This window comes from Azospira sp. I13 (assembly GCF_003112695.1).
Lineage (GTDB): Bacteria > Pseudomonadota > Gammaproteobacteria > Burkholderiales > Rhodocyclaceae > Azospira.
On record NZ_BFBP01000003.1, the window covers coordinates 1 to 115,343 of the forward strand.

The 115,343-nt window shown below is 62.2% G+C and carries 98 protein-coding genes and 3 tRNA genes (1 of these 101 running past the window's edge); 69 read left to right on the plus strand and 32 right to left on the minus strand.

All coding sequences use genetic code 11. The features are described from left to right. On the plus strand, window positions 1–129 hold a 129-nt coding region (locus AZSI13_RS02535; protein ID WP_201262280.1), incomplete at its 5' end, for an FKBP-type peptidyl-prolyl cis-trans isomerase. 142 nt (window positions 130–271) lie between these two features. On the opposite strand, the gene AZSI13_RS02540 is transcribed toward AZSI13_RS02535, so the two are convergent. From AZSI13_RS02540 to grpE, 5 genes are all read right to left on the minus strand, one after another. Then, complete coding sequence (locus tag AZSI13_RS02540) at window positions 272–1,417, minus strand: ABC transporter substrate-binding protein (RefSeq protein WP_109039629.1); 1,146 nt, start codon at window positions 1,415–1,417, stop codon at window positions 272–274. A gap of 148 nt (window positions 1,418–1,565) precedes the next feature. Next, window positions 1,566–2,702 carry a molecular chaperone DnaJ gene (gene dnaJ / locus AZSI13_RS02545; protein WP_109039630.1) on the minus strand — a complete coding sequence of 379 codons (1,137 nt, stop codon included), beginning with the start codon at window positions 2,700–2,702 and terminating at the stop codon, window positions 1,566–1,568. Between the two features lie 29 nt (window positions 2,703–2,731). Then, window positions 2,732–3,874, minus strand: coding sequence for a hypothetical protein (locus AZSI13_RS02550; RefSeq protein WP_109039631.1), 1,143 nt, complete (start codon window positions 3,872–3,874; stop codon window positions 2,732–2,734). Between the two features lie 71 nt (window positions 3,875–3,945). Further along, window positions 3,946–5,874: a molecular chaperone DnaK gene (dnaK, locus tag AZSI13_RS02555; protein ID WP_109039632.1), complete on the minus strand. Its 1,929-nt coding sequence runs from the start codon at window positions 5,872–5,874 to the stop codon at window positions 3,946–3,948. Between the two features lie 141 nt (window positions 5,875–6,015). After that, window positions 6,016–6,570: a nucleotide exchange factor GrpE gene (gene grpE / locus AZSI13_RS02560; RefSeq protein WP_109039633.1), complete on the minus strand. Its 555-nt coding sequence runs from the start codon at window positions 6,568–6,570 to the stop codon at window positions 6,016–6,018. 176 nt (window positions 6,571–6,746) lie between these two features. Here grpE and AZSI13_RS02565 point away from each other — a divergent pair, with 176 nt between their 5' ends. After that, complete coding sequence (locus AZSI13_RS02565) at window positions 6,747–8,150, plus strand: protein kinase (RefSeq protein ID WP_109039634.1); 1,404 nt, start codon at window positions 6,747–6,749, stop codon at window positions 8,148–8,150. A gap of 131 nt (window positions 8,151–8,281) precedes the next feature. On the opposite strand, the gene AZSI13_RS02570 is transcribed toward AZSI13_RS02565, so the two are convergent. From AZSI13_RS02570 to hrcA, 5 genes are all read right to left on the minus strand, one after another. Beyond that, window positions 8,282–9,901: a methyl-accepting chemotaxis protein gene (locus AZSI13_RS02570; RefSeq protein ID WP_109039635.1), complete on the minus strand. Its 1,620-nt coding sequence runs from the start codon at window positions 9,899–9,901 to the stop codon at window positions 8,282–8,284. 41 nt (window positions 9,902–9,942) lie between these two features. Further along, window positions 9,943–11,043 carry a VCBS repeat-containing protein gene (locus AZSI13_RS02575; protein ID WP_109039636.1) on the minus strand — a complete coding sequence of 367 codons (1,101 nt, stop codon included), beginning with the start codon at window positions 11,041–11,043 and terminating at the stop codon, window positions 9,943–9,945. A gap of 55 nt (window positions 11,044–11,098) precedes the next feature. Next, on the minus strand, window positions 11,099–11,551 hold the full coding sequence (gene trxC, locus AZSI13_RS02580) for a thioredoxin TrxC (protein WP_109039637.1): 453 nt from the start codon (window positions 11,549–11,551) through the stop codon (window positions 11,099–11,101). Between the two features lie 75 nt (window positions 11,552–11,626). Further along, on the minus strand, window positions 11,627–12,730 hold the full coding sequence (gene hemH / locus AZSI13_RS02585) for a ferrochelatase (RefSeq protein WP_109039638.1): 1,104 nt from the start codon (window positions 12,728–12,730) through the stop codon (window positions 11,627–11,629). Beyond that, complete coding sequence (gene hrcA / locus AZSI13_RS02590) at window positions 12,730–13,758, minus strand: heat-inducible transcriptional repressor HrcA (protein WP_109039639.1); 1,029 nt, start codon at window positions 13,756–13,758, stop codon at window positions 12,730–12,732. The genes hemH and hrcA overlap by 1 nt, the downstream gene beginning before the upstream one ends. 161 nt (window positions 13,759–13,919) lie before the next feature. On the opposite strand from hrcA, the gene AZSI13_RS02595 reads away from it, so the two are divergent. The 3 genes from AZSI13_RS02595 to AZSI13_RS02605 all read left to right on the plus strand — a co-directional run bounded on the left by AZSI13_RS02595 (window position 13,920) and on the right by AZSI13_RS02605 (window position 17,334). Then, window positions 13,920–14,798 carry an NAD kinase gene (locus AZSI13_RS02595; RefSeq protein ID WP_109039640.1) on the plus strand — a complete coding sequence of 293 codons (879 nt, stop codon included), beginning with the start codon at window positions 13,920–13,922 and terminating at the stop codon, window positions 14,796–14,798. Window positions 14,799–14,801: 3 nt separating this feature from the next. Continuing rightward, complete coding sequence (recN, locus tag AZSI13_RS02600) at window positions 14,802–16,457, plus strand: DNA repair protein RecN (protein WP_109039641.1); 1,656 nt, start codon at window positions 14,802–14,804, stop codon at window positions 16,455–16,457. A gap of 163 nt (window positions 16,458–16,620) precedes the next feature. Further along, window positions 16,621–17,334, plus strand: coding sequence for a putative metalloprotease CJM1_0395 family protein (locus AZSI13_RS02605; RefSeq protein ID WP_235609622.1), 714 nt, complete (start codon window positions 16,621–16,623; stop codon window positions 17,332–17,334). On the opposite strand, the gene AZSI13_RS02610 is transcribed toward AZSI13_RS02605, so the two are convergent. From AZSI13_RS02610 to fur, 3 genes are all read right to left on the minus strand, one after another. Then, the gene (locus AZSI13_RS02610; protein WP_109039643.1) at window positions 17,256–18,119 is read right to left on the minus strand and encodes an ABC transporter substrate-binding protein; all 864 of its coding nucleotides are present in this window, start codon (window positions 18,117–18,119) and stop codon (window positions 17,256–17,258) included. The two genes, AZSI13_RS02605 and AZSI13_RS02610, sit on opposite strands and share 79 nt — an antisense overlap. A gap of 62 nt (window positions 18,120–18,181) precedes the next feature. Next, complete coding sequence (locus tag AZSI13_RS02615; protein ID WP_109039644.1) at window positions 18,182–18,745, minus strand: TMEM165/GDT1 family protein; 564 nt, start codon at window positions 18,743–18,745, stop codon at window positions 18,182–18,184. Window positions 18,746–18,829: 84 nt separating this feature from the next. Beyond that, complete coding sequence (gene fur / locus AZSI13_RS02620) at window positions 18,830–19,294, minus strand: ferric iron uptake transcriptional regulator (RefSeq protein ID WP_109039645.1); 465 nt, start codon at window positions 19,292–19,294, stop codon at window positions 18,830–18,832. Window positions 19,295–19,389: 95 nt separating this feature from the next. On the opposite strand from fur, the gene AZSI13_RS02625 reads away from it, so the two are divergent. From AZSI13_RS02625 to AZSI13_RS02650, 6 genes are all read left to right on the plus strand, one after another. Continuing rightward, a complete protein-coding gene (locus AZSI13_RS02625; protein ID WP_109039646.1) occupies window positions 19,390–19,923 on the plus strand; it encodes an outer membrane protein assembly factor BamE in 534 nt (177 codons plus the stop codon). Between the two features lie 3 nt (window positions 19,924–19,926). Next, window positions 19,927–20,733: a 4-hydroxy-tetrahydrodipicolinate reductase gene (dapB, locus tag AZSI13_RS02630; protein ID WP_109039647.1), complete on the plus strand. Its 807-nt coding sequence runs from the start codon at window positions 19,927–19,929 to the stop codon at window positions 20,731–20,733. Between the two features lie 242 nt (window positions 20,734–20,975). Further along, entirely contained in the window at window positions 20,976–22,124 is a 1,149-nt protein-coding gene (gene carA / locus AZSI13_RS02635) for a glutamine-hydrolyzing carbamoyl-phosphate synthase small subunit (protein WP_201262285.1), read from the plus strand. 3 nt (window positions 22,125–22,127) lie between these two features. After that, the gene (gene carB / locus AZSI13_RS02640; RefSeq protein WP_109039648.1) at window positions 22,128–25,334 is read left to right on the plus strand and encodes a carbamoyl-phosphate synthase large subunit; all 3,207 of its coding nucleotides are present in this window, start codon (window positions 22,128–22,130) and stop codon (window positions 25,332–25,334) included. A gap of 72 nt (window positions 25,335–25,406) precedes the next feature. Beyond that, window positions 25,407–25,883: a transcription elongation factor GreA gene (greA, locus tag AZSI13_RS02645; protein ID WP_109039649.1), complete on the plus strand. Its 477-nt coding sequence runs from the start codon at window positions 25,407–25,409 to the stop codon at window positions 25,881–25,883. A gap of 199 nt (window positions 25,884–26,082) precedes the next feature. After that, on the plus strand, window positions 26,083–26,526 hold the full coding sequence (locus AZSI13_RS02650; protein ID WP_268807503.1) for a DUF4149 domain-containing protein: 444 nt from the start codon (window positions 26,083–26,085) through the stop codon (window positions 26,524–26,526). A 21-nt stretch (window positions 26,527–26,547) separates the two neighbouring features. Here the strand turns inward: AZSI13_RS02650 and yhbY are convergent, their stop codons facing one another. After that, window positions 26,548–26,907 carry a ribosome assembly RNA-binding protein YhbY gene (gene yhbY / locus AZSI13_RS02655; RefSeq protein WP_109039651.1) on the minus strand — a complete coding sequence of 120 codons (360 nt, stop codon included), beginning with the start codon at window positions 26,905–26,907 and terminating at the stop codon, window positions 26,548–26,550. A gap of 35 nt (window positions 26,908–26,942) precedes the next feature. On the opposite strand from yhbY, the gene rlmE reads away from it, so the two are divergent. The 26 genes from rlmE to AZSI13_RS02785 all read left to right on the plus strand — a co-directional run bounded on the left by rlmE (window position 26,943) and on the right by AZSI13_RS02785 (window position 52,456). Further along, on the plus strand, window positions 26,943–27,560 hold the full coding sequence (gene rlmE, locus AZSI13_RS02660) for a 23S rRNA (uridine(2552)-2'-O)-methyltransferase RlmE (RefSeq protein WP_109039652.1): 618 nt from the start codon (window positions 26,943–26,945) through the stop codon (window positions 27,558–27,560). A gap of 116 nt (window positions 27,561–27,676) precedes the next feature. Then, window positions 27,677–29,560, plus strand: coding sequence for an ATP-dependent zinc metalloprotease FtsH (gene ftsH, locus AZSI13_RS02665; RefSeq protein WP_109039653.1), 1,884 nt, complete (start codon window positions 27,677–27,679; stop codon window positions 29,558–29,560). A gap of 67 nt (window positions 29,561–29,627) precedes the next feature. After that, a complete protein-coding gene (gene folP / locus AZSI13_RS02670) occupies window positions 29,628–30,461 on the plus strand; it encodes a dihydropteroate synthase (RefSeq protein WP_109039654.1) in 834 nt (277 codons plus the stop codon). A gap of 46 nt (window positions 30,462–30,507) precedes the next feature. Beyond that, a complete protein-coding gene (glmM, locus tag AZSI13_RS02675) occupies window positions 30,508–31,863 on the plus strand; it encodes a phosphoglucosamine mutase (protein ID WP_109039655.1) in 1,356 nt (451 codons plus the stop codon). Window positions 31,864–32,006: 143 nt separating this feature from the next. Continuing rightward, entirely contained in the window at window positions 32,007–32,999 is a 993-nt protein-coding gene (locus AZSI13_RS02680) for a PstS family phosphate ABC transporter substrate-binding protein (RefSeq protein WP_109039656.1), read from the plus strand. 89 nt (window positions 33,000–33,088) lie between these two features. Continuing rightward, window positions 33,089–34,042 carry a phosphate ABC transporter permease subunit PstC gene (gene pstC, locus AZSI13_RS02685; protein WP_201262286.1) on the plus strand — a complete coding sequence of 318 codons (954 nt, stop codon included), beginning with the start codon at window positions 33,089–33,091 and terminating at the stop codon, window positions 34,040–34,042. Between the two features lies 1 nt (window position 34,043). Next, a complete protein-coding gene (gene pstA, locus AZSI13_RS02690; protein ID WP_109039658.1) occupies window positions 34,044–34,982 on the plus strand; it encodes a phosphate ABC transporter permease PstA in 939 nt (312 codons plus the stop codon). Window positions 34,983–35,043: 61 nt separating this feature from the next. Beyond that, window positions 35,044–35,820: a phosphate ABC transporter ATP-binding protein PstB gene (pstB, locus tag AZSI13_RS02695; protein WP_109039659.1), complete on the plus strand. Its 777-nt coding sequence runs from the start codon at window positions 35,044–35,046 to the stop codon at window positions 35,818–35,820. Between the two features lie 194 nt (window positions 35,821–36,014). Further along, a complete protein-coding gene (tpiA, locus tag AZSI13_RS02700; RefSeq protein ID WP_109039660.1) occupies window positions 36,015–36,770 on the plus strand; it encodes a triose-phosphate isomerase in 756 nt (251 codons plus the stop codon). Between the two features lie 12 nt (window positions 36,771–36,782). Then, entirely contained in the window at window positions 36,783–37,172 is a 390-nt protein-coding gene (secG, locus tag AZSI13_RS02705) for a preprotein translocase subunit SecG (protein WP_109039661.1), read from the plus strand. A gap of 64 nt (window positions 37,173–37,236) precedes the next feature. After that, window positions 37,237–37,321: transfer RNA gene (locus tag AZSI13_RS02710), tRNA-Leu, on the plus strand. 68 nt (window positions 37,322–37,389) lie between these two features. Beyond that, the gene (locus AZSI13_RS02715; RefSeq protein ID WP_109039662.1) at window positions 37,390–37,764 is read left to right on the plus strand and encodes an NADH-quinone oxidoreductase subunit A; all 375 of its coding nucleotides are present in this window, start codon (window positions 37,390–37,392) and stop codon (window positions 37,762–37,764) included. Window positions 37,765–37,767: 3 nt separating this feature from the next. After that, complete coding sequence (locus AZSI13_RS02720) at window positions 37,768–38,244, plus strand: NADH-quinone oxidoreductase subunit B family protein (protein ID WP_014238064.1); 477 nt, start codon at window positions 37,768–37,770, stop codon at window positions 38,242–38,244. Window positions 38,245–38,259: 15 nt separating this feature from the next. Continuing rightward, window positions 38,260–38,853 (plus strand): NADH-quinone oxidoreductase subunit C, encoded by a 594-nt coding sequence (locus AZSI13_RS02725; protein WP_109039663.1) that lies wholly within the window; start codon window positions 38,260–38,262, stop codon window positions 38,851–38,853. Between the two features lies 1 nt (window position 38,854). After that, window positions 38,855–40,108 (plus strand): NADH-quinone oxidoreductase subunit D, encoded by a 1,254-nt coding sequence (locus AZSI13_RS02730; protein WP_109039664.1) that lies wholly within the window; start codon window positions 38,855–38,857, stop codon window positions 40,106–40,108. Next, the gene (gene nuoE, locus AZSI13_RS02735) at window positions 40,108–40,581 is read left to right on the plus strand and encodes an NADH-quinone oxidoreductase subunit NuoE (RefSeq protein WP_109039665.1); all 474 of its coding nucleotides are present in this window, start codon (window positions 40,108–40,110) and stop codon (window positions 40,579–40,581) included. Before AZSI13_RS02730 ends, nuoE begins: the two co-directional genes overlap by 1 nt. Further along, window positions 40,581–41,909 (plus strand): NADH-quinone oxidoreductase subunit NuoF, encoded by a 1,329-nt coding sequence (gene nuoF / locus AZSI13_RS02740; protein ID WP_014238060.1) that lies wholly within the window; start codon window positions 40,581–40,583, stop codon window positions 41,907–41,909. Before nuoE ends, nuoF begins: the two co-directional genes overlap by 1 nt. 12 nt (window positions 41,910–41,921) lie before the next feature. Next, complete coding sequence (nuoG, locus tag AZSI13_RS02745; RefSeq protein WP_109039666.1) at window positions 41,922–44,252, plus strand: NADH-quinone oxidoreductase subunit NuoG; 2,331 nt, start codon at window positions 41,922–41,924, stop codon at window positions 44,250–44,252. Next, complete coding sequence (gene nuoH, locus AZSI13_RS02750) at window positions 44,252–45,301, plus strand: NADH-quinone oxidoreductase subunit NuoH (RefSeq protein WP_109040009.1); 1,050 nt, start codon at window positions 44,252–44,254, stop codon at window positions 45,299–45,301. Before nuoG ends, nuoH begins: the two co-directional genes overlap by 1 nt. 10 nt (window positions 45,302–45,311) lie before the next feature. Next, entirely contained in the window at window positions 45,312–45,800 is a 489-nt protein-coding gene (nuoI, locus tag AZSI13_RS02755) for an NADH-quinone oxidoreductase subunit NuoI (RefSeq protein ID WP_109039667.1), read from the plus strand. Between the two features lie 11 nt (window positions 45,801–45,811). Beyond that, window positions 45,812–46,414 carry an NADH-quinone oxidoreductase subunit J gene (locus AZSI13_RS02760; protein WP_109039668.1) on the plus strand — a complete coding sequence of 201 codons (603 nt, stop codon included), beginning with the start codon at window positions 45,812–45,814 and terminating at the stop codon, window positions 46,412–46,414. Window positions 46,415–46,471: 57 nt separating this feature from the next. Continuing rightward, window positions 46,472–46,777 (plus strand): NADH-quinone oxidoreductase subunit NuoK, encoded by a 306-nt coding sequence (gene nuoK / locus AZSI13_RS02765; protein ID WP_109039669.1) that lies wholly within the window; start codon window positions 46,472–46,474, stop codon window positions 46,775–46,777. Window positions 46,778–46,783: 6 nt separating this feature from the next. After that, entirely contained in the window at window positions 46,784–48,817 is a 2,034-nt protein-coding gene (gene nuoL / locus AZSI13_RS02770) for an NADH-quinone oxidoreductase subunit L (RefSeq protein ID WP_109039670.1), read from the plus strand. Window positions 48,818–48,837: 20 nt separating this feature from the next. Beyond that, complete coding sequence (locus tag AZSI13_RS02775; RefSeq protein ID WP_109039671.1) at window positions 48,838–50,319, plus strand: NADH-quinone oxidoreductase subunit M; 1,482 nt, start codon at window positions 48,838–48,840, stop codon at window positions 50,317–50,319. An 11-nt stretch (window positions 50,320–50,330) separates the two neighbouring features. Continuing rightward, window positions 50,331–51,809: an NADH-quinone oxidoreductase subunit NuoN gene (gene nuoN / locus AZSI13_RS02780; protein ID WP_109040010.1), complete on the plus strand. Its 1,479-nt coding sequence runs from the start codon at window positions 50,331–50,333 to the stop codon at window positions 51,807–51,809. Between the two features lie 80 nt (window positions 51,810–51,889). Beyond that, the gene (locus AZSI13_RS02785; protein WP_201262287.1) at window positions 51,890–52,456 is read left to right on the plus strand and encodes an NUDIX domain-containing protein; all 567 of its coding nucleotides are present in this window, start codon (window positions 51,890–51,892) and stop codon (window positions 52,454–52,456) included. A gap of 76 nt (window positions 52,457–52,532) precedes the next feature. On the opposite strand, the gene AZSI13_RS02790 is transcribed toward AZSI13_RS02785, so the two are convergent. Continuing rightward, window positions 52,533–53,693: a diguanylate cyclase gene (locus AZSI13_RS02790; protein ID WP_109039672.1), complete on the minus strand. Its 1,161-nt coding sequence runs from the start codon at window positions 53,691–53,693 to the stop codon at window positions 52,533–52,535. A gap of 287 nt (window positions 53,694–53,980) precedes the next feature. On the opposite strand from AZSI13_RS02790, the gene AZSI13_RS02795 reads away from it, so the two are divergent. Both AZSI13_RS02795 and AZSI13_RS02800 read left to right on the plus strand, forming a co-directional pair. Next, entirely contained in the window at window positions 53,981–54,349 is a 369-nt protein-coding gene (locus AZSI13_RS02795; protein WP_109039673.1) for a sirohydrochlorin chelatase, read from the plus strand. Between the two features lie 161 nt (window positions 54,350–54,510). After that, window positions 54,511–54,906 carry a hemerythrin domain-containing protein gene (locus tag AZSI13_RS02800; protein ID WP_109039674.1) on the plus strand — a complete coding sequence of 132 codons (396 nt, stop codon included), beginning with the start codon at window positions 54,511–54,513 and terminating at the stop codon, window positions 54,904–54,906. A 10-nt stretch (window positions 54,907–54,916) separates the two neighbouring features. Here AZSI13_RS02800 and AZSI13_RS02805 read toward each other — a convergent pair whose 3' ends face one another. The 3 genes from AZSI13_RS02805 to AZSI13_RS02815 all read right to left on the minus strand — a co-directional run bounded on the left by AZSI13_RS02805 (window position 54,917) and on the right by AZSI13_RS02815 (window position 57,529). After that, complete coding sequence (locus tag AZSI13_RS02805) at window positions 54,917–55,513, minus strand: YIP1 family protein (protein WP_165833276.1); 597 nt, start codon at window positions 55,511–55,513, stop codon at window positions 54,917–54,919. Between the two features lie 411 nt (window positions 55,514–55,924). After that, the gene (locus AZSI13_RS02810; protein WP_109039676.1) at window positions 55,925–56,194 is read right to left on the minus strand and encodes a hypothetical protein; all 270 of its coding nucleotides are present in this window, start codon (window positions 56,192–56,194) and stop codon (window positions 55,925–55,927) included. A gap of 138 nt (window positions 56,195–56,332) precedes the next feature. After that, window positions 56,333–57,529, minus strand: coding sequence for a glycosyltransferase (locus tag AZSI13_RS02815; RefSeq protein WP_109039677.1), 1,197 nt, complete (start codon window positions 57,527–57,529; stop codon window positions 56,333–56,335). A 156-nt stretch (window positions 57,530–57,685) separates the two neighbouring features. On the opposite strand from AZSI13_RS02815, the gene AZSI13_RS02820 reads away from it, so the two are divergent. From AZSI13_RS02820 to AZSI13_RS02860, 9 genes are all read left to right on the plus strand, one after another. Further along, window positions 57,686–58,879 (plus strand): HD domain-containing phosphohydrolase, encoded by a 1,194-nt coding sequence (locus AZSI13_RS02820; protein WP_109039678.1) that lies wholly within the window; start codon window positions 57,686–57,688, stop codon window positions 58,877–58,879. A 205-nt stretch (window positions 58,880–59,084) separates the two neighbouring features. After that, window positions 59,085–60,389 (plus strand): trigger factor, encoded by a 1,305-nt coding sequence (gene tig, locus AZSI13_RS02825; protein ID WP_109039679.1) that lies wholly within the window; start codon window positions 59,085–59,087, stop codon window positions 60,387–60,389. Window positions 60,390–60,504: 115 nt separating this feature from the next. Beyond that, window positions 60,505–61,146, plus strand: a complete 642-nt coding sequence (gene clpP, locus AZSI13_RS02830; protein WP_109039680.1) for an ATP-dependent Clp endopeptidase proteolytic subunit ClpP — start codon at window positions 60,505–60,507, stop codon at window positions 61,144–61,146. A 14-nt stretch (window positions 61,147–61,160) separates the two neighbouring features. After that, a complete protein-coding gene (gene clpX / locus AZSI13_RS02835) occupies window positions 61,161–62,435 on the plus strand; it encodes an ATP-dependent Clp protease ATP-binding subunit ClpX (RefSeq protein ID WP_109039681.1) in 1,275 nt (424 codons plus the stop codon). Window positions 62,436–62,550: 115 nt separating this feature from the next. Continuing rightward, window positions 62,551–64,968: an endopeptidase La gene (gene lon / locus AZSI13_RS02840; protein ID WP_109039682.1), complete on the plus strand. Its 2,418-nt coding sequence runs from the start codon at window positions 62,551–62,553 to the stop codon at window positions 64,966–64,968. Between the two features lie 161 nt (window positions 64,969–65,129). After that, entirely contained in the window at window positions 65,130–65,402 is a 273-nt protein-coding gene (locus AZSI13_RS02845) for an HU family DNA-binding protein (protein ID WP_109039683.1), read from the plus strand. A 29-nt stretch (window positions 65,403–65,431) separates the two neighbouring features. Next, window positions 65,432–65,507: transfer RNA gene (locus AZSI13_RS02850), tRNA-Val, on the plus strand. 21 nt (window positions 65,508–65,528) lie between these two features. Then, window positions 65,529–65,605 (plus strand) — tRNA-Asp (locus tag AZSI13_RS02855). A 67-nt stretch (window positions 65,606–65,672) separates the two neighbouring features. Further along, entirely contained in the window at window positions 65,673–67,568 is a 1,896-nt protein-coding gene (locus AZSI13_RS02860; protein WP_109039684.1) for a SurA N-terminal domain-containing protein, read from the plus strand. 180 nt (window positions 67,569–67,748) lie between these two features. On the opposite strand, the gene fabI is transcribed toward AZSI13_RS02860, so the two are convergent. After that, window positions 67,749–68,546 (minus strand): enoyl-ACP reductase FabI, encoded by a 798-nt coding sequence (fabI, locus tag AZSI13_RS02865; RefSeq protein ID WP_109039685.1) that lies wholly within the window; start codon window positions 68,544–68,546, stop codon window positions 67,749–67,751. A 149-nt stretch (window positions 68,547–68,695) separates the two neighbouring features. On the opposite strand from fabI, the gene AZSI13_RS02870 reads away from it, so the two are divergent. The 4 genes from AZSI13_RS02870 (at window position 68,696) to AZSI13_RS02885 (ending at window position 76,585) form a co-directional block, all read left to right on the plus strand. Continuing rightward, window positions 68,696–70,846: an ABC transporter substrate-binding protein gene (locus AZSI13_RS02870; RefSeq protein ID WP_235609624.1), complete on the plus strand. Its 2,151-nt coding sequence runs from the start codon at window positions 68,696–68,698 to the stop codon at window positions 70,844–70,846. A gap of 202 nt (window positions 70,847–71,048) precedes the next feature. After that, window positions 71,049–73,646, plus strand: a complete 2,598-nt coding sequence (gene acnB / locus AZSI13_RS02875) for a bifunctional aconitate hydratase 2/2-methylisocitrate dehydratase (protein WP_109039687.1) — start codon at window positions 71,049–71,051, stop codon at window positions 73,644–73,646. Window positions 73,647–73,868: 222 nt separating this feature from the next. Further along, window positions 73,869–74,897, plus strand: a complete 1,029-nt coding sequence (locus AZSI13_RS02880) for an amino acid ABC transporter substrate-binding protein (protein ID WP_109039688.1) — start codon at window positions 73,869–73,871, stop codon at window positions 74,895–74,897. Window positions 74,898–74,902: 5 nt separating this feature from the next. Continuing rightward, the gene (locus tag AZSI13_RS02885) at window positions 74,903–76,585 is read left to right on the plus strand and encodes a diguanylate cyclase (protein WP_109039689.1); all 1,683 of its coding nucleotides are present in this window, start codon (window positions 74,903–74,905) and stop codon (window positions 76,583–76,585) included. Between the two features lie 118 nt (window positions 76,586–76,703). On the opposite strand, the gene AZSI13_RS02890 is transcribed toward AZSI13_RS02885, so the two are convergent. Further along, window positions 76,704–77,864 carry an NnrS family protein gene (locus AZSI13_RS02890; RefSeq protein WP_109039690.1) on the minus strand — a complete coding sequence of 387 codons (1,161 nt, stop codon included), beginning with the start codon at window positions 77,862–77,864 and terminating at the stop codon, window positions 76,704–76,706. Between the two features lie 234 nt (window positions 77,865–78,098). On the opposite strand from AZSI13_RS02890, the gene AZSI13_RS18135 reads away from it, so the two are divergent. Beyond that, window positions 78,099–79,013, plus strand: a complete 915-nt coding sequence (locus tag AZSI13_RS18135) for a CZB domain-containing protein (RefSeq protein WP_109039691.1) — start codon at window positions 78,099–78,101, stop codon at window positions 79,011–79,013. Between the two features lie 17 nt (window positions 79,014–79,030). On the opposite strand, the gene moaA is transcribed toward AZSI13_RS18135, so the two are convergent. Continuing rightward, window positions 79,031–80,083, minus strand: a complete 1,053-nt coding sequence (gene moaA, locus AZSI13_RS02900) for a GTP 3',8-cyclase MoaA (RefSeq protein WP_109039692.1) — start codon at window positions 80,081–80,083, stop codon at window positions 79,031–79,033. 203 nt (window positions 80,084–80,286) lie between these two features. Between moaA and AZSI13_RS02905 the strand changes: the two genes are divergently transcribed. Beyond that, window positions 80,287–80,760 (plus strand): cyclic nucleotide-binding domain-containing protein, encoded by a 474-nt coding sequence (locus AZSI13_RS02905; RefSeq protein WP_109039693.1) that lies wholly within the window; start codon window positions 80,287–80,289, stop codon window positions 80,758–80,760. Then, window positions 80,757–81,908: an AI-2E family transporter gene (locus AZSI13_RS02910; RefSeq protein WP_235609626.1), complete on the plus strand. Its 1,152-nt coding sequence runs from the start codon at window positions 80,757–80,759 to the stop codon at window positions 81,906–81,908. The genes AZSI13_RS02905 and AZSI13_RS02910 overlap by 4 nt, the downstream gene beginning before the upstream one ends. A gap of 176 nt (window positions 81,909–82,084) precedes the next feature. Here the strand turns inward: AZSI13_RS02910 and AZSI13_RS17865 are convergent, their stop codons facing one another. From AZSI13_RS17865 to AZSI13_RS02935, 5 genes are all read right to left on the minus strand, one after another. Next, a complete protein-coding gene (locus AZSI13_RS17865; protein WP_165833274.1) occupies window positions 82,085–83,953 on the minus strand; it encodes a pseudouridine synthase in 1,869 nt (622 codons plus the stop codon). Between the two features lie 106 nt (window positions 83,954–84,059). After that, window positions 84,060–86,177 carry a PAS domain-containing methyl-accepting chemotaxis protein gene (locus tag AZSI13_RS02920; protein WP_109039695.1) on the minus strand — a complete coding sequence of 706 codons (2,118 nt, stop codon included), beginning with the start codon at window positions 86,175–86,177 and terminating at the stop codon, window positions 84,060–84,062. A gap of 258 nt (window positions 86,178–86,435) precedes the next feature. Continuing rightward, window positions 86,436–87,458 carry a class I SAM-dependent rRNA methyltransferase gene (locus tag AZSI13_RS02925; protein WP_109039696.1) on the minus strand — a complete coding sequence of 341 codons (1,023 nt, stop codon included), beginning with the start codon at window positions 87,456–87,458 and terminating at the stop codon, window positions 86,436–86,438. 272 nt (window positions 87,459–87,730) lie between these two features. After that, window positions 87,731–88,528: a transferase gene (locus AZSI13_RS02930; protein ID WP_109039697.1), complete on the minus strand. Its 798-nt coding sequence runs from the start codon at window positions 88,526–88,528 to the stop codon at window positions 87,731–87,733. Continuing rightward, entirely contained in the window at window positions 88,529–89,131 is a 603-nt protein-coding gene (locus AZSI13_RS02935; RefSeq protein ID WP_235609628.1) for a YitT family protein, read from the minus strand. It lies immediately after the preceding gene. A 152-nt stretch (window positions 89,132–89,283) separates the two neighbouring features. Here AZSI13_RS02935 and AZSI13_RS02940 point away from each other — a divergent pair, with 152 nt between their 5' ends. Further along, complete coding sequence (locus AZSI13_RS02940; protein ID WP_109039698.1) at window positions 89,284–89,484, plus strand: SlyX family protein; 201 nt, start codon at window positions 89,284–89,286, stop codon at window positions 89,482–89,484. Between the two features lie 108 nt (window positions 89,485–89,592). Here AZSI13_RS02940 and AZSI13_RS02945 read toward each other — a convergent pair whose 3' ends face one another. The 3 genes from AZSI13_RS02945 to AZSI13_RS02955 all read right to left on the minus strand — a co-directional run bounded on the left by AZSI13_RS02945 (window position 89,593) and on the right by AZSI13_RS02955 (window position 94,676). After that, window positions 89,593–91,488: a U32 family peptidase gene (locus tag AZSI13_RS02945; RefSeq protein WP_109039699.1), complete on the minus strand. Its 1,896-nt coding sequence runs from the start codon at window positions 91,486–91,488 to the stop codon at window positions 89,593–89,595. Window positions 91,489–91,770: 282 nt separating this feature from the next. Beyond that, window positions 91,771–92,241, minus strand: coding sequence for a DUF1854 domain-containing protein (locus AZSI13_RS02950; RefSeq protein ID WP_109039700.1), 471 nt, complete (start codon window positions 92,239–92,241; stop codon window positions 91,771–91,773). Window positions 92,242–92,246: 5 nt separating this feature from the next. Then, the gene (locus AZSI13_RS02955) at window positions 92,247–94,676 is read right to left on the minus strand and encodes an ABC transporter ATP-binding protein (protein ID WP_235609630.1); all 2,430 of its coding nucleotides are present in this window, start codon (window positions 94,674–94,676) and stop codon (window positions 92,247–92,249) included. A gap of 77 nt (window positions 94,677–94,753) precedes the next feature. On the opposite strand from AZSI13_RS02955, the gene cphA (AZSI13_RS02960) reads away from it, so the two are divergent. From cphA (AZSI13_RS02960) to AZSI13_RS02975, 4 genes are all read left to right on the plus strand, one after another. Next, the gene (gene cphA, locus AZSI13_RS02960) at window positions 94,754–96,922 is read left to right on the plus strand and encodes a cyanophycin synthetase (protein ID WP_109039701.1); all 2,169 of its coding nucleotides are present in this window, start codon (window positions 94,754–94,756) and stop codon (window positions 96,920–96,922) included. Window positions 96,923–97,004: 82 nt separating this feature from the next. Next, on the plus strand, window positions 97,005–99,596 hold the full coding sequence (gene cphA / locus AZSI13_RS02965; protein ID WP_109039702.1) for a cyanophycin synthetase: 2,592 nt from the start codon (window positions 97,005–97,007) through the stop codon (window positions 99,594–99,596). Between the two features lie 219 nt (window positions 99,597–99,815). After that, window positions 99,816–100,946 carry an acyltransferase gene (locus AZSI13_RS02970; RefSeq protein WP_109039703.1) on the plus strand — a complete coding sequence of 377 codons (1,131 nt, stop codon included), beginning with the start codon at window positions 99,816–99,818 and terminating at the stop codon, window positions 100,944–100,946. 132 nt (window positions 100,947–101,078) lie between these two features. Further along, a complete protein-coding gene (locus AZSI13_RS02975; protein WP_109039704.1) occupies window positions 101,079–101,363 on the plus strand; it encodes a hypothetical protein in 285 nt (94 codons plus the stop codon). Between the two features lie 114 nt (window positions 101,364–101,477). Here the strand turns inward: AZSI13_RS02975 and AZSI13_RS02980 are convergent, their stop codons facing one another. Continuing rightward, window positions 101,478–102,335, minus strand: a complete 858-nt coding sequence (locus tag AZSI13_RS02980) for a DUF817 domain-containing protein (protein ID WP_201262288.1) — start codon at window positions 102,333–102,335, stop codon at window positions 101,478–101,480. Window positions 102,336–102,435: 100 nt separating this feature from the next. After that, window positions 102,436–104,100, minus strand: coding sequence for an energy-dependent translational throttle protein EttA (gene ettA, locus AZSI13_RS02985; protein WP_109040016.1), 1,665 nt, complete (start codon window positions 104,098–104,100; stop codon window positions 102,436–102,438). Between the two features lie 200 nt (window positions 104,101–104,300). Between ettA and AZSI13_RS02990 the strand changes: the two genes are divergently transcribed. After that, window positions 104,301–105,929 (plus strand): methyl-accepting chemotaxis protein, encoded by a 1,629-nt coding sequence (locus AZSI13_RS02990; RefSeq protein WP_109039705.1) that lies wholly within the window; start codon window positions 104,301–104,303, stop codon window positions 105,927–105,929. A gap of 12 nt (window positions 105,930–105,941) precedes the next feature. On the opposite strand, the gene AZSI13_RS02995 is transcribed toward AZSI13_RS02990, so the two are convergent. Further along, entirely contained in the window at window positions 105,942–106,712 is a 771-nt protein-coding gene (locus tag AZSI13_RS02995; protein WP_109039706.1) for a sulfite exporter TauE/SafE family protein, read from the minus strand. 168 nt (window positions 106,713–106,880) lie between these two features. Here AZSI13_RS02995 and AZSI13_RS03000 point away from each other — a divergent pair, with 168 nt between their 5' ends. The 8 genes from AZSI13_RS03000 to AZSI13_RS03035 form a co-directional block, all read left to right on the plus strand. Next, window positions 106,881–107,879 (plus strand): TRAP transporter substrate-binding protein, encoded by a 999-nt coding sequence (locus tag AZSI13_RS03000; RefSeq protein ID WP_109039707.1) that lies wholly within the window; start codon window positions 106,881–106,883, stop codon window positions 107,877–107,879. A 72-nt stretch (window positions 107,880–107,951) separates the two neighbouring features. Further along, window positions 107,952–108,695 (plus strand): TRAP transporter small permease, encoded by a 744-nt coding sequence (locus tag AZSI13_RS03005; RefSeq protein ID WP_109039708.1) that lies wholly within the window; start codon window positions 107,952–107,954, stop codon window positions 108,693–108,695. Window position 108,696: 1 nt separating this feature from the next. Further along, the gene (locus tag AZSI13_RS03010) at window positions 108,697–109,980 is read left to right on the plus strand and encodes a TRAP transporter large permease (protein ID WP_109039709.1); all 1,284 of its coding nucleotides are present in this window, start codon (window positions 108,697–108,699) and stop codon (window positions 109,978–109,980) included. Window positions 109,981–110,076: 96 nt separating this feature from the next. Next, on the plus strand, window positions 110,077–111,564 hold the full coding sequence (locus AZSI13_RS03015) for a DUF4118 domain-containing protein (RefSeq protein ID WP_109039710.1): 1,488 nt from the start codon (window positions 110,077–110,079) through the stop codon (window positions 111,562–111,564). Continuing rightward, window positions 111,561–112,250, plus strand: coding sequence for a response regulator (locus AZSI13_RS03020; RefSeq protein WP_109039711.1), 690 nt, complete (start codon window positions 111,561–111,563; stop codon window positions 112,248–112,250). The genes AZSI13_RS03015 and AZSI13_RS03020 overlap by 4 nt, the downstream gene beginning before the upstream one ends. A 25-nt stretch (window positions 112,251–112,275) precedes the next feature. Further along, window positions 112,276–113,142 carry an electron transfer flavoprotein subunit beta/FixA family protein gene (locus AZSI13_RS03025; protein ID WP_109039712.1) on the plus strand — a complete coding sequence of 289 codons (867 nt, stop codon included), beginning with the start codon at window positions 112,276–112,278 and terminating at the stop codon, window positions 113,140–113,142. Continuing rightward, a complete protein-coding gene (locus tag AZSI13_RS03030) occupies window positions 113,135–114,217 on the plus strand; it encodes an electron transfer flavoprotein subunit alpha/FixB family protein (protein WP_109039713.1) in 1,083 nt (360 codons plus the stop codon). The genes AZSI13_RS03025 and AZSI13_RS03030 overlap by 8 nt, the downstream gene beginning before the upstream one ends. Before the next feature lie 9 nt (window positions 114,218–114,226). Then, window positions 114,227–115,343, plus strand: partial view of an FAD-dependent oxidoreductase gene (locus AZSI13_RS03035; protein ID WP_109039714.1) — the 5' portion only. Its footprint extends 194 nt past the window's final position; 1,117 of the gene's 1,311 nt are visible here — the first part of the coding sequence; it begins with the start codon at window positions 114,227–114,229; its stop codon lies beyond the right edge, outside the window.

Here is a 115,343-nt window from a genome sequence, read left to right on the forward strand (position 1 = left end):
ATGCAGATCGGCGAAGTCCGTAAACTCACCATCCCGCCTCAACTCGGCTATGGTGCCCGAGGCGCCGGTGGGGTGATTCCGCCTAATGCAACGTTGGTCTTCGAGGTTGAACTTCTCGCTAAGCGATAAGCACCTTCTCCTGCAAAACAAAGGGGCCAAGTCCTGATGGACCGGCCCCTTTGTCGTTCCTGCCTACGACTCCGATACGCGGATAACCCTACCAAGCCGCTGCAGCTTATCTCCTAAGCTACAACCTCTCAGTATACCCAGCTTAGCGCAGTACTCGGCCTCCACTACCAATGACTGTCAGATCAACAAAGCGCGACCCGTTGTGGTCGTTGGGGGTAAAGCTGACCCGGTAGCCCCCGAGATCGTAGCTGTTCATGTTGTCGAGGGCCGTAGTCAGCTTTTCGCGGGTCAGGTCTTTTCCTGCCCGCTTGATACCTTCCACCATGACTTTTGCCATAGCGTAGCCTTCCACGCCGTAATACGGGGATTGGCTTTGTTTGCCCATGGCACTCATCATCTTGCGGTACTCACGTACCAAGGGATTCGAGTCATTCCAGGGATAGGGCATGACTTGGGAGATGCCGATCCCACGTGCGTCGTTACCCAATTCCTTGACCAGCAGGTCCGCACCAACCGGCGAAAGGGTCATGAACTGCGGATTCTGGCCATTCTTGCGCATCTGGCGGACAAACTCGGCCGTGGGCTTGTACAAGGTGACCATTACCACTGCCTGAGGGGTTACCTTGGAGATCGCTTCCACTGCCTTGGCCACATCCAGGGAGTTGCGCTCAACCGTGCCAACTGCCGACGGGGCAAGATTATGCTTCTTCAGGGCTGCACTGACTCCGTCAAGGCCGGATTTGCCGAAGCCGTCGTTCTGATAGAAGACGGCAATGTTCTTCAGGCCAAGGGAAACGAGCTGGCTGACGATGGCTTCGGTTTCATTGGCATAGCTGGCCCGCACGTTGAACATGTAGCGGTTAACCGGTGTACGCAGGGAGTCTGCACCGGAGATGGTCCCCACCAAGGGGACTTTGGCGCCGGAGAAAACCTCCATGGCGGCAGTGGTCGGTGAGGAACCATAGAACGCAAGCAAGGCGAAGGCCTTGTCTTCATTGATCAACTTCTTGGTGTTGGCAACCGCCTTCTCGGTTTCGTAGCCATCGTCCAGGGAGACGAGCTCGAGTTTGCGGCCGTTGATGCCGCCGGTCTTGTTGATCTGTTCGAAATAGGCGGTGATGCTCTCCCGCATTTCCGTACCGTAAATGCCGTTGGGGCCGGAAAATGGGGCAGACATGCCAAGGGTTATGCTGCTATCCGTTACGCCGGTTTCGGCGTAGGCGCCGGCCACCAGTACGGTGCAGGAGGCGAACAGCAGGGACGTCAGGCGACAGCGGAAAGACTTCATTTTCCCTCCTTGAGTGGTATTTTTTGGAGTGTTGTGGGGGAGGACTATGGCATTGCTGGGCTGGGAATGCAATATGATGGCTGCCTGCTCCGGGCAATAAAAAACGGCGACTGTGAAGTCGCCGTTTTTTATGCAGGACAGGGGAGGATTACTGTCCAAAAAACTCCCGTACCTTGTCCATCCAGCTTTGGGCTTTGGGATTGTGGTGGGCGGAATTGCCCTTGTTGATTTCCTCAAGCTCCCGCAGTAGCTCCTTCTGCCGTTCCGTCAGGTTGACCGGCGTTTCCACCACTACGTGGCATAGCAGATCACCATGAACGTGACTGCGAACCCCCTTGATGCCTTTGCCTCGCAGGCGGAATACCTTGCCGGATTGGGTCTCGGCCGGAATCTTGATCTTGGCGGCACCATCAAGGGTGGGAATCTCAATTTCGCCACCCAGGGCGGCCGTGGTAAAGCTGATGGGCATTTCGCAATGCAGATCGTTGTGGTCCCGCTGGAACACGGTGTGGGCCTTGAGATGAATCTGCACATAGAGATCCCCCGGAGGTCCACCATTAACGCCGTGTTCACCCTCACCGGCGAGCCGAATGCGATCTCCCTCGTCCACCCCCGCTGGAATCTTCACCGACAGGGTCTTGTGCTGCTTGACCCGACCAGCACCGTGGCAGCTACCGCAAGGGTCGGGGATGATGCGGCCGGTGCCGTGGCACTTCGGGCAGGTCTGCTGGATGGAGAAGAAGCCCTGTTGCAGTCGTACCTGGCCGCTACCCTGGCAGGTGGGGCAGGTCTTGGGTTGGGTACCACTCTTGGCGCCGGAGCCGCTGCAGGTTTCGCAGACTTCCATGGTCGGGATGCGGATCTTGGTTTCCGTTCCCTTGGCCGCCTGTTCCAGGGTGATTTCCAGGTTGTAGCGCAGGTCGGCACCACGATAAATGTTGGAACGGCCACCGCCACCACCGCTCCGGCCACCAAAGATGTCGCCGAAAATATCAGCAAAGGCATCACCGAAGCCGCCGCCACCGCCAAAACCACCACCACCAAAGCCGCCAGCCTGGGGATCGACGCCAGCATGGCCGTATTGATCGTAGGCCGCCCGCTTCTGGGCATCGGAAAGGATTTCGTAGGCCTCCTTGGCCTCCTTGAACTGTTCCTCGGCCTTGGGGTTATCCGGATTGCGGTCCGGATGGAATTTCATGGCCAGCTTACGGTAGGCCTTCTTGATTTCGTCATCGCTGGCATCCCGATTGACGCCCAGGATTTCGTAAAAATCTTTTTTGCTCATAGTTAATCCCTTGGAGGTGCTGTGTTCCCTTAGCGCGCGGGAGTATAAGGCTGGCCCCAGGAAATCTGCCTGTCGTTCCTGGACCAGAAAAACCATTCAGAACAGGTGGGACGCTCACAGGTTCGACTATCCACATGCCGCACCACGACATACTGCCCATCGGTGCGGCCTTTGTTGCTGGCCGGGGTGACGACTTCCCGCTGCCCAACCCTGGCCGCCAGGAGAACCGCCCTGTTGCTACCGGGGAAATCCGGAGAAATGCCTTTCAGCCAGAGGGGTTCGGCCCACTCCTTGAGTCCACTATCCACCAGTGCGCTATCCCGGGTCAGCATCTGATCCAGGCGGACCACCAGCCCCACCGTCTTTCCTTCCCAGCGGAACGGATTTTCGTTGAGATGTTGCAGGGTCAGCCAGGCGGCGATGGCATTTTTCTCGCTGAAGTCGTTGAACTGCTGCAGCGCTTTTTCCTGGCTCTGGGCATACTCGGCCTTCTGCCGTTCCTGTTGCAGCTTGCTGGTTATTTCGTTGCGGTAGCCGGATAGGGTGCCTGAATCCAGTGCATAGCGGGCCTGGGCCGGGAGCGGCGGCAGGGTGCCGTTGGGGCGCGGTGTCAATGGGGCCGGTGCCAGGGCCACATCCGCATCCCGTCCCTGCGGGCATAGTTCGCGGTAGCGTTGTCCTGCCTTGAGGATGGCATCCTTGCTGCGCGACTCCTCCTGCGCATCGGTGGCATTGTTTAACTCAAGTACCACCATTTCCACCTGGCACAGGCGCAGGGGAGCCGTCTGGGGGCTTCGGCTGATAAAACGGAGCTTTCCGGCACCAATAGTGCCCATGTCCACCAGATAGCGATCACCTGGCAAGGGCTCTACATGCCCCTTGATGGCTTGTCCATCGAGGAAAACGCCATTACGGAACTCACCTTCCCAAGCAGTTTTTACCCGCATATCCGCGTAGCGATAGAGCCATTCGGCTTTGCCCCGGCCTTCGGCCCGCCCGTTCCTGCAAGCGCCGGTGTAACGGACGGGATAATCCCGCCCCCCCAGCATGGAAGGCGCCCAGACCTGGCAGTGGCCCTCCAGGTCGGTGGTGTAGCCGCCCGGGTTTTCCGAGGCGTAAGCCATCGGAGCCAAGAGGCAGCCACCAGCCACGAGGAACAGAGAAAGGCGCATGGTTGATTATCAGTCCCGTGAATGGCCAACGGGGATGGTCGCCCATCCCCGTCCTGCGGCCATGAGGTGGATTACTTCTTGTCTTTCACCTCGGTGAATTCGGCATCCACCACGTCGCCTTCCACGGTCTTTTCACTTTGCTGGGCACCGGCTTCGGCACCGGGGGCGCCGCCGGCAGCCTGCTGCTGGGCGTACATCTTCTCGCCCAGCTTCTGGGCGGCGGTGGCCAGGGCCTGGGTCTTGGCTTCGATCTCGCCCTTGTCGGTGCCGCGCACGGCATCTTCCACTTCCTTGATCGCGGCTTCGATGGCGGCCTTTTCCTCGTCGGACAGTTCCTTGCCGTACTCGGCCAGGGACTTCTTGGTCATGTGCACCATGCCGTCGGCCTGGTTGCGGGCGTCGGCCAGTTCATGGACCTTCTTGTCCTCTTCAGCGTGCAGCTCGGCGTCGCGCACCATGCGTTGCACTTCTTCCTCGGAGAGACCGGAGGAGGCCTGGATCTTGATCTTGTTTTCCTTGCCGGTGGCCTTGTCCTTGGCGGAGACGTGCAGGATGCCGTTGGCGTCGATGTCGAAGGTGACCTCGATCTGGGGCATGCCGCGGGGAGCCGGCGGGATGTCGGAGAGGTTGAATTGGCCCAGGCTCTTGTTGCCGGAAGCCACTTCCCGCTCACCCTGCAGCACGTGGATGGTCACGGCGTTCTGGTTATCGTCGGCGGTGGAGAAGACCTGGCTGGCCTTGGTCGGGATGGTGGTGTTCTTCTGGATCAGCTTGGTCATGATGCCGCCCAGGGTTTCGATACCCAGGGACAGGGGGGTCACGTCCAGCAGCAGCACGTCCTTTACTTCGCCCTGCAGCACGCCGCCCTGGATGGCAGCGCCGACGGCCACTGCTTCGTCCGGGTTCACGTCCTTGCGTGGGTCCTTGCCGAAGAATTCCTTCACCTTGTCCTGCACCTTGGGCATGCGGGACTGGCCACCCACCAGGATCACGTCGTCGATGTCGCCGATCTTGACGCCGGCGTCCTTGAGGGCGGTGGCGCAGGGGGCGATGGTGCGTTCCACCAGATCGTCCACCAGGGATTCGAACTTGGCCCGGGTGATCTTCTGGGTCAGGTGCTTGGGACCGGAAGCGTCGGCAGTGATGTAGGGCAGGTTGATTTCGGTCTGCTGGGAGGAGGACAGCTCAATCTTGGCCTTTTCGGCGGCTTCCTTCAGGCGCTGCAGGGCCAGCACGTCCTTGGACAGGTCGGCGCCCTGTTCCTTCTTGAATTCGGTGACGATGTAGTCGATCAGGCGCTGGTCGAAGTCTTCGCCGCCGAGGAAGGTGTCGCCGTTGGTGGACAGCACTTCGAACTGGTGCTCACCGTCGATTTCGGCGATTTCGATGATGGAGATGTCGAAAGTGCCACCACCCAGGTCATACACGGCGATTTTCTTGTCGCCCTGCTTCTTGTCCATGCCGAAGGCCAGGGCCGCGGCAGTGGGCTCGTTGATGATGCGCTTCACTTCCAGACCGGCGATGCGGCCGGCGTCCTTGGTGGCCTGACGCTGGCTGTCGTTGAAGTAGGCGGGCACGGTGATGACTGCTTCGGTCACTTCCTCGCCCAGGTAGTCCTCGGCGGTCTTCTTCATCTTGCGCAGCACTTCGGCGGAAACCTGGGGCGGGGCGATCTTCTTGTCGCGCACATCCACCCAGGCATCACCGTTGTCGGCCTTGACGATCTTGTAGGGCATCAGGGCGATGTCCTTCTGCACTTCCTTCTCTTCGAAGCGGCGACCGATCAGGCGCTTCACCGCGAACAGGGTGTTGCGCGGGTTGGTCACGGCCTGGCGCTTGGCGGGGGCGCCGCACAGCACTTCACCGTCTTCGGCATAGGCGACGATGGAGGGGGTGGTGCGGGTGCCTTCAGAGTTTTCGATGACCTTGGGCTGGCCGCCTTCCATGATGGCGACGCAGGAGTTGGTGGTGCCCAGGTCGATACCGATGATCTTGCCCATGTTTCGTGTCCTTTCAGTGTGGCGGCGGTGGGGGCCTTCGGCCCGGCGCACCCGCCGGAATCTATACGAATTGCTTTCTGATCCCTAAATGGGGATGGGGGCAGCTATTTCAAGCCCGTTTCCAGGCCTTATTTGCCGCCATCAGGCGTCTTTGCCCTTGGCCACCATGACCATGGCCGGACGCAGCACCCGGTCGGCGATCAGGTAGCCCTTTTGCAGCACATTGACTACCGTGTTGGGCTCCTGCTCGGCTTCCACCATGCCGATGGCCTGGTGTTTGTTGGGGTCGAACTTCTGGCCCACGGGGTTTTCTTCCCGCACGCCGGATTTCTCGAAGGCGGAGAGCAGGTTCTTCAGGGTCATGTCCACGCCAGTGCGCAGGGTGTCCGGGTTGGTGTCGGCCAGGGCCATTTCCAGGGTGTCTTTCACCGGAAGCAGGCTCTCGGCGAATTTCTCGATGGCAAACTTGGAGGCCTTGGCAATGTCGTCCTGGGCCCGACGGCGCATGTTCTCGGTTTCCGCCTTGGCACGCAGCCAGGCATCGTGGTGCTCTTCAGCCTTGAGTTCGGCCTGGCGCAGCAGTTCTTCGATGCTGGGGGTGGTATCCGGCGCTGCCGTGGCTGCAGCAACGATCTCGGGAGCATTGGCATCGCCGCTCAGTTCCAGGGGCTCCTGGGGCTTGTTCTGGTCTTGCATGGGGATTCTCCGAAAAAACTGATGCTGCATATGGGGGTGTTGGCCGTCATTTCAAGTCCCCCGCGACACAATTCTTGTCATTCCCTTGTGATGAATTCCCGGGAAGAGCGGTAGGTCAATTTGCTAGGATGCGCTCATGGGGCCCGCCGGGCCCTGGATGACACCCCGGGGATTCCATGCTCGAACGCATCGGCCGCTACGAAATTGTCCGTGAATTGGGGCGAGGGGCCACTTCCACCGTCTATCTTGGGCGGGACCCGGAAGCCGCGGATGAATCCCGCCGCCTGGTGGCTATCAAGCTGATGCGCCCCGGTGGCGACAACGCAGCCCTTTCCCGCCGCCTGCTCAAGCTCTTCCAGACCGAAGGCAATGTGGCTCGCCGCCTCGATCACGCCCATATCACCCGGGTGTTCGATGCTGTCGTGGAGGAAATGCCCGGAGGAGTGCGCACCTACATGGTCATGGAATACGTGGATGGCACGCCCCTTGACCGTTTTTGTGCCATCGACCGGCTGCTGCCCATGCACCGGGTGGTGGGCATTATTTTCAAGTGCTGCCTGGCCCTGGATTATGCCTTCCGCCAGGGCGTGGTGCACCGGGACATCAAGCCGGCCAACATCCTGATTGACCGGGACGACAACCCCAAGATCACGGATTTCGGCCTGGCCCTGAATCTGCAGAAGGACGTGGGCAAGGAGTCTACCTTTGTCATGGGGGTCGGCTCCCCGGCCTACATGTCGCCAGAGCAGGTCAAGGACTATCCCCTCAACCACAAGACCGACCTGTATTCCCTGGGCGTCGTGCTGTTCCAGCTGCTGACCGGTCGCACGCCCTTTCGCGCTCCCTCGCCGGCCGCCCTGGTGTACAAGATCGTCAATATGGATCCCCCCTCAGCCTGCGCCCTCAATCCGGCCATCCCTGAGGCCATGGACGCCATTCTCAAGCGGGCCCTGGAGAAGGACCTCTATAGCCGCTATCGCAATGGTGCCGATTTCGCCAAGGATCTCTCCACGGTCCGCTACCAGATCCAGGAAGAGGACGGCACCGCGCGGGATATGTCCCGGTTCGAACGTCTACGGCAACTGCCGTTCTTTGACGGTTTTGAAGACGTGGAATTGTGGGAGGTGCTACGCATCAGCGTCTGGCGCGATATCGCGGCCAAGGTGGCGCTGATGCAGGAAGGGGAGAGCGATAGCCGTTTCGGTATCCTGGTCAGTGGCTATGTGGAGGTTTCCCGGGAGGGACGGGCCATTTGCCGGCTTGGCGCCGGAGAAGTGCTGGGTGAAATGGCCTACCTCCATCCGGCCAGCCCGGAGCGCAGCGCCAGCGTGGTTACCCTGGAACCGACCATTTTCCTGGAGGTCAGCAGCCCGGCCCTGGCCCTGGCTTCTGAGGAACTGGTGGAGCGCATGCGTAGCACCCTCATGGCCCGCGTGGTGGAGCGCTTGCGGGAGGCTGATCGCATCCTGGCCCGCTTCGGCGAAAAAGCAGTGGAGCAGGGAGGGGGCCAAGGGCGCGGCTCGGGTGTGGACTATCAGCAGCTGGACTGCGACCTGGAACTGCTGCCACCCATTGCCTGAATCCACTGAATATTCAGCACCCCCACTCCGTTTTTCCAACCTGTAGGCGCCTCAATGGGCGGGGGCAAAGAAAAACGCCCGGAGGCATGAGCCATCCGGGCGTTTTGTTTTCGGCCAGGCGGTGGTCGGGATCAGACCTTGAAGCGACCCACGGTGTTCTGCAGAGAATCCGCTAGGGATTCGAGGGACTGGGCCGCCGCTGCCGTCTGTTCAACGGCATCGTTGTTGTCCCGGGCCATGGCGGCGATGGCTTCGATATTATCCGCCACTTCACCGCTGACCCGACGCTGCTCGTCGGTGGCGGCGGCGATGGCATCCAGGCCGTGGCCCACTTCGCTGACCGAACCGTTGGCAGCTTGCAGGATGTCGGCTACGTTGCTGACCGAGGCCTGGCTGGAAGTGAGATGGCCGAGCCCTTCCTCGATAGCCTTGCGGACATTGACGGACTGGGCCGATAGGGTCTCGGTAATGGCGTCAATCTCACTGGCGGAGCGGGAGGACTTCTCGGCCAGCTTGCGCACCTCGTCGGCGACCACGGCGAAGCCCCGGCCCTGTTCACCGGCCCGGGCGGCCTCGATGGCGGCATTGAGGGCCAGCAGGTTGGTTTGCTCGGCGATGTCCTTCACTTCCTGGGTCATCTTGTTGATGGCGTCGGTATTGCGCACAAACTCGTTCACCGATTCCGCCATCACCTTGACGGTCTGCTCCACGTTGTTCATTTCATCCAGCAGATGGGAGAGGCTCTTGTTGCCTTCCTCGGAGCGCTTCAGGCTCTCCTGGGACTGCTGCTGGACATGCTCGGCGCTCTGGGAAATGGCAGCGATGGACGACACCATCTGTTCCACGGCAGAGGCTGCCGTGAGAGATTTCTCGTTCTGCTGGTGGGAACCATCAGCGACCTGAGAGGCACTCTGGGCCAGCGAGTGGGCCTTCGACGAGACTTCCGTAGCGGACTGGCTGACCTGGCGCACCAGGCTGGAGAAATTCTCCATCACCTGGTTGAACACGGTAGCCGCCTGGCCCACTTCATCCTGGCCCTTGATATCGAGGCGGCGGGTGAGATCGCCCTCGCCGGTGGCGATATCGCGCAGACCGTTAGTCAGATGCTCGATCGGGATGGTGACGAAGTGGCGGATGAAGACGTAGATCACCGCCAGCAAGAGCAGACTGGCGCTGAAGGCGGCTGCGGCGATCTTCAGGCGGAAGGCCTTGACCTCCGCGTCCACCTTGTCGAGAGATACCTTCATGCTGACCAAACCGAGAACCGAGCCTTCGGGTACCTGATGGCACATGATGCAGTTCTTGCCCAGGTAGCTGGTGGAGGCCAGCGTCGGTGTCACCACCCGCAGGTAGGTAGTGCCATTTTCTTCATGGACTGCGGTGTAGGCCTTGCCGGACGACATGGCCTGTTGCTCGATGCCATCCATGGGTCGTTGGTCCTTGGTATCCGGGCCGAACACCTTGCTCACGGCCTCACCACGCACTACATGCAGATCCTTGATGACCGACAGCTGTTTGATTTGGTCGAGGAAGACTTCCCGCTGGCCCACGGTGCCAGTGATCATCATGCCGGTCAGGCCGGCCATGGTCATTTCATGGATGGAGCCGGCGAAATCCTTGGCCTGGCTGATGGCTGTCTCGCGATTCACCTCGGATTCCCAAACGATCATGCCCGTCCAGACGGCAATGAGCATGAACCAGATGGCAGCGGTAAGGCGTACCCAGATTTTCAGATCGGCGATGCGAGCCATAGTCTCCCTTGGTCCCTCGGCTTTGTTTGTCGGTCCTGCCGTTATACGGTGAGGTCAAGTTGCTGGATTGAGCCAGCGCCCCCATTCTCCTGCAAAAACACGCCGGAAGCCAGTACCGAAGCCTGTAGTTGATTGCGACTGTTCTTCACCTCGAAAGGGGTTTGCAAATGCGCCAGGCCGAGGGCGCCGACACCCAGTTCGGCTAGGGGCGAAAAGGTGTCTTCGCCGGCGCCATTCTTGGTCCACAGGCGCAGCTTGCTGAAGACGGTATCGTTCTCGTCGATCCAGCCATTTTTGTCGTCATCGTAAGCCGCCAGGTCGGCAAAACCGTTGCCGCTCCGGGTGCCGAATAGTTCGCTGCCATCGGTGGCCTTGCCGTCGCCGTTCTTATCGAAGAAGAGGAAGCCGCTGCCGCCGGTGACGAAATTGATCATGTCGTTCTTGCCGTCCGCGTCGATGTCGAAAGCGAAGCGTTGGTCGGTGAGCTGGGCTGCCGTGCCGCTGAAATTGAGGACCAGGGGGTCCTTCTTCACGGCGTCACCGGCCCGGATGCTGATGCTGCTTTCCTCGTGGTAGAGGCGGCTCATGGAAAGATCGAGGTTGAAGCTGATCTCCTTGCCGTCCGCAGTCCGCACCATGCCCGTGGCGGAGAAGGTGGTCTGCTCCATCTCGGTGTAGGACTCGTGGTAATCGTATTCGACGCCGTAGCCGGCCCGCTCGGGCGGGCGACCGCCCTGGGCCGTACCGTCGGCGCCAGCGGCCGCCGGTACTGCAGCGCTGGCTTGGCCACCTTGCAGGTCCTCCATGCTGATCAAGTCGATACGCCGGCCCATCATGTATTCGATGACCGTCTTGAGCAGGGAAAGCTTGGGGTCCAGGGCTGTATCCCCTTCTGCTCCGGGGGCCGCCGGCGCTTGGGCCGCGGCGGCCAGGCCGCTGTCCGAAAGGCTGACGCTACTGGCCGGTGTCGGCAGCGGGCCCGAGGCGGTGGCTCCATTGGCGGGAGTGGTCGCGGGTTTGCCGCGGCCCTCGAAATCGGGGCGCTGGTCGCCCACCCACATCTTCAGGTTTTCCCTGATGTCCCGATGTTGCAGGCCAGCGTGGCTGGCGGTGAGCTGGAGGTCGGACGTGGCAATTTTCATGGGAGGCTCCGGGAAACAGGGTGCTACCTGGTCTACGGCCTCCAGGCGAAAAGGTTTAGCCGGCCGCCGGGGAAACGCTGCCTAGCCAGCGGAGGAGGGTCGGCGTATCCATGGCGCCGGATTGGCGGGCGATCTCCCTGCCGCCGTGGAAAAGAATGAGGGTCGGAATGCTGCGGATGGCAAAGCGATGGGCGGCCGCCGGCTGGGCTTCGGTATCCAGCTTGAGCAGGCGGTAGCCAGGCTCCAGCTGCTGCGCGGCCTGGGCAAAGGCCGGCGCCATGCTGCGGCAGGGGCCGCACCAAGGGGCCCAGAAATCCACCAGTAGAGGCAGGTCGGAGCGAGCGATGTGGGTGGCCAGGGCATCCCCATCCACCGCGGTGGGTTCTCCGTTGAACAGGGGAGCCTTGCAGCGTCCGCAGACGGGGTGCTCGACCAGACGCGGGGTGGGCAGCCGGTTCACTGCCTGGCAGTGGGGGCAGACCAGATGGAGGGATTCAGGGGTGGCCATGGCGCGGTTCCAGGGGGAGATGCCGCTGGATATGAAGGCGCCGCGCCGGTTTTCAAGAGGGATCTGGCGGGCGGCTCAGTCTTTGGAGCCCCGCTCGCCGGCACGACGGGCGCTAAGCTCCAGGGCGGCCGTATCCTCATCGGCCCGGGTCGGCCAGCCCGCCAGATGGTGGCTGACAATGTCGGCCAGGGCGGCGATCCAGTCCGGGCGTTCGTTGAGACAGGGGATGTAGTGGTAGGTTTTGCCGCCGGCCGAGAGAAAGTCCGCCTTGCCTTCCATGGCGATCTCTTCGAGGGTTTCCAGGCAGTCCGAGGTGAATCCCGGGCACATCACGTCCACCCGCTCCACTCCTTGCTTGGCCAGCTGGTGCAGGGTCGGCGCGGTGTAGGGCTGGAGCCATTCAGCCTTGCCGAAGCGGGACTGGAAACAGATTTTCACCTGCTCCGGTGCCAGGCCCAGGGCCTCGGTGACCAGACGGCCGGTCTTCAGGCATTCACAGTGGTAGGGGTCCCCCAGTTCCAGGGTACGTTTGGGGACACCGTGGAAACTCAGCATCAGGCGGTAGGATGCGCCGGGCAGCCCATGGGCTGCCCAATGCTGGCGGACGCTGGCGGCCAGGGCGGCGATATAGCCGGGGTGGTCGTGAAAGTTGCGAACCGAGCGGATTTCCGGCTGATTGCGGCTCTTCTGCAGCCAGGCATAGGCGGCATCCAGGGCGGTGGCCGAGGTGCTTCCAGCGTATTGGGGGTAAAGGGGCAACAGCAGGATTCGGGTGCAGTTTTGCTGTTTCAGTCGTGCCAGGGCATCGGCCACGGAGGGCTGGCCGTAGCGCATGGCGTAGTCCACCTCGACCCGGTGGCCGGCTTCGCCGAGGGCGCCCTTGAGCAGCTTGGTCTGGCGCTCGGTGTGCACCCGTAGGGGAGACCCTTCCGGCAGCCACACCGAGGCGTACTTGGCGGCAGATTTCTTGGGCCGGGTATTGAGAATGATGCCATTGAGAATGGGCCACCACAGCAGCCGGGGAATCTCCACTACCCGGGAGTCAGAAAGGAATTCCTTGAGGTAGCGGCGCAGGGCCGGGGCCGTGGGGGCGTCGGGGGTGCCCAGGTTGATCAGCAGTACGCCGGTCCGCGGTGCGGTGCCGTGCTGGAATTCGGGTTCCGGGAGGAAAAAGGGCATCAGCTGTTGGCTTGGTAAGTAAGGGCGGAGGAGAGCAGCTTGGCGGTGATGTCCACGATGGGAATGACCCGCTCGTAGGCCATGCGGGTGGGGCCGATAACGCCGACGGAGCCGACCACCTGGCCATTTACCTCGTAGGGCGCGGTCACGACGCTGCATTCATCCAGAGGCGCCAGGCCCGATTCGCCGCCAATGAATATCTGTACGCCGTCGGCGTTGTTGGAGATGTCCAGCAGGCGCACCAGGCCGGTCTTCTGCTCGAAGAGATCGAACAGCTCTCGCAGGCGCCTCATGTTGGAGGATAGTTCTTCCACCTCCAGCAGATTCTTTTCGCCGGAGATGACGTACTGGTTGGCGCTGTCGTTGAGGGCCTGGTTGCCGGCTTCCAGGGCCGAGGCCATGAGAATCTTCAGATCGTCCTGTAACTGCTGGATCTCACCGGTCAGGCGCAGGCGAATCTGGTCGAAATCGAGTCCGGCGTAGTTGTGGTTGAGGTAATTGGCTGCCGTGGTCAGTTCCGAGGCCGAATAGGGGCGCTCGGTAAGCAGGATGCGGTTCTGCACGTCACCATCGGTGGTGACGATGATGAGCAGGATGCGCTTTTCCGACAGGCCGAGAAATTCGATCTGGCGAATGGTGGGCGTCTTGCGCCGGGGAGCGACGACGATGCCAGCAAACTGGGTCAGCTCCGACAGCAACTGGGAGGCATTGCCGATCAGCTGCTGGGGCTGGGTCTGCAGCAGGTGGCCTTCCATCTGATGGATCTGGGTCTGGCCCAGGGGTTGCACGGCCAGCAGGCTGTCGACGAACAGACGGTAACCCCGGGGTGTGGGAATGCGGCCGGCGGAGGTGTGGGGGCTGGCGATGAAGCCTTGTTCCTCCAGGTCCGCCATGACGTTGCGGATGGTGGCCGGCGACAGGTCCAGGCCGGAATACTTGGACAGGGCGCGGGAACCCACGGGCTGGCCTTCGGTGATGTACCGTTCCACCAGGGTCTTGAGCAGGATGCGAGCGCGGTTGTCGAGCATGGGCCGATTTTACCCAAAAACCTTGATAGCGCCAGAATCGGCCTGTGCCGCCACGGTCTGGCACGGCTCCTTCCCGAGCCCCGGCCCCCGGGCGTCGGCGCGGGATTTTGTGGTTTAATGCGGCCCATGAATGCCGCTAGCGCCCACTCTTCCTTTTGCCCATGCCCCCGCCCCGCACCATTGCCCTGATCGGCAAATATCACAGCCTGGAAATTGCCGAATCCCTGCGTTCCCTGGCCCAGTACCTGGGAGAGCGGGGCGTGGCGGTGCTGGTGGAGGCCGAGACGGCCAGGAATATTGGTGAGAACCGATGGATGACCGGGGATTTCCAGTCCATCGGCGCCCATGCCGATCTGGCCATCGTTATCGGCGGTGACGGCACCATGCTCAACGCAGCCCGCCATCTGGCCCGCTACAAGGTGCCCCTGGTGGGAGTGAACCAAGGGCGTCTGGGCTTCATGACCGACATTGCCCGCAGCGATATGCTCTCCTGCATGGAAGATTTGCTGGATGGCCGTTTCCAGCCCGAGGAGCGACTGATCCTGGATGCCGAAGTGATCCGGGACGGCAAGGAAGTCTGTGCCAACCAGGCCCTCAACGACGTGGTGATGGACAAGGGCGCTATCGGCCGCATGATCGAATTCGAACTCTTCATCGACGGTGAATTCATCTACAACCTGCGGGCCGACGGCCTCATCATTTCCACGCCCACCGGCTCTACGGCTTACGCCCTGTCGGCCAACGGCCCGATCCTGCATCCGACCCTGGGCGGCATCGCCCTGGTCCCCCTGTGTCCCCACGCCCTGACCAATCGGCCGATCACCGTGTCCGATCGCTGTGACATCGAGTTGCGGGTCATCCAGTCGGCGGACGCCCGGGTTCACTTCGACGGCCAGGTGGCCTTCGATATCCGGCCCAATGACTGCGTGCGCATGCGCCGCTCCGACTACAACGTCTGTTTCCTGCATCCGCCGGGCTACAGCTACTTCGCCATGCTGCGCCAGAAGCTCCATTGGAGCGCGCGCCCCCGGGGAACCTAAGCCATGCTGCAACGCCTCAACATCCGTGATTTCGTGCTGGTGGACCGGCTGGAGCTGGATTTTCGTCCCGGCTTCGGCACCCTGACCGGGGAAACCGGCGCCGGCAAATCCATTCTCGTTGATGCCCTGGCCTTCGTGCTGGGCGAGCGGGCTGATGCGGGCCTGTTGCGGGCCGGTGCCGAGAAGGCCGAAGTGGGGGCCGAATTCGACATTGCCGCTCTGCCGGAGCTGAAGGCTTGGCTGGCCGACAACGACTTTGCCGCCGAAGATGATTTGCTGCTGCGCCGCCTGCTCGATGCCGGTGGCCGTTCCCGCGCCTACATCAACGGCTCCTCCGCCACCCTGCAGCAGTTGCGCCAGGCGGCGGAATGGCTGGTGGATATCCACGGCCAGCATGCCCATCAATCCTTGCTGCGCGGCGAGGCCCAGCGACAGTTGGTGGATGCCCACGCTGGCCACCTCGAACTGGTGCGTCAGGTGGCAGAAGCTTGGCGTGCTTGGCGCGAGGCCCGGGAGTCCCTGGAGCGCGCCGCTGCCGGTGGCGAGGCCCTGGCCCGGGAACGGGAACAGCTGGAATGGCAGGTACGGGAACTCGATACCCTGGCCTTTGCCGCCGACGAGTGGGAGGGGCTTAACCAGGAACACAAACGCCTGGCCCATGCAGCCTCCCTGCTGGACGGGGCCCAGTTTTCCCTGGGCTTGCTGGCCGAAGGGGAGGGTGCCTGCGAAGAGCAGGTGCGTACCGTTGCCTCCCGTCTGGATGGTCTGGCCGAATTTGACCCGGCCCTGGGGGAGGTGGCCCAGCTGGTGCAGTCGGCCCAGGCCGAACTGGCAGAGGCGGTCAGCGCCCTGCGTCGCTACGCCGACCGGGTTGATCTGGACCCGGCCCGGTTGAGCGAAGTGGAGCGGCGGCTGGAAGCCGTGGTGGGCTGTGCCCGCAAGTTCCGTGTTTCGCCGGAGGAATTGCCGGTGCTGTTGCAGACCTGGATCGCCCGTCTGGCCGAACTGGGCGAGGCAGCCGATCTGGTAAAGCTGGAACAACGCGTGGAGGCGGCACGTCAGCAGTATGACAAGCTGGCGGGTAAGCTTTCCAAGGCCCGGGCCAAGGCGGCCAAGGCACTGTCGGACGAAGTCAGCCAGAGCATGCAGGAGCTGGCCTTGGGCGGCGGGCGTTTCGAAATCGCCCTGGTGCCCGTGGATGGCGGCAATGCTCATGGCCTGGAAACTGTCGAATTCCGCATTGCCGGCCTGGCCGGCAGCGAAGCCCGGTCCCTGGCCAAGGTGGCTTCCGGTGGCGAACTTTCCCGTATCAGCCTGGCCATCCAGGTGGTGACAAGTCGGCAGGCCAGTGTGCCGACCCTGATTTTCGACGAAGTGGATGTGGGTATCGGCGGTGGTGTGGCCGAAGTGGTGGGCCGCCTGCTGCACCGCCTGGGCCGAGAGCGCCAGGTGCTGTGCGTCACCCACCTGCCCCAGGTGGCAGCCCGTGCCGACTGGCAGTGGCAGGTAGCCAAGTTCCGTGAGGGCGAGATCATCAAGAGCCGGGTCACCATGCTGGACAACGACGGCCGGGTGGAAGAAGTGGCGCGGATGCTGGGAGGCGTGGAAATCACCGCCACCACCCGCCAACATGCCCGGGAACTGCTGGCGCAACGCTAGCGGTTTGCCCGGTGGGGTCGCCTCGTCTAAGGTGGAAGTGTCCTAGCTTCCTCGTACCGGGCCGTCTGCCGTGATTTCCCCGCTTTCCTCCTCGCCTTATCTGTCTCAGGGGCTGCTTTCCCCGACGGGTGTCAAGCCTGCCGGGGCGGCGGAGGGGCTGGGTGTGTCTCCCGTCCGAGTAACGGAGCCGGCCGGCAGTGCCTTCACCCGCACCGCCATAGGGGCCGCCAGTGAGTGGAATGGCGGCTACCAGGCCTTGGGCAAGAATCCCTTTGCTACCGCTTCTTCAGCTCCCGGTACTTCCCCGTCATCCGCCACTCCCGCATCGGATTCCTTGGCCGCTGGTGCCGCGAAGCGCCCGCCGGGCGGCGGTACGTCGGAACAATCCCTGAGCCAGGACGCCCAGCGGCAGCTGGATAAACTGAAGGAGACCGACCGTCTGGTGCGGGCCCACGAGCAGGCGCATATTGCCGCGGGCGGCAGCCTGGTTCAGGGCGGGGCCAGCTTTTCCTACCAGAAAGGGCCTGATGGTCGCATGTATGCGGTGGGGGGCGAGGTTTCCATCGACACTTCTCCGGGGCGGACACCGGAAGAAAGCCTCGCCAAGGCGCGGCAGATCCGGGCAGCAGCGCTGGCCCCCGCCGATCCATCGCCCCAGGACCGCCGTGTGGCTGCAGGGGCCGCCCGCCTGGAGGCCAATGCCCGGGCGGAGATGCAGCAGCAGGAAAATCGGGATAGTGCTTCAGTTGCCACCGGGTCCGGGGCAGGCGGCGAGGCAGCCGCTGGCGTGGCAGAAGCTTACCGTTCGGCCATGGGCGAGGCGGCGCCCGGCACCGGCCCGGTCGAGGAGACTTCCCGGATCGACCTCTTCGCCTGAGTGCTCTCTTCGGGGCGAGCGGGATGGTAGCGTTGCAGCACGGCCTCGAACAGGCCGTCGCTGCGCAGCTTGTCGATGGCGGCCCGCAGGCGGGGCAGCATGGCCGATTGGCTGGAGCGCCGGGACATCTGGGCCCAGACCTCGGTTTTCTGAAGGGTCAGCTTGGGCAAGGATTGCACGGCGAAGCCCCGTTTCTGTAGCAGATAGGGCAGGGAAACGCTGTTGCCCGCCACGGCATCGAGGCGGCCACCGAGGAACATGTGGACCAGGGTCTCGTAGTCCCGGACTTCCACCTTGTGCAACTCACCATCCCCGTCGAAACGGGGATTCAGGCGGATGTCTTTGAGAATGCCGATGCGCAGGCCCCGCAAATCCTCATAGCTGCGCAGGGGGGGGCCGGGCCGGGCGAGAACGATGGAGTGGAAGCTGAACAGCAGGCCGGCGTAATCCACATATGCATCGCGGTCGCCGGAGCGGATGAGGTAGGTGAGATCCGTTTCCCCCGACTGCAGTTCCTTGTTGATGCGGCCGTAGGGCAGGGTGCTGGTTTCCAGATTGAGGTGGGTTTCCCGGGCGATTTCCCGGTTCATGTCCACGAAAATGCCTGTCAGCTGGCTTTTCTGGTCACCGCTACCTTCTCTGCCGTCCTGGGAATAGAAGGCCCAGGGCTCGGTATGCATCAGGCCGACCCGCAACGTCCCCCCTTCGCTCCAGGCGTAGGGCGTGCTGCTCAAGGCAAGCAGCCATAGCAGGTGGCGGGGAAGGGAACGGAAAAGGCGCGCCATCGGAATGGACTTGAATTGGCCGAATAGGATAGAACAAAAGTTATACCCCTGCCCCGGGGGCGTCAAGCGCCTGCTGTCAGCAGGGTGGCTCCGCCTGTCAGAATGAATACCAGCGCCGCCAGCCGGCGGATCCAGTCCAGCGGCAGCTTTTTCGCCAGCTTTTCGCCGATCAGCACTGCCGGTACGTTGGCCAGCAACATGCCGACGGTAGTGCCGGTAACAACAGCGGCCAGGGCGTCAAAGCGGGCTGCCAGGGCCACGGTGGCAAATTGGGTCTTGTCGCCCATCTCGGCAATGAAAAAGGCCACCAGGGTGGTGACGAAGGCGCCGCCGTGGGAGGTCGGGGTGTCGTCATCGTCCAGGGTGTCGGGTTTCAAGGTCCACAGGCCGAAAGCGATGAAGAGAATGCCAACGGACCAGCGCAGGACGTCCGGGCTCAGCAGGGAGGCGATCCACGCGCCCAGGGAGCCGGCCAGGGCATGATTGGCCAGGGTGGCGACAAAGATGCCGGCGACGATGGCCCAGGGGCGGCGCAGCCGGGCGGCCAGGACGAAGGATAGAAGTTGAGTCTTGTCGCCGATTTCGGCTAGGGCGACGAGGAGGGTGGAGGTGAGGAAGGCGTCCATGAAAAGCAAAAGCCGGGGAGGGCCCCGGCGTCTGGGAAGAAGTGTTGGAGAAGGAGTCGGCTAACGTACTTAGCCGGCGGTCGATCAGAGGTGGTGAGGCGGAAGGGGGCGCTTTTCGCCTTCGCCTTGTCGGTGAGGGCAGTTTTCCTTCAGGCACTCGGCGTAGAGATAGAGGGCGTGTTCCTGAATGGCAAAGCCTCTTTCCTTGGCGATCTTGTTTTGCCGGCGCTCGATTTCCGGGTCATAGAACTCTTCCACCCGGCCACAGTTGATACACACCAGGTGGTCGTGGTGCTTGCCTTCGTTCATTTCGAAAACGGCACGGCCGGATTCAAAATAGTGGCGTTCCAGGATGCCGGCCTGTTCAAACTGGGTCAGCACCCGGTAAACCGTGGCCAGGCCGATGTCCATGCCTTCGGCCAACAGCAATTTATAGACGTCTTCCGCAGAAAGGTGGCGGACTTCGCTTTTTTCAAACAGGTCGAGAATCTTCAGTCGGGGGAAGGTAGCCTTGAGACCGATGCTCTTCAGGCTCTGGGAATTGCTCATGTCGCACCCTAACGGATAGGTTGGTATGGTTTTTTGGGCTATGATATACCGATTCACTTTGCTTGGACACCGCTGGAATCCCAGCGTTTTGCTGCATGAATCGCCTTTCTAGCCTTGCCTTAGATGCAATTTTCCCCCGTGGTTCCCGGACTCCCCTGGCAGCTCTCGTTCTGACGGCTGCTCTGGCTGGCTGTTCCGTACCCCGCCTTGTTACCGAATACAAGATTGATGTGCAGCAGGGCAATGTCCTGAGTCAGGATGCTGTCGCCCAGTTGCGCCCGGGTCTGAGCAAGGACCAGGTGCGTTATATCCTGGGAACACCGATGCTGATGGATATCTTCCATGGTGAGCGCTGGGACTACGTTTATCGTCTGGAAAAAGGCAAGACCGGGGAGGTGGAAACCCGCAAGTTTTCCGTCTTCTTCACTGACGGCAAGCTTGCCCGGGTAGGCGGTGACGTGGTGGCGGCCCAGGCCGGTGAGGCTGGCGCGGATGCCGTGGCACCAACCCGGCAACAGGTGATTGACCTGGGGGCCATTCCCCAGGACGGAAGTGTGCAGGCACCGCCGCCCGAGAGTGAGAGCGAGCGGGGTTTTTTTGGACGAATGCTGGATAAGGTTGGGCTGTAATTCATGAGCAAGTTGCGTATCGCCGTGGCCGGGGCATCTGGCCGCATGGGCCGGATGTTGATCGAAGCCACCCTGAAGGATGGCGAAGTGGTGTTGGGGGCGGCTTTTGATCGTCCCGGCAGTCCCGTTGTCGGCAAGAGCGCCGGCGATCTGGTGGGGCTGCCTTCCGAAGTGGTGGTGCTGGACAGCGCCGAAGCGGCCCTGAAGCAGGCAGATTGCCTTATCGACTTCACTCGCCCCGAAGGTACCCTGGAACACCTGGCCCTCTGCCGCAAGCTGGGCGTGGCGCTGATCATCGGCACCACTGGTTTTGACGAGGCCGGCAAGGCCGCCATCCGCGAAGCTGCCCAGGATATTCCTGTGGTCTTTGCGCCCAATATGGCGGTGGGCGTCAATCTGGTCTTTAAGCTGCTGGACGTGGCGGCCCGCATTCTCAACCAGGGCTACGACATCGAAATCGTCGAGGCCCACCACAAGCACAAGATCGATGCGCCCTCCGGTACGGCCCTGCGCATGGGGGAAGTGGTGGCCAATGCTCTTGGCCGCGACCTGAAGGAATGTGCCATCTATGGGCGCGAAGGTGTTACCGGTGAGCGGGATCCATCCACGATCGGCTTTGCTACCGTGCGTGGTGGTGACATCGTTGGCGATCACAATGTGATGTTCTGTGGCACTGGCGAAAGGGTGGAAATTGCCCACAAGGCGGGCAGTCGCATGCCCTACGCCTTGGGTAGCCTGCGGGCAGCTCGCTTCCTGGCAGGCAAGAAAAATGGCCTGTTCGACATGCAGGACGTGCTGGGCCTGCGTTAAGGCGGTAAGCGGCGCAGTTGACCCCACTCGGGGAGATAAAGCGTCGCGCTACGATTGCCCCAAAAGGGGGCTATCGGCTATAATCGGGCGGTTAAAAAATCAATTCGTGAAAGCGGGAGGGCGCCAGTCCATCCCGCTTTGCGTATGTACCTCGTGAAATCGGCCTGTTGTGTTATCGGGCTCGTCTAACGGGTGCATAGAGCGCACCGAGAGTGTCACGAATTCGCCGCCCGGAGTCTTTTGTGTCCCTGCTTCCTGCCTTTTCGCCCGCCCTGCTCGCCCTGGCCGACGGCACCGTGTTCCGCGGTTACGCCATCGGTGCCGAGGGTGTGACTAGCGGTGAAGTGGTGTTCAACACGGCCATGACCGGTTATCAGGAAATCCTGACCGACCCGTCCTACTGCCGTCAGATTGTCACCCTCACCTATCCCCACATCGGTAACACCGGCTGCAACGCCGAGGACTTCGAGTCCCGCGCCAACTTCGCCGCCGGCTTGGTCATTCGCGACCTGCCGATCCGCGCCTCCAACTGGCGTCTGCAGGACACCCTGCCCGATTACCTTAAGAAGTACGGCATCGTTGCCATCGCCGGCATCGACACCCGCAAGCTCACCCGCATCCTGCGGGAAAAGGGCGCTCAGGCTGGCTGTATCATCGCCGGTGCGGTGGATGAGGCCAAGGCCCTGGCCGAAGCCAAGGCTTTCCCCGGCCTGGCCGGCATGGACCTGGCCAAGGTGGTGAGCGTCGATTCCCCCTACGCCTTCAGCGAAGGCGAATGGACCCTGAAGGGCTACGAAGCCGCCCCCGCCGCCAAGTTCAAAGTGGTGGCCTACGACTACGGCGTCAAGACCAACATCCTGCGTATGCTGGCGGCCCGCGGCTGCGATGTCACCGTGGTGCCGGCCCAGACCCCGGCGGCCGAGGTGCTGAAGTACAAGCCGGATGGCGTCTTCCTCTCCAACGGCCCCGGCGACCCCGAGCCCTGCGACTACGCTATCACTGCCATCCGTGAAATCCTGGCGGCCGGCGTGCCCACCTACGGCATCTGCCTGGGTCACCAGCTGCTGGCCCTGGCTTCCGGCGCCAAGACCCTGAAGATGAAGTTCGGCCACCACGGTGCCAACCATCCGGTCAAGGATCTGGACACCAATCAGGTGCTGATCACCAGCCAGAACCACGGCTTCGCCGTGGATGCGGACACCCTGCCGGCCAATGTGCGGGCGACCCACGTGTCCCTGTTCGACGGTTCCCTGCAAGGCATCGCCCGCACCGACGTGCCGGCCTTCTCCTTCCAGGGCCACCCCGAGGCGAGCCCGGGCCCCCACGACGTGGCCTATCTGTTCGACCGTTTCATCAAGCTGATGCAAGACAAAAAGGCCGAGGGAAAGTAACTCATGCCCAAGCGCACAGACATTAAGAGCATTCTCATCATCGGCGCCGGCCCGATCATCATCGGTCAGGCCTGCGAATTCGATTACTCCGGAGCTCAGGCCTGCAAGGCCCTGAAGGCCGAGGGTTACCGGGTCATCCTGGTTAACTCCAACCCCGCCACCATCATGACCGACCCGGAAACGGCCGATGTGACCTACATCGAGCCCATCTCCTGGAAGGTGGTGGAAAAGATTATCGAGAAGGAGCGTCCCGACGCCCTGCTGCCCACCATGGGCGGCCAGACCGCGCTGAACTGCGCCCTCGACCTGGCCCACCACGGCGTGCTGGAGAAGTACGGCGTGGAGCTGATCGGCGCATCCGAAGAAGCCATCGACAAGGCCGAGGACCGGGAAAAGTTCAAGGCGGCCATGACCAAGATCGGTCTGGGCTCCGCCCGTTCCTCCGTGGCCCACTCCATGGAAGAGGCCCTGCAGGTGCAGGCCATGATCGGCTTCCCGGCCATCATCCGTCCCTCCTTCACCCTGGGTGGCTCCGGCGGCGGCATCGCCTACAACAAGGAAGAGTTCGTCACCATCTGCGAACGGGGCCTGGAAGCCTCGCCGACCAAGGAACTGCTCATCGAAGAGTCCCTCATCGGCTGGAAAGAGTATGAGATGGAAGTGGTCCGCGACAGCAAGGACAACTGCATCATCATCTGTTCCATCGAGAACCTGGACCCCATGGGCGTGCATACTGGTGACTCCATCACCGTGGCCCCGGCCCAGACCCTGACGGACAAGGAATACCAGATCATGCGCAACGCCTCCATCGCGGTGCTGCGCGAGATCGGCGTTGATACGGGCGGCTCCAACGTGCAGTTCGCCATCAGCCCGAAGGACGGTCGCATGATCGTCATCGAGATGAACCCCCGGGTGTCCCGTTCCTCCGCCCTGGCCTCCAAGGCCACCGGCTTCCCCATCGCCAAGGTGGCGGCCAAGCTGGCTGTCGGCTACACCCTGGACGAGTTGGCCAACGAGATCACCGGCGGCAAGACCCCGGCCTCCTTCGAGCCTTCCATCGACTACGTGGTCACCAAGGTGCCCCGTTTCGCCTTCGAGAAGTTCCCCACCGCCGACTTCCACCTGACTACCCAGATGAAGTCCGTGGGTGAGGTCATGGCTATCGGCCGCACCCTGCAGGAATCCCTGCAGAAGGCCCTGCGCGGCCTGGAAGTGGGTGTGGACGGCTTCGACGAGAAGACCACCGACCGGGAAGTGATCGAGACCGAATTGGCCGAACCCGGCCCCGAGCGCATCTGGTACGTGGGCGATGCCTTCCGCATCGGCATGACCCTGGACGAGATCCACCGCCTGACCCACATCGACCCCTGGTTCCTGGCCCAGATCGAGGACCTGCACCTGAAGGCCAAGTCCCTGGCCGGCCGCAGCGTCGATTCCCTGTCCCGGGAAGAGCTGCTGGTGCTGAAGAAGTGCGGTTTCTCCGACAAGCGTCTGGCCAAGCTGCTGGCCACCACCCAGACCGCCGTGCGGGAGCGTCGCCACGCCCTCAATGTGCGTCCGGTGTTCAAGCGCGTTGATACCTGTGCTGCCGAATTCGCCACCAATACGGCCTACATGTACTCCACCTACGAGGAAGAGTGCGAGGCCCAGCCCAGCGACAAGAAGAAGATCATGGTCCTGGGCGGCGGTCCGAACCGCATCGGCCAAGGCATCGAGTTCGACTACTGCTGCGTGCATGCCGCCATGGCCATGCGCGAAGACGGCTACGAGACCATCATGGTCAACTGCAACCCGGAGACCGTGTCCACCGACTACGACACCTCCGACCGTCTGTACTTTGAGCCCCTGACTCTGGAAGACGTGCTGGAAGTGGTTAATGTCGAGAAGCCCGTCGGCGTCATCGTCCAGTACGGCGGCCAGACCCCGCTGAAGCTGGCGCGGGACCTGGAAGCCAACGGCGTGCCCATCATCGGCACCAGCCCCGACATGATCGATGCGGCCGAAGACCGGGAGCGCTTCCAGAAGCTGCTGCACGAGCTGGGCCTGAAGCAGCCGCCCAACCGCACTGCCCGCAACGAAGCCGATGCCCTGGCCCTGGCCCAGGAAATCGGTTATCCCCTGGTGGTCCGCCCCTCCTACGTGCTGGGCGGCCGGGCCATGGAAATCGTGCATCAGCAGGCCGACCTGGAGCGCTACATGCGCGAGGCGGTGAAGGTCTCCAACGACTCTCCGGTGCTGCTGGACCGTTTCCTGAATGACGCCTGCGAAGTGGACGTGGATGCCCTCTCCGATGGTGACGAGGTCATCATCGGCGGCGTCATGGAACACATCGAACAGGCCGGCGTGCACTCTGGCGACTCAGCCTGTTCCCTGCCGCCTTACTCCCTGACCAAGGAAGTGACCGACGAACTGCGTCGCCAGACCAAGCTGATGGCCAAGGCCCTCAACGTCTGCGGCCTGATGAACGTGCAGTTCGCCATCCAGAACGACACCGTGTATGTACTGGAAGTGAATCCCCGTGCTTCCCGTACCGTGCCCTTCGTCTCCAAGGCCACGGGCCTGCAACTGGCCAAGATCGCCGCCCGCTGCATGGCCGGTCAGAGCCTGAAGAGCCAGGGCATTACCAAGGAAGTGATTCCGCCTTACTTCTCCGTCAAGGAAGCGGTTTTCCCCTTCGTCAAGTTCCCCGGCGTCGATACCATCCTGGGACCGGAAATGAAGTCCACCGGCGAAGTCATGGGTGTCGGCACCACCTTCGCCGAAGCCTTCGTCAAGAGCCAGCTGGCGGCCGGCGTCAAGCTGCCCACCGGCGGTAAGGTCTTCCTCTCCGTCAAGGATTCGGACAAGACCAAGGCCGTGGATGTGGCCCGTGACCTGCACGCCGCCGGTTTCGCTATCCTGGCGACCCGGGGTACCGGCGCCGCCATCGAGGCTGCCGGCATTCCGGTGACTACGGTGAACAAGGTGACCGAAGGCCGTCCCCACATTGTGGACATGATCAAGAACAACGAAATCTCCCTGATCATCAACACGGTGGACGAGAAGCGCCAGGCCATCAACGATTCCCGTTCCATCCGGACTTCCGGACTGGCTGCCCGGGTGACCATGTACACCACCATCTGGGGCGCCGAGGCTGCTGCCGCCGGTATCCGCCAGGGTGGCGAACTGGTGGTCTATCCCATCCAGGCGCTGCACGCCCAGATTTCCTGATCAACCCTAAACCCTGCCGCCGGGAACGCCCTATTTGGGGCGCCGGCGGTTTTGCTTTGATAGACACGCGCTATGAGCAAGACTCCTCTGACCGTTAAAGGCGCTGAAAAACTTCGCGCCGAACTGCACCGCCTGAAGACGGTGGACCGGCCCAGCGTCATCGCCGCCATCGCTGAAGCCCGCTCCCATGGCGACCTCTCGGAAAATGCCGAGTACGATGCCGCCAAGGAGCGCCAGGGGTTCATCGAAGGACGTATTCAGGAAGTGGAAGGCAAGCTGGGGCATTCCCAAATCATTGATCCCCAGGCGCTGGATGCGGATGGGCGCTGTGTTTTTGGTGCCACCGTGGATATCGAGGACCAAGATTCCGGTGATCAGGTGACTTACCAGATCGTTGGTGAGGATGAGGCGGACATCAAGGAAGGCAAGATTTCCTTCAGTTCCCCCATGGCCCGGGCCCTTATCGGCAAGTACGCCGGTGATATCGCCCAGGTTCAGGCCCCTGGCGGTCTGCGGGAATACGAAATCCTGGATGTGCGCTACGTCTAACTCCGGGAATTGCGGCGCCTTTCCTTGCTGCCTCTGCCTTTCGTACCGTTGTCGGTCATGCCCGGAGCAATGACCACTCTTTTGGCCCCTTCGCGCTTTTTCGCCATTGGTGAGAAATGTTGATGGGGCCGAATCATTCCGGGGTGTGCCTGTGAGGCAGCCTGGTCACATTGTTGATGCTCTGGCGCGCACGGCCCTGGTGATATGGCTTGGCGGCTTGTGGGCGGTTGGCTACCTAGTGGCTCCGATCCTCTTTGGTAGCCTGCCCCGCTTGCAGGCCGGGGAGATTGCCGGTCGGCTGTTTGCCTTCATTGCCTGGATCGGGCTGATGGTCGGCGCCGGGTTATTGGTCTACGGGCGCCGCTATTTTCCGGCGGGCCGCCAGCGGCAATGGCGCCTATGGCTGTTGGGCCTGATGTGGCTTTTGGCGGCTTTCCAACTTTTCTGGTTCCAGCCGGTGATTGCCGAGATCAAGGCCCACCTGCCGCCATTGCGCGACGATGTGGTGACCTTGGGGGCGGAGTTCGCCCGTTGGCATGGCATTTCCAGTGCAGCTTATCTGCTGCAAAGTCTGGCCGGGCTGGCCCTGCTATTTTTCGGGGGAGTGGAGCGGGAGTGGTTCCGGAGGCAAGCCAGTGGCTGACCTCCGGTGGCGGGCGAGGCCTCAGGCCTGGAAGCTACGCTTGGTGCGGCGGGGTTCGCTACGGCGGCGGGAGGGGGCGGCAGCCTTGTTAACCGGTTGGCCGGATTCGTCCAGCTCCGGACGCCACAGAACCAACAGTTTGCCGATATGCTGCACCGGGGCAGCATTGAGTTGCTGGCAGATTTCCTGGAGGAATTGTTCCCGCTCCTCCCGGTTGTCGTTGTACACCCGGACCTTGATCAGCTCATGGCTCTTCAGGGAGGCGTCGATCTCCTTCATCACCCCTTCAGAGAGGCCGTTCTGGCTGATGCTGACGACGGGGTTGAGGGAATGGGCCCGGGCCTTGAGGGCGCGGCGCTGTTCGGCATTGAGGGAAAGCATAGGAAACACCTGATTCAAAACGCGGATTCTACTGGATGGCACGTTCCAAGACCAGCAAGGCGTGGCTGCAAGAACACGTCAATGACCACTATGTCCATATGGCCAAGGCCGAGGGCTGGCGTTCCCGCGCCTCCTTCAAGCTGTTGGAGATCGACGACAAGGACAAGCTGCTCAAACCCGGCGAGGTAGTGGTGGACCTGGGGGCCGCGCCTGGCGGCTGGTCCCAGGTTGCCAAGCAGCGGGTCGGGGAGGGCGGCAAGGTGTTCGCCATCGACCTTCTGGAGATGCAGGGCATTGCCGGCGTCGACTTCATGCAGGGGGATTTCCGAGAAGAAACCGTGCTACGGGAGTTTGAAGCCCGCCTGGATGGTCGCCGTGTCGGGCTTGTACTTTCCGATATGGCCCCCAATATATCGGGAGTGAATGTTTCTGATCAGGCCCGTTCCATCTATCTGTGCGAACTGGCCCTGGAGTTTGCCCGGGAGCATTTGAAACCGGATGGCGCCTTCCTGGTCAAAGTTTTTCAGGGGAGCGGTTTCAACGAATTCCTTGCGGCAATGCGGGAGACGTTCGAGGTGGTTGCCACCCGCAAGCCCAAATCGTCCCGGGATCGGAGTCCGGAACTTTATCTCCTCGGACGCCGCCTGAAGTAAGGGGCTTCTTTGCCGGCGAGTCTGCTGAAATGCAGGGTTTTCGGTTTAGAATGGCCTATTCGCAGCAATCGTGGCATTCGAGGTAGAGCCGTCTGCGTACGGCGAGAGGAGCACACTTGAACAATATGTTTAAAAACCTGGCTATCTGGCTGGTTATCGGCTTGGTCCTGATGACGGTATTCAACCAGTTCAATACCCGTCAGGTCGCCCAAGGGTCCATGGAGTACTCCCAGTTCATTGAGGAGGTGAAATCCGGTCGGATTTCCAAGGTGGTGATGGAGGGGCGCACCCTCAAGGCCACGACCTCCGAGGGCAAGCGTGTGACCTCTTACTCGCCCGGCGATATCTGGCTGGTGTCCGACCTGCTCAAGTACGGTGTCAAGATTGAAGCCAAGCCGGAAGAAGAGCCTTCCATGCTGATGAGCATTTTCGTTAGCTGGTTCCCCATGCTGCTGCTGATCGGCGTCTGGGTCTTCTTCATGCGCCAAATGCAGGGCGGCGGTAAAGGCGGGGCTTTCTCCTTCGGCAAGTCCAAGGCCCGTATGCTGGATGACTCCAACAACACCGTGACTTTCGCCGATGTGGCCGGTTGCGATGAGGCCAAGGAAGAGGTCTCCGAGCTGGTGGACTTCCTGCGGGATCCCTCCAAGTTCCAGAAGCTGGGTGGGCGCATTCCCAAGGGCGTGCTGATGGTGGGCAACCCGGGGACGGGCAAGACCCTGCTGGCCAAGGCCATCGCCGGTGAAGCCAAGGTGCCCTTCTTCTCTATCTCCGGTTCCGATTTCGTGGAAATGTTCGTTGGCGTGGGTGCGGCCCGGGTCCGCGACATGTTCGAAAACGCCAAGAAACACGCGCCCTGCATCATTTTCATCGACGAAATCGATGCCGTTGGCCGCCAGCGTGGCGCCGGCCTGGGCGGTGGTAACGACGAGCGGGAGCAGACGCTGAACCAGCTGTTGGTGGAAATGGACGGTTTCGAGGGCCACACCGGCATCATCGTCATCGCTGCCACCAACCGTCCCGACGTACTGGACCCCGCCCTGCTGCGCCCGGGCCGTTTCGACCGCCAGGTGGTGGTGCCCCTACCCGATATCCGCGGCCGTGAGGAAATCCTCAAGGTGCACATGCGCAAGGTGCCGGTGGATGGTGACGTGCGAGCTGACATTATTGCCCGCGGTACTCCCGGTTTTTCCGGTGCTGACCTGGCCAATCTGGTCAATGAAGCGGCACTGTTCGCTGCCCGGTCCAACAAGCGTCTGGTGGACATGGACGACTTCGAAAAGGCCAAGGACAAGATCATGATGGGTGCCGAGCGCCGCAGCATGGTCATGAGCGAGGACGAAAAACGCAACACGGCCTATCACGAGTCCGGTCATGCGGTAGTGGCCAAGCTGCTGCCCAAGGCTGATCCGGTGCACAAGGTCACCATCATTCCCCGCGGCCGTGCCCTGGGTGTGACCATGCAGCTGCCGGAAGAAGACCGCTACGCCTACGACCGAGAATACCTGATGAATCGCATCGCCATTCTCTTTGGCGGCCGTATCGCGGAAGAGGTGTTCATGAACCAGATGACCACCGGCGCTTCCAACGACTTCGAGCGGGCCACCCAGATGGCTCGGGACATGGTCACTCGCTATGGCATGACCGATGCCCTGGGTCCCATGGTCTACGGCGAGAACGAGGGTGAAGTGTTCCTGGGTCGTTCTGTGACCACCCACAAGAACATGTCCGAAGCCACCATGCAGCTGGTGGACAAGGAAATCCGCCGCATCATCGACCAGCAGTACGGTCTGGCCCGCAAGCTGTTGGAAGACAATCGGGACAAGGTGGAAGCCATGACCGCCGCCCTGCTGGAGTGGGAAACCATCGATGCCGAGCAGATCAACGACATCATGGAAGGCAAGACTCCCCGCCCGCCCAAGGCCACTCAGACGCCGCCCAAGTCGTCCCCGGACAACAACTCTCCCGGGGCTGCACCGAGCGCCGCCGCTACGGCCTAAGCCGCCAGGCGTTACAATACGAGGCCGGAAGGATGATCCTTCCGGCCTTTTTCTTTGTGTGATCCCCATGTCTTTCCTCCGTTGCGGCAACTACCGCCTGGCCCTGGACCGTCCCCTGGTCATGGGCATCGTCAACCTGACGCCCGACTCCTTTTCCGGTGACGGCCTGGCAACCGACGCGGATCGGGCCCTGGCCCATGCCCGGGCGCAAATTGCAGCGGGAGCCGATATCCTAGACCTGGGGGCCGAATCCACCCGGCCGGGAGCTGAACCCGCCACGGCAGCCCAGGAGCTGGCGCGCCTGCTGCCCGTCCTGGATGGGCTCAAAGATTGCGGAGTGCCGCTTTCCGTCGATACCTACAAGCCCGAGGTGATGGTGGCGGTACTGGCCGCGGGGGCCGATATGATCAACGACATTGCCGCCCTGCAGCATCCGGGAGCCCTGGAGGCCGTGGCAGCCTCATCCTGCGGCATCTGCCTCATGCATATGCAGGGGGAGCCCCGCACCATGCAGCAGCAGCCGGTTTATGGGGATGTGGTAGCGGAAGTCCGGGCTTTCCTGGCCGAGCGTGTATCGGCCGCTCGGGCAGCGGGCATCGCGGCAGATCGCCTGGTGCTCGATCCGGGTTTTGGCTTTGGCAAGCACCTGGATCACAACCTGGAGCTGTTGCGCCGCCTGCCGGAAACCACTGTGGACGGCCTGCCGGTGCTGGCCGGCATGTCCCGCAAGTCCATGCTGGGCGCCCTCACCGGGCAGCCGGTGGAGGCCCGCCTGGGGGCCAGCATTGCCGCCCATCTTCAGGCTGCCCGCCTGGGGGCCCGCATCCTGCGCGTCCATGATGTGGCTGCCATGCGGGATGCCCTGACCGTCTGGCAGGCGGTTTCTCCCTGGAACCAATGATTCCTCAATGTAGCCCTTCGGGCCTGAGAACTAGCGAGAACAGAACATGAGCAGAAAATACTTCGGTACCGACGGTGTGCGTGGCAGGGTAGGGGAGAGCCCCATCACTCCAGATTTCGCCATGCGTCTCGGCTACAGCGCCGGCCAGGTATTGGTGGCACAACATGGCCTGCCGGCGGGGGAGCGCCCGGCGGTACTCATCGGTAAGGACACGCGGATTTCCGGCTACATGCTGGAAGCTGCCCTGGAGGCCGGCTTTTCCGCCGCCGGCGTGGATGTCTGCCTGGTCGGCCCCATGCCGACCCCGGCTGTGGCCTACCTGACCCGGGCCCTGCGCCTTCAGGCCGGTATTGTCATTTCTGCCTCCCACAACCCCTACTACGATAACGGCATCAAGTTTTTCTCAGCCCAGGGGGCCAAGCTGCCCGATGTGGTGGAGCAGGCCATCGAGGCCGGCGTGGAGGCGCCCATGGGCTGTGTTGCCTCGGATCGCCTCGGCAAGGCCCGGCGCATTGAAGATGCCCGGGGTCGTTACATCGAGTTCTGCAAAAGCACCTTTCCCAACGACCTGGATTTGCGGGGCCTGAAAATCGTGGTGGATTGCGCCCATGGTGCGGCCTATCACATTGCTCCCCATGTCTTTCATGAGTTGGGGGCGGAGGTGATCTCCATCGGCAGCCAGCCGGATGGACTGAACATCAACGCCGCCGTGGGCGCTACCGCCCCCAAGGCCCTGCGGGAAGCCGTGCTGGCTCAAAGGGCGGACCTGGGCATTGCCCTCGATGGTGACGGCGACCGGCTGGTGATGGTGGATCAGGTGGGCAATATCTACGATGGCGACCAGCTGCTCTATGCCATCGTTCGCAGCCGCCTGCTCCAGGGGCCGGTGGCGGGCGTTGTCGGTACCCTGATGACCAATCTGGCCCTGGAAGATGCCTTGCGGCAGGACGGCATTCCCTTTGCCCGGGCTGCGGTGGGGGACCGTTACGTGCTCGAAATGCTGGTTGCCCGGGGCTGGCTCTACGGTGGGGAAAATTCCGGCCACATCCTCTGTCTTGACCGCCATACCACCGGCGACGGCATTGTTGCCGCCCTGCAGGTCCTGGCTGGTCTGCGCCAACAAGGCGGCAGTCTGGAAGCGCTGCTTGGTGGATTGCGCCTGTACCCGCAAAAGCTGATCAATGTCCCCATGCCCAAGGGCTTCCCCTGGCGGGACAGCCCGGCCATTGCCAAGGCCCAACAGGCGGTGGAGGCCGAGCTGCAGGAAACTGGTCGGGTGTTGCTGCGGGCTTCCGGCACCGAGCCCCTGTTGCGGGTGATGGTGGAAGGGCGGGACGAGGCCCTCATTACCCGTCTGGCAGAAAGCCTGGCGGCGGCGGTGGCGACAGCAGTGGGCGCCTGATTGGGGGTGGGGGCTGTCTGGTTGGGGCCAGCGGGTGGTTTATTACAGACATGTAACGGAAGTGTAATAGTGGGTAGGTAGACTCCGTCGGGTGCTGCAATGCAATGTTGTGTGCGTTTAACCCCTCCCAAGGAGAAAACCCGATGAAATTCGCCAAACTCACCGTCGCCCTGGGTCTTGCTGGCCTGGCCCTCTCCAGCGTCGCCCATGCCCAGTCCGCTCTGGTGAAGGTGGATGGTTCTTCCACCGTGTACCCCATCACCGAAGCGGTGGCCGAGGATTTCCAGAAAGAAAAGAAGAACGCCATCAAGGTGACCGTTGGTATTTCCGGTACTGGCGGTGGTTTCAAGAAGTTCTGTCGTGGTGAAACCGATATTTCCAACGCTTCCCGCCCCATCCTGAAAAAGGAAATGGACGCCTGCAAGGAAACCGGTATCACCTACTACGAACTGCCCGTGGCTTACGATGCCCTGACCGTCATCGTCAATCCCCAGAACAGCTTCATCAAGAACATGACCGTGGCTGAGCTGAAGGCCATTTGGGAACCTGCCGCCCAGGGCAAGATCACCAACTGGAAACAGGTGAATCCGGCCTATCCGGATGTGCCCCTGAAGCTCTATGGTCCTGGCGCCGACTCCGGTACCTTCGATTACTTCACTGAAGCGGTGGTCGGCAAGGCCAAGTCTTCCCGCGGCGACTACACCGCTTCCGAAGACGACAACGTGCTGGTCCAGGGTGTTTCCCGCGACAAGGGCGGTCTGGGCTACTTCGGCTATGCCTACTTCATCGAAAACCAGAAAAAGCTGAAGGCTGTGGCGGTGGATAACGGCAAGGGTGGCGTTCTGCCTTCCCCGGAAACCGTTGAGAACGGCACCTATGCTCCCCTGTCCCGCCCCATCTTCATCTACGTCAATGCCAAGTCCCTGGACAAGCCTGAGGTCAAGGAGTTCGTGGAGTTCTACATGAAGAACGCCCCGAAGCTGGTCAAGGAAGTGAAGTATGTGGCACTGCCGGCCAAGGTGTATGAGGCCAACAAGGAACACATGGCCAAGAAGAAGATCGGCACCGTGTATGGCGGCGTCGAGGCTGTCGGCATGAAGATCGAAGAGCTGATCAAGCGGGAAGCCCAGCTGTAATTGCTCCCGGTGGGGCGGCCCGCATGGCGGGCCGCTTTTCAGGCCCCCGGCATCGGCCGGGGCCATTAAAATAAGCGCCGAAACTTCCCATGTCCTCCACCCTCGTATCGGATACGCCTGTGGCCGTGCCCCTTGATCATGTGAGCGAGCGTTTTGCCCGGCGGCGTACCCGCCATCTGCGCGAAACCATCATCGAATTCATCCTGCTGGCGGCCGCCCTGGTTTCCGTGGCGACCACTGCTGGCATCGTCTTCATCCTGGTGAAGGAATCCCTGGTCTTTTTCGACCACGTGCCGCTCTCGGACTTTCTCACCGATACCCAATGGACACCCCTTTTTGACGATGCCCATTTCGGTATCCTGCCCCTGGTTTCCGGCACCCTGGTGAGTTCCGGCGTAGCCCTGGCAGTGGCGATTCCCCTGGGTACCATCATTGCCATCTACCTTTCCGAATTCGCACCCTTCAAGGTGCGGGAAATCGCTAAGCCTTTCCTTGAGTTGCTGGGCGGCGTACCGACCATCGTCTATGGCTATTTCGCCCTGCTGTTCGTGACGCCCCTCCTGCAGGAGATTTATCCCGAACTGCCGGGTTTCAACCTGCTTTCCGCCGGCATCGTCATGGGCATCATGATCGTGCCCTACGTCAGCTCGGTGGCCGAGGATGCCATGCGTGCCGTGCCCATGAGTCTGCGTGAAGGCTCTTACGCCATGGGGGCCACCCGCTTCCAGACTGCAGTGAAAGTCGTGGCTCCGGCGGCCACTTCCGGCCTGGCGGCAGCTTACATCCTGGGCATTTCCCGGGCCGTGGGCGAGACCATGATTCTGGCGGTGGCCGCAGGGATGCAGCCCAACCTGACCTGGAACCCTCTGGAGCCGGCGGCCACCATTACTGCCTACATCGTTCAGGTTGCCCTGGGCGACCTGCCCCACGGTTCCGTGGGTTATCAGACCATTTTCGCTGCCGGCCTGACCCTGATGCTGATTACCCTGTTCTTCAACATCATCGGCCATGTTATGCGCAAGAAGTTCCGTGAGGCTTACTGATATGAGCGACACCACTGCCGTTGCCGCCCGCCTGCAAGAAATCCGGGGCATCATTACCCGCCACAAGCGCTGGGATCTGCTCTTCGCCTGTCTTGGTCTGGTGGCCTTGATGGTTGGCGTGCTGACCTTCGTTGCCCTCTTTGCCCAGATGGTGGTGGAAGGCGGCCCCCGCCTTTCCCTGGAGTTCTTCATCAACTTTCCTTCCCGCCACCCTGAACAGGCAGGCATTCTTTCCGCCTGGGTGGGTTCCACCCTGGTCATGCTGGTGACGGCCATGGCGGCCGTGCCTCTCGGTGTGGCCGCCGGGGTCTATCTGGAAGAGTACGCGCCGAAGAATCTGCTGACCGACATTATCGAGATCAACGTCACCAACCTGGCCGGCGTGCCCTCCATCGTCTATGGCTTGCTGGCCCTGGGGATCTTCGTCTATCAGTTCAACTTCGGCCAGAGCATCCTGTCCGCCGGCCTGACCCTGGCCTTGCTGATCCTGCCGGTGGTCATTGTCGCCACCCGTGAAGCCATCCGTGCCATTCCCACCTACATCCGGGAGGGCGCCTACGGTTGTGGTGCCACCCAGTGGCAGGTAGTGCGCGATCACATCGTGCCTTACTCCGCCGCCGGCATCCTTACCGGCGTGATCATCGGCATGGCCCGGGCCATTGGTGAGACTGCACCGATCATCACCATCGGCGCCTTGACCTTCATTGCTTTCCTGCCGCCGGCCCCCTTGACTGGTGAGCCTGCTGCCGGCTTGTTCGACTGGGTGTTTGCGCCCTTTACCGTGATGCCGATCCAGATGTTCAACTGGACTTCCCGCCCGGAAGAGGCATTCCATCAGAATGCCGCCGCCGCAGGTTTTGTCCTGGTGCTGATGACCCTGACCATGAACGGTCTGGCCATCTGGATCCGCTACCGTCTGCGCAAGAACATCAAGTGGTAAGGCGCCGCCTCTATTCGAATTGACTGTGCCGGGACCACGGCGCACCTACAGGAATCCATTCATGACTACCGCAACTCCCATCGTCAAGGCTGAAGCCAAGGACCTCAATTTCTTCTACGGCGGCTTCCATGCCCTGAAGGGCCTGAACATGCCGGTCTACGAAAAGAAGGTGACCGCGCTTATCGGCCCCTCCGGCTGCGGCAAATCCACCTTTTTGCGCTGCTTCAATCGCATGCACGACCTGTATCCGGGCAACCGCTACCAGGGCGCCATCAACTTCTTCCCCGACCAGACCAACCTGCTGGCCGAGAAGGTGGATCCCATCGAAGTGCGTATGCGCATCAGCATGGTGTTCCAGAAGCCGAATCCCTTCCCCAAGTCCATCTATGAAAATGTGGCCTACGGCTTGCGGGTGCGAGGCGAGAAGCGTCGCACCATGCTGGATGAGAAGGTGGAGGAGGCCCTGCGTGGCGCCGCGCTCTGGGATGAAGTGAAAGACCGTCTCGATGATCTGGCCTTCAATCTCTCCGGTGGTCAGCAGCAGCGTCTGTGTATTGCCCGTGCCCTGGCGACGGACCCTGAACTGCTGCTGTTCGATGAGCCTACTTCCGCCCTGGACCCCATCGCCACGGCGAGTATTGAGGAGCTGGTGTCCGAGCTGAAGGAAAAGGTCACCATTCTTATCGTGACCCACAACATGCAGCAGGCAGCTCGGGTTTCCGACTTCACGGCCTACATGTATCTGGGGGAGCTGATCGAGTTCGGCATTACTGACCAAATTTTCATCAAGCCCCAGAAGAAGCAGACCGAGGACTACATTACTGGCCGCTTCGGCTGATTGCCGGTCTGGGCGATCTGCCTGTTTATGCTCTGGATCATAGAAACGGCCGGCTTTTCCGGCCGTTTTTCATGGAGCGAGAACAACTCCCGGGAGGAGTCTTTGCATTGACCGGCGGGTCTTCTAAAAGATATAATTAAAAAGTTTTATGCACTCCCGCTTTCGGGGGCGCTCCACTCGATCGAGTCTTGCTCATGCGTCAGAAGTTGGTTGTTGGTAACTGGAAAATGCATGGTAGCTTGGCGGCCAACCAGATGCTCCTGGCGGGCATCCAGGCAGGTGTGGCTGGCTTGACGGGTGTTGAGTGTGCCGTTTGCGTGCCTTATCCCTACTTGGCTCAGGCTCAGCAGCAACTTTCGTGTTCCGCTGTCGCCTGGGGGGCTCAAAATCTGAGCGAGCAAGCTCAGGGCGCCTTTACCGGTGAGATCGGGGTGGCGATGCTGGCGGATTTTGCCAGTCGTTATGTCATCGTCGGGCACTCCGAGCGGCGCGCCCTGTATGGTGAGTCTGACGCGCTGGTGGCGCAGAAGTTTCTCCGGGCTCGTTCCGGCGGCGTAAGCCCGATTCTCTGTGTGGGCGAAACGCTGGAGCAGCGTCAGGCCGGGCAGGTCCGGGAAGTAATTGCCGGCCAGTTGAATGCGGTGTTGAGTGCGGCAGGAATTGCAGGTTTTGCTGGAGCTGTGGTTGCCTATGAGCCTGTCTGGGCTATCGGGACCGGGCTTACGGCGACGCCGGAGCAGGCTCAGGAAGTCCATGGGGCGATCCGGGGTTTGCTGGTGGAATTGGATGCATCAGTGGCTGCCGGAGTGCGTGTGCTCTACGGTGGTAGCGTCAAGGCAGGGAATGCCGCCGAATTGTTTGCCATGCCCGATATCGACGGGGCGCTGGTGGGCGGGGCTTCCCTGGTGGCGGAAGAGTTTGTGGCCATTTGTCGTGCGGCCGCCCTTTGAGAAAAGAGTGACATGAATTATCTGTTTTCCGTGGTATTGGTGGTGCATATCCTGGCGGCCCTGGGGATCATCGGCTTGGTCCTGATCCAGCATGGCAAGGGTGCTGATATGGGAGCTGCTTTTGGTAGCGGTGCATCCGGTAGTTTGTTTGGCGCGACTGGGTCCGCCAACTTTCTTTCCCGCGCCACCGCACTCCTCGCGATCGTTTTCTTTTCGACCAGTCTGGCGCTTGCTTATCTGGCTTCTGCGAAGCCGAAAAGTAGTGGCAGCGTGATGCAGGACGCTGTACAATCCGCGCCTGCTTCTGCGCCGAATGGCGCACCAGCAGTGGCTGGCGGCGACGCAAGCCCTGCGCCGGCGGATGCCGGAGTTGGTTCGAAGGCGAAAGACATTCCCAAGTAATTTTTGGGTGTGGTTCTCGGGCGCGGAATGCGGTTTCCTCAGAACGCCGTGCCCGGGTGGCAGTGCCGACGTGGTGAAATTGGTAGACACGCTATCTTGAGGGGGTAGTGACGTAAGTCGTGCGAGTTCGAGTCTCGCCGTCGGCACCAATTGCAACGAGGCCTTGTCGTTCCTTGCGGGGCGGCCGGCTTCCTGAAAAGCGATAGCGCGGCGAATCATGCTGGAAAACTATTTCCCGATCCTGTTGTTCATCCTGGTCGGCATCGCCATCGGTGTTCTGCCGATTGTCCTGGGGTGGTTGGTTGCCCCCCATCGTCCCAACGCTGAAAAGCTCTCCCCCTACGAGTGCGGTTTCGAGGCTTTCGAAGACGCCCGTATGAAATTCGATGTGCGGTTTTATCTGATCGCCATCCTCTTCATCCTCTTCGACCTGGAAATTGCCTTCCTCTTCCCCTGGGCCACGATTTTCAAGGAAATCGTCGCGACCGATGCGGTGAAGTGGTTCGGTTTTGCCGAAATGATGGTGTTCATTGCCATTCTGGTGGTCGGTTACATCTACGCCTGGGCCAAGGGCGCACTGGAGTGGGAGTGAGTTATGGCTATTGAAGGTATTCTGCAGGAAGGCTTTGTCACGACTACTGCTGACAAGCTGATCAACTACATGCGTACCGGGTCATTGTGGCCCATGACGTTCGGTCTGGCCTGTTGTGCCGTGGAAATGATCCACGCCGGCTGTTCCCGCTATGACCTGGATCGTTTCGGTATCGTCTTTCGCCCCAGTCCCCGTCAGTCCGACGTAATGATTGTTGCCGGCACCCTGACCAACAAGATGGCGCCCGCCCTGCGTAAGGTGTACGACCAGATGCCGGAGCCCCGTTGGGTCATCTCCATGGGTTCCTGTGCCAACGGTGGTGGCTACTACCACTATTCCTATTCCGTGGTGCGCGGTTGTGACCGCATTGTGCCGGTGGATATCTATGTTCCGGGCTGCCCTCCGACCGCTGAAGCCCTGCTTTACGGTCTGGTGCAGCTGCAAAACAAGATTCGCCGTACCAATACCATCGCCCGCTGACCCAGGAGAGTTCCCATGTCCAAACTGGAAACCCTGAGCCAGGCCCTTCAGGCTCAATTGGGTGATCGCATCAAGAACCTCAAGGTGGCGCTTGGTGAAGTGACCATCGAGGTCGATGCGGCAGACTACCTGCAGGTCATGCGGGAGCTGCGTGATTCCGAGAGTCTGTGCTTCGATCAGCTGATCGATCTGTGCGGTGTCGATTATTCCGCCTACGGTAATGGCGAGTGGGCCGGCAAGCGTTATGCAGCCGTGGTTCACCTGCTGTCCGTCAGTAAGAACTGGCGCCTGCGTGTGCGGGCTTTTGCTCCGGATGATGCCTTCCCCGTTGTGGATTCCGTGACTGCTATCTGGGCCTCCGCCAACTGGTTCGAGCGTGAGGCTTTTGATCTGTTCGGCATCGTTTTCCCCGGTCATGACGACCTGCGTCGCATCCTGACCGACTACGGTTTTATCGGCCATCCTTTCCGCAAGGATTTTCCCATCTCCGGTTACGTTGAAATGCGTTACGACCCGGATCAGGGACGGGTGATCTACCAGCCGGTAACCATCGAGCCGCGTGAAAACACGCCGCGCATCGTGCGCGAAGAGAATTACGGGGACGTCTGATATGGCCGAAATTCGTAACTACACCATGAACTTCGGGCCGCAGCACCCTGCAGCCCACGGTGTGCTGCGCCTGGTGCTGGAGCTGGATGGCGAAGTGGTGCAACGCGCCGACCCCCATATCGGCCTGCTGCACCGCGCCACCGAAAAGCTGGCGGAAACCCGCACCTGGGTCCAGTCCGTGCCTTACATGGATCGTCTGGACTATGTGTCCATGATGTCCAACGAACATGCCTACTGTATGGCGGTGGAAAAGCTGCTGGGCATTCAAGTGCCCATCCGCGCCCAGTACATCCGCGTCATGTTCGATGAGATCACCCGCATCCTCAACCACCTGCTGTGGGTTGGCTGTCATGGCCTGGACGTGGGCGCCATGGCCATGGTGCTCTACACCTTCCGCGAGCGGGAAGATCTGGTGGATGTTTACGAGGCAGTCTCCGGTGCCCGCATGCATGCTGCCTATTACCGTCCGGGTGGCGTCTATCGCGACCTGCCGGACCGCATGCCCCAGTACACCGAGAATCGTTTCAAGAATGCCGAAACGGTGAAGAAGCTCAACGAGAACCGCACCGGTTCCCTGCTGGACTTCCTGGAAGATTTCACCAATCGCTTCCCCACCTATCTGGACGAGTACCACACCCTGCTGACTGACAACCGGATCTGGAAGCAGCGTCTGGTCAATGTCGGCGTGGTCACTCCCGAACGGGCTCTGCAACTGGGCTTCACCGGTGCCATGCTGCGCGGCTCCGGCATCGCCTGGGACGTGCGCAAGAAGCAGCCCTATGAAGTCTATGCTGACCTGGATTTCGATATTCCCGTCGGCGTCAATGGCGATTCCTACGACCGCTATCTGGTCCGTATGGAAGAAATGCGCCAGTCCAATCGCATCATCAAGCAGTGCATAGACTGGCTGCGCAAGAATCCCGGTCCTGTCATCACCGACAACCACAAGGTGGCGCCGCCTCCCCGGGAGGGCATGAAGTCCAACATGGAAGAGCTGATCCACCATTTCAAGCTCTTCTCCGAAGGCATCCACGTGCCCGAAGGCGAAGCCTATGCCGCCATCGAGCATCCCAAGGGTGAATTCGGCATCTACTTCGTTTCCGATGGCGCCAACAAGCCCTACCGGATGAAGATTCGCGCTCCTGGCTACGCCCACCTGGCAGCCATGGATGAAATGGCGCGGGGCCACATGATCGCCGACGTTGTCACGATCATCGGTTCCCAGGACATCGTTTTTGGCGAGATTGACCGCTGATGCTGACTCCCGAATCCCTCAAGAAGATCGACCGCGAGGTCGCCAAGTATCCCGCCGAGCAAAAGCAGTCGGCCGTGATGGCGGCCCTGGCGATTGCCCAGGAAGAGAAAGGTTGGCTGGCTGACGAAACCATCGAGTTCGTTGCCAACTACCTGAATATGCCGCCCATGGCGGCCCTGGAAGTGGCCTCCTTCTACAACATGTACGATCGCAAGCCGACGGGTAAGTACAAGCTGACCGTCTGCACCAATCTGCCTTGTGCCCTTACCGGTGGCGAACACGCCGGAGAGTACCTGCAGCAGAAGCTGGGCATTGGCTACGGCGAGACCACTCCCGACGGCAAGTTCACCCTGGTCATGGGTGAGTGCATGGGAGCCTGTGGTGACGCCCCGGTGATGATCGTCAACAACCGGTCCATGTGTAGCCATATGAATCCGGAACAGATCGACCAACTGCTGGCGGAGTTGAAATAATGGCCATCCTGGGAGCGATCAACCCCACCCTGACTGCCGGCTGGAACGGTGATGCAGGCTGGAGCCTGAAAGATTACGTGGCCCGTGGCGGCTACGAGGCTCTGAAGAAAATCCTGGCAGAAAAAATTCCCCAGGAACAGGTCATTGCCGAAGTGAAGACCTCCGTCCTGCGTGGCCGGGGCGGTGCCGGTTTCCCCACCGGCCTGAAGTGGAGCTTCATGCCCCGCTCCTTCCCCGGCGACAAGTACGTGGTCTGCAACTCTGACGAGGGCGAACCTGGTACCTTTAAGGACCGGGACATCCTGCGCTACAACCCCCATTCCGTGATCGAAGGCATGGCCATTGCCGCCTACGCCATGGGGGCGACCCGCGGCTACAACTACATCCACGGCGAAATCTGGGAAGTGTACAAGCGCTTTGAAGACGCCCTGGACGAAGCCCGTGCTGCCGGTTTCATCGGCCAGAACATCCTGGGCTCCGGCTTCAACTTCGAGCTGTTTGCCCACCACGGTTACGGTGCCTACATCTGCGGCGAAGAAACCGCCCTGCTGGAGTCCATCGAAGGCAAGAAGGGGCAGCCCCGCTTCAAGCCGCCGTTCCCGGCCTCCTTTGGTCTCTACGGCAAGCCCACCACCATCAACAACACCGAGACCTTCGGCTCCATCCCCTTCATCATCCGGGACGGCGGTGAGAAGTTTCTCAACCTGGGCAAGCCCAATAACGGCGGTACCAAGCTGTTCTCCATTTCCGGCCACGTCAATCGTCCCGGCAACTACGAGATTCCGCTGGGTACGCCCTTCAGCACCCTGCTGGAGATGGCCGGCGGCGTGCGTGGCGGCCGCAAGCTCAAGGCAGTGATCCCCGGTGGTTCTTCCGCCCCGGTGCTGCCCGGCGACGTGATGATGGAATGCACCATGGACTATGACTCCATCAGCAAGGCCGGCTCAATGCTGGGTTCCGGTGCGGTCATCGTCATGGACGAGACCACCTGCATGGTCAAGGCCCTGGAGCGTCTGTCCTTCTTCTACCACGAAGAATCCTGCGGCCAATGCACCCCCTGCCGTGAAGGCACCCCCTGGCTTTACAAGGTGGTGAGCCGCATCGAGCACGGCCTGGGTCGTCCCGACGACCTGGATCTGCTGGATTCCGTCTGCGAAGGCATCATGGGCCGTACCATCTGCGCCCTGGGTGATGCTGCCGCCTTCCCCGTGAAGAGCTTTATCAAGCACTTCCGCGACGAATTCGTGCACCACATTGAACACAAGACCTGTCTCGTGCCCAAGGATGTCCAGCGGGCTGGTAGCGGGTTCTTCAAGGCTCAGAACTGAGGCTGAAGCGACATGCTTGAAATCGAAATCGACGGCAAAAAAGCCGAAGTGCCGGATGGCAGCACGGTGATGGACGCCGCCCAGCAAGTGGGCGTCTACATTCCCCATTTCTGCTACCACAAGAAGCTTTCCATCGCCGCCAACTGCCGCATGTGTCTGGTCCAGGTAGAAAAGGCGCCCAAGCCGCTGCCGGCTTGCGCCACTCCCGTGACCAATGGCATGAAGGTGTTCACCCACTCCGAGCTGGCCGTCAAGGCTCAGAAGGGAGTGATGGAATTCCTTCTCATCAATCATCCTCTGGATTGCCCCATCTGCGACCAGGGTGGCGAATGCCAGCTGCAGGATCTTTCCGTGGGCTACGGCGGCGTCAAGAGCCGCTACCAGGAAGAGAAGCGGGTGGTGTTCCATAAGGATATCGGCCCCCTCATCTCCATGGAGGAAATGAGCCGCTGCATCCACTGCACCCGTTGCGTGCGCTTCGGCCAAGAGATCGGCGGCATCATGGAACTGGGCATGGCGAACCGGAATTTCCATTCCGAGATCACCACCTTCATGGCCCGCACCGTCGATTCCGAGCTTTCCGGCAACGCCATCGACCTTTGCCCGGTGGGTGCCCTGACCTCCAAGCCTTTCCGCTATAGCGCCCGTACTTGGGAACTGCAGCGCCGTAAGTCCGTCAGCCCCCATGACTCCCTGGGCGCCAACCTGGTGGTTCAGGTCAAGGGTAATCAGGTGATGCGCGTTCTGCCCCGTGATAACGAGGAAGTGAACGAATGCTGGATTTCCGATAAGGACCGTTTCTCCTACGAAGCCCTGAACAGCAGCGAGCGCCTGACCAAGCCGATGGTCAAGCAGGGTGGCGAATGGAAGGAAGTAGACTGGAACGTGGCCCTCGACTACGTCGCCCACGGCCTCAAGGATGTCTCTCGCGAATTCGGCGGTGATGCCCTGGGTTTCCTGCTCTCTCCTCACGCCACGCTGGAAGAGCTGGCCCTGGCCAAGAAGCTGGCTACCGGCCTGGGTTCCAGCAATGTGGATTTCCGTCTGCGTCAGCGTGATTTCTCTGCCGATGGCAAGCGTGCCGGTACCCCTTGGCTTGGCCTGAAGCTGGCCGAAATCAAGGATCTGGATGGCGCCCTGGTGGTCGGCTCCTTCCTGCGCAAGGATGCTGCCCTGTTTGCCCAGCGTTTGCGCCAGGCGGCCAAGAAATTCACCAAGGTGAGCCTCATCGACGTGGCCGGTGACGATCCCCTGATCGACATCCACGCCCGCCTGACCCTGGCCCCGGCCGACTTGATTCGTGGCCTTGGCGCCGTGGTCAAGGCCGCTGCCCAGATCAAAGGGGTGGCGGTACCCGCCGCTCTGGATGGCCTGAATCCCTGTGCTACTGCCCAGAAGATCGCCCAGTCCCTGGTGGATGGCGAAAAGAAGGCTGTTTTCCTCGGCAGCGTGGCCCAGCAGTCCGGCGACGCCGCCCAACTGCAGGTACTGGCCAATGAACTTGGCCAGATTACCGGTGCCACCGTTGGGTTCATCGGCGAGGCCGCCAACAGCGTTGGCGGTTATGTAGCCGGTGCCCTGCCGGGCAAGTTGAATGCCCGCTCCATGCTGGAGCAGCCCCGCCAGGGTTACCTGCTGCTGCATGCAGAGCCGGAATACGACTTCGCCAATGCCCAACAGACTCTGGCTGCCCTCAAGCAGGCCAAGCTGGTGGTCTTCATGTCTGCCTTCAAGCACGCTCCGGCTTTGGAATACGCCGATGTGATGCTGCCGGTGACGCCCTTCACCGAAACTTCTGGCACTTTCGTCAATACCGAAGGTCGCGTGCAGAGTTTCAACGGCGTCGTGCGTCCCCTGGGTGATGCCCGTCCCGCCTGGAAGGTCTTCCGTGTCTTGGGCAACGTTCTCAACCTCTCCGGCTTCGCTTACGAAAGCGCCGAAGAAGTGCGTGACGAAGTGTTGGGTGCCAGTGCTGAATTCGCCAAGGGGCTGGATAACGGCATCTCCGGCATCAGTGTCGCTCTGGCAGCCGCTCCGGCCGGCCTACAGCGCGTCGCCGATGTGCCCATCCACTTTGCCGATAGCCTGGTGCGGCGTGCGCCTTCCCTGGCCCGTACTCGTGATGCCCAGGCACCGGTTGCCCGTATCAATGCCGTCACCGCAGCCCAACTCGGGGTGGAGGAGGGGGCAGCCGTTCGCGTGCGTCAAGGCGACGGTGTTGCTGCCCTGACCCTGAAGCTGGATGAAGGCACTCCCGCCGGTTGCGTCCGGGTGCCGGCTGCCCATGCCGCCACCGCAGCCCTGGGCGACCTGTTCGGCACCATTACCGTGGAGCGTGCATGATGGATATGCTTCAGCAACTCATTCAGGGCTTCTTCGGCCCTGCCTGGCCGGTAGTCTGGAATCTGCTCAAGATCATCGCCGTGGTTGCTCCGCTGCTGCTGGGCGTGGCTTACCTGACGTATTTCGAGCGTAAGGTCATCGCCTACATGCACGTGCGGATCGGGCCGAACCGCGTGGGCCCCCTGGGTCTCATCCAGCCCATTGCCGACGGTTTGAAGCTGCTGTTGAAGGAAATCATCGTTCCTTCCGGCTCTGATCGCTGGGTTTACCTGATCGCTCCCGGTCTGGCCATCGCTCCTGCCCTTGCTGCCTGGGCTGTGGTGCCCTTTGCCGATGGTCTGGGTGTGGCCAATATCGACGCCAGCCTGCTGTACATCATGGCCATTGCTTCTGTCGGTGTGTACGGCATCATCTTGGCCGGTTGGGCTTCCAACTCCAAGTACGCTTTCCTTGGTGCCATGCGCTCCGCGGCCCAGATGGTGTCCTACGAAATCTCCATGGGCTTCGCTCTGGTGACGGTGCTGATGGTTTCCAACAGCCTGAACCTCACGGAAATCGTGCGGGCCCAGGATCAGGGCATCTTTGCCGGCATGGGTCTCTCCATCCTGTCGTGGAACTGGCTGCCTTTGCTGCCCATGTTCATCGTCTATCTGGTTTCCGGTGTTGCTGAAACCAACCGGGCACCGTTCGACGTGGTGGAAGGTGAGTCCGAAATCGTGGCCGGCCACATGGTCGAATACTCCGGCATGGCTTTCGCCCTGTTCTTCCTGGCCGAATACGCCAACATGATCCTGATTGCCGCGCTGACGTCCCTGCTGTTCCTGGGGGGATGGCTGTCGCCGGTGGGATTCCTGCCCGATGGCTTCTTCTGGCTTGCTGCCAAGATGTCCTTCGTGCTGTTCCTGTTCCTCTGGTTCCGTGCCACCTTCCCGCGCTACCGTTTCGACCAGATCATGCGTCTGGGCTGGAAGGTGTTCATTCCGGTAAGCCTGGTGTGGTTCACCGTGGTTGGCGTCTGGATGATGTCGCCCCTGAACATCTGGAAGTGAGGATTACATCATGGGTGCCATGAAAGATATCGTTAAGAGTCTGTTCCTCAAGGAACTGTTGCAGGGTATGAGCGTGACTGGGCGTTACTTTTTCGCCCGCAAGATCACCGTTCAATATCCGGAAGAAAAGACCCCGCAGAGCGTCCGCTTCCGCGGCCTGCATGCCCTGCGCCGCTACCCCAATGGGGAAGAGCGCTGTATCGCCTGCAAGCTTTGCGAAGCCGTTTGCCCGGCGATGGCCATCACCATTGAAGCGGCCCAGCGGGAAGACGGTTCCCGCCGTACCAGCCGCTACGACATCGACCTGACCAAGTGCATCTTCTGCGGCTTCTGCGAAGAAGCGTGCCCGGTGGATGCCATCGTTGAAACCCGCATTTTCGAGTACCACGGCGAAAAGCGCGGCGATCTTTACTACACCAAGCAGATGCTGCTGGCCAACGGTGACCGCTATGAAGCGCAGATCGCCGCCGACCGCGAAGCTGATGCCAAATTCCGCTGACGGGACCTGAAATGGAATTCAAGACTTACGTTTTCTACTTCCTGTCGGCAGTTCTGGTTTATGCCGCCCTGCGAGTGATTACCGCCCGTAACCCGGTTCATGCCGCCCTGCACCTGGTGCTCTCCTTCTTTAGCGCTGGCGGTATCTGGGCGCTGCTGCAGGCTGAGTTCCTCGCCATCTCCATTGTTCTGGTCTATGTCGGCGCGGTGATGGTCCTCTTCCTGTTCGTGGTCATGATGCTGGACATCAACATGGACCGGATTCGTGAAGGGTTCTGGAACTACCTGCCGCTCGGCGCCATGGTGGGTTTGCTGATGGTGCTTGAGATGGGCGCCATCATTGGTACCCAGTACCTGGGCGCCTCCGAGGCCCAGGTGCCCCAGACTCCGGCGGGGGTTTCCAATGTGAAGGAACTGGGACGTCTCCTCTTTACCGAGTACGTCTACCCCTTCGAACTGGCTTCCGTCATTCTGCTGGTCGCCTTGGTGGCCGCCATCGTGCTGACCCATCGCGGTGTCAAGAAGAGCAAATACACCGATCCTGCCAAGCAGGTGTTCGTGAAGGCAGCCGACCGCATCCGCGTCTTGCAGATGCCGGCGGAAAAACAGGACTAAATACAACATGGCTGCGGCAGCCGCCGCAGCCAGCTGAAGAAGGATAAGGGAGGCCCCTTGCTTACTCTGTCGCATTTCCTCGTGCTTGGCGCGATTCTCTTCGCTATCAGCGTGCTCGGTATCTTCCTCAACCGGAAGAACCTGATCGTGTTGCTCATGGCGATCGAGCTGATGCTGCTGGCGGTGAATATGAATTTCGTCGCCTTCTCCCATTACATGCAGGATCTGGCCGGTCAGCTGGCCGTTTTCTTCATCCTCGTCGTCGCTGCGGCTGAGTCCGCTATCGGCCTGGCCATCCTGGTGGTGTTGTTCCGCAATCTGCGCACCATCCATGTGGATGACCTGGACAGCCTGAAGGGTTAAGCATCTATGGACATGAAGAGCCTTTATCTGCTGGTACCTCTGGCACCCCTGGCGGGCGCCGCCATTGCCGGCCTGTTCTGTCGCCTCATCCCACGTTGGCTGGCCCATACGGCCACCATCCTGGGTGTCGCTGTCGCCTTCATCACCTCCATCGTCATCTTTCAGGACGTCATGGCCGGTCATTCCTTCAACGGACCGGTCTATCAGTGGTTGAGCAGTGGTGAATACAAGTTTGAGGTCGGTTTTCTGATCGACAAGCTGACCGTTACCATGATGCTGGTGGTGACGTCCGTCTCCCTGATGGTGCACCTCTACACCATCGGCTACATGCAGGAAGACCCCGGCTACAACCGCTTCTTCAGCTACATCTCGCTCTTCACTTTCTCCATGCTGATGCTGGTGATGAGCAACAACTTCATGCAACTCTTCTTCGGCTGGGAAGCCGTAGGTCTGGTTTCCTACCTGCTGATCGGCTTCTGGTACACCCGTCCCACGGCCATCTTCGCCAACATGAAGGCTTTCCTGGTGAATCGAGTCGGTGACTTTGGTTTCATCCTGGGTATCGGTCTGGTGCTGGCCTATTTCGGCTCCCTGGACTACGCCACCGTGTTCCAGAAGGCGCCCGAGCTGGCCAATACTCAGATCACGCTGTTTGCCGACCGTGAGTGGGCTACCGTCTCCCTCATGACCGTGACCTGCATCTGCCTGTTCATCGGCGCCATGGGTAAGTCTGCCCAGGTCCCCTTGCATGTCTGGCTGCCGGACTCCATGGAAGGCCCGACCCCCATCTCCGCCCTGATTCACGCGGCGACCATGGTGACCGCCGGCATCTTCATGGTGGCCCGGATGTCTCCCCTGTTCGAGCTGTCCGATACCGCCCTGTCCTTCGTTCTCATCATCGGTGCCACCACCGCCCTGTTCATGGGCTTCCTCGGCATCATCCAGAACGACATCAAGCGGGTGGTGGCTTACTCCACCCTGTCCCAGTTGGGTTACATGACCGTGGCACTGGGCGCTTCCGCCTACTCCGTGGCCATCTTCCACCTGATGACCCATGCCTTCTTCAAGGCCCTACTGTTCCTGGGTGCTGGTTCCGTCATCATCGGCATGCACCACGATCAGGACATGCGCAATATGGGTGGCCTGCGCAAGTACATGCCTATTACCTGGATCACCTCCCTGATCGGCTCCCTGGCCCTGATCGGCACGCCCTTCTTTGCTGGTTTCTATTCCAAGGATTCAATCATTGAGGCCGTGGCCCTCTCCAACATCGCCGGTGCCAAGTACGCATACTTCGCTGTCATGGCAGGTGTGTTCATTACCGCCTTCTATTCCTTCCGCATGTACTTCCTGGTCTTCCATGGGGAGGAGCGTTTCGGTAAGGATCATCACGATCACCATGGCGATCATGATGACGAGGAACCGGCTGATGACCATCATCATGGCCTGGCTCCTGGCCAGAAGCCCCATGAATCTCCCTGGGTGGTGACCGTGCCGCTGGTAGCCCTGGCCATCCCGTCCGTAATCATCGGTTTCATTGGTGTCGAGCCCATGCTCTTCGGTGATTATTTCAAGGGTGTCATCCACGTCAATAATGAAGCCCACCCTGTCATGGAAGCTTTGCATCATCACTTCCACGGTGCTGTTGCCATGGCGACCCATGCCGTCATGACCCCGGTGTTCTGGCTGGCCTTCTCCGGTGTTGCCCTATCCTGGTTCTTCTACATGAAGCGTCCGGATATTCCTGCTGCCATCCAGGCCCGTTTCTCCGCCATCAACACGCTGCTGGAGAACAAGTACTACTTTGACAAGTTCAATGAAGTCGTTTTTGCCGGTGGCGCACGCCTTTTGGGCCGCGGGCTGTGGAAGGGTGGGGACGTCGCCATCATCGACGGGCTGCTGGTCAACGGCTCGGCCCGACTGGTGGGTGCTATCGCCTCCGTGGTCCGCTTCTTCCAGTCCGGCTACATCTATCACTATGCCTTTACCATGATCATCGGCGTATTCGTGCTGCTGACCCTCTGGTTCAACCGTGCCTAAGCTAGAAGACTGGGAACAATATGTCTGGTAACTTGCTCTCCCTCGCCATCTGGATCCCGATCGTCGCCGGTCTGGTGGTGCTTTCCACCGGCTCCGACCGTAACGCGCCCCTGGCGCGGGGACTGGCGCTGTTCGGTGCCATCCTGGGCCTGGTGGTCACCGTGCCCCTGTACATCGGCTTCGACAAAACCACCAGTGCCATGCAGTTCGTTGAACTGGCGTCCTGGATTCCGCCGTTCAATATCAACTATCACCTTGGGGTCGACGGCATTTCCATGCTGTTCGTCATCCTCAACAGTTTCATCACTGTGTTGGTGGTGCTGGCCGGCTGGCAGGTCATTGAAAATCGGGTTGCCCAGTACAATGCGGCTTTCCTGATCATGTCCGGCCTGCTCAACGGCATTTTCTGTTCCTTGGACGGCATCCTGTTTTACGTCTTCTTCGAAGCCAGCCTGATTCCCCTGTACCTCATCATCGGTATGTGGGGTGGCCCGAACCGGGTGTACGCAGCCTTTAAGTTCTTCCTCTACACCCTGATGGGCTCCCTGCTGTTCCTGCTGGCCCTGATCTACCTGTTCTTCCAGTCTGGTGGTTCCTTCTCCATCCTGGATTGGCACCAACTGCCCCTGGCCTTGAATACCCAGATCTGGCTGTTCTTGGCATTCCTGATCGCTTTCGCCGTCAAGGTGCCGATGTGGCCGGTGCATACCTGGCTGCCGGACGCCCACGTGGAAGCTCCTACCGGTGGTTCGGTGGTGCTGGCGGCCATCGGCCTGAAACTGGGTGCCTATGGTCTGCTGCGCTTTTCCCTGCCGATCACTCCCGATGCCTCCCATGAGTTGTCCGGCCTGATCATTGCCCTGTCCCTGATTGCCGTGATTTATATCGGCTTCGTGGCCCTGGTGCAGGCCGACATGAAGAAGCTGGTGGCCTACTCCTCCATCGCCCACATGGGTTTTGTCACCCTCGGCTTTTTCATGTTCAACGCCTTGGGTATCGAAGGTGCCCTGGTGCAGATGATCTCCCACGGCTTTGTCTCCGGTGCCATGTTCCTCTGCATCGGCGTGCTGTATGACCGCATGCACAGCCGCCAGATCGCCGATTACGGCGGCGTGGTGAACTCGATGCCGAAGTTTGCTGCTTTCTTCATGCTGTTCTCCATGGCCAACGCTGGCCTGCCGGCCACTTCCGGCTTCGTGGGCGAATTCATGATCATCCTCGGTGCTGTGAAGTTCAACTTCTGGGTGGCTTTTGCTGCCGCCACCACCATGATCGTTGGTGCTGCCTACACCCTGTGGATGTACAAGCGGGTGGTATTCGGCGCCGTTGCCAACGACCATGTGGCTGAATTGACCGACATCAATGGTCGCGAATTCCTGATCCTTGCCGTTCTGGCCCTGTGCGTGCTGGGTATGGGCCTCTACCCCCTGCCTTTCACCGAAGTGATGCATGCATCGGTCAATGACCTGCTGCAGCACGTGGCCCAGAGCAAACTCCAATAATGGAAGCCGCCATGCTGAGTAATTTCATCGTCCCCGACCTGGTTCCTGCCGCACCGGAGCTTTTTGTCCTGGCCATGGCCTGCGTCATCCTGATTGTCGACCTGTTCGTCAAGAGCAAGGAACGGACGCTGACCTTTGTCCTGACCCAGCTTACCTTGGTTGTTAGCGCCACCATTACGTTCTATACCGTCAGCTACGACAAGACCTACACGTTCGCCAACATGTTCGTTGATGACCAGTTGGCAGATTTGTTGAAGCTGCTCCTCGACCTGACGGTCATCGTGGTGCTCTTCTATGCCCGGGGTTATATCGCCGAGCGGGTTTCCATGGCCAAGGGCGAGTTTTACGTTCTGGTGCTGTTTGCCACCCTGGGCATGATGGTGATGATCTCCGCCAACCATCTCCTGGTGCTCTACCTCGGCCTGGAAATGATGTCCCTGTCCATCTACGCTATGGTTGCCCTGAATCGGGATTCCACCCAGGCCACTGAAGCAGCGATGAAGTACTTCGTGCTGGGTGCGCTGGCTTCCGGCCTGCTGCTTTATGGCATGTCCATGGTCTATGGTGCTACCGGTACCCTGGAAATTACCGAAATCGCCCAGGCGTTGGCCCAAGGTGCTGTCAATAAGACTATCCTGGTTTTTGGCCTGGTCTTCCTGGTGGCGGGTATCGCCTTCAAGCTGGGTGTGGTGCCCTTCCACATGTGGATCCCCGACGTGTATCACGGTGCGCCCACCCCGGTTACCCTGCTCATCGCCTCGGCTCCCAAGCTCGCCGCGTTTGCCATGGTGATCCGCCTGCTGGTCAACGGCCTGTTCTTTCTGTCTCCCGACTGGCAGCAGATGCTGATGATTCTGGCTGTACTGTCCATGGCGATCGGTAATCTGGCCGCCATTGCCCAGACCAACATCAAGCGTATGCTGGCCTATTCCGCCATTTCCCACATGGGTTTCATGCTGCTGGGTATGGTTTCCGGCGTGGTCGACGGCGACGCCCGTTACGCTATGAATGCCTACAGTTCCTCCATGTTCTACATGGTGGCTTATGTCATCACTAGTGTTGCCGGCTTCGGCATGATCCTGTTGCTGGCTCGGGCTGGCTTCGAGGCCGATTCCCTCGACGATTTCAAGGGCTTGAACAAGCGTAGTCCTTGGTTTGCCAGCATGATGATGGTGGTCATGTTCTCCATGGCCGGCATCCCGTTCTTTGTCGGCTTCTTCGCCAAGTTCTCTGTCTTGCTGGCCGTTGTGGCTGCCGGGCACATATGGCTGGCCATTGTCGCGGTACTGTTCTCGCTGATTGGTGCGTTCTATTACCTGCGTGTGGTGAAGATCATGTATTTCGATGCACCTATCGATAATTCACCGATTCCAGCCAGTCTGGATACCAAGCTGCTGCTGTCTGCCAACGGGCTGGCGGTCGCTTTGCTGGGGCTGTTCCCCCATGCCCTGATGTATCTGTGTGCAGTGGCACTGATCAGTTCTCTTTGAACCCACGCCGCTTTGCATCAACGCCCCGCTAGTCGGGGCGTTTTTGTTTGTCCTGTCACCCTCTTCAAGGAAGTCTTCTCATGTCAGCCATTACCGACGACAAGCATTTGCTCGAAAATATGATTGCCAGCGAGCAGGTATGGCAGGGACGTTTGCTAGATGTGAGGCGGGATCAGGTACGGCTGCCGGATGGTGCCGAAGGGGTTCGGGAGTATGTGATGCATCCCGGAGCAGTAGTGATTATCGGGATTCTGGATAACGGACAGCTATTATTTGAGCGGCAGTTCCGCTACCCGGTTGGGCAGGTGTTTCTGGAGCTCCCGGCCGGCAAGATCGATGCCGATGAGGATGTCTTGAGAACTGCTCAGCGAGAGTTGCTGGAAGAAACCGGCTATGTTGCGCAGGAGTGGCGCCACCTCGGCGTGATGCATCCCTGTATCGGCTATTCCAACGAGCGGATAGAGATCTTCCTGGCCCGTCGCCTGGAGCGGCGTTCAGCACCGCAACTGGATCATGGGGAGCATCTGGACGTGCTGGAATTGTCCCTCGAGGATGCCTTGGCGGCTATTCGCCGGGGGGAACTGACAGACGCGAAATCTATTACCGCCCTGTTTTGGGCGGAGAAGGTAATGACCGCCGGCTGGTAACCGAGGCGAGTGGCGATCTCAACCCCGGTGAGCGTTGCTGGAGGGTAAGCGCTGGGTTGGAAGTAGTACGGAAGTGTTACTGGATATCGTCAGCGACGATACGGTCCCGGCCGGATTCCTTGGCCTTGTACATCCGCTGGTCTGCCCGTTCGACCAGGGTCTTCCAGTCCTGGGCCCCATCTTCGATGCGTTCTGCCAAGCCGATGGAGGCGGTGACGGGCCTGCCGTCAGGGCGAGTGCCGAAGCCACTCTGGCGCAGGCGGCGCATGGCTTGCTGGGCCTGCTCCAGGTCGGTATTGGGCATGATCAGAATGAACTCTTCACCACCCCAGCGGGCCACCATGTCGCCTCGTCGCAGATTGTCTGCAATCGACTCCGTGGCACCGACCAGAACTTCATCACCGGCCTCGTGGCCGTAGCTGTCGTTGACGCTCTTGAAGTGATCCAGGTCGAGAAACGCCACGGCAAGGGGGGCATTGCTGCGACAGGAGATGATGAACTGAAGCTCCAGAACCTCTTCACCGCTACGCCGGGAGAATATGCCCGTCAGTGGGTCCCGGATCGCCTGGCGCACCAAGGCGATCATGAAGGCCAGCTGGGACAGCCCTGCCAGGGTTGAAACGCCGGTGATTAGGGTGAGGAGCCAGAACGCACCGGCAAAGGACGGCCAATCCAGGGTTGCCCAGCTGATGATCCCCGATACCGCCTGAGCCAGAAGCATGGGCAGGGCGAAGAGGATATTTTCCAGCAGGGTGAGGGGGAAAATTGACAGGCCAGCCAACAACACGAAAGGCAGGAAGGCGTAACCTGCACCGATGGCGGCCTGCATTCCGGTCAGTTGGTAATTCACCAGTAGCTGGTGCGTAGCGACGTAAAAAATCGTTGGGATAGCAAAGAGCAGGGCCATGGCCCGATAAGCATCGGTCAGGCTGCCTGATGGACGGTAATACAGCACCAGCAGGCCAAAGGCGACGCTCGCCAGGATGCGCATGGAGGCCAGGGCAAACCACAGCGGGAAGGGGAACACCAGATAGTCGATGATGCTCCATAAGGGCGTTAGTACCGCGAACAGGAAGGCGAACAACCGTACCCGATTGACGATCATGGTGGCCCGCCGCCGTGACAGCAGGGTCAGATGAAAATGGGGGGAGAGCAGCCAGGCCAGTTCGGCCTTGTTCAATTCACCGGGCATGAGGCCCGTGAGGCGGTGCCAGACGATATGCGCGAGTCGGCTCATGAGGTGTTTCTTTGTCCCTGATTGCTTGCCTGAATCTAGTTTTTCTTAGGCTAATACCTATAGCGCGAGGTCGCACCAAGGTCCTCCGTGAGGATAGCATCAATTGCTCGCCCCAGGCTGCTCTTACGTCGATTGCATTGGTTGCCCAGGATTCGGGAGGGTATTGTCGCAGGCAAATATGGCAAAGGTATTGAATCTTGGTTCTTGGCAACCAATCTGATGTCCTTCGGTCTTAAAACCGAGGTTAATCAATTTCACGCCCTGGTGCTTTGCCCCATACTGCTCATATGACAAAACCTGCTCTTATTCTCTTTGGCCATGGTGCCCGCGATCCCCAATGGGCCCATCCGTTGCAACGGGTCCAGCTGGCCGTGCAGGCGCGTGACCCTGCTCGATCTGTCAGCTTGGCCTTTCTCGAATTCATGGAGCCGACCTTGTCAGCCTGTGTCCTTAGCCTGGCTGAACAGGGGGTTACGGAGGCCCGCATCGTGCCGATGTTCATGGCCCAGAGCGGGCATCTGAAGCGGGATCTTCCCCTATTGATCGAGCAGGCACAGCAGCAATGTCCCGGGCTTCGTTTGTTCTTGACGGAAGCCATCGGCGAGTCCCCTGATGTAATTGCTGCCATGGCATCCCACGTGCTTTCTCTGGAATAACACTATCTCGTGCATCTTTGATGTGTGTCCTGGAGGTGCGCAGGTCAGACGACCATAGTGTTCCTCAGGCCAAGAACTGTATTCCCGAAGCTGACGGGTGAGGGGGCTGATTCCAAGGATGTGCCTTGGAGCCTTTTTGTTGATCGTAGTTCTGGGGGCTTATGAAACGTCATCCTTCCTTGTTGCAGCTATCCCGGGAGCACCATGTTGCGCTCAAGCTCGCCCTTGATTGTCGGAAAGTTTCCGGTAACGCCGATGACGCTGCGGCAGCAGTAGTATCTAGTCGTGTGGCAGCGCTTTTCGCGACGGAACTGGAACCTCACTTTCAACGTGAGGAGGCGGAACTGCTGCCTGCACTGCTGACCGTCGGAGAGAGTGTTCTGGTGTCTCGTACCTTGGCCGAGCACGAGGTATTGCGAAACCTTGCCCGACGCATTGAAGCCGGTGATCGGGCCGCGTTGGCCCCTTTTGCCGAGGCCTTGGCTGATCATGTGCGTTTTGAAGAGCGGGAACTGTTTGAGCGTGCCCAGATGTATCCGGTCTATGGCGCCGGGTAAGGCCTCGTCTTTAGCGAACAACCACAACGGCAAGTATTCCGGTCCAGGCCGGCAGTCCGAAAACCAATACCAAGCCGCTGAATAAGGTAGCCAGGCTTTCCTCGGTCATGCCCAGAAGCCTTCGGCTAGCCCAGTAGATGGTGTAACCCGCCAGGGTGATGCCCACGGTGCCGGCGATCAGGATAAAGGTGAGGCTGGGAACGGCCAGGGCAAGGGATGATAGCCAGAGGGGGATGGTCCCCAGGGTGATGACAAGGAAGGCCTGCTGGCGGGTGATGGGAATCTGAAAAAATCGGGCGGCCAATTGAGCAAAGCAAGCCATGACTACTACGGTCAGCAATTCAAGTACCAGGATGGTCAGTAGCCGTTCCCAGGAAGGGCTAGTGAAGCCATGGATCAATCGGTCGCCGTAGGCCGTCCCGGCAAAATTGACCATGACCGGGAGCAGCAGCGACAGGGGGAGGGCAATCAGTAACAGGGAGAAGATAGGGGAGGGGAGTTGCTCGATTTCCTCCCATGGCGCATCGTCAGCCACCCTGGCATCAGCTTCAGTCAGCCAGGTTGAGAGCAGGCGCTGGGTCGCCAAGGACTCATGCTGAGTTGCCATGATTTGCCTCCCTTCTCCCGATGCATACAAACGCATTGTTATTTGCCGAATGTCATTAACTATCACGCCATCATAGGAATAATCTTTCCCCTTGTCTTTAGCCGATTGGTAATAGTTTCAAATGGTTGCGCCGGATTTCTTGATTCATGTCGAATCGCCGGAAATGTCACCCGGGCGGTACTGGCGTGAATGCGGCTTTGGGCTGTGTTACGGAAAGGGGTAAGGCGAACAGGCTTGGAAAGTATCGTCAGGGCTCACGACTGACGGGCTTTTCAGGCCTGGATTGGAGAGGGCTGCGTGAATGGGGGGCAATATATGCCTTTCGCTCCCTGGAACAGGATGGGATTCGGCCCCTCTGGACCCTTTGGCAAGGCCGAATCCCGGCCGGTTTAGGGCCGGCCATGGGCGCCCTCAGGGGCTGGGCGTCAAAGGGTGGCTGTTCTGGAAATGGCGGTAAGTTTGAGACAGGGCGCTGGCCTTTTCCATCTCGCCATGCTCAAGGGCCGTGGCGATGTTGTCCAGCAACATGGAATGTAAATCACGCACTCCGTCAGGAGTCGTCAGCAACGTGTCGCAAAGTTCGGCGGCAACGATGACAGGGATGTGCTCGTGTTCAGCAATGGCGGAAATCTCGGATTGATCCATATCGCAGAAATCGAGGCAGTCTTTGAGGGACAGCATGAAAATCTCCTCCTGTATCACTTGACGGTCTGTTGGGCTCTGCCCTGCGCAAATATTGGGCGGCCATGCTTGTGCTGTATCGTTTTTATAGGACCGTCCCCCTTTTTCGAGTGTTATGGGTAGGAGAACACTTTCATCTTAGCCTACCGGAGATGATGTGCAAGGGGTCTGGGGGTGAGAATTCATGTGGCTTTGCAGCAATTGCGCCAAGGCTTGGCGAAGCCGCTCGGCGCACTCGCGGGCGGACCATTCCTGCACGTAAGTACGCGCTTCGGCGGAGAGGCTCTGGTGCAATTCTCTGTTCCGTAGCAGTCCAGTGAGGCTGTCTGCAAAATCCTGGGGGTTGTCTGCCGGGGACAGGGCGCCCCTTCCTGGTTCAAGGATGTCGCGAGTACCCATGATGGACAGGGCTACAACGGGAATGCCCTCTGCCATGGCTTCCAGCAGGACCAGGCCTTGGGTTTCGGTGCGTGAGGCAAAGACAAAGGCGTTGGCGGCTGCATAGCAGGAAGGAAGTTCATCGCGGCGATGCAGATACCCGACAAACCGAACTTTGTCGGCAGTACCCAGCGTCTCTGCCTGTTGTCGCAGGCTGGCCAGGGCCGGACCCTCGCCAGCCACCACAAGGTGCAGGTCAGGGATTTGGTTCAAGGCGTGGCGATGGGCTTCGAGCAAGAAGCCAATGTTCTTCTCTCCTGCCACTCGTCCGACAAACAGGGCAATCGGCACTTCGGGCCCAAGCCCCAGTCGGGCCCTGAACGCCAGGCCGTCGCCCTTGCCGAAATGGGCCAGGGGGATACCTGTCGGCACCACCCGTGTGGGGGCCGATATGCCGTAGGCTGCCAGAGTCTCGGCCATCGCCCGTGATGGCACGATGACACCGGCCAGTGCATTGCATTGCCGGCGGGAGAAAAGACGGGCAAATTGCCTTAGCAAGTACTTGGGGACGAAGTGAATGTAGTGGTGCAGGTATTCCTCAAACAGGGTGTGGTAGGTCTCAATGCAGGGAATGCCCAGTTTCTTCCCCAGGGCGACTCCGGCATAGTGGGCAATGAAGGGCGTCTGGATGTGAATCACATCCACCTTCATGCGCCGAATCAGGGCTTCCTGCGCCAGGATGGTGCCCAATTCCATGCGCCGATCTTCCGGGTCGAAGGGGATTCGATGGGATGGGATGCGGATGATCCCTTCCTCTTCCGTCGCACCCGGATAGTCCGGAACCATCAGGGTGACCTGGTCACCAACCGCCTGGAACTCCTGGCGGAAAGTCTCGATGGAGGTGGATACGCCGTTAATACGCGGGAAATACACGTCGGATAGCATCAGGATGTGCATAGTCGCCCCCTGCAAAAGATCCTACCCTAGCGACTGTGGATTACCGCAGTGTGGTCGATTTATGGCAAGTTCTTTGCTCTAAGTAAGCCTGAAGTCATATTGCGCCCCTAAATTCAGGCTTCATATAATGCCCGACCAAACCGATTATCTCCGCCCATGTCTGTGACCACGGCCTTTCCCCTGGCGAATCCCCCCATGCACCTGCACGAAGAACCCGTCTTTTCCCATGAGGACGGGCTCGACCTGTTGCATCAGGCTTTGCCGCTGCAGGAAAAGCTTGAGTCGCTGCATGCCCATATTCGGCGTGACCTGCCGTTTGTGGATCGTATTGCCGTAGCTGCCTACGAGCCGCTGACAGACAATCTCAAGACTTTCCTGCATTCCAGTGGTCTCGGCGAGGTGCCGCTCTCCTTCTATGAAAGCAAGCTTTCCGCCTCCCATTCCCTGTCCGAGATTGCCGCCACCCGCCGGCCCCGGGTCATCAACGACATTGATGCCTACCCTGTAGAGCCGGTCAAGGAGCACGCCCGGCGCATCCGCAGCAGTGGGTTCGGTGCCAGTTACACCATGCCGGTCTGCCACAACGGAGCCTTGTATGGGTTCCTGTTCTTCAATTCCCGCCAGAAGTGGGTATTCGACGCCCGCGCCCTGCACCATCTCAATATGCTGGGCCATCATCTTTCCCTCATGGTGGTCAATGAACTGGCCTGTCTGCGCACCCTGATGGCCTCGGTACGTACCGTGACCCAGATTGCACAGGTCCGGGATTTTGAAACCGGCGCCCATCTGGAGCGCATGGCCCATTACTCCCGCATCATCGCCCAGGAAGTGGCACCCCGCTTCAAGCTGGATGATGCCTTCATCGAGTATCTTTACCTCTTTGCGCCTCTGCACGACATCGGCAAGGTGGCGGTGCCGGACTCCTTGCTGCTCAAGCCGGGCAAACTGGAGCCGGAAGAGTTTGCCCGCATCCAGGAACATACCGTCAAGGGGCTGCAGATTGTCGATGCCATGCTGGATAACTTTGGCATTCAGGGCATGCAGCGTTCCGACATGCTGCGCAACATCGTCCTGCACCATCATGAATCCCTGGACGGCAGTGGCTATCCCTACCGTCTGGAAGGGGATGCCATTCCGGTGGAGGCCCGTATCGTCGCAGTGGCCGACGTTTTTGATGCCTTGACCAGCGAACGCCCCTACAAGAATGCCTGGAGCAACCAGGAAGCCTTCAATATGCTGGCTGAGCTGGCAGGCCGCAAGTTCGATCACGACTGCGTTGACGCCTTGCTCCGCAACCGGGCGGAGATCGAACGCATTCAATCCCAATTCGCCGAGGACCTCCTGGGCTAGATGCACGATACCAGCCCCTTGTATCCTCTGGCAGCCGTCGAGTGCGGTGAATCGGATTGGGCAGGGTGTCTGATATAATGCGCCGCTGGAAAAACCCGGGGGAGGGGCGAAAAGCCTTCGGGAGTGGCGAAAAATCGCCCTTTGTGCCCTCTCTCCATCACGATCTGGCGGTTGTTGCCGCCCCTGTTGTTACTAAGGAAAACCCATGCAAGAGAACTCCCAAGTCTCCAGCGCTCTGGAACGCCGCCTGGATATCGCCGTCGCCATCGCCGACCTGGACAAGGACGTGGATGCCCGCCTGAAGCGGATGGGCAAGACCGTCAAGCTGCCCGGCTTCCGTCCTGGCAAAGTGCCGTTCAACATGGTTAAGCAACAGTACGGTGCCCAGGCCCGCCACGAAGCCCTGGCTGATGCCGTGGACAAGGCCTTCGGCGAAGCCGTGACTGCCCAAAAGCTGCGCGTTGCCGGCTATCCCCGTATCGAAGCCAAGCAGACCGACAGCGCCACCCACGTGGAATTCTCCGCTGTGTTTGAGGTGTATCCCGAAATCACCCTGGGCGACGTGGCTGCCACCGAAGTGGAGCGTCTGGCATTCGAAGTCGGCGCAGCCGAAGTGGACAAGACCCTGGACATCCTGCGTAAGCAGCGCGTGACCTTTGAAAAGGCCGATCGCGCTGCCGCCAAGGGCGACCGCGTCGTGATCGATTTCCTGGGTAAGAAGGATGGCGTGGCCTTCCAGGGTGGCCAGGCCGCTGATTACCCGTTCGTGCTCGGTGAGGGCATGATGCTGGCTGATTTTGAAACCAATGTGGAAGGCCTCAAGGCTGGTGAAGCCAAGACTTTCGACATGACTTTCCCCGAAGATTATTTTGCCAAGGACCTGGCCGGCCAGGCCGTGCAGTTCGAAATCACCGTCAAGGAAGTCCAGGGCGCCAAGTTGCCCGAGGTGGATGGCGAGTTTGCCAAGCTGATGGGCATCGCCGACGGCGACGTGGAAAAGATGCGTGCCGAAATCCAGACCAACCTGGGTCGTGAAGTGAAGAAGCGCATCCAGGCCCGGACCAAGGACCAGGTCATGGAAGCCCTGCTCAAGGCCAACCCCATTGACGTGCCCAACGCCCTCATTGAAGGCGAAGTGGAGCGTCTGATGCAGGCTGCCAAGGCCGACATGGAAGCCCGCGGCTTCAAGGGCAAGGACCTGCCGGTGAAGCCCGAATGGTTTGCCGATCAGGCCAAGCGCCGCGTCACCCTGGGCCTGGTGCTGGCCGAGCTGGTGAAGGTGGAGAATCTCTACGCCAAGCCTGAGCAGATCAAGGTCATGGTGGAAGAGGCTGCTCAGTCCTACGAGAACCCTGATGAAGTGGTGAAGTGGTACTACGCCCAGCCCCAGCGTCTGGCCGAAGTGGAGGCCGTGGTGGTGGAAGATAACGTGGTAAGCTGGGTCCTGGAACGGGCCAAGGTGACCGACAAGGCAGCCGACTTCGACGAACTGATGGGTCGTCGGGCCTAACAGGCGCTTCGTCTCTGTAGAAGAATACGCAGGGGCTGCAGATTTTGCGGCCCCTGCGTCATAATGGATCACCGCAACGTCCCAAGCCCCCAAACTGAAAACAGAGGATGCAGGTATGAAGATCGATAACAGCAGCCAGTGGGATCCCCAGGCCCTGGGACTGGTGCCTATGGTGGTTGAGCAGAGCGGCCGCGGTGAACGGGCGTTTGATATTTATTCCCGCCTCCTGAAGGAGCGGGTGGTGTTCTTGGTGGGGCCGGTCAACGATGCCTCCGCCAATCTCGTCGTCGCCCAGTTGCTGTTTCTGGAAGCGGATAATCCCGACAAGGACATCTTCTTCTACATCAATTCTCCCGGTGGCTCCGTCACTGCGGGCCTGTCGATCTACGACACCATGCAGTTCATCAAGCCCGATGTCTCTACCCTGTGCATGGGCCAGGCTGCCTCCATGGGTGCTTTCCTGCTCAACGCCGGTGCCAAGGGCAAGCGTTTTGCCCTGCCCAACTCCCGCGTGATGATCCATCAGCCCATGGGTGGCTTCCAGGGGCAGGCTTCGGACATCGAAATCCACGCCAAGGAGATTCTCTCCCTGCGCGCCAAACTGAATGAAATCATGGCCCACCACAGTGGCCAGCCGGTCGATCGTATTGAAAAAGATACCGACCGTGACAATTTCCTGTCTGCCGCAGAAGCGGTGGAATATGGCCTGATCGACCGCGTGCTAACCCGCCGTGGCGACACCCAGGAAGCGAAATAAGGCAGGGGCCGAAGATGACTGAAAAGAAAAGCACCAATACGGAGAAGCTGCTGTATTGCTCCTTTTGCGGCAAAAGCCAGCATGAGGTGAAGAAGCTTATTGCCGGTCCCTCCGTTTTCATCTGCGATGAATGCATCGAGTTGTGCAACGACATCATTCGTGACGAAATCGCCGGTGATGTGGGCAGCAAGGGCGGCAAGGACGACCTGCCTACGCCGAAGGAAATCTGCAGCATCCTGGACCAGTACGTCATTGGCCAGGAAGTTGCCAAGAAGATTCTCTCCGTCGCCGTGTACAACCACTACAAGCGCCTGCGCCACCAGGGCAAGGGCGCCGATGATGTGGAACTGGCCAAGAGCAACATCCTGTTGATCGGTCCCACCGGCTCTGGCAAAACCCTGCTGGCCCAGACCCTGGCCCGCCTGCTCAACGTTCCCTTCGTCATGGCCGATGCCACGACCCTGACCGAAGCGGGCTACGTTGGCGAGGATGTGGAAAACATCATCCAGAAACTGCTGCAGAAGTGCGATTACGAAGTCGAAAAGGCCCAGCAGGGCATCGTCTATATCGACGAAATCGACAAGATTTCCCGCAAGTCCGATAACCCCTCCATTACCCGGGACGTCTCCGGTGAAGGGGTGCAGCAGGCCCTGTTGAAGCTCATCGAAGGTACCGTGGCCAGTGTGCCGCCTCAGGGCGGGCGCAAGCATCCCAACCAGGACTTCGTCCAGGTGGATACGGCCAACATTCTCTTCATCTGCGGCGGCGCTTTCGACGGCCTGGAAAAGGTCATCCGCAACCGTTCCACCCGGGGTGGTATCGGCTTCGGTGCTGAGGTGAAGAGCAAGGAAGACAAGAAGGCTGTGGGCGAAGTGCTACGCACTGTGGAACCTGAGGACCTGATCAAGTTCGGCCTGATTCCCGAGTTCGTTGGCCGGTTGCCGGTGGTCGCCACCCTGGACGAGCTTTCCGAGGCTGCCCTGGTGGAGATTCTGATCGAACCCAAGAATGCCCTGATCAAACAGTACCAGAAGCTCTTCTCCATGGAAGGTGCAGAGCTGGAAGTGCGTCCGGCAGCGTTGATCGCCATTGCCCGCAAGGCGCTGGAACGCAAGACCGGTGCCCGGGGCCTGCGTTCCATTCTGGAAGGCGTACTGCTGGAAACGATGTATGAACTTCCTGGCATGGATAATGTCTCCAAGGTGGTCATCGATGAAGGCATGATCTCCGGCGACACCCAGCCTATCCTCATCTACGCCGAGCAGCCCAAGGTTTCCGGCTCCAACTGATCCTGCCGCTTTCCTGCAAGCCCGGGCAGTTGCCGAATTAGGCGATTGCCCGGACTTGAAGAATCCCTCCATCGCCCCTATCTTCAGGGGTGATTGCTTTTCATAAGGACTCAAAATGTCCAGCATTACCCTGTTGCCTTCCGAGCCGGTGGATCTACCCCTGCTGCCGCTGCGGGACGTGGTGGTCTTCCCTCATATGGTCATTCCCCTGTTCGTGGGGCGGCCGAAGTCCATCAAGGCCCTGGAAACGGCTATGGAAGCCGGCAAGAGCATCCTGCTGGTCGCCCAGAAGTCCGCGGCCAAGGATGATCCGGCGCCTGAGGATCTGTATGAGATCGCCTGCGTGGCCAATATTCTGCAGATGCTGAAGTTGCCCGATGGCACCGTCAAGGTGCTGGTGGAAGGCACCCAGCGTGCCCGCATTACCAGTGTGGACAACCAGCAGAATCAGTTCTTTGCGACCGCCTTGCCCATCCCTCCAGAAGATGGCCCCAACCACGAGGTGGAGGCCATGCGCCGGGCCGTCATCGCCCAGTTCGACCAGTACGTCAAACTGAACAAGAAGATTCCGCCGGAAATTCTGACCTCCATCGCAGGTATCGAAGAAGCGGGTCGCTTGGCCGATACCATCGCCGCCCATCTGCCTCTTAAGCTGGAGCAGAAGCAGGAAATCCTGGAACTGTTCGAGATTAAGGGGCGTATCGAGCGCCTGCTGACCCAGCTGGAATCGGAAATCGACATCCTGCAGGTGGAGAAGCGCATCCGTGGCCGTGTCAAGCGCCAGATGGAAAAGAGCCAGCGGGAGTACTACCTCAACGAGCAGGTCAAGGCCATCCAGAAAGAACTCGGCGAAGGCGAAGAGTGGGCCGACCTGGAAGAGATGGAGAAGAAGGTCAAGGCTGCCGGCATGAGCAAGGAAGCGGTGGCCAAGGCCCAGGCTGAGCTGAAGAAGCTGAAGCTGATGTCACCCATGTCCGCTGAAGCCACCGTGGTGCGTAATTACATCGAGACCCTGGTGGGGCTGCCCTGGAAGAAGAAGACCCGGGTATCGAAGGATCTGGTTGAAGCCCAGAAGGTGCTCGACAAGGATCACTGGGGTCTGGAGAAGGTCAAGGAACGTATCCTCGAGTATCTCGCCGTGCAACAGCGTGTGGACAAGCTGAAGGCGCCGATTCTCTGCCTGGTCGGGCCTCCTGGCGTGGGCAAGACTTCCCTCGGCCAGTCCATTGCTCAGGCCACCAATCGCAAGTTCGTGCGCATGAGCCTGGGTGGCGTGCGGGATGAGGCCGAGATTCGCGGCCACCGCCGCACCTACATCGGTTCCATGCCGGGCAAGATCCTGCAGAACATGACCAAGGTGGCGGTGAAGAACCCCCTGTTCCTCCTCGACGAGGTGGACAAGATGGGTATGGATTTCCGCGGCGATCCGTCCTCCGCGCTGCTGGAAGTACTTGATCCGGAGCAGAACTCCACCTTTGTCGATCATTATGTCGAAGTTGAGTATGACCTTTCCGAGGTCATGTTCGTTGCTACTGCCAATACCCTTAACATTCCCGGCCCCCTGCTGGACCGGATGGAGTTGATCCGTCTTTCCGGTTATACGGAAGATGAGAAGGTCAGTATTGCCCTGCGTTATCTGCTGCCCAAGCAGATGAAAAACAACGGCCTAAAGAAGACTGAAATCTCCGTGGCTGAGAGTGCTCTGCGCGACATCATCCGTTACTACACCCGGGAAGCCGGTGTGCGCAGCCTGGAGCGGGAAATCTCCAAGATCTGCCGCAAGACGGTGAAGACCCTGCTGCTGAAGAAGAGCCAGAGCAAGGTGGCTATTACCGCGCGCAATCTGGACAAGTTCCTGGGTGTTCGTCGCTACACCTTCGGTATGGCTGAGAAGGAAAACCAGGTGGGGCAGGTGACTGGTCTGGCCTGGACCGAAGTGGGCGGCGAACTGCTGACCATCGAAACCGTGGCCCTGCCGGGCAAAGGCAAGACCATCACCACCGGCAAGCTGGGCGAAGTGATGCAGGAGTCCATTCAGGCTGCCATGTCGGTGGTGCGCAAGCGTTCCCAGTCACTGGGTATCAGCGACGATTTTTACCAGAAGAGCGATATCCACATCCACCTGCCGGAAGGTGCCATTCCCAAGGATGGTCCTTCGGCTGGTATCGGTATCTGCACTGCCCTGGTGTCGGTGCTGACTGGTATCCCGGTGCGCTGCGATGTGGCCATGACCGGCGAAATTACCTTGCGGGGCGAGGTGCTGGCCATTGGTGGTCTGAAGGAGAAGCTGTTGGCAGCCGTTCGCGGCGGTTTGCAGAAGGCTCTGATCCCGGAAGAGAACGTCAAGGACCTGGCCGATATCCCGGAAAGCATCAAGGGCAAGATCGAGATCATTCCGGTCCGCTGGATTGATCAGGTCTTGCAGCATGCCATGGAGCGTGTGCCTGAGCCCTTGCCGTCCACCGACAAGGCGGAAGCGCCCGTTGCAGCAGCGACGGATGATGCTGCCGCCTCCAGCGTCGTCACTCACTGACGGTGCATTTTTGCCATGCCGGAGGGGATTCTTCCGGCATGGCAACACCCCTCCAGAATATCCCCCAATACGGCCAGAAACCGCTTGACACAAGGTTTTTTGCCTTGTTATAAAAGTCGAACAGGATTTCCTGTCAACAACCTTTATGCAAGGGGGCTTACGTGAACAAATCTGAACTGATCGATCATATCGCCAAGTCTGCGGATATTTCCAAAGCTGCTGCCGGCCGTGCGCTCGATGCCACTGTCGGTGCCGTCAAGTCCTCCCTCAAGAAGGGTGGTATGGTGACCTTGGTGGGCTTCGGCACTTTCTACGTGGGCAAGCGTGCTGCCCGCTCCGGCCGCAACCCCCGCACCGGTGCCACCATCAAGATCAAGGCAGCCAAGGTGCCCAAGTTCCGCGCTGGCAAAGCACTCAAGGATGCGGTAAACTAAGGCCCTTTCGCGCTTCGCCAATGAGGCACGGGTGCTTAGCTCAGTTGGTAGAGCGCTAGCCTTACAAGCTGGATGTCGGCGGTTCGAGCCCGTCAGCACCCACCAAAAAGCGTACAGAGTAAGTCGGGAGTGGTAGTTCAGTCGGTTAGAATACCGGCCTGTCACGCCGGGGGTCGCGGGTTCGAGTCCCGTCCACTCCGCCAAACCAGAAAAGGCGAACGTGAGTTCGCCTTTTTTATTTTCTGTGAGCCAAACTAACGGAAGCTCCTTATGTTTGACGCCGTCCGCAATAACAAACGCATCGTTCAGGTCTTTCTTGGCCTGATCACTCTGCCCTTCGCCTTCTTCGGGGTCGAGTCATACATCCGCAATGCTGGCAGCAGTGGTGATGTGGCCAGTGTTGGTGATACCAAAATTACCCATCAGCAGTACCAGCAAGCCTGGCGAGACCAGCAGGAGCGCCTGCGTGGTGCCCTCGGGCCGAATTACAACCCCGCCCTGATGGAGTCTCCCGCGGCCCGTCTGGCCGTGGTGAATTCCCTGGTGGATCAGCGCCTGCTGTTGTTGGAGGCCGGTAAGCGCCATCTGGTGGCGAGTAACGATGTGCTGCGCGAGGTCATCAGCAAGATTCCTGCCTTGCAGGAAAACGGCCAATTCTCCCCGGCTCGCTACGAGCAGGCCTTGAAGGCCCAGGGGCTGACCCAAACCGGGTTTGAAGCCCAACTGCGCCAGGACCTGACGCTACAGCAGCTGGTGGGCGCCATCAGTGAAAGCGGCATCGTTTCTGCCGCTGCCGCCGAAGCCATGCTGCGCATTCAGTCCGAAGAGCGCCAGGTGGCCGAGTTGCGCATCATCCCCGAGCAGTTTGCTGCCCAGGTCAAGCCGACCGCAGAAGAAGTGCAGCAGTTCTATGCTGACAAGAAGGCCAGTTTTGAATTGCCGGAGCAGGTGCGGGCCGAATATGTGCAACTCTCCCTCGACGCGCTGCTCGCCCAGATTGCCGTGACTGCCGAGGAGGTAAAGACTTGGTATGACGGTCATAAAGATCGTTATCAGCAGGCTGAAGAGCGCCGCGCCAGCCACATCCTGATTCCTTCCGGCAGCGATGTGGCCCAGGCCAAAGCCAAGGCCGAGGCCGTGTTGAAGGAAGTGCAGCAGAATCCTGGCAAGTTTGCCGATATTGCCAAGCGTGACTCCCAGGATCCGGGTTCCGCCAGCAAAGGGGGCGACCTCGGATTTTTCGGCAAGGGCATGATGGTCAAACCCTTTGAAGAAGCGGTGTTTTCCCAGAAGGAAGGCGAACTGTCCGGTCTGGTGCAGTCCGACTTCGGCTTCCACATCATCAAGGTCACCGGCATCAAGGGGGGTAAGCTGAAGACCCTGGAGGAAGTGCGGCCCGAGATCGAGGGCGAGTTGAAGCGCCAGGCGGCTTCCCGCAAGTTTGCCGAAGCGGCCGAAACCTTCAGCAACCTGGTGTACGAACAGTCCGACAGCCTCAAGCCGGTGGCTGAGCGTTTCAAGCTGGCGGTGCAGCAGACGTCCTGGTTCTCCCGCAAGGGTGGCCAGGCGGCCGGTGCCTTGGGCAACGAGAAGCTGCTGGGTTCCCTCTTTTCCGATGATTCCCTGAAAAACAAGCGCAACACCGATGCCGTGGAAGTAGCGCCCAATACCCTGGTGGCTGCCCGTGTCCTCGAGCACAAACCTGCCAGCATCAAGCCCCTGGAAGCGGTAAAGGGACAGATCGAGGAAATCCTGAAGATCCAGAAAACCAACGAACTGGCCCGCAAGGCTGGCGAAGACAAGCTGGCTCAGGTCAAGTCCTCCGGCGAAGACAAGCTGGCCTGGGCGTTGGTCAAGAACGTTTCCCGTCTGGAAGGCAGCCGTCAGGTACCGAGTGCGGCGCTGCAAGCCATTTTCAAGGCTGACGTCAGCAAGCTGCCGGCCTATACCGGTGTTGAATTCCCGAACAACGGTGGCTATGCCCTGTACAAGATCATGAAGGTAGGCCAGCCGGCCTCCCTGGATGAGGGCAAGCGCAAGGTGCTGCAAAAGGAATACACCACCCTGGCTGCCCAGGAAGAATTTGCTGCCTACCTGACGGCCCTGCGTAGCCGCTACAAGGTGGAAGTGAACAAGGCCGCTCTGGAAGACAGCAAGGAGCGCTAATGTGTGGGCGGGGCCGGCTTTGGGCCCCGTTAGCCGTTTTCGCCGTAGCAGCATACAGCCAACAAAAAAGCCGACTGTGGAAACAGTCGGCTTTTTTAATTCCTGCTACCGGCCTACGGTCGTGGCTACAGGCAGAAGGGAAAGCGGGGAGGGATGCGTGTGTTCCCCTCCCGCAATCCTTTAGGCGCCCATGGGCTCGGCGTTACCCAGGGCGGTGGTGTTGAAGCCGCCGTCCACATAGAGGATTTCGCCGGTGATGCCGCTGGCCAGGTCGGAGAGCATGAAGGCAGCGGCATTGCCGACTTCCTCGATGGTCACGTTGCGGCGCAGGGGGGCGTGGTGGGAGTTGTAGGACAGCAGCTTGCCGAAGCTTCCGATACCGGATGCGGCCAGGGTCTTGATCGGGCCGGCAGAGATGATATTGGCGCGAATGCCTTCCGGGCCCAGGCTGGAAGCCATGTAGCGCACAGATGCTTCAAGGCTGGCCTTGGCCAGGCCCATTACGTTGTAGTTGGGCATGGTGCGTTCGGCCCCCAGGTAGGAAAGGGCCAGCACGGAGCCACGGGTCTTCTGCAGCATGGGCCGGGCGGCCTTGGCCAGGGCCGGGAAGCTGTAGGAGGAAATGTCGTGGGCAATACGGAAGGCTTCCCGGGAAATGGCGTCGAGGAAGTCGCCTTCCAGCGCTTCGGAAGGAGCGAAGGCGATGGAGTGAACCAGGCCATCCAGGCTGTCCCAATGCTTGCCCAGCTCAACGAACAGGTTGGTGATGTCTTCGTCGTTGGCAACGTCACAAGGCAGCACCAGGGTGCTGTCGAACTCGGCGGCGAACTTGGCCACCCGTTCCTGGAAGCGCTCGTTCTGGAAGGTGAAGGCCAGTTGGGCGCCTTCACGATGGCAAGCCTTGGCGATGCCATAGGCGATGGAGTGCTTGGAGAGCAGTCCGGTGATCAGGATGCGTTTTTCGGCAAGAAGGCCCATACATGCCCCGTTAGTGGAAAGTCGCGAGGATTATAGCGGAAACCTCGGTGCTTTTGCCGCGTCGCATCAATCCTCTCCTGCCCGGGCCTTCCGGCCGGGTGACGCTGCCGCGGCCTTCCGCTACACTGCGGCTCATGTTCGAGGGGCTGATGCGAAAACTTGTTGTTGTCATGATGCTGGGGCTTTTGGCTGCTTGTGGCGACGGCCCTTGGAACGATCCCTATCCCCGCGCCGATAGCGGCGGCAACATCCTCTATACCGCGTTTACCGAGCGCCCCAAGCATCTGGACCCAGTCCAGTCCTACGCCGAGGACGAGATTGCCTTCACGGCCCAGATCTACGAGCCCCCCCTGCAGTACCACTACCTGCAACGCCCCTACCGTCTGATTCCGGCCACCGCCACAACGGTTCCCTCACCCCGCTATTACGATGCCGCCGGGCGGGAGCTGCCGGCCGATGCACCGGAAGCGCGGATCGCCAGCAGCGTCTACGAAATCCGCATCCGTCCGGGTATTCATTACCAGCCCCATCCGGCGTTTGCCCGCCAAGCCGATGGTTCTCCCCGCTATGTCGACCTGGATCCGGCCTTCCTCGCTGGAGTTCGCCGGCTATCGGACTTTCCCGCGGTGGATACCCGAGAACTGGTGGCCGACGACTACATCTACGAAATCAAGCGCCTGGCCCATCCCCGGCTCCATTCCCCCATCTTTGGCATGATGGCCGAGCGTATTGAAGGCCTGGCGGATCTGGGCAAGGCACTCCAAGCCGCGGCCAAGGAACTGCCCGCCGACGCCTGGCTTGACCTGGACCGTTTTCCCCTTGCTGGCGTCGAAAAGGTGGATCGCTACACCTGGCGGGTGCGCCTGAAAGGCAAATACCCCCAGTTCCTCTATTGGCTGGCCATGCCTTTTTTCGCGCCGGTCCCCCGGGAGGCGGACCGCTTCTACAGCCAACCTGGAATGGCGGCAAAGAACCTAACCCTGGACTGGTACCCCGTGGGTACCGGGCCTTACATGCTGACGGAGAACAACCCTAACAGTCGCATGATCCTGGCCCGCAACCCCCACTACCACGGTGAAACCTATCCTTGCGAAGGTGAGGCCGGTGACCGGGAGGCGGGGCTGCTGGCCGATTGCGGCAAGCCTCTGCCGTTTATCGACAAGGTAATCTTCACCCGGGAAAAGGAAAGCATTCCCTACTGGAACAAGTTCCTGCAAGGCTATTACGACGCCTCCGGCATTTCTTCCGACAGCTTCGACCAGGCGGTCAGGCTCAGCGTCGGCGGCGACGTGCAGCTCACCGAAGAAATGCGGGAAAAGGGCATCCGTCTCCTCACCAGCGTGCGGCCTTCCATCTTCTACTTGGGCTTCAACATGCTGGATACCCAGGTAGGCGGGCTGACGGAGGCAGGGCGCAAGCTGCGCCAGGCCATCTCCATCGGCATTGACCAGGAAGAGTTCATTTCCATCTTCATGAATGGCCGGGGCATTCCCGCCATGAGCCCCCTGGCCCCCGGCATCTTCGGTTTTGAAGAAGGGGCAGCGGGGATCAACCCGGTGGTGTATGACTGGCGCGACGGTGCGCCCCGGCGCAAATCCATCGAGACGGCCCGCCGCCTGCTGGCCGAGGCCGGCTGGCCAAATGGCCGCAATGCCCGTACCGGCGAACCGCTGGTGTTGAATCTGGACACCACAGCCGGTGGCATGGGCGACAAATCCCGCCTCGACTGGCTGACCCGTCAGTTCGCCAAGCTCGACATCCAGCTGGTAGTACGGGCCACGGATTGGAACCGTTTCCAGGAAAAGCTGCGCAAGGGGGCGGTGCAGATGTTCTTTCTGGGCTGGAATGCCGACTATCCCGATCCGGAAAACTTCTTCTTCCTTCTGCACGGCAAGGAAACCCGGGTGCAGCACGGCGGCGAAAATTCCGCCAACTACGCTAACCCGGAATTTGACCGCCTGTTCGAGCAGATGAAGAACATGGACAACGGCCCCGAGCGGCAACGCATCATCCGCCAGATGGAGCGTATCGTGCAGCAGGATGCTCCCTGGATCTTCGGCTTCCACCCCAAGAGCTATACCCTGGGGCATCGCTGGCTGATTAACCGCAAGCCGGCCGATGTGGGCAACAATACCCTCAAGTACCAACGTATCGACAGTGCCGAGCGCCAGTCCCTGCGCAGCGCCTGGAATCCACCCCTGCGCTGGCCCCTGGGCCTCCTGGCCGTTTTGCTGGGCCTTGCCCTATGGCCCGCCCTGGCCGCCCATCGGCGACGGGAGCGCCGCTCTGCCAGGCCTTGATGGCTCGCTAGCAGCCTGCCCCAGACCCTGCCCCGGGGAGATTACCCGGATGGTGCCATCGCCGCTTTTTCCCCTGGAAAAAGCCAGCAGGTCTGCTATCATATATAAGACTTAAGTCAGGAAGTTGCGCCCGGCCTGCCGGCCCCTTTCCTGGCCCGAGAGTCCCCGATCACTGACTTCCACCCGTCGAGAGGAACCAGCCGTGCTTGAAGCCTACCGCCAACACGTCGCCGAGCGTGCCGCACTCGGTATTCCCCCCCTGCCTCTGTCCGCTGCCCAGACCAAAGATCTGGTGGCCCTGCTGCAAAACCCGCCCAAAGGCGAGGAGCAGGCCCTGGTGGAACTGATCACCTATCGCGTTCCCGCCGGTGTGGATGACGCCGCCAAGGTCAAGGCCGAATTCCTGGCCAAGGTGGCCAAGGGTGAGCTGGCCTGTGGCCTGATCTCCCGCGCCAAGGCTACCGAACTGCTGGGCACCATGCTCGGCGGCTACAACGTCAAGCCCCTGATCGACCTGCTGGGCGACGCCGAAGTCGGTGCTGTGGCTGCCGAAGGCCTGAAGAAGACCCTGCTGGTGTTCGACTTCTTCCACGACGTGGCCGAACTGGCCAAGGGCGGCAACGCCAACGCCAAGGCGGTGATGCAGTCCTGGGCCGATGCAGAGTGGTTCACCTCCCGCCCCGAAGTGCCCGCTTCCCAGAAGCTGACCGTGTTCAAGGTCACCGGCGAAACCAATACCGACGACCTGTCTCCCGCGCCGGATGCCTGGTCCCGTCCCGACATCCCCCTGCACGCCCTGGCCATGCTGAAGAACCCCCGTCCGGGTATCGAAGCTGATGAGCCCGGTGTCCGCGGCCCCCTGAAGCAGCTTGAAGCCCTGGCCAAGAAGGGCAACCTCATCGCCTACGTGGGCGACGTGGTGGGTACCGGTTCTTCCCGCAAGTCCGCCACCAACTCCGTGCTGTGGTTCACCGGCGAAGACATCCCCTTCGTGCCGAACAAGCGTTTCGGCGGCGTCTGCCTGGGTTCCAAGATTGCCCCCATCTTCTTCAACACCATGGAAGATGCCGGCGCCCTGCCCATCGAAATCGATGCCGGCCAGATGGATATGGGCGACGAGATCGAACTGAAGGTCGATCACGTCACCGCCAAGGTCACCGCCCTGAAGAACGGCGCCGTGATTGCTGAAGCCCAGCTGAAGACTCCCGTGATCCTGGACGAAGTGCGCGCCGGTGGCCGTATTCCCCTGATCATCGGTCGTGGCCTCACCACCAAGGCCCGCGAAGCCCTGGGCCTGCCTCCTTCCACCCTGTTCCGTCTGCCCCAGCAGCCCAACGATCCGGGCAAGGGCTACTCCCAGGCACAGAAGATGGTCGGTCGCGCCTGTGGCCTGCCCGAAGGCAAGGGCATCCTGCCCGGCACCTACTGCGAACCCAAGATGACCACCGTGGGTTCCCAGGACACCACCGGCCCCATGACCCGCGACGAGCTGAAGGATCTGGCTTGCCTGGGCTTCTCCGCCGATCTGGTGATGCAGTCCTTCTGCCACACCGCCGCTTACCCCAAGCTGGTGGACGTGAAGATGCACCGCGAACTGCCGTCCTTCATCAGCACCCGCGGCGGCGTTTCCCTGCGTCCTGGTGACGGCGTCATCCACTCCTGGCTGAACCGTCTGCTGCTGCCCGATACCGTGGGTACCGGCGGTGACTCCCACACCCGTTTCCCCATCGGCATCTCCTTCCCGGCCGGTTCCGGTCTGGTGGCCTTCGCTGCCGCCACCGGCGTGATGCCCCTGGACATGCCCGAATCCGTGCTGGTGCGCTTCAAGGGCAAGATGCAGCCCGGCATCACCCTGCGCGATCTGGTCAATGCCATTCCCCTCTACGCCATCAAGCAGGGCTTGCTGACCGTGGAGAAGAAGGGCAAGAAGAACGTCTTCTCCGGCCGTATCCTGGAAATCGAAGGCCTGCCCGACCTCAAGGTTGAGCAAGCGTTCGAACTCTCCGATGCCGCCGCCGAGCGCTCCGCCGCCGCCTGCTCCATCGCCCTGAACAAGGAGCCCATCGTCGAGTACATGCGCTCCAACATCACCCTGATGAAGTGGATGATCGCCGAAGGCTATCAGGACGCCCGTACCCTGGGCCGCCGCATCAAGGCCATGGAAGAGTGGATCGCCAACGGCACCCTGCTCAAGGCCGATGCCGACGCCCAGTACGCTGCCGTGATCGAAATCGACCTGGCCGAAGTGACCGAGCCGATCCTGGCCTGCCCGAACGACCCGGACGATGTGAAGGTGCTGTCTGAAGTCGCCGGCGACAAGATCGACGAAGTGTTCATCGGTTCCTGCATGACCAACATCGGCCACTTCCGTGCTGCCGGTAAGGTCCTGGAAGGCAAGTCTGACATCCCGACCCGTCTGTGGATCGCGCCGCCGACCAAGATGGATGCCCTGATCCTGACCGAAGAAGGCTACTACGGCGTGCTCGGCAAGTCCGGCGCCCGCATGGAAATGCCGGGCTGCTCCCTGTGTATGGGTAACCAGGCGCAAATCCGCAAGGGTTCCACCGCCATCTCCACCTCTACCCGGAACTTCCCGAACCGTCTGGGCATCGACACCCGCGTTTATCTCGGTTCCGCCGAACTGGCCGCCATGTGCGCTCTGGCCGGCCGCATCATCACCAAGGAAGAGTACATGGAGCAGATCCAGGTGGTGAATGCCAAGGCTGCCGAGATCTACCGCTACATGAACTTCGACCAGATTCCCGAGTTCGTGGAAGTGGCCGACACCGTCACCATCTGAGGCGGCGCAAGACAAAACCAAAGGAAGTAACAAGAGGAGATACGGCCCCGCTTCGGCGGGGCCGTTTTTTTTCGCCTTGCCCTAGCATTGGTCCGGCCCGCGCCCCTAGGGGCTTCCCTAGTATCCGCCCATTCAGGATGCCGGTATAAACCGTAAGCATAAGCAGTCGCTTCGGAAAGCGGCGCTGTATCCGGGGGCAAGGGGGCTGGTATGGGATTGCACATGGGGGAGAAACGCCTGGGCCGGACGCTCCTGGCGCTGGGCCTGGGTATCGCCCTGTCCGGCATTTGGCCCGCCAGGGAGGCCCTGGCCGGCACCTTGCAGGAAGTGAAAGCCCGGCGGGATGTTCGCTGCGGTGTTTTCCCCGATGATCCCGGGCGTAGCGCCATCGACAAGAGCGGCCGCTGGGCGGGCTTTTACGTGGATTTCTGCCGTGCTGTGGCTGCCGCCGTGCTGGGCAATCCGGATTTTGTCACCTACGTCGAAGTCGGGCCGGAAACCCGCTTTACCTCCCTGGTAGAAAAGAAGACCGACGTGGTGATGTACAGCAGCACCTGGACCTTGTCCCGGGAAAGCCGTTACCACGTGGCCTTTCCCGCCATCTACCTGTTCGACGGCCAAGGCTTCATGGTGCGCAAGCGTTCCGCCATCCGCAGCGTGGACGACCTGGATGGCAAGACCGTCTGCGTTACCGAGAACACCACCACCCATGCCAACCTGCAGAACCTGATCACCCGGCGGGGTTTCAAGACCAAGGTAGTCTTCGCCAATGGGGATGCCTTCTTCCGTGGCAGTTGCGATGCCTACAGCGCCGATGCCATGAACCTGGCAGTGAACCGGGCCCACCGGGCCGATAATCCGGCCGACTACGAGATCCTGGCCGAGCGCATTTCCCGGGAACCCGTCAGCCCCGCCGTGCGGGACGACGATGCCCAGTGGCTGCGCATCGTCCGCACCGTGGTGCACGCCCTCATCCTGGCTGAAGAACTGGGCATTTCCCGGGACAACGTGGAGCGTCAGCGCCAGGGGCGCCATTCCCCCGAGGCCGAGGCCCTGCTCGGCCAGACGCCTTTCCTCGGCGAACAACTGGGGCTGGAGGGCTCCTGGAGCTTGCAGATGCTGAAGGCCGTCGGCAACTACGGCGAGATATATAACCGCAACTTCGGCAGTGGCAGCCCCATCGGCATGGAGCGGGGCCTCAACCGCCCCTGGTCCCAGGGGGGCGTGCTATTCGCGCCCCTTTTTAAGTGAGCGCCATGCCCGCCCCGCCCTGCACCTCCCTGGCCGCCTGCTTCCGGGAGCGCATCGGCTGGCAGCTTATCGGCACCTTGCTTTCCGTCTTTCTGCTGTTCATCGTGGCCATGTCCCTGACGGCCTACCTCCTGTATCGACAGGACGATTCCCTGCGGCACCTCTTCGCAGAAGAGTTCGAAGGCGTGATTCTGGCCGGCGATCTGGCCCGGGATGCCGAAGTGCTTAACGCCCAGGTGCTGGAGCGGCTGCTGGCAGTGCAGAAAAGCACTGTGGATGGTTCCCCCGCCATTGCCAGCCAGATGCAGATTTTCCAGAACTCCCGGGACCGCCTGGCAGCTGCCGGCCTGGGCCGGGAAGCCCTGGCGGATATCGATCGTCTGCAGGGGGAGTACTTCTCCAGCCTGCAGGACCTGGCCGGCCGCTTCCAGGAAGAAGAGCGGCGGCAACAGGAGCGTACCGCCCAGCTGGATGCCCTGATGCAGATCGGCCGGGAGCTGGGCCAGTATCTACCGCCGGCCGGCGAGGTCGCCCAGAGCGAACTGGGCAAGTCCCTTCAGGGCCTCCTGGCCTGCACCCTGGCAGCCCAGCTGACGACGGCCTCCGGCCCGTTACAGCAGCTGGGGGAGCTGGCCGAGGCCTACCGTCTCGATATCCGGCGCGGCTTCCGTGCCGGGCAGCGGGCTCAGGCGGGGGAGGCGGTAAAACGTCTGGCCGTCCGGCTGGAGACCGTCAGCCGCGAAGTTTTTTTCACCCGCCACAACGTGGTGGCGGGAGAGCGGGCCACCCTGGCGGCCGCCCGGGAAACCCGGGTGTTGGCCCAGCGCCTGGCCAGCACCGCCTACAACCACTACCTGGCCCTGCAGGCTGGCGCCCAGGAAGAGATGGCCCGCCAGGAGAGCGCCATCCAGCGCACCTTGCTGCTCTTTGCCGGCATCGGCCTGGTGACTTTCCTGGCCAGCATTTTCGCCACCCTGTTCATCCTGCGCCGGGTGGCCCTGCGCCTCAAGGCGCTCAACAAGGCCATGGGCGCCCACGTGGCGGGTGGGCGGGTCGCCATTCCGCGCCAGGGGAGCGACGAAATCGCCGCCATGGGCGAGGCCTTCGAGATTTTCGTGCGGGCGCGGGATGAGGCAGAGAGCGAACTGCGGCGCAACCAGCAGCTGCTGGCCGCCGCTGCCGTTACCGACGCCCTGAGCGGCCTGCACAACCGGCGCGGTTTCGACGAGTGCTACGGGCGGGAGTGGAAGCGTTGCACCCGTTCCGCCCGCCCCTTGTCCCTCATCATGGTGGATATCGACTTCTTCAAGCCTTACAACGACCACTACGGCCACATGGCGGGGGATGAAGTGATCCGGCGGGTGGGGGAGCTGATGCTGGGCACCTTCGACCGGGCGGCCGACTACCCGGCTCGCTATGGTGGCGAGGAATTCGTCTGCATCCTGCCGGAAACAGACCAGGAAGGTGCCTTCCTGGTGGCCGAGCGCTTCCGCCTGCGAGTGGAGGAGGCCGGCATGGCCCATGCCTTCTCGGCAGTTGCGCCCTGCATCACCGTCAGCATCGGCATTGCCTGCACCATCCCGGTGGGCGACCAGGGCGCCGAGGCGCTCCTCGACGCTGCCGATGGCGCTCTCTACAGGGCCAAGGAAGGCGGCCGCAACTGCGTCCGCCTCGCTGAGCCTTCCTGATTCCTTCTGGATCCTTCCTAAACCCTTCCCGGGCCTTGTTTCTAGTCCCGGGCAAGTCGCCCTATCCGTAACCTTCCGTGGCCCTTACCGCGACCCTGCAGCCCCGTTCCGGTCTTGCCTAGTGCTCCTTGCCGTCCACCCGGGGGGCGAGGAGGAAGGGAATCAGCCGCCAGCCCAAGAGGCCGAAGCAGGCCGCCCAGCAGAGCGCCGCCAGGTGAATCCAGTGGCCATACCAGCCGGGCAAGGCCTGGGGCCCCACCAGGCGCAGGGTGAAGCCGAGAATCATGAACCACAGGGCCAGCTTGTCCAGGGGTTCGAATACCACCTTGCGCCCCGTATGGCCCTTGGAAATGCGGATCAGCATGCCGGGAATGACCAGCCCCATGGCACCGAAGGTGAAGACATGCACCGATACCGACCCCACCCAGGCCACCGGTGCCACCTGCTGCAGGAATTCCAGCAGGAGTTGCAGCACGATGGCCAGGTAGCCCAGGTACATCACCCCGATATCTAGGCGGCTCAGGCCCAGCAAGGGCTTCCAGAAGGCCAGGCGGCCGGCCAGCAGCAGCGCCAGGAGCAGGGCCAGCACACCGCCTGCCAAAGGCGGCAGCAGCGGTTGCAGCACCAGCACCAGGCCCAGGCCCTTGATGGCGGTATCCAGCACCGGGTGGCGCAGGATGGCGACCTGGAAGACCCCCTTCATGAACTGGGTCAGGGTGCGTTCGAACATCACCAGAAAGGCCATGCGGAACAGGCCCAGGGCGATGCCGGTGCCGATGCTGAAGGTGGCCGGCATGAGCAGCAGTATCTTGGCGACGATGAAGGCCGGCAGCACCAGCAGGAAGAAATAGTTGTCCCGATAGCTGTCCTGGGCCCGGTGGCGGATCAGGGTATGCAGCAACATCAGCACGATGCTGACCAGGAAAAGCTGGTTGCTGAGGAGGAACAGCCAGGTCGGCAGGCTGCCCGCCAGGACCATGCCCAGGCGCTCCAGCAGCCAGGCCGCGGCGAGGAAGACCAGGGCCCGGCCATGGTGGCCCCTTACCGAAACCCAGTTCTTGGTGGCGGTGAGCAGGAAGCCGCCGAGCACCGCCCAGCCGAAGCCGAAGAACATCTCATGGGCATGCCACTGGATCATCGAGAACGGGCCGTCGGGGGCCGGCAGCACGCCGGAGAACATCAGGGCCCAGATCAGGGGCAGGCTCAGCCCGGCCAGGCAGGCCAGGGAGAAGAAAGGGCGAAAGCCCACCAGCCAGAGGGGGCGGTCGGCAAAACTCACGAGAGGCTCCAGCGGGGCACGGGAGCAAAAGCGGGCTGGGCAGGCATGGCGGGAGGGCGAAGAGTCGGGGAAGGTGCCCAGTTTACGGCTCATTTCCACCGTTGTGCTTTGACCCTCGTCATTTTTGCCGGAGCCGATGGGCCGGCCGTCAGGGTCGGGAGGGTGCCGTCCGGGCCGGGCCGTCATTAACGCTGTCACCTTTTTCGCTTATTCTCCCCGTTGGCATGGTGTTCCATGAACCTCGTCGGGGAGGCAGCAATGGCAGCAGAAGTGCAACTGGTTATTTTTCAGGTGGGCAACCGCGTCATGGCCCTGGCGCTCGAAGAGGTGGAGCACATCCTGCAGTTGGGGGGCGGCCGGGAGGCGGAGGGCGGCATCTCCGTCGACGGCGGCGTCATCCTCTTCCGCGACGAGGCCGTGCCCTGGCGCCCGCTCTGGGAGCCTCTGGCGGCTCCCAGCATTTACCGGGAATTCGACGAACTGGCCCAGACCCTGCCCCAGCGCCGCCAGGACCATATCGACTGGATGGCCGCCCTGGAGCATTCCCTGGTCAACGATCAGCCCTTCGCCAAGGCCCGCAGCCCCTACGAATGCGCCTTCGGCAAATGGTTCTACGCCTTTCGCTCCCAGGACCGGCGCCTGGCCCTGCTGCTTTCCCAATTCGAATACCCCCATGCCCGCATCCACGGCCTGGCCGATCGCCTGCTGGCCCGTGCCGAAGCCGGGGAACGGGCTGCCGCCCTGGCGGAATTCCATAGCGAGAAGGAGAGCACCCTGGCCCAGCTGCTTTCCCTCTTCGACCAGGTGCTGGTCATGCTGCCAACCCTGAAGCGGCCGGTGGCCCTGATCCTCAACCAGGGCGGGCAGCGGCTGGCCCTGGGCGTGGACCGGGTACTGGATATCTGTGCCGTGGGGGCGGAGGAAGTGCGCCCGGCCCGGGGCAGCCTGGGCCCCTTGAGCCCCCGGGGCTTTGTTGCCCGGCACCGGGAAGAAGGGGAGGGTGAGCGCCAGGGCCAGTCCAGCCCAGGAGGCCGCCGGGATCAGGGGGATGCCGCCCCGGGCCACAAGGCCCATGACCAAGGCAGCAGCCACGGCGACGGCGCCCTCATTCCCCTGCTGGGCGCCGCCCAGCTGGCGGCTTTGAGCTGAAACAGCCGGAAGGCGGCCTAGCCGCCGGTGACGGACATGAAGCGCACCACCTGGGGCGCTTCCAGCTGGCGGGAGAAGTCGTGGCCCAGGGCCTTCATGCCCAGGGTATCGAGAATGGCCTGGCGCACCGGGCCATCGTCGCCGGGGTGGCGGCGCAGCAGGGGCAGCAGGGCGGTGGCGTCGTTGTGACCGAGACAGGGGTAAAGCTCGCCGGTAGCCGTCAGCCTGACCCGGTTGCAGGTGTCGCAGAAATTGTGGGAATGGGGGGAAATGAAGCCGATGCGGCTGTCGCTGCCCGGCACCCGCCAGTAGCGGGCGGGGCCGCCGCTGCTCTCCGTTGACGGCAGCAGGGTGAAGCGCTGCTGCAGGCGGGCCAGGGCGGCGTCGCTGGGGTAATAGGTGTCGCTGCGGCCATGGCCCAGGTCTCCCAGGGGCATTTCCTCGATGAAGGAAATGTCCAGTTGCTGGTCCAGGGCGAAATCCACCAGGCTTTCCAGTTCGTCGTCGTTGATGCCCCGCATCATCACCGTGTTCAGCTTGAGGCGGCGAAAGCCGGCCGCCCGGGCGGCAGCAATGCCCCGCAGTACCTTGTGCAGGTCGCCGATGCGGGTGATGGCCTTGAAGCGCTCAGGCCGCAGGGTATCCAGGCTGATGTTGAGGCGCTGCACCCCGGCCCGGGCCAGGGGGGCGGCGAAGCGTTCCAGCTGGGAGCCGTTGGTGGTCAGCACTAATTCCTTCAGCCCTTCGAGGCCCGCCAGGCGCTCCAGCAGCCACAGGGCGTCCCGCCGCACCAGGGGCTCGCCGCCGGTAATGCGCAGCTTGGTGACCCCCAGGTCCACAAACAGGCGGGCCAGCCGCAGGCATTCCTCCAGCCGCATCACCTGGTGGCGGGGCAGGAAGGTCATGTCTTCGGACATGCAGTAGGTACAGCGGAAGTCGCAGCGGTCGGTCAGCGACATGCGCAGGTAGGTGATGCGGCGCCCATGCCCGTCCTGCAAGGCCAGGGGGGAGGGGGCCTGGAGGCCGGGGGCGGCAAGGATGGCGCGGGGCGGCAGGCTGTCGTTCTGCATGTTCCGGACGGGCTCGGGGAGCGAAGTGGAAAGTCGCGATGGCGATTGGACCAGGGCCAGCTTCATTGGTTTTGCGGGGGGCGCCCATGATATGCGTCAAATCCATGGGTGTCCCGTTCGCACAGCGTAAGCGTGGGGCTGTTTTTCGATTGTCATGCATGGCTTATGATGGGCGCTGACCAAAACTCCCCCTCCTATCACCCATGTTCCGCTTCGCTCCCAAGGAATCACCCCGCCTCAAGCGCCTGCGCTCCATTTCCCTGTTCAAGGGGCTGACCCTCCGGGAACTCTCCATCCTTGACCTGCTGCTCCACGAGCGCCATTACTTGGCCGGCGAGGTGATTTTCGACGCCGGGGAAGAAGGCCAGGGCATCTACCTGACCTTGGATGGCAAGGTGGGTATTTACCACCCGGAAAAGTCCCAAAGCCCCCTGGCGGAACTCGGGGCCGACAGCTTCTTCGGCGAAATGGCCCTGCTCGACGACAGCCCCCGCATGGCCCAGGCCCGGGCCCTGACGGATTGCACCCTGGCCGTCATGTTCCGGGGCGAATTCCTCAGCCTGCTGGAAACCCACGCCCTCATCGCCTCCAAGCTCTCCCTGCAACTGGCCCGCCACCTGGGGCAGCGCCTGCGCAGCGTCAGCCTGGCCGGCAGCGTCCCGGGGAGCACCCTGTGAGCCAGCACGCCAGACGCCAGGCCAGCCGCTTTCCACGCCATTCCCAGGCCGCCGGGCCCATGGTCTGGTCGGCCATTCTCGGCAGCACCTGCCTGCTGTTGTTCCTCTTCCAGAAAATCCTCTGGCTGGTGGTGCCTTTCATCCTTGCCCTGATCATCTACTACGCCCTGCTGCCAGCGGTACAACGCCTGGTGCTGGCTGGCTTTTCCTTGTCTTCCGGCGCCACCCTGGTGGCCCTGGGGGGCTTTGCCGTGCTTGGCGGTGCCATGGCCCTGGCGGCGCCCTGGGTGGCGGCCCACGTGGTGGGCTGGAACGAATGGGGCGCCCGCTACCTGGCTGGGGGCCTGGGCTTCGTCCTCGGTACCCTGGAATCCATGGAGCACAGCTTCGAATTCCTGGCCCAGGCCCATCTGACGGAAAGCGTGCGCCAGGGGGTCTCCGATTTCTCCGCCAACTTCGTCTCCCGCAACCTGGCCGGTGGCGTCATGCTGGCGGCCGCCTGGCTGCCTTCCCTGCTGCTGGCGCCCTTCCTCGCCTTCTTCTTTTTGCGGGACGGGCGGCGCTTCAAGAAATTCATCATCCGCGCCGTGCCCAATGCCTTTCTCGAGCGCACCCTGTTCGTCCTCGACGAAGTGGACCGCACGGCCCGACTCTATTTCATCGGCCTGCTCAAGCTGACGTTTCTCGATGCCTTCATCCTGGCCGCCGGCCTGTGGGGCCTGGGTATCTCGGCACCGCTGCTGTTGGGCCTGGTGACGGCCGTGCTGGCCTGGGTGCCCTATGTGGGCTCCATCCTCGGCTGTGCCCTGGTGGTGCTGGTGGCGGCCACTGATTTCCCCGGTAACCCGGGCATGGCTTATGGCGCCATCGGCCTCTTCATCTTTGTGCGCCTGTTGGACGACTTCTTCTTCATGCCCATGACCGTGGGCCGCAGCCTGCACCTGCACCCCCTGCTAACGGTGATCATGATTTTCGTCGGCGGTGCCGTGGCCGGCATTTCCGGCCTGATGCTGGTGCTGCCCCTGCTCGGGGTTGTCATGGTGCTGGGGGAAACCGTCGGCCAGGTGGTGACCGATCCGCGCCTGCGGGCTCGCCATTCCCATGCCCGCCAGCTGCGGCAAACGGCGGTGACGGTGGATTTGCATTAGGGCTGCATTAGGGCTGCATTAGCGCTGCTTCCGGGCTACGTTCGGCCCATCCGGCCCGGGCGGGATCACCCAAGAAAAAAAACCGGCCCCTGAAGGCCGGTTTTTTTCTGGGTACTGCCAAGCGGGGCAGTGGGCTCGCCGCCGTTGAAGCCAGGAAGCGCTATGGCCGCAAAAGCCTAAAACTTCTCGTCGCTGCGCAGGTAGCGCCATTGGCCCGCCGGCAGCTTGCCGAGGACCACGCTGCCGATACGGATGCGCTTCAGGCCCACCACGGTCAGACCCACCTGTTCGCACATGCGGCGGATCTGGCGCTTGCGCCCTTCCCGCAGCACGAAGCGCAGCTGGTCTTCGTTCTGCCAGGAGACATGGGCCCGCTTGAGCTTGACACCGTCCAGGGAAAGGCCGTGGTTGAGCAGTTCCAGCCCGTTTTCCACCAGCTCGCCTTCCACCCGTACCAAGTATTCTTTTTCCACCGTCGAGTCTTCGCCGATCAGGCGCTTGGCCACCCGGCCGTCCTGGGTCAGCACCAGGAGGCCGGTGGAGTCGATGTCGAGGCGGCCGGCGGGGGCCAGACGGCGCAGGTGGGCCGGCTTGAAGCGGGTGCCGCCCTTGTCCTCTTCCCAGTGGTTGTCCGGCTTCACCAGCACCACGGCAGGCTCATAGCCATCCTCGGCCTGGCCGGAGACGTAACCCACCGGCTTATGCAGCAGGATGGTGACGCTCTCCGCCTGGTATTTGCGGGCGTCGGGGTCGATCTCGATCTGGGCCTTGGGCGAAATGCGGCTACCCAGTTCGCTCACCACCTTGCCATCCACCTTGACCCAGCCCTGCTCGATCCACTCGTCGGCTTCCCGGCGGGAGCACAGCCCTTGCTCGGACATCACCTTGGAGAGCCGCGGCAGCTCGCTGGGGTTGCCCCGGTCAGTGCGGTGTTCGCTGCTGCCGGGCTCACCGGAAAAATCCTCATCCTCGCGTGGAGCCGGGCGGCGGGGCGCTTCGCCGAAACGGTGCGGCGGCTTGTCGGCACCACTGCCGGGCCTGCGCTCGCCAAAGGCGCGGTCACTCCGCTCACCATCTTCACGGCGTGGGCGGCGGGGGGCATCGTCATCCCGGCTACCGCGCTCATCGCGGCCGTAGGCGGGCCGGCCTGCGCCATCACTGCGGCGGGGCGGGCGATCCTCATTGCTGCGGAAGGGGCGGTCGCTGCCTCCACGGCTGCTACGTTCCCGATCACCAAAAGCACGTTCGCCTCGCTCACCATCTTCGCGGCGTGGGCGGCGGGGGGCAGCGCCATCCCGGCTACCGCGCTCATCGCGGCCGTAGGCGGGCCGGCCAGGGGCATCGCTACGGCGGGGCGGGCGGTCGTCATTGCTGCGGAAGGGGCGGTCGCTGCCACCACGGCTGCTACGTTCCCGATCACCAAAAGCACGTTCGCCTCGCTCACCATCTTCGCGGCGTGGGCGGCGGGGGGCGTCGCCATCCCGGCTACCGCGCTCATCGCGGCCGTAGCTGGGCCGGCCAGGGGCATCGCTACGGCGGGGCGGGCGGTCGTCATCGTTGCGGAAGGGGCGGTCGCTGCCTCCACGGCCGCTGCGCTCCCGGTCGCCGTAGCTACGTTCGCCTCGCTCACCATCTTCGCGGCGTGGGCGGCGGGGGGCGTCACCGTCCCGGCTGCCGCGCTCATCGCGGCCGTAACTGGACCGGCCAGGGGCATCGCTGCGGCGGGGCGGGCGGTCGTCATTGCTGCGGAAGGGGCGGTCGCTGCCACCGCGGCCACTGCGTTCCCGGTCGCCGTAGGCACGTTCGCCCCGCTCACCATCTTCCCGACGGGGCCGGGCGGGCCGGTCATCGTCGCTACGCCGCGGCGCACCGGAGCGGGCCGGGCGGTCATCCCGGGGGGCGGCATCGCTGCGTTGGGGGGGGCGCGGCTGGTTCTTGGCCGTGCGGTTACCGCCGCGGATCGGCTTGCGGGCTGGGTCGCGGCTGGTTTCGGTGCTGCCGTCAGCAGATTGCCGGGTGGGCAGTTTGAGGGTCGTGCGGGTCATGGCGGAGGCTGTTGGAATCTTCAGGCCTCGCAGTGTACGCCATGTGGGCCATGCCAAGCGGGAAAAGGTTGGGGGGCGGCCCCAGCGGGGGCGGGGCCGCCGGGCCTCAGACGACGAAGCGGCTGACGGTGCCCTGCATGGTGTGGGCCGTATCCAGGAGACGGTAGGCGCTGTCGGAGGATTGTTCGGCGATGGCGCTGTTTTCTTCCGAGATGTGGGCCAGGCGCTCCACATGGCGGGCGGTGTTTTCGCTAGCGTGCTGCTGTTCCTGCAGGGCCTCGCTGATCTCCGAGACCACATGCACCACCCGGGCGGCGCTTTCACGGATGCGGGTAATGGCGGTGCCGGCCTCCTTGGCCAGAGCCACCCCCTGGTCCACCTGGCCGACGCCCCGCTCCATGCTGCTCACCGCATCGCCAATGCCGGACTGGATGGCGCCGATCATGGCGCCGATTTCCTGGGTGGCGAGGGTGGTGCGTTCGGCCAACTTGCGCACCTCGTCCGCCACCACGGCGAAGCCCCGGCCTTGCTCACCGGCCCGGGCCGCCTCGATGGCGGCATTGAGGGCCAGCAGGTTGGTCTGCTCGGCAATGCCGCGGATGACCTGGACGACCGAGGAAATCTGGTCCGACTGGTTGCCCAGGGTCATCACCACGGTGGTGGCATCCCGCACCGTGGCGGCGATTTCTTCCATGGAGCGCACGGCCCCATGGATCACCGTGGCGCCGGAATCGCAGATGGCCCCCGAGTCCTGGGAGGTGGTGTGGGCTTCGCTGGCATGGCTGGCGACCTGGGCCAGGCTGGCCGTCATTTCTTCCGACGTGGCCGCCATGCTGGCGGTGGATTCCTTCTGCTCGGTGGCGGTCTGGGTCACCTGGTCGGCGGCGTCGGCCATGGTGCGGGCGTCCTGGGCGATGCGGTCGGCCGTGGCCTGGATTTCCCGCACCATCTTCTGGAACATTTCCCGCAGATGGCGGAGGGAGGCCAGCAGGCTGGTATGGTCCGCCGGGTCCACCTGGATCACCAGGCCCAGATTGCCGGCTGCCACATGGCGGGTGATGTCGCAGGCGTAGCGCGGGTCGCCCCCCAGCAGGCGTTTCAGGTTGGCGGCCACGGAGAGGCCGAGCAGGGTGACGAGGAGGAGGATGCCCAGGGCGATGCCCGTCAGCTGCCACTGCACACCATCGATGATGCGGCTGGCGTCGGCCTCGTCGGCGGCGATGCGCTGGTTGGCCAGGGCCACCACCTGGTCGATGGCCTGGCGATGGCGGCCATAGCGTTCCGTCAGGGCCGGCAACAGGGCTTCCGCCTCGGCATGGCGGCCGGCCTGGAGGGCAGGAATGAAATCCTTGTCCCGCAGTTCCAGGAATTCCAGGCCGGGGGCGTAGGCCGCCTCGGTCATCGCCGCCTTCAGGGGGCCGGTCGGCAGGGCCTGGTTCCAGTATTGGCGGCGGCCCTCGAAATCGGCCCGCAGGGCCTGGCTCTGGGCCACCAAGGACGGCAGTTGTTCCGGTGTGCTACGCAGCATCTGCAACACCAGCAGATAGGATTCGATCAGATATTCCGGCGGCGGCAGCACGTCGGCCACCAGATCCTTGCCCTGCACCACCTGCTGGTAGATGGGGCCATTCACCTGCACCTGGCGGAAACCCTGCTGCACCACCACGCCGCCCAGGGCAAAGGCCAGGACGAAGGCCACCACCAGCAGGCGGAACTGGCTGCCGACGCTCATCTTGGCCACCAGGCGCAGCAGGTTGAGGCGGGTCAGCAGACTCTTGCTTTCCAGCTGGCCTTCCCGCAGGCGAACCTTGGCGCGGCCTTCCCGCATTTCGGCGTAGAGCCGGGCAGCGGCTTCCACCTGAGGGCGGCCCGGCTTGGTGCGCATGGAGGTGTAGCCGACGATGCTGCCGTTTTCGTCAATGGGGGCGACGTGGGCATTGACCCAGTAGTAGTCGCCGTTCTTGCAGCGGTTCTTGACTAGGCCGTTCCACGGTTTGCCGGTCTGGATGGTGCGCCAGAGATCGGCGAAAGCTTCTTCCGGCATGTCCGGGTGGCGCACGAGGTTGTGGCTCTGACCCAGGAGCTCGTCCCGGTCGAAACCGCTGATCTGGATGAAATCGTCGTTGGCGTAGGTGATCCGGCCCTTCAGGTCGGTCTTGGTGACAATGGTGATGTCGTCGTTCATCACCACTTCCCGGTCGCTGACCGGTAGGTTCTTCTTCACGGGGGCTTCTCCTGCAGCGGCGGCCGTCGGCGACACCCTCGGTGGGGTGTCGGCTGTCGACGGACATGGGGACCGGCAGGTACAGCAAGATCGGTGCCGCAGTGGGCACCGCCAAACGAATCAGTCCCTTAGGAACTCAAGGCGGGGCGTGGCTCGCGGGGTGCGCACCATGATGATGCAGTCATGCACCAAAAGCGCCCGGAAGCACCAGGATCACCACGTTACAGCGGCCTTGGTGCCTGGCTCGGGGGGACTTCCTTAGACTCGCAGCAATACGGTCTTCAGGGGCGGCTGGCCGTCCCGGCTGGGGAAGTCGGCTTCGGGGATGATCCATTCGGCTTCCCGTACTTCGCGCCCAGCCTTGCGGGCGCTGCGTTGCAGCTGGTCCAGCCAGGCTTCCCGGTCCACTTCGGCGACGTTGTTGCAGCAGATGAGGGTGCCGCCTTCGGCGGTGGCCAGCAGGGCCGGCTTGAAGAGGGCCGGGTAGTCGTTCACCAGGTCCACCACACCGAAGGGGCTCTTGGCGTAACGGGGCGGGTCGAGGAAAACCAGGTCGAACTGGCGGGCTTCCAGCTCGATGAAGGGGGGCAGGCGCTTGCCCCGCACCACCTGGGGCTGGCCGATGCCGGCCAGCTGGCGGATGGCGGGGAAGACGTCGCTCTTGATGAAACGGGGGCGGTGGGCCAGCTCGTTGAGGCCGGCGTTGCTCTTGCCCACGGCCAGGCTGCCTTCGGCGAAATCCACATTGACGACAAAGGCCGCACCGGCCTTGGCGGCGGCGATGCCGACACCGCAGGTGTAAGCGAAGAGATTGAGCACGGATTTGCCGGCAGCTTCCTGCATCACCCGGCGGCGGGCCGCCCGCAGGTCGAGGAAGAGCCAGGGGTCCTGGCCTGCGTGGCGGGCCTGGATGAGGTAATTGACGCCCAGTTCCGAGAACTGGCGGGGCCGATGGGCTTCTTCGATGAGGTGCCGCGGCAGGGGGTTGTTGATGCGGGAGTTGGCGCGGCTGCGGTCGTTGTAGATGCACAGCAGGCCCGGCAGCACCCCGGCGTAATAGGCTTCCAGCTCCGCCAGATCGTCGCCGGCCAGGGGGCTGTGGAAGCTCTGCACCAGCAGCAGGTCGCCGTAGCGATCCACCGTCAGCCCGGGGCGGCCTTCCACGCTGCCGTGGAAGAGGCGGTAGGCATTGGTGCCCTCGGCCTCGAGGCGGGAAATCAGCTCGCTGCGGGCATCAAAGGCGGCGGCCAGCAGGTCGCAGAGGGCGGTGGATGGGAACATGGGGCAACTCCGGGAAAGGGGGCGAATGGGTGTCGCGGGTATTGGGGCGGCACGGCTGGCGAAAGCAGTGGCTAACACTGGCTGCGGGGGGGCGGGTAGCCGCCGATGGCAGTCAATACCCGATTCGGGGACTGCCGGGAGGCCGCGATTGTAGCCGAAGGGCGGGGCGGCAGGGCGGCTGACGGCTAAAAATACAAAACAAATCCGTGGCTTAGTTGAGGAAAACAGCCTGGGGCGCGTTCCTCCCCGGTATTGGGCGTGGCCGGAAGGGCTCAGGGCCGGCGCGGGGCGCGGCGTCCCTGGCCGGCAAAGGCCCGGCGCAGGCGCTCGGCGGTATCCGGCAGGTTTACCGGCTGGTGGGGGGCGAGGGCGGCAGCCCGCTCCTTGAGCAGTTCCCGCCGGGGCGGAAACTCGGCCAGCTTGCAGGCGAAGGCCACGTGGTTGCCTTCTTCCTGGGCGTCGATCAGCACCACCTGGCCGTCGAAGCACTGGCGCAGCCGGCCCAGGTAGATGGGCAGCATCTCGTCACCGGCCCAGAGATTGACCACCAGCACGCCGCCAGGGGCCAGGCGGGCGTAGCAGTAGTCGTAGAAGGCGGTGCTGCACAGCTGGCGGGGCTGGCCTTCGAGGCCGAAACCGTCCAGCAGCAGCACATCCACCGGCGCCATGGGCTGGCGGATGTAATCGGCCCCGTCGGCGCAGAGAATGCGGAAATGTTCGCCGTCGGGAGGCAGGCGGAAGTCCTCCCGCAGGGCGATGATGGCCGGGTCGATTTCCACCGCCGTGAAATCCGCCTCCGGCAGATGGTGGCGGCAATAGCGCACCAGGGAGCCGCCCCCCAGGCCGATCATGGCGATGCGCCGCGGCTCGGGCTGGAGCAGCAGAAAGCCCATCATGGAACGGGTGTAGCCCAGGGTGAGGGCAGTGGGGTCGGCCTTCGACATGGTGCTTTGCACCGTGCGGAAGTCGAAATGCAGGGCCAGCTCCTCCTCGTCATCCTTGAGGTAGGGTTTGCCCGTCAGTTGCTCGGGAGGCGCCGGCTGGCGCAGGGAGTAGGTGTCGTCGGCCATTCAGGTCCCCATGTAGCGGCCGGGCCGGTGATTGACAGCGATGACGAAATTGAGGGCCACGGCACCGAGGATGGAGAGGGCCACGTGGTGCAGGTCCCGCACCAGCAGGGCGGAGGCCAGGATCAACACGTCCGCCGCCATCTGCACGTGGCCGGCCCGCCAGCCGCGCCGTTCCTGCAAGTAGACCGCCATGACGCCGAGGCCGCCGAGGCTGGCCCGGTGGCGGATCAGCATGAGCAGGCCGATGCCGGTGAGAAAACCCCCCATCACCGCCGCCAGGACGGGGTGGAGATGGGAAAAGCCGATATAGGCCGGCAGCACTTCGGTGTACAGGGAGAGCAGGGCGACGGAGAGGAAGGTCTTGATGGTGAAGGCCCAGCCCAGGGTGCGCACGGCAAAGAAATAAAAGGGCAGGTTGATGACGAAGAAGGCCGGGCCGAAGGGCAGGTCAAGGCCGTAGTGGGCGAGAAAGGCCAGGCCCGTGGTGCCGCCGGTGAGCAGCCCGGCCTCGCGGAACATGAGCACGGAGAGGGCCACCATCAGGGGCGCGGCCAGGAGGGCCTGGAGGTCTTCGAAAAGGGTATGGCGGACAGACGTGTTCACGGCAGGCAGGGGAGGAAAGGTGATGGCAGGAGTGCGCCGGGACGAAATCAGGTGGCCGGACCCAAGGAGGCGGCCCGGCCAGGCAAGGCGCTAGTGTAAGCCAGGGGCGGGGGGCGTAGAATCCGCCCTCTCTTCAAATTGCGGATGCCGCCATGGATGAACGCCTCAACGAACTGGAAATCAAGCTGAGTTTCGCCGACGACGCCATCGACGAGCTCAACCGCACGGTCTTTCGCCAGCAGCAGGAAATCGACGCCCTGCGCGATGCCCTGCGCACCCTGCGTCAGCAGGTGCTGGCCAGCCTGCCGGAAGAGAAGCGCAGCCTGCGGGACGAATTGCCGCCCCATTACTGAGGTGTTTTTAGCCACAGAGGGCACAGAGAACACAGAGAATCGTAGTGCCGACCGATCGGTTCACCTCTGTGTTCTCTGTGCCCTCTGTGGCTAAAGGTTTGTCCTTCCTCAGTGGGCCACGATCTGGATGCTGCGGTTCTTGCGCATCTTGCCCACCACGTGCATTTCGCACTTCACGCAGTCGAACTTGAGGGTCAGGCGCTCGCCGTTGTTCACCAGGGTCAGGGGATCGGGCTTCAAGCCCTTCACTTCCTTGGGGCACAGGTTGAAGCTGTGGCGCAGGCAGTGTTTGGTGATCATCAGGGAGACGGCGCCCTTTTCCTGGTCGGCCTCGTAGGCTTCGTCGATCAGTTCCACCCCGTGCTTGCGGTAGAACTCCTTGGCCTTGCGGTTGAAAACGTTGCCCAGGTAGGTCAGTTCCACTTCCGGGTAGAGGGCCGGCGGCGACACGGCGGCGGCCCGGGCCGGGCGCTGGTAGGCGGCGGCGCGGGCGGCATCCAGAGCGGCCACCGCTTCCCGGCGCAGGGCGTTGATGGCGCCGGCGGGGAGAAACCAGGGTTGGGTCAGTTGTAGCGCCACCCCGTCCGCCACGTAAAGGGTATTGCCCAGCTTGGCCAGGTTCTCCTGGAGGCCCGCCAGGGCCCGTTCGCCGTTCTGGGCGGCTTCCTTGGCGTGGTCCAGGGGAACGCTGACGGCAACGCCGGTTTCGTCGGTGATGGTCAGGGCAAAGCCCGTGGGGGTCTCGGCGAAAACCAGGCGCACGCCCACCCGCCGCTCGGCGGATTTCTTTTCCAGGATGCGTTCGAATTCCTGATCCCGGTTGCGGTGGATGGCGGTGCCCACGACCAGGTCTTCCGGCACTTCATTGGGCGTGCAGCGCCAGGCGTTGCCGGTCTTTTCAGCAGTGTTGAGGCGCAGGCCCACCAGTTCGCCATGGCTGTCGAAGTAGGTCAGGCCGTCGCCGTTGTGCAGGGGCTCGCTGCTTTCCACCTCGAACCAGCTATTGCCCAGGCGGACCACCTTGCCGATGGCCGGGCCCGAGAAGGCCGGAGTGTCGAAGGCGCCCACGGTGTTGTCGCCACCTTCACCGCGGCCATGCACGAAGTAATCGGTGGCGCCCCGGTTGAAGGTTTTTTCCGGCTGGGGGGTGAAGAAGAAGGTGCTGCGGCCGGCGGAGGAGCGGGTGAATTCCGGGTGCTCCGCCAGGATGCCGTCCAACAGGGTGCGGTAGTGGGCGGTGATGTTCTTGACGTAGGAGAGGTCCTTCAGCCGGCCTTCGATCTTGAAGGAGCTGATGCCGGCCTGGGCCAGGGCCAGCAGGTTGGCGCTCTGGTCGTTGTCCTTCATGGAGAGCAGGTGCTTGTCGCTGGCGATGACTTCGCCCGCCTCGTTTTCCAGGTCGTAGGGCAGGCGGCAGGCCTGGGAGCATTCGCCCCGGTTGGCGCTGCGGCCGGTGTGGGCGTGGCTGATGTAGCACTGGCCGCTGTAGGCGACGCAGAGGGCGCCGTGAATGAAGAACTCCAGGGCGATGTCGGTCTGGCTGGAAATCTTGCGGATCTGGTCCAGGTCCAGTTCCCGGGCCAGGACGATCTGGGAGAAGCCCACGTCCTGCAGAAAGCGGGCCTTCTCGGCGCTACGGATGTCGGTCTGGGTGCTGGCGTGGAGTTCAATGGGGGGCAGGTCCAGCTCCAGCAGGCCCATGTCCTGCAGGATCAGGGCGTCGGCCCCGGCCTCGTAGCATTCCCAGCAGAGGCGGCGGGCGCCTTCCAGTTCGTCGTCCTGCAGGATGGTGTTGAGGGCCACCAGTACCCGGGCGTTGTAGCGATGGGCGAATTCGCAGAGGCGGGCGATGTCGGCAATGCTGTTGCCCGCATTGGCCCGGGCGCCGAAGGCCGGGCCGCCGATATAGACGGCGTCGGCGCCATGGACGATGGCTTCCATGCCGAAATCGGCGTTCTTGGCGGGGGCGAGGAGTTCAAGCGGGTGGGCGGAGCGATGGGGCATGGGAAATCTTTTTTTGCCACAGAGGGCACAGAGAACACAGAGAACACAGAGGTAAAACCTGGGTGCCGATGGCCCCACGGGGCGGGCGGCAGGCGTTGCTTGGTGCGCCAAGGGGCGCAAGAGTTCAGATTATTTCAGGTGGCCGCTGAAAATAACATTGCCCGGAGAGGCAGGAAAGACGCCATTCTTCGTAGTGCTTTAATGAAGAATGGCGCCAGTATTGCCTCTCCGGGCAGGTGCCTTTTCTCAGTGTTCTCTGTGCTCTCTGTGGCTAAAGCCTTTTCACAGGAAGCGTTCGAGAAACTTGCGGCTGGCTTTGTCCAGGGCGCGGCGGTCCCGGATCATGTATTGCACGCCGTGGCTGTCGGCGATGAGCAGGGCATTCTGGGCCAGGCGACGGATGTCGTCCTCGCCCTTGAGCACCAGGCGGGCGTTGCCCCGGTCCGTTTCCACGTCCCAGGTGCTGGGGGTGGCGAAGCTGGAGACGTGACGGATGCGGCTGATCACCGGCATGAATTCCCGGCTGGCCAGTTCTTCCCGGATCAGTTCCCGGGGGCCTTCGGCCAGGTCGGTCAGGCGCTCGATCCACAACAGTTCCTTGCCGTGGCTATTCACCAGGGCCAGACCCTCGTCGGGAGCGGTGATGGCGAAGGCCCGCACGGGCACCACGCCTTCGTGGGCTTCGCCGTCGGTGCCGGTGAATACCAGCTGGCCGAAGGCATTGCGAATCAACGTGAAGTTGCTGGTCGTCATGGCGTTCATTCCTCGCTCTCGGGCCGGGCCAGCTGTTCATCCAGCTGCTTGGTCTGAGCGGTGTAGAGGCGGTAGTAGGCGCCTTCCTTGGCGATCAGTTCGTCGTGCTGGCCTTCTTCCACCACCACGCCGCGATCCATGACTACCAGCCGGTCGGCCTTGCGCAGGGTGGACAGACGGTGGGCGATGGCGATGGTGGTGCGGCCCTTGATCAGGTTGTCCAGGGCGCCCTGGATTTCCAGTTCGGTTTCCGTATCCACGGCGGAAGTGGCTTCGTCCAGGATCAGAATCTTGGGGTCGATGAGCAGGGCCCGGGCGATGGAGATGCGCTGGCGCTCGCCGCCGGAAAGGGCCTGGCCCCGTTCGCCCACCAGGGAATCGTAACCGTGGGGCAGGCGCAGGATGAACTCGTGGGCATGGGCGGCCCGGGCGGCGGCGACGATTTCCTCCCGGCTGGCATCCGGCTTGCCGTAGGCGATGTTCTCGGCAATGGTGCCGAAGAAGAGGAAGGGTTCCTGCAGCACCAGGCCGATGTGCTTGCGGTATTCGGAAACGGGAATGTTGCGCACGTCCACGCCGTCGATGCAGATGGCCCCTTCGCCCACGTCGTAGAAGCGGCAGATGAGGTTCACCAGGGTGCTCTTGCCGGAGCCGGAGTGGCCCACCAGGCCGATCATCTCGCCCGGGTTGATCTTCAGGTCCACGCCCCGCAGCACGGTGCGGTTGCCGTAGCGGAAGCCCACCCGCTCCACGGTGATGCCGCCTTCCACCTGGGTCAGGTGCTGGGGCTTGACCGGGTCCGGCACGCTGGAGACGTGGTCCAGGATGTCGAAGATGCGCTTGGCGCCGGAAGCCGCCTTCTGGGTGTGGGAGACGATGCGGCTCATGGAATCGAGGCGGGTGTAGAAACGCCCGATGTAAGCCAGGAAGGCGGCCAGGGTACCGACGGTCACCTGGCTCTTGGTCACCAGCCAGATACCCAGGGCCCAGACGATGAGCAGGCCGACTTCGGTGAGCAGGGTAATGGTGGGGGAGAAGAGGGACCACAGCCGGTTCACCCGGTCGTTGGCCTCCAGGTTGCGCTGGTTGGCTTCCTTGAAGCGGTTGGTCTCGCGCTTTTCCTGGGCGAAGGCCTTGACCACGCGGATGCCCGGAATGGTGTCGGCCAGCACGCTGGTGACGCCGGACCAGACCCGGTCGATCTGCTCGAAGCCGTGGCGCAGCTTGTCCCGCACTACGTGGATGAGCCAGACGATGAAGGGCAGGGGGATGAGGGTCACTGCCGCCAGCCAGGGATTGATGGAGACCAGGATCACCGCGGTCATGGTGATCATCAGCACGTCGGTGGCGAAATCCAGCAGGTACAGGGAGAGGAAAACGCAGATGCGGTCCGACTCGCTGCCGATGCGGGCCATCAGGTCGCCGGTGCGCTTGCCGCCGAAGTACTCGAGAGAGAGCTTGAGCAGGTGCTCATAAGTCTGGCTGCGCAGGTCAGCACCGAGGCGCTCCGAGACCAGGGCCAGGATGTAGGTCTTGGCCCAGCCCAGGCCCCAGGCCAGCAGGGCAGAACCCAGCAGGCCGCCGAGATAGAAATAGACCTTGCCGGTATCGAGGGGCTGCCCGTTCTGGTAGGGAATCAGCACCTCGTCCATGAGGGGCATGGTCATGTAGGGCGCCACCAGGGTGGCGGCGGTGGAAATCAGGGTGAGGATGAAGCCGGCCAGCAGCTGGCCCCGGTAGGGCCGGGCGAAGCGCCACAGGCGGAACAGGGTCCAGGTGGAAGGCGGGGTGTAGAGCTCCTTGGCGCAGCTCGGGCAGTCATCCTGGCCCGGCACCAGGGGGGCACCGCAGCGGGCGCAGATGGAGGCGGGCGGCGCTTCCACCGGCTGGCCGGTCAGGGCGGCGTCGCGCTGTTGCTCGAAGTGGTCCAGCACCTGGCGGGCATTGGTGTCCCGGCCCAGGGTGTGGCGCCAGCGGGCCAGCTGACCGGTGGTGTCCAACAGTTCCAGGCTGGCTACGCCGGCATGGTCCCGGCGCTGCAGATGGAGGCCGTTCCGGTAGGGAAAGGCCTGCCAGGCGGCCTCTTCGCCGCTGCGGGCGAGGAGTTGGCGGTTGGTGACGAGAATCAGGCCCCGGGCGAAGCGCAGGGCCTTGTCCAGGTCCAGTTCCAGGTGGGCGAGGATGGTTTCATCTGCAGCCAGCAGGGCATCAAGTTCTGCCGGCCAGTCTTCGGGGAGGCCCTGCAGGGCGGTGGTCAGGGACGCTGATTGGGGGCAGCGCCTGGAAATTTCCCGTAAGGGGTCGGAATTTTGTGAAATAATTTTTGCACCCGCCGGTGAACCAAAATAAAAGTTGCGCGTTGATTTTACCTTACAAAGGAGAGTCCCCCGGAAAAGCAGGGCGGTCCGTCCTCTTGGGAGCTGAATCGGAAACACGCGGAAAGAAGTGATAAACGCGTTTTCCTCCCAAGCGTTGACCGAGCCCCTCAGGTTCCCCGGTTCCGGCAAAAGGTATGAGCCACAAGACAATCAAATTCCTGAGCATCACCCATCTCAAGGGTCCGAACATCTGGACCTACACTCCCGTCCTCGAAGCCCTGGTGGATATCGGTGATCTGGAGGACTGTCCCTCCAACACCATTCCCGGTTTCTACGAGCGCCTGTCTGCCTGGCTGCCCTCCCTGGTGGAGCACCGTTGCAGCTACGACGAGCGCGGCGGTTTTCTGCGCCGCGTCGAGGAAGGCACCTGGCCGGGCCACATCATGGAGCACGTCTCCCTGGAGTTGCAGACCCTGGCCGGCATGCCCGGCGGCTTTGGTCGCGCCCGGGAAGTGCCGGTCCGCGGCGTCTACAAGGTAGTGGTGACGGCCTGGCATGAAGTGGTCACCCGCTACGCCCTGGAGGCCGCCCGGGATCTGGTGATGGCCGCCATCGAGGACAAGCCCTTCGACGTTGCTGCCGCCGTGGATCACCTGCGTGACCTAGTGGACGACCACTGCCTTGGCCCCTCCACTGGCTGCATCGTGGATGCCGCCGAGAGCCGGCACCTGCCCTTCATCCGCCTGTCCACCGGCAATCTGGTGCAACTGGGCTACGGTGCCCGCCAGCGCCGCATCTGGACGGCCGAAACCGACCGCACCAGCGCCATTGCCGAGAGCATCTCCCGGGACAAGGACCTGACCAAGAGCCTGCTGGCCTCCTGCGGCGTGCCCGTGCCGGAAGGTGTCACCGTGGATTCCCCCGAGGAAGCCTGGGAAGCCGCCGAGGATATCGGTCTGCCGGTGGTGGTCAAGCCCAGCGATGGCAACCACGGCCGCGGCGTATTCACCAACCTGACTACCCGGGAAGAAGTCGAAACCGCCTTCCACGTGGCCCAGGATGAGGGCAGCGAGGTCATCGTCGAACGCTTCATTCCCGGCAACGAGCACCGCCTGCTGGTGGTGGGCGGCCGTCTGGTGGCGGCTTCCCGGGGCGAAACTGCCCAGGTGGTGGGGGACGGCAAGTCCACCGTGCTGGAACTGATCGAACTGCAACTGAATTCCGATCCCCGCCGTGGCAACAGCGAAGATCACCCCCTCAACCGGGTCCGCATCGATTCCGCCGCCCGCCTGGAGATCAAGCGCCAAGGCTTCGAGCCCGAAGGCGTGCCGCCCCAAGGCAAGGTGGTGGTGATCCAGCGCAACGGCAACGTCTCCATCGACTGCACCGCCGAGGTTCATCCGGATACCGCCGAGACCGTGGCCCTGGCCGCCCGCATCGTCGGCCTGGACATCGCCGGGGTGGATTTGGTGGTGGAAGACGTCTCCAAGCCCCTGGCCGACCAGAGCGGCGCCATCGTCGAGGTCAATGCCGGCCCCGGCCTGCTGATGCACATCAAGCCCTCCGCCGGTGAGCCCCAGCCTGTGGGCAAGGCCATCGTCGAGCACCTCTTCCCCAATGGCGACAGCGGCCGCATTCCCGTCGTCGGCATCACCGGGGGCAAGGGCAAGACCACCGTGGCCCGCATTGTCGCCCGTCTGCTCGAGCTTTCTGGCCATTACACCGGCCTCGCCAGCAGCGCCGGCCTGTATCTGGACCGCCGCCTGGTGGAAGCCGGCGACCGGGCCCAGTGGGATACGGCTCGCCGCATCCTGATGAACCGCTCGGTGCAGGCCGCCGTGATCGAAAACAGCGCCACCTCCATCGTGACTGAGGGCCTGGCGTACGACCGTTGCCAGGTCGGGGTGGTGACCAATTTCGAGCCCATTGAAGACCTCAGCAAGTTCTACATGGATTCCCCCGAGAAGCGCTTCACCACCCTGCGTACCCAGGTGGATGTGGTGCTGCCCACCGGGGTGGCCGTGCTCAACGCCCGGGAATCCCAGCTGGTGGAAATGGCCGAGTTGTGTGATGGCGAGGTGATCTACTTCGCTGCCGACCCCGGTTTACCGGTCCTGGCCGAGCACCGCTCCAAGGGCGGCCGTGCCGTGCTGCTGCGGGAAGGCGCCGTGGTTCTGGCCAAGGGCTGGGAAGAAACCAAGCTGCTGGATCTGGCCCAGGTTCCCCTGGCCGCCGGCGGTTCCGACTTCCAGGCCGAGAACGTGCTGGCTGCCGTGGCCACTGCCCGGGCCCTGGATATCGCCCCCGAAGTCATTCGCGCCGGTCTGGAGACTTTCGTCCTGGACGCTGTGCCCACCGTTTGATGATTGCCGACTGACAGAGACGCTCGCCGCCCGGCCCGGTGCCGGCGGCGATCCCGACTAAACGGTCATTACAGGATTTTTTATGGAAGTCTCCCGCATCCGAGCCCTGCGCGGCCCCAACCTGTGGAGCCGCCACACCTCCATCGAAGCCATCGTTACCTGTAGCGAGGCTGAACGCCGTTCTCCCCAGACCGCTGCCGACCTTGAGGCCTTCCTCGACCGGCTGCTGGAGCGCTTCCCCGAAGTGGGCCTGGTCATGCCGGCCAGCGCGGCCCTGCCGTCCCTGGCCCACGCCCTGCAATTCGCCGCCCTGGGCCTGCAGGCCTCCGCAGGCTGCCCGGTGACCTTCAGCCGCACGGCGGAAACCCTGGACCCGGGGGTCTATCAGGTGGTGGTGGAGTACACCGAAGAACCGGTAGGCCGTCTGGCTTTCGATCTGGCCGTAGAACTGTGCCAGGCCGCCCAGGAAAACCGCCCCTTCGATCTGGACACGGTACTGGCCCGCCTGCGGGAACTGGACGAAGACGTGCGTCTCGGCCCCTCCACCGGCTCCATTGTCGATGCCGCCGTGGCCCGGGGCATTCCCTTCCGCCGCCTGACCGAAGGCAGCCTGGTGCAGTTCGGCTGGGGCAGCAAGCAGCGCCGCATCCAGGCCGCCGAAATGGATTGCACCAGCGCCATTGCCGAATCCATCGCCCAGGACAAGGAACTGACCAAGGAACTGCTGCGCGCCGCCGGCGTGCCGGTGCCCTGGGGCCGTACCGTGGCCGATGCGGACGATGCCTGGGTGGCTGCCCAGGAAATCGGCCTGCCGGTGGTGGTCAAGCCCCGGGACGGCAACCAGGGCAAGGGCGTGGCCGTCAACCTGAAGAGCGAGGCCGAAGTGCGCATGGCCTTCGAGGTGGCCTCAGAATTCCGCGATGATGTGATGGTGGAACGCTACCTGCCGGGTCAGGACTTCCGCGTCCTGGTGGTGGGCAAGCATCTGGTGGCCGCCGCCCGTCGCGATCCGCCCCAGGTCATCGGTGACGGTGTGCATACCATCCGTCAGCTGGTGGACCAGGTGAATGCCGACCCGCGCCGGGGCGAGGGTCATGCCACTTCCCTGACCAAAATCCGTTTCGATGAAATTGCCCTGGCCACCCTGGCCCGGCAGAACTACAACGCCGACTCCGTGCCGCCCCGCGGCGCCCGGGTGGCCCTGCGCAACAACGCCAACCTGTCCACCGGCGGCTCTGCCACCGACGTGACCGACGATGTCCATCCCGAACTGGCCGCCAAGGCCGTGGCGGCAGCCCAGATGGTGGGCCTGGACATCTGCGGTGTGGACGTGGTGTGCGAAACCGTGCAGCGTCCCCTGGAAGAGCAGGGCGGCGGTATCGTCGAAGTCAATGCTGCTCCCGGCCTGCGCATGCACCTGCAGCCCTCCTTCGGCAAGGGCCGGGCGGTGGGCGAGGCGGTCATTTCCACCATGTATCCGAACGGCGACGACGGCCGTATCCCGGTGGTGGCCGTGGCCGGCACCAACGGCAAGACCACCACGGTGCGCCTGATTTCCCACCTGTTTACCTGCAACGGTCAGCGCACCGGCATGACCGGCACCGACGGCGTGTATATCCAGGGCAAGCGCATCGACACCGGCGACTGCTCCGGCCCCAAGAGCGCCCGCAATGTGCTGCTGCATCCCGATGTGGATGCAGCCGTGCTGGAAACTGCCCGGGGCGGCGTGCTGCGCGAGGGCCTGGGTTTCGACCGCTGCAACGTGGCCGTGGTGACCAACATCGGCATGGGCGACCACCTGGGCCTGGCCTACATCAACACCGTGGAAGACCTGGCGGTGGTGAAGCGTGTCATCGTGGAAAACGTGGCCGCTAATGGCTATGCCGTACTCAACGCCAACGACCCCATCGTCGTGCGCATGGCCGAGTCCTGCCCGGGCTCCGTCATCTTCTTCACCGCCGACCCCCACCACCCTGTCATGGCCACCCAATTTGCCCAGGGGCGCCGCGGTGTCTATGTGGAAGGCGGGGACATCGTGGTGGCGGAAGGCTCCACCGTGGTGCATCGCCTGCCCCTTTCCGGGGTGCCCCTGACCCGGGGTGGTGCCATCGGCTTCCAGGTGGAGAACGTCATGGCCGCCACGGCGGCGGCCTGGGCCATGGGTATCGGCTGGGACGTGATCCGCCAGGGTCTGGCCTCTTTTGTCAGCGATGCCGCCACGGCTCCCGGCCGTTTCAATCTCTTCGACTACAAGGGTGCCACCCTGATTGCCGACTACGGCCATAACCCGGATGCCATTCAGGCCCTGGTCAACGCCATCGACGCCCTGCCGGCCAAGCAGCGTGCGGTGGTCATCAGTGGTGCTGGCGACCGCCGGGACGAGGATATCCGCCAGCAGACCCGCATCCTGGGCGCTGCCTTCGACAGCGTCATTCTCTACCAGGATGCCTGCCAGCGCGGCCGGGCCGACGGCGAAGTGCTGGGTTTGCTGCGGGAAGGCCTGGTGGATGCCGCCCGGACCCGGGCGGTGGAAGAAATCCGTGGCGAGTTCCTGGCCATCGATACGGCCCTGGGCCGCCTCAATCCGGGCGACCTCTGCCTGATCCTGGTGGATCAGGTGGATGAAGCCCTGGCCCATATCGCCCAGCGGGTGGCTGAAGCCGCCAAGGCCTGATCAGTTGCTGTGACGGGTTTGGGTTTTTAGGCCTAATTTTTGCTAATGATTTTGGTATAATCCTGCGCTTTTGCCGTACGGGGTATGCACGGCAAAAGCGTCTGGAGCGGGCAAAACACGGTCGTGGACCGTGGTTCGCCTGCTTCTGCCGTTTTAACTTTTTAAATGGTCCGTTCTGCCGACTGCCGGTACCGGGCCAGGATCCTGTTGAAATCTGCCATGTCCGCTGGCCCATCACGCCTGGTCTTCATTGACGTTCTCAAAGCTGTCGCTTCCCAGCTCATCGTTCTCCATCACCTGGCGTTCTACGGCCCCATGTCCGATGCGGCCCAGGAACTGCTGCCCGGCCTGATCGGCTGGCTCAGCGAATACGCCCGCATCGCCGTCCAGGTCTTCCTGGTGGTGGGCGGCTTCCTGGCGGTCCGCGCCCTGGCGCCCCAGGGCCAACTGCTGACCCGGCAGCCCGTGGCCATGCTGGCCCGCCGCTATCTGCGGCTGGTACCGCCCTTCCTCCTCGCCATGGCCATTGCCATCATCTGCGCCTATGTGGCCCGGGGCTGGATGGAGCACGATTCCATTCCCGGCCAGCCGGCTGCCTTGCAGGTCCTGGCCCATGTCTTCCTGCTGCACAACATTCTGGACTTTGACGCCCTCTCCGCCGGCGTCTGGTACATCGCCATCGACTTCCAGCTCTTCGCCCTGCTCGTCGGTCTGCTCTGGCTGGGTCGCCTGGGCCGGGAGAGCATTCCGGCCATGGCCGGCGGGCGCAGCCGGGGCGTGCATAGCCTGGGCATGCTCCTTGTTTTCTCCCTGGTGCTGGCCTCCCTGTTCCACTTCAACCGCGATGCTTCCTGGGATATCTGGGCTGTCTACTTCTTCGGGGCCTATGGCATGGGCGTCATGGCTTACTGGGCCTCGGAAAAGGGTCAATCCCCGATTTGGCTGGCCATTATTGCCTCCGTCGCCCTGGGGGCTCTGTTGCTGGATTTCCGCCTGCGCATCGGCGTGGCGGTGACGGTTGCCCTGGCCCTTGGCCTGGCCCGGCGTGGCGACTGGATGGGCTACTGGCCCAAGCGCCTGCCCGGCCGGGAGGTGGTGCTGTTCCTCTCCCGCGTTTCCTACTCCGTCTTCTTGGTCCATTTCCCCATCTGCCTGCTGGTCAATGGTGCTTTCGACCACTTCGTGCCGGCGGAGCCTGCCTGGCATCTGATGGGTATGGTGCTGGCCTGGGTAACCAGCCTGGCGGCAGGTACGGTCTTCCACTTTTACGTGGAAACCCGGGAGTGGCGGCTGCCGACCCCGGTCTTCGGCCTGCTGCGCCGCACGGTCAAGGCCGAATCCTCGGCCTGAGGGCGGCTGTTTGGGTCCCGGATACGGTCTGGCAATTAAAGTGAAACTTTAAGTCAACCGATCGAAACGCTCCTGCGTTATTGCTCTCAAGGGGGCGAGAATCCGCCCCGGACAACCAAGGAGAGTACCCAAATGGGCAGCCTTAGCAACGAGTCCTTCGAAGAATTCCTGGATTCCCTGAAACGGGCCGGTATCACCATCACTCGCGAAGAAGAACTGCGCGAGCGCCTGGCAGAAGCCCAAAGCTGGCGCTACGCTTTCATGACCCTGGCCAACAATGGCCGCGCCATTGGCATCCGTTTCGAGGATCACGGCGCTAGTCAAAATCTGGATGTGGTGCGCAACGCTTTCAGCGCCTACCAGTTCCCCGAAAAGTACGAAGCCGCTTTCGAAGCCAGCCTGCGTACCAGCCACTAAGTTGGCCGCCCACTTACGGGCCACACAGAATTCCCGCGAATACCCGCCCCCGAGGCGGGTATTTTTTTGCCTGAAGCCTGAAGCCCGGCATCCTCCCCATACCCTGCTCCGGGGCTAGGGTGAAAGCTGGATTCTGGCCTTGACGTGCTTGAGGCCGCTGACCAGGGTAAAAATCATCAGGACCAGCATGGTCCAGGAAGACCATTTGCCCAGGTGCACCGTGGCCCAGGCACCTAGCTGGTTGGGGTAGCGCCAGACACCGAGGAAGGTGCCCATGTTCTCGGCCAGCCAGATGAAAAAGCCCACCAGGATGAATCCGAGCAGGAAGGGCATGGAGCGTTCCCGATCCAGGGGGGTGAAGATGATGCTGCTGCGGGCGTAAAGCCCCAGGGCGAGGGCCGCCAGATACCAGCGGTAGTCGCCAATGAAGTGGTGGGTGAACAGGTTGAGATAGAGCAGCAAGGCCAGGCCGCCGCTCATCCAGTAAGGCGGATGGCGTTCGATGCGCAGATGCAGGATACGCCAGGCCTGCATGACGTAGCTGCCGACGGCGGCGTACATGAAGCCGGAAAACAGCGGTACACCGAGTACCTTGGTCAGGGCGGGGTCCGGGTAGCTCCAGGAGGCGATGGGAGCGGAAACCTTGAAGACTTCGAGGGAAAATCCTGCCAGGTGGAAAAGCAGGATGGTCCGGGCTTCATCCCAGGTCTCGATACGCCGCCACAGCAGCCAGGCCTGCAGGCCCAGGGCGATCAGCAGGAGCAGGTCATAGCGGGCGATGCCTAGCCAGCCGCCGCGCGGCACGGCGAAGAGGGCGAGAAAGAAGAGCCCGGCGAAAATGCAGGCCCGGGCCTCCTTGATGCCGAACCACCAGAATTCCGCCAGGAAGCGCCGCCAGCCTTCCAGGGCGGGTCGCTCCTGCCGGTTTTCCAGGCACAGGTCGAGGCGGCGCAAGGTGGCGTAAAAGGGCATGAAGATATCTGAATGGAAAAAGCCCGCCGGGAGGCGGGCTTGGGTCAGTACCAGGGGCGGGCGGCCATTCCGGGCAAGATTTGGTGGGTCGCCGCGCCTCTTAACGGCTGATGGGCTTGTAGCGGATACGCTTGGGCTTGGCGCCTTCTTCACCCAGGCGGCGCTTCTTGTCGGCCTCGTATTCCTGGTAGTTGCCGTCAAAGAAGGTCCACTGGGAATCCCCTTCGGCCGCCAGGATATGGGTACAGATACGGTCGAGGAACCAGCGGTCGTGGGAGATCACCATGGCGCAGCCGGGGAATTCCAGCAGGGCATCTTCCAGGGCGCGCAGGGTTTCCACGTCCAGGTCGTTGGAGGGTTCGTCCAGCAGCAGGACGTTGCCGCCTTCCAGCAGGGTCTTGGCCAGGTGCAGGCGGCCGCGCTCGCCGCCGGAGAGGTTGCCGACCTGCTTCTGCTGGTCGCCGCCCTTGAAGTTGAAGCGGCCGATGTAGGCCCGGCTGGACATTTCGAACTTGCCGACGGTGAGGATATCGGCACCGTTGGCGATTTCCTCGAAGACAGTCTTGTTGCCGGAGAGGTTTTCCCGGCTCTGGTCCACGAAGGACATTTTCACCGTACTGCCGATTTTCACTTCGCCGCTATCCGGCTGCTCCTGCCCGCTGAGCATGCGGAAGAGAGTGGATTTACCCGCACCGTTGGGGCCGATGATGCCGACGATGGCACCAGCGGGAACCTTGAATGACAGGTTGTCGATCAGCAGGCGGTCGCCGAAGGCCTTGGAAACGCCGTCGAACTCGAGGACTTCATTGCCCAGGCGCTCGCCCACGGGAATGAAGATTTCCTGGGTTTCGTTGCGCTTCTGGTATTCGTAGCTGGAGAGTTCCTCGAAGCGGGCGATACGGGCCTTGGACTTGGCCTGGCGCCCCTTGGGATTCTGCCGTACCCATTCCAGTTCCTGCTTCATGGCCTTCATGCGGGCGGCTTCCTGCTTGCCTTCCTGTTCCAGGCGGGTTTCCTTCTGCTCCAGCCAGGAAGAGTAGTTGCCCTTCCAGGGAATGCCCTCGCCCCGGTCCAGTTCCAGGATCCATTCGGCGGCGTTGTCGAGGAAGTAGCGGTCGTGGGTAACGGCCACCACGGTGCCGGGGAAGCGGCAGAGGAACTGCTCCAGCCATTCCACAGATTCTGCATCCAGGTGGTTGGTGGGTTCGTCCAGCAGCAGCATGTCGGGCTTGGAAAGTAGCAGCTTGCACAGGGCGACGCGGCGCTTCTCACCGCCGGAGAGGTGCTTGATGGAAGCATCCCAGGCCGGCAGGCGCAGGGCGTCGGCGGCGATTTCCATCTGAGTTTCGGTGTCGCTGCCGGCCGTGGCCAGGATGGCCTCGCAGCGGGCCTGTTCTTCAGCCAGCTTGTCGAAATCTGCATCGGGCTCGGCGTAGGCGGCGTACACCTCTTCCAGCTTCTGCTTGGCTTCCATGATCTCGCCCAGGGCGGATTCCACCTCCTGGCGCACCGTCTTTTCCTGGTCCAGCTGGGGTTCCTGGGCCAGGTAGCCGATGCGCAGGTTGGGCTGCCACTGCACTTCCCCGTCGTATTCCTTTTCCACACCGGCCATGATTTTCAGCACGGTGGACTTGCCTGAGCCGTTGAGGCCCAGCAGGCCGATCTTGGCGCCGGGGAAGAAGGAGAGGGAAATATCCTTGATGATCTGCCGCTTGGGCGGCACGACCTTGCTCACGCGGAGCATCGACATTACGTATTGGGCCATGGAAAACTCGTGGTTGCGATGGGCGAAAGCCGCGCCCTGGGCGGCGGCGAAGGCGGTATTGTACCGGCCCGCTGCAGGGGCGTCAGGATCATCTTCCGTGAAATACGCCACAGCTGCACCGCCCCCCGGCTGCGCTATATTGGAGACAGGTGCATAACCGTGCGTATGCGCCCATACCAATAACGACCTGGGGACATGTCATGAACTGGTTCGATCACCTAAGCCTGCGGGCCAAACTGTATGTGAACTTCGCCGTCACCGGCGGCATCCTGGTGCTGGCCCTGGTGTTCTGTATCCTCCAGATCCAGAAGGTGGGCGGTGAAACCGAGGAAATCATCACCAACTGGCTGCCTTCCCTGCAACTGGTGGGCAAGGTGAGCCAGGAGCGCCTGCGTTACCGGGTACGCAGCCTGGAATACATGATGCCGGGCTCCCCCGAAGAGAAGGTGAAGATCGAGAAATCCTTGGCCAAGCTGGATGAGGACGTGCGAGCCGTCATCAAGGAATACCAGCCCATGGTCACCGGCCCCCAGGAGCAGGCTATTCTGGATGGCGTGGCCAAGGCGGTGGATGGCTACAAGACGACGGTGGAGGAGGCCATTGCCCTGTCCAAGGCCGGTAAGGAAGAAGAAGCCCAGCAACTACGCCGCAAGAACTGGGTGGAGAAGGCCAACCAGCTGCGGGACCGTACCGATGATCTGGCCAAGTTCAACCGGGAGGGGGCCGATAAGGTGGCCCAGCGTGCCTCGGGTGACGTCAAGAGCGCCATTTCCGGCGGCCTGATGGCTCTGGTGGCAGGAGTGGTGGTGGCCCTGGTGGTCTCCTTCCTGCTGGCCCAGCGCATGGCCCGGCGCCTTGACGAGGCTCTGGAAGTGGCCCGGCGTATCGCCTCCGGCGATCTCACCGGCAACCTGCCACCCAGCACCGGCGATGAAGTGGGGCGCTTGGTGGCGGCCATGGGCGAGATGCAGCAGGCCCTGCGCAGCACCATCGGCCAGACCAAGGAAGGGGCTGCCGAAATTTCCACTGCCGCCCAGCAGCTGGCAGGTACGGTACGCCAGATGGAGCAAAGCGTGACCATCCAAAGCTCCGCCTCCTCCGCCATTGCCGCCAACATCGAGGAACTGACGGTTTCGATCAATCACGTTTCCGACAACACCGGCGATGCTGCCCGCCTGGCTGCCGAATCCGATGAACAGGCCCGTGCGGGGCGTGAGACGGTGGACCGCCTGGTGGGCGAGATCAACCAGGTGTCGGATGTGGTGAAGGTGGCCGCCCAGCAGATCGGCAACCTGGAAGAGGAATCCCAGAAGATTTCCAACATCGTCAGCGTCATCAAGGACATTGCCGACCAGACCAATCTCTTGGCCCTAAACGCCGCCATCGAGGCGGCCCGGGCTGGGGAGCACGGGCGCGGTTTCGCCGTGGTGGCCGATGAAGTACGCAAGCTCTCCGAGCGCACTGCCCAGTCCACCGGTGAGATCACCCAGATGGTGGGCTCCATCCAGGAATCCACCCGCCAGGTGGTGGCCGGTATTGGCGGCGGTGTGGGGGCGGTGGAAAGCAGCGTCGATCATGCCCGCCAGGCCGGAGCCACCATTGCCCAACTACAGGACATGGCGCGGCGGGTGGCCGAGATCATCGGCGATGTGGATGTAGCCCTGCGGGAGCAGTCTTCCGCCTCCACCGAGGTGGCCCGCAAGGTGGAGGAAATCGCCACTCATGCGGAAGAAACCAATGCCGCCGCCAACGAGACCTCCCGGGCGGCGGATACCCTGGACCGGGTGGCCGGGGAAATGCAGGAAGCCGTCAGCCGCTTCCGGGTCTGAGGGCGCTCCGCTTCAGCGCCACCAGGCCAGGCCCACCTGGATCAGCATCAGGGCCGCCATCAGGGCCAGGGTGGCGTTGAGCCAGCGGCGATAGGTGGCCGTTTCCATGCGCGACTGAATGCGCATTCCCGGAATCAGGCAGAGGCCGGCCAGTACCGTCAGGCCGGCGCTCTGCCAGAGAATGGCGGCGGTGAATTCGCCGTGGGCCGCCAGGGTGCCTGCCTGAGTCAGCTTGCCAACAATGAAGCAGACGTTGAACAGCTGCACCGTGGCTGTGGGGCTCAGCGCCAGGCCGAGAAAGTAGATGGCCAGGGGCGGTACTGAGACATTCACGGTGCCCGACAGCACGCCGGCCGCCAGGCCGAAGGCCGCTTCGGAAGTGCGGCGGCGGGTGGTGAGAAAAGACCAGTCCCAGGTTTTCAGGCGATTGAGATTGAGAGAGACCAGCATCATCAGCGCCAGGGCCAGCTTCAGGGGCTCCGCCGGCAAGCCGATGAGGAACTGGGTGCCCACCAGGCTGCCGACGAAGACGTAAGCCGCCAGCCGCCAGTGCTCCGCCAGGTTGTCCCGCCAATTGCCGCCCCGCAGGATGGACAGCACGTTGAGCAGGATATTGGGCAGCACGGTGACCAGTACCGCCGTTTTCAGGTCGGTCAGCAGGGCGATGCAGGGGGTGGTGATCAGGGGGAAACCGATGCCGATGACGCCATGGACGAAGGCGGCGATGCCAACCACGATGGCGATGGCCGCCAGCAGGAGATCCGGAGAATAATCGTAGGGCATATAACGTACGGTTTTTCAGGGCGGGGGGAAGGGCCGCAGCATGGGGAAAAACATGGCCCCCAGGGGATTGTGGATATCCACAGTAGAGCGGGTCTATGGCCTTTGTGATACTGCGCCAAGCTGGCCTTCAGGCTGGCCTATAAACCTAGATTCTCTTGGAGGAGAAAGATGAAAATTTCCCATCTGATGTTCGGCCTGCTGGCCGGCGTTCTGTCCTGTGGCGCCGTGGCGCAACAGCCTATCGTCATCAAATTCAGCCATGTGGTGGCCGTCGATACCCCCAAGGGTCTGGCTGCCGACTTTTTCGCCAAGCGCGCCGCCGAGCTGACCAAGGGCAAGGTGAAGGTTGAGGTCTACCCGAACAGCCAGCTGTACAAGGACAAGGAAGAAATGGAAGCCCTGCAGTTGGGCGCCGTGCAGATGCTGGCTCCTTCCCTGGCCAAGTTCGGCCCCCTGGGCGTGCGTGAATTCGAAGCCTTCGATTTGCCCTACATCTTCGACAACTACGAAGAGCTGCACAAGATCACCACCGGTCCCGTCGGCGCCTCCCTGCTGGCCAAGCTGGAACCCAAGGGCATCAAGGGTCTGGCTTACTGGGACAACGGCTTCAAGTCCTTCTCCGCCAATACCCCGATCAAGACCCCGGCTGACCTGAAGGGCAAGAAGATGCGCATCCAGTCCTCCAAGGTGCTGGAAGAGGAAATGCGTACCATCGGCGCCCTGCCCCAGGTGATGGCTTTCTCCGAGGTGTACCAGGCCCTGCAGACCGGCGTGGTGGACGGTACCGAGAACCCGATCTCCAACCTGTACACCCAGAAGATGCATGAAGTGCAGAAGCATCTGACCCTGACCGACCACGGTTACCTGGGTTACGCCGTCATCGTGAACAAGAAGTTCTGGGAAGGCCTGCCCGCCGACGTGCGTGGCCAGCTGGAAACCGCGATGAAGGAATCCACCACCTACGCCAACAAGATCGCCAAGGAACAGAACGACAAGGATCTGGAATCCGTGAAGAAGAGCGGCAAGACCCAGGTCTACGTGCCCACCAAGGAAGAGCGCGAAGCCTTCAAGAAGGCGCTGACCCCGGTGCACGCCAAGATGGCTGACCGTATCGGCAAGGAGCTGATCCAGTCCATCTACAAGGAAACCGGCTTCACCGCCCAGTAAAACAATCTGCCCGCGAAGACGCCCGCCACCCCCTGGGGGCGGGCGTTTTTGTGAGGGTAGGGGAGTTCTGTCATGAATAAACTACTGAATCACCTCGAAGAGGCGATCATCACGTTCCTCATGGGGGCGGCGACGGTGATCATTTTCCTCTCCGTGGTCCATCGCTACCTCTCCGGTTACGACATCCCGGGCCTGCAGGACTGGCTGCTCAGCCTCAACTTCAGCTGGGCCCAGGAACTGTGCATCATCATGTTCGTGTGGATGGCCAAGTTCGGTGCCGCCTATGGCGTGCGTACCGGCATCCACGTCGGCGTCGATGTGGTCATTAATCGCCTGGCCGAGAAGAACCGCGCCAAGTTCGTCCTCTTCGGCCTGATGGCCGGCGCCACCTTCACCGGCATCGTCGGCACCCTGGGTGCTACCTTCGTCTGGGAAAACGGCGCCCACTACCAGTTTTTCCACTGGTTCGGCATTGAAGCGCCGGACCTCTACGAAGGCCCCATCACGCCCGACCTGGAATGGCCGACCTGGATCGTCTATTCCGCCGTGCCCCTCGGTTCCTACCTGATGTGCTACCGCTTCCTGCAGGTGGCTGTCTCCTTCATCAAGACCGGCGAACTGCCCCACCATGACCACGGTCATGTGGAAGGTCTGGAAGAAGAGCTGGCCCAGGAAGAAGGCAAGACCTACTCCATCGGCGAAGCCATCCAGGCTGCCGAGGAGTTGGAGCATGCCGATGCCGGCCGCAAGGAAGTGCCCATGGAACCCGATACGCCCCATGGCGTGAAGCGGGAAGACAAGAACGGAGGCCAATAACATGAACGCCGCAATCATTTTCGGCCTCCTCCTGGCATTGATGCTGACGGGGATGCCCATTTCCATCTCCCTGGGTCTGACCGTACTGACCTTCCTCTTCACCATGACCCAGGTGCCCATCGAATCCGTGGCCCTGAAGCTGTTCACCGGTATCGAGAAGTTCGAGATCATGGCGATCCCCTTCTTCATTCTGGCCGGTAACTTCCTCACTCACGGCGGGGTGGCCAGGCGCATGATCAACTTCGCCAGCGCCATGGTGGGCCACTTCTACGGCGGCCTCGGTCTCGCCGGCGTGCTGGCCTGCGCCCTGTTCGCAGCGGTGTCCGGTTCTTCCCCGGCCACCGTGGTGGCCATCGGCTCCATCCTGCTGCCGGCCATGGTCAAGGCAGGCTTCCCGAACCGCTTTGGTGCGGGCGTCATCACTACCTCCGGTGCCCTGGGTATTCTCATTCCGCCCTCCATCGTCATGGTGATGTACTCCGTGGCCACCAACACCTCCGTCGGTGCCCTGTTCATGGCCGGTGTGATTCCGGGCTTGCTGCTGGCGACCACCCTGGGCTTGGTCACTTGGTACCGCGCCAAGAAGTTCGACTATCCGCGCATGGCCAAGGCTTCCTGGGGCGAGCGTTGGCAAGCCTTCCGCAAGTCTGTCTGGGGCCTGCTGCTGATCGTCATCGTCATGGGCGGTATCTACACCGGCATGTTCACTCCCACCGAGGCAGCGGCCATGTCCGCGGTGTATGCCTTCTTCGTGGCGGTGTTCGTGTACAAGGACATGGGCCTCAAGCAGATCCCCAAGGTGCTGATGGATTCGGCCAACATGTCCGCCATGCTGCTGTACATCATCACCAACGCGGTACTGTTCTCCTTCCTCATGACCAACGAGAACATCCCCCAGTTGCTGGCTGAATGGCTGCTGGACAAGGGCCTGGGCCCCATTGCCTTCCTCCTGGCGGTGAACGTGCTGCTGCTGGTGGCCGGCAACTTCATGGAGCCTTCCTCCATCGTGCTGATCATGGCGCCGATCCTCTTCCCGGTGGCCGTCAAGCTGGGCATCGACCCGGTGCACTTCGGCATCCTGATCGTGGTGAATATGGAAGTCGGCATGTGCCATCCGCCGGTGGGCCTCAACCTTTACGTGGCCTCGGGTATCACGAAGATGGGGATTACCGAGCTGACCATCGCCGTCTGGCCGTGGCTGCTCTCCATGCTCTGCTTCCTGGCCTTGGTCACCTACTGGCCCAGCCTGTCCCTGTGGCTGCCCCGCACCCTGGGCATGTTGTAACGATTTACCCTTGCGTTGAGTTGGCGCGCGCGCGGGAAACCGCCGCGCGCTTTTTTTCGCCCTTTTTTACAGCGCTTTTATGCGGGGAGGGCTAGCATGGGTTCCATGAAGCGCTTCATCGGCTATTTCTGGGGCATCGGCCTTGTCCTGCTGGGGACCGCCCTGGCCGGGCCTTTTCGTACCGACATCGACCTCTCCAATATTGCCCTGCTCTACGTCCTGGCCGTCGTGGTGGTGGGTGGCCATTTTGGCCGTGGGCCGGCGGTGGCCTGTGCCCTGGGCAGCAGCCTGGCCTTTGCCTACGTTTTCGTTCCCCCCTATTTCTCCCTCGCCATCACGGAAATTCAGTACGTCCTGGCCGCCGTCATCATGGTGGTGGTCGCTCTGGTGGTGGGGCATCTCACGGCGGCCTTGCGCACCCAGGTGGACCTGGCTGGCAAGCGGGCCCGCCGGGCCCGGGCTCTCTACGACCTGGCCAAGACCCTGGCCGGCAGCCAGACCGCCGAAGAAGTCAGCGCCACCAGTCGCCGCTTTCTCGCCGATGTTTTCGGTGCCCATCGCATCCGCCTGCTGGAGCCGGCCGCCTGGGACAACCCACCACCGGTGGTGACCAAAGCCCTGGTTCGCGCCTGCCTGGAGCGGCGCCAGCTGGTGGCCGTGCCCAGCCGGGAGGCGGGCGTTTCCCGGGCCCTCCTGCCCCTGGCCGGCACCCGGGATCTCCTCGGTCTGCTCGGCTTCGAGGTGGATAGCCGCACCCTGGACGATCCCGAATACCGGGAGGCCCTGGACACCATGGCCTCCGTGGTGGCGGTGGCCCTGGAGCGTACCCAGTACGCCGCTGCCGTGCGGGAGAGCGAATTGCGAGTCGCCGCCGAATCCCTGCGCAGTTCCATCCTCGCTAGTCTCTCCCACGACCTGCGCACGCCCCTGACGGCCCTGGTGGGCATGGCCGACGGCCTGGCCTTGGGCAAAGTGGGGGGGGAAGAAAAGCAGAAATCCATGCTGCTGCGCCTGCGGGACCAGGCCCTGGCGGTGAACCAGCTGCTGGCCAACCTGCTGGAAATGGCCCGGTTGCGCTCCGGCAGCGTGGAGTTGCAGAAGGAATGGCAGCCCATCGAGGAGGTCATCGGTGCCACCGTGCATCTGCTGGAGCCCCATGCGGATGGGCGGGACATCGCCATCACCATTGCTCCCGGCCTGCCGCCAGTGCATATCGATGGCGTGCTGATCGAGCGGGTGCTGTGGAACCTGCTGGAAAATGCGCTCAAGTATTCCCCCGCGGACCAGCCCATCGACCTGCGGGTGGGGCAGTCTGAGAGTTGGCTGGAGGTTTCTGTCTGTGATCGCGGCGAAGGCCTGGTGCCGGGCCAGGAAGAGGCCCTGTTCGGCCTCTTTCGCCGTGGCCGCAGCGAATCCAACGTGCCCGGCGCTGGCCTCGGGTTGGCCATTGCCCGCACCATTGCCGAAGCCCACGGCGGCACCGTCAGCGCCGCCAACCGCAGTGGCGGCGGCGCCTGCTTCTGCCTGCGTCTGCCCCTGGAAACGCCGCCGGATCTGGCGGACCTGGATAACGAAGAGTCATGAACCCAAGCGAAACCCTTCTGGTGGTCGAAGACGACGTCTCGATCCGGGAATTCGTCGTCTCCGTGCTGGAAAGCGAAGGCTACGCCGTTAGCGAGGCTGGTTCGGCCCGCCACGGCATGGTCCAGGCCGGTACCGTGAAGCCGTCCCTGCTCATTCTCGACCTGGGCCTGCCGGACCTGGACGGCCTGGATTTTCTGCGAGACTTCCGCGCCTGGTCGGCGGCGCCGGTGCTGGTGTTGTCCGCCCGTACCCAGGAGAGCCAGAAGGTGGCCGCCCTGGACGCGGGGGCCGACGATTACCTGACCAAGCCCTTCGGTGTGCCCGAACTGCTGGCCCGGGTCCGCGCCCTGCTGCGCCGGGGCCCGGCAGCCACGGGGGAGGGAAGCCCGGTGATCGAATTCGGCGACGTGCGCATCGACTGTGCCGAGCGCAAGGTGGAGAAGGGCGGCGAGCTGCTGCGCCTCTCCCAGATCGAATACCGCCTGCTGCTGGCCCTGGCCGGCCAGCCGGGCCGGGTGCTGACCCACCGCCAGCTGCTGACCCGGGTGTGGGGCGGCAAGGCGGTGGAGAACCACCAGTACCTGCGGGTCTATGTGGGCCACCTGCGGCAGAAGATCGAGGCCGACCCGGCCAAACCGCGCCATATCCTGACGGAAATCGGCGTCGGCTACCGTTTCCTACCCTGATTTCAACTTTAGACGGATCGTCATCATGCACATCGTCGTTTGTATCAAGCAGGTGCCGGACAGTGCCCAGATTCGGGTCCATCCGGTGACCAACACCATCATGCGCCAGGGGGTGCCGGCCATCATCAACCCCTACGACCTCTTCGCCATCGAGGCGGCCCTGGCCCTCAAGGACCATCTGGGGGGCAAGGTGACGGTGCTGACCATGGGCCCGCCCCAGGCTGAGCCGGCCCTGCGCAAGGCCCTCTCTTTCGGCTGCGACGAGGCCGTGCTGGTGACCGACAAGCTCTTTGCCGGAGCCGACACCCTGGCCACCTCCTACGTGCTGGCCTCGGCCATCAAAACCTTGCACCAGGAGACCCCGGTGGACCTGGTGTTCACCGGCAAGCAGACCATCGACGGCGACACCGCCCAGGTGGGTCCGGGCATCGCCAAGCGCCTGGAGCTGGAACTGCTCACCTACGTTTCCCGCATCGTCAGCGTAGACAAGGCCGCCAGCAGCATCCGCGTCGAGCGCCGCGCCGAGGGCGGGGTGCAGGTGCTGGAAACCCGCCTGCCGGCCCTCATCACCATGCTCGAAGGTAGCAACGAAATCCGCTTCGGCAGCGCCCCTGACATGTTCCGCGCCGCCCGGGCCGAAGTCCGCGTCTGGGACCGCAACGCCGCCGGCATCGAGGACATCAAGAAGGTGGGCCTGAAGGGCAGCCCCACCATCGTCAGCCGGGTCTTCGTGCCCAGCCCCCGGGCCCAGAAGGCCCAGCAGATCGAGTTCGACGCCACCAACCCGGAAGCCGCCACCCAGGCCCTGCTGGACAAGGTGCTGGCGGAGATTCCCAAGGTGAAAAAAGAACTGGATAACAAGCGTACGGCAGCAGGAGAGCGCCATGAGTGAAGCCAAGACCGACAAGCCCATCAAGAAGCGCAAGATCAAGCTGGATGAAGAACTGCTGGCCTACAAGGGCGTCTGGGTCTTCGTCGAGAGCGAGCGGGGCCATGTGCATCCCGTCTCCTGGGAGCTGATGGGCCAGGGCCGCCGCCTGGCGGACCAGCTGGGGGTGGAGTTGTGCGGCGTGGTCATGGGCGCTCCGGGGCCGGACCTGGAGGCCCAGTGCCAGGCCGCCTTCGCCTACGGTGCCGACCGCTGCTACCGCATCGCCAGCCCGGTATTGGCCGAGTATCGCAACGTGCCCTTCACCCGGGCCCTGACCGACCTGGTGAACGCCCATAAGCCGGAAATCCTCCTGCTGGGCGCCACCACCCTGGGCCGGGACCTGGCCGGGTCGGTGGCTACCACCTTGAAGACGGGCCTCACCGCCGACTGCACCGAGCTGGCCATCGACCCGGAAGACCGCTGCCTGCTCTCCACCCGCCCCACCTTCGGCGGCAGCCTCTTGTGCACCATCGTCACCCTCAACTACCGGCCCCAGATGGCCACGGTGCGCCACCGGGTGATGCCCATGCCCGACCCGCAACCGGAACGGACCGGCCTGATCGTCGATTTCGAGGCCGGCCTGATCGAGACCGACATCGTCACCAAGGTGCTGGAGTTCATCCCCGACGATCAGCGGGACAAGCCCCAGCTGCCTTACGCCGAAATCGTCGTCTCCGGCGGTAAGGGCCTGGGCAAGGCCGAAAATTTCAAGCACGTGTGGGATCTGGCCAAGGTTCTGGGCGGCGAAGTGGGCGCCTCCCGGGCCGCCATCCATGCCGGCTGGATCTCCGCCGACCGCCAGGTGGGCCAGACCGGCAAGACCGTGCGCCCGGCCCTCTACATCGCTGCCGGCATCTCCGGCGCCATCCAGCACCGGGTGGGCATGGAAGGGGCGGACTGCATCATCGCCGTCAACAACGACCCCAACGCCCCCATTTTCGACTTCGCCCACTACGCCATCGTCGGCGACTGCAACCAGGTGCTGCCGGCTCTGGGCCGCACCTTCGCCGGCTACCTGGCGCAGCAAGGCAGCTAAGGAATTCCCATGACCCAGAACATCGAAAAATTCGACGTCATCGTCGTCGGCGCCGGCCCCGCCGGCAACGCCGCCGCCTACACCCTGGCCAAGGCCGGCAAGAAGGTGCTGCAGCTGGAGCGGGGCGAGTATCCCGGCTCCAAGAACGTGCAGGGCGCCATCCTCTATGCCGACGCCCTGGAAAAGATCATCCCCGACTTCCGCGACTCCGCCCCCCTGGAGCGCACCGTCATCGAGCAGCGCATGTGGGTGATGGAGGACGAGTCCTACGTCGGCACCACTTTCCGCTCCGACCGCTTCAACCAGATGCCGGGCAACCGCTACACCATCATCCGGGCCCGCTTCGACAAGTGGTTCTCCGAGCAGGTACAGAAGGCCGGCGCTCTGGTGATCTGCGAAATGACGGTGATCGCCCTGCTGCGCGACGAATCCGGCAAGGTCATCGGCGTCGAGGTGGATCGGGACGACGGCAAGATCTACGCCGAAACCGTGATCCTGGCTGACGGGGTCAATTCCCTGGTGGCCAGCCGGGCTGGCCTGCGGGAGGACATCAAGCCCGCCGCCGTGGCCCTGGCGGTGAAGGAAACCATCTTCCTGCCCAAGGAGACCGTGGAAGCCCGCTTCAACCTGAAGGGCAGCGAGGGCGTGGTGATCGAGATGCTGGGGAGCATCAGCCAGGGCATGGCCGGTACTGCCTTCCTCTACACCAACAAGGACTCCATTTCCCTTGGCATTGGCTGCATGCTTTCCGACATGAAGGCGCAGAACACCACCCCGGCGGAACTGCTGGAAAAGCTGAAGCAGCACCCTTCCGTGGCGCCCCTGATTGCCGGCGGCGAGACCCGGGAATACGCCGCCCACCTCATTCCCGAAGGCGGCTACCACGCCCTGCCCGAGCTGTACGGCGAAGGCTGGCTGCTGGTGGGGGATTCCGCCGGTTTCGTGAACGCCGTGCACCGGGAAGGCTCCAACCTGGCCATGACCAGCGGCCGTCTTGCCGCCGAGACCCTGCTGGAACTGGGCGAAAAGGGTCTGCCTTCCACCGCCGCCAACCTGGCCCGCTACAAGGCCCGGCTGGAAGACAGCATCGTGCTGAAGGACCTGAAGAAGTACCGCAACATTCCGG

Bases quoted from the DNA above. Each gene is read 5' to 3' on its own strand.
- AZSI13_RS02540 (WP_109039629.1), bottom strand. From the start codon at position 1,417: ATGAAGTCTTTCCGCTGTCGCCTGACGTCCCTGCTGTTCGCCTCCTGC.
- dnaJ (WP_109039630.1), bottom strand. From the start codon at position 2,702: ATGAGCAAAAAAGATTTTTACGAAATCCTGGGCGTCAATCGGGATGCC.
- AZSI13_RS02550 (WP_109039631.1), bottom strand. From the start codon at position 3,874: ATGCGCCTTTCTCTGTTCCTCGTGGCTGGTGGCTGCCTCTTGGCTCCG.
- dnaK (WP_109039632.1), bottom strand. From the start codon at position 5,874: ATGGGCAAGATCATCGGTATCGACCTGGGCACCACCAACTCCTGCGTC.
- grpE (WP_109039633.1), bottom strand. From the start codon at position 6,570: ATGCAAGACCAGAACAAGCCCCAGGAGCCCCTGGAACTGAGCGGCGAT.
- AZSI13_RS02565 (WP_109039634.1), top strand. From the start codon at position 6,747: ATGCTCGAACGCATCGGCCGCTACGAAATTGTCCGTGAATTGGGGCGA.
- AZSI13_RS02570 (WP_109039635.1), bottom strand. From the start codon at position 9,901: ATGGCTCGCATCGCCGATCTGAAAATCTGGGTACGCCTTACCGCTGCC.
- AZSI13_RS02575 (WP_109039636.1), bottom strand. From the start codon at position 11,043: ATGAAAATTGCCACGTCCGACCTCCAGCTCACCGCCAGCCACGCTGGC.
- trxC (WP_109039637.1), bottom strand. From the start codon at position 11,551: ATGGCCACCCCTGAATCCCTCCATCTGGTCTGCCCCCACTGCCAGGCA.
- hemH (WP_109039638.1), bottom strand. From the start codon at position 12,730: ATGCCCTTTTTCCTCCCGGAACCCGAATTCCAGCACGGCACCGCACCG.
- hrcA (WP_109039639.1), bottom strand. From the start codon at position 13,758: ATGCTCGACAACCGCGCTCGCATCCTGCTCAAGACCCTGGTGGAACGG.
- AZSI13_RS02595 (WP_109039640.1), top strand. From the start codon at position 13,920: ATGCCCCCGCCCCGCACCATTGCCCTGATCGGCAAATATCACAGCCTG.
- recN (WP_109039641.1), top strand. From the start codon at position 14,802: ATGCTGCAACGCCTCAACATCCGTGATTTCGTGCTGGTGGACCGGCTG.
- AZSI13_RS02610 (WP_109039643.1), bottom strand. From the start codon at position 18,119: ATGGCGCGCCTTTTCCGTTCCCTTCCCCGCCACCTGCTATGGCTGCTT.
- AZSI13_RS02615 (WP_109039644.1), bottom strand. From the start codon at position 18,745: ATGGACGCCTTCCTCACCTCCACCCTCCTCGTCGCCCTAGCCGAAATC.
- fur (WP_109039645.1), bottom strand. From the start codon at position 19,294: ATGAGCAATTCCCAGAGCCTGAAGAGCATCGGTCTCAAGGCTACCTTC.
- AZSI13_RS02625 (WP_109039646.1), top strand. From the start codon at position 19,390: ATGAATCGCCTTTCTAGCCTTGCCTTAGATGCAATTTTCCCCCGTGGT.
- dapB (WP_109039647.1), top strand. From the start codon at position 19,927: ATGAGCAAGTTGCGTATCGCCGTGGCCGGGGCATCTGGCCGCATGGGC.
- carB (WP_109039648.1), top strand. From the start codon at position 22,128: ATGCCCAAGCGCACAGACATTAAGAGCATTCTCATCATCGGCGCCGGC.
- greA (WP_109039649.1), top strand. From the start codon at position 25,407: ATGAGCAAGACTCCTCTGACCGTTAAAGGCGCTGAAAAACTTCGCGCC.
- yhbY (WP_109039651.1), bottom strand. From the start codon at position 26,907: ATGCTTTCCCTCAATGCCGAACAGCGCCGCGCCCTCAAGGCCCGGGCC.
- rlmE (WP_109039652.1), top strand. From the start codon at position 26,943: ATGGCACGTTCCAAGACCAGCAAGGCGTGGCTGCAAGAACACGTCAAT.
- folP (WP_109039654.1), top strand. From the start codon at position 29,628: ATGTCTTTCCTCCGTTGCGGCAACTACCGCCTGGCCCTGGACCGTCCC.
- glmM (WP_109039655.1), top strand. From the start codon at position 30,508: ATGAGCAGAAAATACTTCGGTACCGACGGTGTGCGTGGCAGGGTAGGG.
- AZSI13_RS02680 (WP_109039656.1), top strand. From the start codon at position 32,007: ATGAAATTCGCCAAACTCACCGTCGCCCTGGGTCTTGCTGGCCTGGCC.
- pstC (WP_201262286.1), top strand. From the start codon at position 33,089: ATGTCCTCCACCCTCGTATCGGATACGCCTGTGGCCGTGCCCCTTGAT.
- pstA (WP_109039658.1), top strand. From the start codon at position 34,044: ATGAGCGACACCACTGCCGTTGCCGCCCGCCTGCAAGAAATCCGGGGC.
- pstB (WP_109039659.1), top strand. From the start codon at position 35,044: ATGACTACCGCAACTCCCATCGTCAAGGCTGAAGCCAAGGACCTCAAT.
- tpiA (WP_109039660.1), top strand. From the start codon at position 36,015: ATGCGTCAGAAGTTGGTTGTTGGTAACTGGAAAATGCATGGTAGCTTG.
- secG (WP_109039661.1), top strand. From the start codon at position 36,783: ATGAATTATCTGTTTTCCGTGGTATTGGTGGTGCATATCCTGGCGGCC.
- AZSI13_RS02715 (WP_109039662.1), top strand. From the start codon at position 37,390: ATGCTGGAAAACTATTTCCCGATCCTGTTGTTCATCCTGGTCGGCATC.
- AZSI13_RS02720 (WP_014238064.1), top strand. From the start codon at position 37,768: ATGGCTATTGAAGGTATTCTGCAGGAAGGCTTTGTCACGACTACTGCT.
- AZSI13_RS02725 (WP_109039663.1), top strand. From the start codon at position 38,260: ATGTCCAAACTGGAAACCCTGAGCCAGGCCCTTCAGGCTCAATTGGGT.
- AZSI13_RS02730 (WP_109039664.1), top strand. From the start codon at position 38,855: ATGGCCGAAATTCGTAACTACACCATGAACTTCGGGCCGCAGCACCCT.
- nuoE (WP_109039665.1), top strand. From the start codon at position 40,108: ATGCTGACTCCCGAATCCCTCAAGAAGATCGACCGCGAGGTCGCCAAG.
- nuoF (WP_014238060.1), top strand. From the start codon at position 40,581: ATGGCCATCCTGGGAGCGATCAACCCCACCCTGACTGCCGGCTGGAAC.
- nuoG (WP_109039666.1), top strand. From the start codon at position 41,922: ATGCTTGAAATCGAAATCGACGGCAAAAAAGCCGAAGTGCCGGATGGC.
- nuoH (WP_109040009.1), top strand. From the start codon at position 44,252: ATGGATATGCTTCAGCAACTCATTCAGGGCTTCTTCGGCCCTGCCTGG.
- nuoI (WP_109039667.1), top strand. From the start codon at position 45,312: ATGGGTGCCATGAAAGATATCGTTAAGAGTCTGTTCCTCAAGGAACTG.
- AZSI13_RS02760 (WP_109039668.1), top strand. From the start codon at position 45,812: ATGGAATTCAAGACTTACGTTTTCTACTTCCTGTCGGCAGTTCTGGTT.
- nuoL (WP_109039670.1), top strand. From the start codon at position 46,784: ATGGACATGAAGAGCCTTTATCTGCTGGTACCTCTGGCACCCCTGGCG.
- AZSI13_RS02775 (WP_109039671.1), top strand. From the start codon at position 48,838: ATGTCTGGTAACTTGCTCTCCCTCGCCATCTGGATCCCGATCGTCGCC.
- nuoN (WP_109040010.1), top strand. From the start codon at position 50,331: ATGCTGAGTAATTTCATCGTCCCCGACCTGGTTCCTGCCGCACCGGAG.
- AZSI13_RS02785 (WP_201262287.1), top strand. From the start codon at position 51,890: ATGTCAGCCATTACCGACGACAAGCATTTGCTCGAAAATATGATTGCC.
- AZSI13_RS02790 (WP_109039672.1), bottom strand. From the start codon at position 53,693: ATGAGCCGACTCGCGCATATCGTCTGGCACCGCCTCACGGGCCTCATG.
- AZSI13_RS02795 (WP_109039673.1), top strand. From the start codon at position 53,981: ATGACAAAACCTGCTCTTATTCTCTTTGGCCATGGTGCCCGCGATCCC.
- AZSI13_RS02800 (WP_109039674.1), top strand. From the start codon at position 54,511: ATGAAACGTCATCCTTCCTTGTTGCAGCTATCCCGGGAGCACCATGTT.
- AZSI13_RS02805 (WP_165833276.1), bottom strand. From the start codon at position 55,513: ATGGCAACTCAGCATGAGTCCTTGGCGACCCAGCGCCTGCTCTCAACC.
- AZSI13_RS02810 (WP_109039676.1), bottom strand. From the start codon at position 56,194: ATGCTGTCCCTCAAAGACTGCCTCGATTTCTGCGATATGGATCAATCC.
- AZSI13_RS02815 (WP_109039677.1), bottom strand. From the start codon at position 57,529: ATGCACATCCTGATGCTATCCGACGTGTATTTCCCGCGTATTAACGGC.
- AZSI13_RS02820 (WP_109039678.1), top strand. From the start codon at position 57,686: ATGTCTGTGACCACGGCCTTTCCCCTGGCGAATCCCCCCATGCACCTG.
- tig (WP_109039679.1), top strand. From the start codon at position 59,085: ATGCAAGAGAACTCCCAAGTCTCCAGCGCTCTGGAACGCCGCCTGGAT.
- clpP (WP_109039680.1), top strand. From the start codon at position 60,505: ATGAAGATCGATAACAGCAGCCAGTGGGATCCCCAGGCCCTGGGACTG.
- clpX (WP_109039681.1), top strand. From the start codon at position 61,161: ATGACTGAAAAGAAAAGCACCAATACGGAGAAGCTGCTGTATTGCTCC.
- lon (WP_109039682.1), top strand. From the start codon at position 62,551: ATGTCCAGCATTACCCTGTTGCCTTCCGAGCCGGTGGATCTACCCCTG.
- AZSI13_RS02860 (WP_109039684.1), top strand. From the start codon at position 65,673: ATGTTTGACGCCGTCCGCAATAACAAACGCATCGTTCAGGTCTTTCTT.
- fabI (WP_109039685.1), bottom strand. From the start codon at position 68,546: ATGGGCCTTCTTGCCGAAAAACGCATCCTGATCACCGGACTGCTCTCC.
- AZSI13_RS02870 (WP_235609624.1), top strand. From the start codon at position 68,696: ATGCGAAAACTTGTTGTTGTCATGATGCTGGGGCTTTTGGCTGCTTGT.
- AZSI13_RS02880 (WP_109039688.1), top strand. From the start codon at position 73,869: ATGGGGGAGAAACGCCTGGGCCGGACGCTCCTGGCGCTGGGCCTGGGT.
- AZSI13_RS02885 (WP_109039689.1), top strand. From the start codon at position 74,903: ATGCCCGCCCCGCCCTGCACCTCCCTGGCCGCCTGCTTCCGGGAGCGC.
- AZSI13_RS18135 (WP_109039691.1), top strand. From the start codon at position 78,099: ATGAACCTCGTCGGGGAGGCAGCAATGGCAGCAGAAGTGCAACTGGTT.
- moaA (WP_109039692.1), bottom strand. From the start codon at position 80,083: ATGCAGAACGACAGCCTGCCGCCCCGCGCCATCCTTGCCGCCCCCGGC.
- AZSI13_RS02905 (WP_109039693.1), top strand. From the start codon at position 80,287: ATGTTCCGCTTCGCTCCCAAGGAATCACCCCGCCTCAAGCGCCTGCGC.
- AZSI13_RS17865 (WP_165833274.1), bottom strand. From the start codon at position 83,953: ATGACCCGCACGACCCTCAAACTGCCCACCCGGCAATCTGCTGACGGC.
- AZSI13_RS02925 (WP_109039696.1), bottom strand. From the start codon at position 87,458: ATGTTCCCATCCACCGCCCTCTGCGACCTGCTGGCCGCCGCCTTTGAT.
- AZSI13_RS02930 (WP_109039697.1), bottom strand. From the start codon at position 88,528: ATGGCCGACGACACCTACTCCCTGCGCCAGCCGGCGCCTCCCGAGCAA.
- AZSI13_RS02940 (WP_109039698.1), top strand. From the start codon at position 89,284: ATGGATGAACGCCTCAACGAACTGGAAATCAAGCTGAGTTTCGCCGAC.
- AZSI13_RS02945 (WP_109039699.1), bottom strand. From the start codon at position 91,488: ATGCCCCATCGCTCCGCCCACCCGCTTGAACTCCTCGCCCCCGCCAAG.
- AZSI13_RS02950 (WP_109039700.1), bottom strand. From the start codon at position 92,241: ATGACGACCAGCAACTTCACGTTGATTCGCAATGCCTTCGGCCAGCTG.
- cphA (WP_109039701.1), top strand. From the start codon at position 94,754: ATGAGCCACAAGACAATCAAATTCCTGAGCATCACCCATCTCAAGGGT.
- cphA (WP_109039702.1), top strand. From the start codon at position 97,005: ATGGAAGTCTCCCGCATCCGAGCCCTGCGCGGCCCCAACCTGTGGAGC.
- AZSI13_RS02970 (WP_109039703.1), top strand. From the start codon at position 99,816: ATGTCCGCTGGCCCATCACGCCTGGTCTTCATTGACGTTCTCAAAGCT.
- AZSI13_RS02975 (WP_109039704.1), top strand. From the start codon at position 101,079: ATGGGCAGCCTTAGCAACGAGTCCTTCGAAGAATTCCTGGATTCCCTG.
- AZSI13_RS02980 (WP_201262288.1), bottom strand. From the start codon at position 102,335: ATGCCCTTTTACGCCACCTTGCGCCGCCTCGACCTGTGCCTGGAAAAC.
- ettA (WP_109040016.1), bottom strand. From the start codon at position 104,100: ATGGCCCAATACGTAATGTCGATGCTCCGCGTGAGCAAGGTCGTGCCG.
- AZSI13_RS02990 (WP_109039705.1), top strand. From the start codon at position 104,301: ATGAACTGGTTCGATCACCTAAGCCTGCGGGCCAAACTGTATGTGAAC.
- AZSI13_RS02995 (WP_109039706.1), bottom strand. From the start codon at position 106,712: ATGCCCTACGATTATTCTCCGGATCTCCTGCTGGCGGCCATCGCCATC.
- AZSI13_RS03000 (WP_109039707.1), top strand. From the start codon at position 106,881: ATGAAAATTTCCCATCTGATGTTCGGCCTGCTGGCCGGCGTTCTGTCC.
- AZSI13_RS03005 (WP_109039708.1), top strand. From the start codon at position 107,952: ATGAATAAACTACTGAATCACCTCGAAGAGGCGATCATCACGTTCCTC.
- AZSI13_RS03010 (WP_109039709.1), top strand. From the start codon at position 108,697: ATGAACGCCGCAATCATTTTCGGCCTCCTCCTGGCATTGATGCTGACG.
- AZSI13_RS03015 (WP_109039710.1), top strand. From the start codon at position 110,077: ATGGGTTCCATGAAGCGCTTCATCGGCTATTTCTGGGGCATCGGCCTT.
- AZSI13_RS03020 (WP_109039711.1), top strand. From the start codon at position 111,561: ATGAACCCAAGCGAAACCCTTCTGGTGGTCGAAGACGACGTCTCGATC.
- AZSI13_RS03025 (WP_109039712.1), top strand. From the start codon at position 112,276: ATGCACATCGTCGTTTGTATCAAGCAGGTGCCGGACAGTGCCCAGATT.
- AZSI13_RS03030 (WP_109039713.1), top strand. From the start codon at position 113,135: ATGAGTGAAGCCAAGACCGACAAGCCCATCAAGAAGCGCAAGATCAAG.